The sequence below is a fragment of the Microbulbifer mixtoriginis (SeqCode) genome (genome assembly GCF_052466865.1).
The window spans coordinates 4,061,215-4,176,557 of the sequence record NZ_CP174293.1; the positions used below are offsets into that span (position 1 = coordinate 4,061,215).

Genomic DNA, 115,343 nt, shown 5'->3' on the forward strand with positions numbered 1-115,343 from the left:
GCCCCAGAGGGTCGTATTGGTAGTGAATCTTTTGTTGAAGCTGCTCTGCCCCCTCTTCTACCTTGAGCTTTTCTACCCGCACCAGCTGCTGGCGGCTGTTGTAGTGGTAGCGGGTTTGCAGTTTTTGTCCTTTACCGCGCAGTTCGGCGATGCGATTGCCGTGGATATCGTAGCGGTAGTGGGTATCACCACGGAAGGCTAAGCGGTTGCCTTTGACCTGGGTGGCGCTGGCCTGCTGCTTGGCTTCGTCTTTCGAGTTAGCGGCGGCAAGAATATTGTGCGCGGGGTCGTGCACAATATATTCGGGGTTGGGGCCGTCTACCTGAGTGAGGCGGTCGAGGGCGTCGTAGTGGTAGCTGCGGGTGCCGCGCAGGCTGTCCTCAATTTGGGCAATCTGGCCGGCTTTATTGTATTGGTAGCTACGCTCAAGGATGGAGTTTGACTGAGCCGGATCTGATACCGGGCCATTTGCCTTGCCCAGGCGCAGTTTTTGCAGGCGGCCCTGAGGATCGTAATCTCTCTGACTTTCCAGCCCATTGCCGTGTTGGCGATGGCTTTCCCTACCCTGTTCATCGTGGTTGATACTGGTGATCAGCTGATCGGTTTCACCACCGACAGGACGGCGGTGCAGGCTTTGGAATTGGCCGGCGGGATTGAAAGCGAAGCTCAGTACTTCACCATCGGGTAATGTTGTGGCAATACGATTACCGATGGCATCGTATTGGTGGCTCAGTTTATCTTTACCCTGCCAGTCGGCCACAACGCGGCCATTAGCGTCGTACTCCCAGCGCAGTTTACGGTGGGCATTTTCCGCTTCAATTAGCTGACCGCTGCGGTTGTAGCGGAAATTGGTGATGCCGTCTGGAGTGACTTCTTCTAACAGGCGGCCGAAGGGGTCGCGCTCGAAGATGGTGTCGATACCCTTACCAGTATCAGTGTCGGTTACGGCTCTGGAGCTGATTAAGTGGCCAGCGCGATTATAGGCATAGCGGGTCACGCGGCCGTCGAAGCCAACTTCTTCAATCAGGCGCTCATTGAGATCGTATTTAAGCTGGTAGCGCTCTCCGTTTTCATTGGTGAGGCCGACTAAGTTGCGCTCACCGTCATAGTGGTATTGCAGGCGGCTGCCGTCCGGGTTGGAGCGGGTCTTAACCTGGCTGAGGCCGTCGTAGGCATAACTGGTACTACGACCTTCGGAGTCGGTAACTTCGGCCAGTAACCCCTGAGGGTTGTAGCTGTATTGGGTGCGGGCGCCATCTGGAGTGGTCACCGCATGAATACGATCCTGGGCATCGTATTCGTAGCGAGTGACCTGGCCGGGGGCGTGTTGTACTTCTTCCAGGCGACGAGCGTTGTCATAGCGGTAGTGTTGGGCGCGGCCCATAGGGTCTTTGACCGCCGCAAGTTTACCCTCGGGGTTCCACAAGTAGCGGGTGGTATTTCCCAATGGGTCGGTAACGCTGCCGATCAGACCAACGGGGTTATAACCGTATTGGGTACTGTTGCCGAGAGGATCTTTAGTGGCAACGATCTGACCTTTTTTGTTGTACTCGCGTTGCCACTTATTCCCAGCAGGGTCCGTAATTTTTGCGGGCAGACCTTCGCTATTGTATTCAATGCGGCGCTTATTGCCGGCGGCATCGGTTTTTTGTACCAGGCGGCCTTGATTATCGTATTGATAAATCTCTTCGCGCAGACTGCCATCGTCACTTGGCAGCTGTACCTTAGTGATCTGGCCCAGATCGTTATATGTATAAAGGGTCTCGGCACCTTCCGGATCGCGGTGATAAATGGGCAGGGCGCGCTCATTGAAACGGTAACGCTCTTTACCGCCGCGGGTATCCGTGACGCTAACCCCCTTACCATCATCATCCCAGGCAAACTGATAATTGTAAGTGTCCTGCCCATCGATAGGGTCACCCCACTGACGAGCACAGCGGGCGGAGGGACCTTCGGCATCCCATTCGAAGTGGAAGCGGTAGCCGGTTTTTAGGGTACGCTGCTTAATAACATGCTGGTGATACTGATACTGCTCACTGTGGCCATCAGCATCGGTGGCCTTGATCAGGTCGCCTTCATTGTTGTACTCATATTTTGCGAGAACTTTAATACGACCATCGCGGGTTTCTTTTTTCAGTTCACCAATATGTAAACTTTTTGCCTGCCCTTCCGGAGGACTGATATGCAGGGCTTCACCGAGACTGCTCTCGATACAGATTAAACGCTCATCGATATAGTGGAACAGGTAGAAGTTGCCATAACCATCGCGAATTTCTGCAAGCTTAAGAGTCCCCTTATCCCCGATAGCTTTAAAGTGCCTCTGCACTCCATTGGGGGCACCATAGGGGGTAACTATCCAATGTTCATCATTAACGCGAGTAAGCGATAACTGCTCCACCACATTGTGGCTGCGACCGCTATCTCCTGGTGCCGGCAGGTTAATCACTCGGCCCTCGGCATCGTGGAATTGCACCGCTTTACCGGGTCGCCATAGCAGTTTTTCCCCCAGGGTATGAGTCCAGCCATGTCCCAGACCAAAATCTTTGGGGTTACTGCTACGGTAAGTACGCGCTACAGTGAGTGGCAGGGGCCCATCTAATACCGTATCCACCAGAGTGAGACGCTCCTCACCGGTTTTTAGGTTGATGGGCTCTCCGCCCTCACAGGCATTCGCATTGCACTGGGAGGTACTACCATTTTGGTTAGTGCCGGTCTCACTATTAGCGCTATCCGGTTCATTGGAAGTAGAACTGCCGTTGGCCTGGCTCCCACCATCGGTATTGGAGCCTGAGCCACTCCCCTGGTTGCTTTGATTACCGTTACTGGAATTACTGGTAGAGCTATTGCTAGAAGCAGAGCTACTGGAAGCGCTACTTGAGGAAGAACTACTCGACGAGGGGCCGCCGGACGGTGTTGGTACCGCGGCTTCAGAGGAACTCAGGTCGGAGAAGCTGGCACCATTGCCCTTGGCATTGCCGCCGCGTTTTTTGGAGAGCAGATTGCGCTGCTTTTTCAGCTTGGCAAAATCCATCATCAGGTCGCCGATGCCACGGAAGGCTGTTAGCAGGCGCGTATTTTTCGCCATAGCCGCTACCGCACCAATACCCCCTGTAGCCGCAGCCAACACGATGGTGAGAATAATCTCAAAAGCTCCACCACCGGCCATTTCGGTGATTTCTAAACTGTGCTGGGCACTGGCGTAATCCTTGGCAAAACGGATGATGATATCGCGTAGCGCCGGATCGTCATAAATCAGTTCAGCCACCTCAAGGGCCAGATCAAATTGCTGCTTGGTGATTTTAGAGGGGTCGAAGCCGAGTACATCTACCGCTTCTCGCTGAACAGCCGATAAATATTCCCGTTGAGACTCTACAAGACTTTTATCATGGAGCAGGTAATTGACAACCGCTTTATTTTGCTCAAAGGACTGGCGTACAGGATGGATTAGTGCAGCCACTTCAAGCACGTCTTTAGCCCAAACGGCCAGCCCCCAGGCAGCGTTGCCCAGGCCCGTAGCGCCTCGATTAATATAAGCACCTACCTTCTCTAGACCCGAGCGCTGTTCATGGCGCTGCTGAATCAACGCAGCCTCAGCCCGCTCTTGAGCAATAATCTGCTGAAACCCTATACGGATTTTGCTGAGCAGTTGCGCCTGCTTGTCGACCAGCTCGGTAGCGGCAAATGGGGCTTCCTCAATAATCAGGCGGTTTTGTACCAGGGCCAGGTAGATTTCTTTTTCCCGGCTGGTTAAATGTCCCGGAGCTTCACTTAAGGGGCCAAGAAATATCGTACCCGACTGACTGGACTGGATACTGACACTCAGCGTATTGCAGGAAATCCCATTCAAGCCGAAAAAGTATTCATAGATCTCCTGAATGGCGGCGTTATCGAACATAGATAAGAGCTGGGTGGCATCCACCTGCAGGGGAATACCCATCTGGTACGCCCAGCCAACTCTCACCATATAACGAATGCCTTGCCTATTCTCGACACTTAGCTGCATGGATAATCCTTCAAACGCCGTAAGCCCGCTCTACGCCAGCTTCTTTTATCTTTGCCAGATCCAATAAATCATCCCGATTTATCTTCACATCTATTTACAACCCGGCGCACATGGCCGGCCTCTATTCCAATAAAAATTGTTCACTCTGCAAGTAATAACACGATTAGTACTTGTCACAGCCCAAAATCTTTTGGATTAGGATGTTCGCAATTTGTGAAATCTTAAATAGTAAACCTCATGATCCCGAAAGCTTATGGAAAACTACTTGCCAATAGCTCCAATTTACCGGCACCTGGATGGGATGAGGCCAAAGCTACCGGTAAGGGATACCTGAAATTGCGACCTATCTGGGCAGATTACCGCAAATAGGTCGAGGGGGATAGATAAACGGCATTACACGAGTACGACAACGAGTGCAGCGCTGCAGACAAATAAATTACTGAAAATATTTTGAATTAAGCGTAATAAATATAAAGGCACTCATCCTAGCAACAGATAATTTACTGCAAAGATCTAAAAGAAAAATCAAATTCGAATTTAACCGGCAATAACTCATTAAAAAAGTTATTTGTGCTGCCAACCCTCTTCACTGCTTTAACTAGTAGCTACTAGTTGGATCTATAGAACCACTCCAGGATCAGGCGCAACGTGAACAACATCACAAACCAGGAGAGGAGAAAAGATTGGAAAGAATTTAGAGCTGGGTGAAAAAGTGAGCAGCTGAGAATGGATAAATGAAAAGTTTATCGACAATCTTTCTTTTCAGGTGAAAGCCATTACTAATTTCAACTCCCAAATCGTTAGTAATGACTTACACCATAAAGATTTATTCGATTTCTTTAATACGCATCGAGTTGGTATGACCACCGACATTGAGGCGCTCACCTTGGGTGATCAATACCCGCTGGCCTTTTTGCAGGTCTATGCGCGCGCCCAGCACTTCGATAATTGACTCGGTAAGGTGCCCCAGAGGCACCGTGGCTGGATCGTAACTGATGGGCTCTACTCCGCGCAAGAGTACCAGCTGACGTGCAACATTGGGGTGCCTTGTCATAGCGTAAATCGGCAGGCGGGTATTGGCGCGGGACATCATACGCGGGGTTCGGCCAGACTCTGTCAACGCAGCCACTGCGCAGAGATTCTCCACTCGGGCAGCCACATCAATAGCGGCCTGGGCGATCACGGTATCAATACGATCCGAAGCACCATGTTCCTCTGGCGAGTAAGGCACACTGCCGAGATACTGCTCTGCCCCCACAATCACCTCACTCATGGATTCCACTGCAGAGACCGGGTAATCTCCTGCAGCGGTCTCTGCAGAAAGCATCACCGCATCGGTACCATCCAGCACAGCATTAGCCACGTCCATCACTTCCGCGCGGGTAGGCGTTGGGCTGGTAATCATGGACTCCATCATTTGCGTCGCGGTGATTACGCCGCGATTAAGCGCATTGGCACGGTTGATCAGTTTCTTTTGCACACCCACCAGAGCGGGATCGCCAATCTCTACTCCTAGGTCGCCACGTGCCACCATAATCGCATCAGAAGCAAGTATCAGGGCATTCATCTGTGTATCGTCGGCAACGGCTTCGGCGCGCTCAATCTTGGCCACAATGGCGGCCTGGCTACCAGCAGCCTGCATGGCCTTGCGCGCGGTCTCCAGGTCCTCGGCACAGCGGGGGAAACTCACTGCGAGGAAATCCACTTCCAACTCGGCAGCCAGTTCAATATCGCGGTAATCTTTTTCAGTTAAAGCTGGCGCGGACAAGCCACCGCCAAGCAGGTTAATGCCCTTGTTATTGGAGAGTTTACCACCCTGTAGCACACGGCAATACAGTTTGCTGGCAGTTGTACCCGTCACCTCCAGGCGAATCTTGCCATCGTCGAGCAGGAGAATATTACCGGAATGGCAATCGCTGATCAGGCTGGGGTAGTCGACCCCCACACGATGCTCATCGCCCCCTTCCGGAGGGCAGTCGAGATCCAGTGTGAACTCATCATTGTTCTCAAGCGCCACGCTGCCGGCTGTAAAACGGGCAATTCGAATTTTGGGGCCCTGTAAGTCGCCCAGTACTGCGACAGTTTTCCCCTGGGCCTCAGCAGCATCTCGCACTTCCCGCACCCGACGGCGATGGTCATCGGCACTACCATGGGAGAAATTTAAACGCACAACATTCACGCCGGCACGAATCATTTCATCGATCACACGCGGCTTATCGGTACCGGGTCCCAGAGTGGCGACGATTTTTGTATGGCGAATCATATGGTCCCGTTAGATATTTGTTTGAAAGAAAATCTCTACGACCGGCTAGCACTGCAGAAGTAAATTTAGCCGGCCCACTAGAGTACAAGACGAATTCACAGGCTTTCCCACAAGGGTTTTCTAATTTAGGGGCAACCTATCATAAGAATATACTCAGGCAGATTCCGCCACCGGCAGATCCAACTGTAAAGCTGCTGCCATGGCCAAGCTGGTATCCAACATACGGTGGGAGAAGCCCCATTCATTGTCATACCAGGCCATCACCTTCACCAGATTTCCATTCACCCGCGTGTGATTGGCATCGAAGTGGCTGGAAGCGGTGGTGTGATTAAAATCCACAGAAACCAAAGGCTGGTCGCAATAGCTCAAAACACCACCACTGGCTTCTGCGGCGCTCTGCATAATGCGGTTTACCTCTTCAACCGTAGTATCGCGGCCCGCAATAAACTGACAGTCCACCAGAGAGACGTTACTTACCGGCACCCGAACCGCCATTCCATCCAAACGCCCCTTTAATTCCGGTAATACCAGACCCACGGCCGCCGCCGCCCCAGTCTTGGTGGGAATCATATTGTCGGCCGCGGCACGTGCCCGATAAATATCCGCATGTACCGCATCCTGAGTATTTTGGTCGTTGGTATAGGCATGCACCGTGGTCATAAAGCCCCGCTCAATTCCCAGCGTACGGTGCAGCGCCTGTGCCACCGGTGCTAGGCAATTGGTGGTGCAGGAAGCATTGGAAACTACGCGATGCTCCGCGGTCAGGTTACTATTATTCACACCGTAAACCACGGTGAGATCTGAATCTTTTGAAGGAGCGGAAATCAGCACCGCTGCAGCACCGGCTTCGATATGGGCAGAAGCAGAAGCCTTGTCAGTAAAGCGGCCGGTACATTCCAATACCAGATCCACCCCCAGCTTTCCCCAAGGCAGTTTAGCCGGATCGCGCTCCTGATAGACCTGAACTCTATCAGAGCCGATAATCAACGCATTGCCATCCACTTTTACTTCGGTGGCAAAGCGGCCGTGAATAGTATCGAAACGCGTCAAGTGCGCATTGGAGGCAACCGGAGCCAAGTCATTAATCGCAACCAGCTGGATACGATCGCTGTAACCAGACTCGTAGATGGCACGGGTGACGTTACGACCGATACGGCCGTAACCATTGATGGCGACTTTAATTTTCATCTGGCTTTACCTTTTTATTAGCTTCTGGTTATCCCCTATTGCATCCATTTATGAATGCACTCTAGCGAACTTTTATGACGATTTGCCTGATGGTGTAGCGCACTTGCATCAGTCACTAAAGTACTACCCGAACAATTCGGGAGCGGCACAGGCAATTAACAGATTAGAATTTCAGTGCTGCAGCCTGTTGCGAAAGACGGGTAATCTCGGCCCAACTTTTCTCCTGTACCAAGGCACTGGAGGCCATCCAGGAACCTCCCACACAAACCACGTTGTTAAGTGCCAGGTAATCCGCCGCGTTGTTGGGGCTCACACCACCGGTTGGGCAAAATTTTACTTCCGCTAATGGACCGGCAAGGGACTTCAGCATGGCCACACCGCCGGCGGCCTCAGCAGGGAAAAATTTCTGATAACGGTAACCCCGCTCATACAGACCCATCACTTCGGAGGCGCTTGCGGCACCGGGTAATAGAGGCACATCACTTTTATCCGCAGATGCCAATAGTTTTTCTGTTGCACCAGGGCTTACCATAAAGCGCGCTCCTGCATCGACAGAGCGGCGCAGGTCATCGCCATTTAGCACTGTGCCGGTACCCACATGAGCCTCGGGTAGGTGTTTGGCTATTTGCTCTACTGCAGCCAAGGCCGCTTCTGTACGCAGGGTCACCTCAAGAACATTCAAGCCACCTTCGAGCAAGGCCTCAGCCAGGGGCAACGCATCTTCAGCCCGCTCGATAACCAACACTGGGACAACACCAGCAGACTGCAAAATGTCGGCGATATTTTTCTGCATCAATCAATTCCAAATCGTTCGTTAAGGCGCCCAATACACAGTGACCGGCTTCAGTCCCTGCTTGAGGATACTGCGCACCGGCATTTCCATTTCATCACTACCGAGCAGGGCTTCACGATAAACCTTAAGTTTTTCCTCACCGGTAATCAGTAGTTTGATATTTTTTGCCTGTAAAATGGCATTTAGGGTCAGCGTCATACGTTCGGTATTGGTACCGGTTACGGCACTCTGTTGCGCGGTAATGGCGCTACACAATTTGTCCGAATCTGGATTTAGTGCTTCGGCAAGCCCTTGCGCATGGGGAAATAAAGAAGCGGTGTGGCCGTCGTTACCCATTCCCAGAATGCACACATTAAAGGGGCGCGGCAGCTCGTCATAGGCGCGCTCACAATCAGCTTCACCCTCTACAGCACTAGTATGCGTGTTTTTCATGCCCAGCAAAGTGGCCTCGGCGGCATTACTTTGCAGCAGGCTGTTTTCAATAAATGCCTGGTTGCTGCCACTGTGGGATTTTTCTACCCAGCGTTCATCCACCAACGCCGCCGTAATCTGCGCCCAGGGCAGTGGACGCTTGGAAAGTTCGCGATAAACCGGTTCCGGGGTACTGCCTCCCGAGACAAGAAAAGTGGCTTGACCAGACTCTTTAATGCCTTGCTGCAGTTCGCAGGCACAGTCGTAGGCCAGTGCCTGTACCAGGCGTTCACGATCGATAAAGAATTTCTCTTCTGCCATGAATACTTCCATCCATCGTCATGGATTACCTTAAAAATAGGTAATCCACAAAATCATTAGTAGGCGTTAAACCATTGGCGACCATCACGCGCTAGCAGTTCGTTAGCTTCTTCTGGTCCCCAGCTCCCCGCAGGATAGGGCTTGGGCTGATTTTTGGTTTCACGCCAGTGTTCAATAATAGGGTCCACCCAGGCCCAGGCTACCGCCACTTCATCGCGGTGAATAAACAGGGCCGAGTTATTGGCAGCGGCATCGAGCATCAACCGCTTATAGGCATCACTGCGGAAGCTGTCATAAGTGTCTGAAAGCGTTAAATTCAATTCCGCCGGCTGTAGCTCAGTGGTCAGGCTATCCATTTTCTTGGCCATCAAAATCAGCCGGATGCTCTCTTCCGGCTGTAAGCGGATAACCAAACGGTTGGGGACTACATTGCCGGCACTCTCGTCATAGACTAGGTGGGAAACTTTTTTGTACTGCACCACAATTTCCGCACAGCGTTTTTCCATACGCTTGCCTGTGCGCAGGTAAAAAGGTACTCCCGCCCAACGCCAGCTATCGATATATGCACGCAAAGCGACAAAGGTTTCCGTGGCACTAGAGCCACCTTCCAGATCATCCAGATACCCCGGCACCTTTTGACCATTAATTTCTCCAGCAACATACTGGCCACGCACAACGTTTTTATCTACCAGGCCGCCCTTTAGTGGGCGCAACGCCTCCAATACCTTGATTTTTTCCGCTCGAACATTTTTCGCGGTCATGGAATTCGGAGAATCCATAGCGATCAGGCACAAAAGTTGTAAAAGATGATTTTGCACCATATCCCGCAGCGCACCGGTTTCATCATAAAAACCCGCGCGGCCTTCAAGGCCGACAGTTTCAGAAATACTAATCTGTATATGGTCAATAGTTTTTGCATCCCAAAGGTGCTCGAACAATACATTACTAAAACGCAAGGCCAGCAAGTTTTGAACGGTTTCCTTACCCAGGTAATGATCGATGCGGAAAATACTATTTTCCGGAAAGTAACTCGCAATTTTGCTATTGATTTCGTCAGAAGTCTGCGCGTTATAACCGAGAGGTTTTTCTACCACCACCCGGGAATTTTTACTAATCAAGCCTTTGGATGAAAGGTTTTCGCAGCAGGGGCCAAAAACACCAGGGGGAATAGCCAAATAAAAAATTCGCACTCGCTCGGGATCTGATTCGAGGATGTCCGATAAGTGCGTCCACTGTTGATCCGGTACAGAAATATCCAGGGCCACAGGGCGTAATAACTGGCTAAAACCAGTCCAGATGGAATTGCAATATTCACCATCGCGCAAATGCTGCTGTAGGGCCTGAAGTGCCACATTTAGATATTGATCGGCGTCTTGCTGGAGGCGACAAACAGGAAGAATTCGGCAGCCCTCTGCTAAGCTGCCCTCTCGGTAAGCGCGATACAGTGCTGGAATCAACTTGCGCAGGGCAAGATCACCACCACCACCAAATAACACCATATCAAATGGGTTAGACATAAATTTTGCTCTGAAATCGTTTTCTACTGCGCCGTTTCTTTTGAGCGACACATATTAATAAAGGATACTGGCACCACTCTCGGCACCACTGGCGATAGCGCGCATATTGGCAAAGAGTTCCCGGCCCATACCGCGGGCGCTTTTAGATAAATCGCACTGAGCGAGTTCGCGCGCATGTAATTCCGTTTCATCCACCAAGACCCGCAACACGCCAGCTTCGGCATCTAGCTCCACTATGTCACCATCGCGCACCTTGGCAATGGGGCCGCCTTCGACGGCCTCAGGAGACATATGAATAGCCGCCGGCACCTTGCCGGAAGCACCGGACATGCGCCCATCGGTGACCAGGGCCACTTTGAAGCCTCGATCTTGCAGTACACCCAGGGTTGGAGTCAGCTTATGCAGTTCAGGCATACCGTTTGCTTGTGGTCCCTGAAAACGCACTATCGCAACAAAATCCCGTTCCAGCTCGCCAGCTTTGAAACGCTCCAGTAATTCATCCTGGTCATGCAGCACAATCGCCGGCGCTTTCACCTTGAGATGCTCTGGTTTAATCGCGGAAACTTTGATCACACTACGGCCGAGGTTGCCCTCCAGTAGCTGCAAGCCACCGTGATGGGAGAAAGGATCGCTAACAGGGCGAATCACTGTAGTGTCGCCGCTCTCTTTCGCCGTTGGCCGCCAAACTACACCATCACCAGACTCGTTGAGGAAGGGGTCTTGGCAATAGGACTCAAGACCACTATCCCCCAGCACCGTGCATACATCACCATGTAACAGACCAGCCTCAAGCAACTCACTCATCAGGAATTGCATACCGCCAGCTGCCGCAAAGTGATTAATATCGGCCGTACCGTTTGGATAGACATGGCACAACAGAGGCACCACTTCAGAGAGGTCGGCCATATCCTGCCACGTGATCTGGATACCGGCAGCTCGCGCCATCGCTATTAAATGCAGCGTATGGTTGGTGGAACCACCTGTGGCGAGCAGTCCCACAATACCGTTAACAAATGTTTTTTCTGTGAGGATTTTCGCGATGGGTGTGTGCTGGCTGGGCTCAGTAATTTTTGCTAACTGTGCCACCGCCGCTTCATTAAGTGCATCGCGCAGGCCAGTGCCAGGATTGACAAATGAACTGCCTGGCAACTGCAGGCCCATAATTTCCACCAACATCTGGTTGCTGTTAGCGGTGCCGTAAAAAGTACAGGTGCCAGCACTGTGGTAAGAAGCGCTCTCCGCCTCCAACAATTCGGCACGACCAACCTTGCCCTCAGCATAGAGCTGGCGAACTCGTACTTTTTCCGCATTAGAAAGCCCAGTGGGCATTGGGCCCGCCGGTATAAAAATTGAGGGTAGATGTCCAAAAGCGAGGGCACCGATTACCAGTCCCGGCACTATCTTGTCGCAGATACCGAGGAACATAGCGCCTTCAAAGACATCGTGGGAAAGGGCGATGGCTGTGGACATGGCAATGACATCGCGGGAAAAGAGACTCAGCTCCATACCTGGCCGCCCCTGCGTCACCCCATCGCACATCGCCGGTACCCCACCGGCTACTTGCGCAGTGGCACCGTGACGCGCCGCCGCCTCTTTCAAGCGTGGCGGATAAAGCCCATAGGGCTGGTGCGCTGAGAGCATATCGTTATAAGCGGTAACAATCCCCAGATTGGGACCACGCCCGGAAACAATAAGCTGCTTGTCCTTTTCTGGAGAAGCTGCAATAGCATGGGCCAGATTGCCACAGGACAGGTGCGTAGTGGCACGCCCTTCAATGTGCGCCTTCTCCACCTGAGCCAAATACTGAGCGCGGGTTTCCTCACTGCGCTGGATAATTCGCTCGGTAACTGCCTGAACCTTGCTGTGAACCATGACTCTTCCGTATTAATTCTGCTCGATGCACGCTTGAGCTGACATCGATGCCTTATTGCGGTGGCGGCACAGCCACCATTGAGTTTTCATCCCTGAAAAGGCCTTTCGGCAAGTAAAATCCCGCCGCCTGACTGGGTTGTAGTGCGGACGAAGCCCTATCACCCGGCAGGCGATGAACAAGCTGGAGAATTCCATCGCCCACCCAGCAAAAAAAGTGCACTTTTTTTTCAGGAAAAACTAATAGGCTTGATCAATACCCCTACCAAACCTCAAGAAATGCACTTTCTTACCAAGCCTAATTTTTACCGGAGCCCACTAACTCCATCGGATACTAATGGGCCAGTGAGATCAAAACCTCCCCCCTCCAGATGGAGTAGAAAGCTCACAAACCTCAAATGGCACTAGCAAAATAAGGCCCTGCAAGCTTGATGAAGCGCATTATGTAGTAAAACTACAAAAAAGATCAAGAGCCAACCTATAGCCGACATAAGAACCAAGCCATTAGCCTGGGAAGGCCAAGTGAAACGATGCGAAATCCTCCAATAAAGAGAATTAAACGCCACAATAGCAAGATATACGGGAAATATATTTTTGGTACCAAAAGGTAATAATGTAAGAAAATTACAAAAAGATGTCAGATCAGTATATTTTGCTCATGCCCACTACCGCCATTAACCGGGATTACTAGCTGCTGCCAAACTGTCAGTACCGAGTGATCCTTTTTACTTCGGATGGTCCGAACAAAGAAGATGAGATGAGCTTGAGGCTGAGGCCTACCCAGGGCAGGTTTTGCGAGAGGAATCGGTGCCGATGAAAGTCACTATTAATGACGTTGCCGCACACGCAGGCGTATCAATAAAGACAGTTTCCCGGGTCATAAACAATGAACCCTCTGTGCGCCCCAGCACCCGTGAGCGGGTCATGCAGGCGGTACAAGCCCTAAACTACCGTCCCAACCTGGCCGCACGCAATCTGGCAGGTACCCATTCCTATTCCATTGCCTTTATATACGACAACCCCAATGCCTACTATGTGATCGACATGCAAAAAGGCATCCTCGAAGCCTGCCGCGAACGGGGCTACGAACTGCTTATCCACCCTGGCAGTGGCCGAAGAGAAACCATCCATGAAGAGTTGCGCAAACTAATAGAGCAAAGCCGAGTTGCCGGACTGGTACTCACTCCCCCTTTCTCCGAGACCCGGGAAGTTATCGATACTTTGAAGTCACTGGATGTGGAGTTTGTACGAATAATTTCCTCTGAAGGTTGCGGCCAGGGAGAGGAAAACTGCATTGCAATTGATGACGAAACCGCCGCTTTCACAATTACCCAACATTTATTGCAGCTGGGGCACAGACAAATTGCCTACCTTGGCGGTGGCGCCGAACACTTATCCACCCTCAGCCGCCTAGCGGGTTACAAAAAGGCCCTGCAAAAAGCTGGCTTACCTTTTACTGAGGAACATGTCATAGAGGGCGAATACTCCTTTGACTCCGGCGTAGTCGGGGCGACCGCCTTATTACACTCAGTCACCCCTCCCACGGCCATCTTTGCCGGTAACGATGAAATGGCTGCAGGAGCACTTTTTGCCGCGCGCATGTTAAACATTGAGGTGCCACAACAACTTTCTATCGCTGGCTTCGAAGACAGCCCCTTTTCACGCCAGACCTGGCCGAAGCTCACCACCGCTCACCAACCGAACGAAGATATTGCCCGTCGCGCTGCAGAACTATTATTGGAGCGTATTCAATGCCGTGGAGGACAGGAAAAAGAACAACTAAACGGCGTAAAGTCAGATAGCAATTACCGTAGCTTTACTCCGAGTCTAATCGTGCGAGAATCCAGCGGTCCGGTAGCTGAGAAAGCCTACAACCCTCAAACTTGATTGAGAGGCAGGCACACTACTCACCATAAACCTGACGCCCACCAATCCAGGTTTTTTGTACATTAAAACTACGGTCGAGCAAAATAAAATTCGCTTTGGCTCCAGGAACAATACTTCCGCCCTGCGAACCCAGAAACTGGCAAGGATAGAGGCTTGCCATTCGCAAGGATTCACAGATATCCAGGCCACACCAGTCGCTGATATTACGCACTGCCCCCATCATATCCAGATGCGAACCGGCCAACTCTCCGGTATTTGAAGTGAGCTTATCCCCCTCTCTAGTTACCACCCGATCAAATAACGGAAAGCTCAGCGCATCACTCCCCACCAGGGACATGGCATCAGTCACAAGAAGCAGCTTTCCACGCGGCTTAACCTTGAGCGCCAGAGTAATAGCCTCGGCACTGACATGATGACCATCAGCAATAATTCCGCACCAGGCTTCGTCGCTAACTAGGGCTGATCCCACCATACCCGGCTCGCGAGAGTGCAACGGCGACATGGCATTGTACAAATGTGTAAAACCCACTGCGCCAGCCTGCAATGCCGAACGCACGGTTTTCCCATCGGCATTAGAATGCCCCAAACACACCCGCACCCCCATAGAAGACAATCGACTGATATCCTCCATGGGCACTGTTTCCGGCGCCAGGGTAACAACCTTGATACCCAGATCCTCTCGCGCATAAATTTCCCACTCCTCATCGCTAAGAGGACGAATAAATGACTGCTCATGAGTCCCCTTTTTCGGCACGCTAAGATGTGGTCCTTCAAAGTGGATACCGATCACACCGGGTACTTGCTGATGCAGCGCAGCACTAACCGCATTCGCAGCTTCCTGCATAATATCGAGACGGTCGGTAATCAGCGTGGGGAGAAAAGCTGTAGTGCCGAACCGGGCATGAGCCTCGCCCATTGTACGTAGCCCTGCAACATTGGGCTCTTGGTTAAACAGTACACCACCACCACCATTCACCTGCACATCCACCAACCCCGGCGCCAATAGGCCCTGTAAATAAGTCGCTGAGGACTGCGGGGATTTTCCAACGGAGGCAATGCGACCATCATCGTCGATAATCAGTGACACGTCCTCCAAGATCCGTTCACCATCAAAAAGCTTCTCTGCGACCAGGGCGAAAGCCACAACCTCTCCTTAACACTGAATATTATTTACACCGAAATTTCTGGCAGATTACTACACGGTCTGAGTGACCTTTTTTAGGCCTGCCGGCTCATCAGGATTAATACCGCGGTTTACTGCAACATGGGCAACATCGATATAAAAGCGCTGCAGCAAAGCAAGGGGGGCGATGCGGGGATGTACTCCTTTACTCGGCACATGCAGATTGATCAGGCTTGCCCCTCTTTGCACTATGTCATCAATTTGCTCACTATGCGCCTTGAATGACTCATCCTCAATAGGGACATTTACAACGGTCAGCTTGTCCTCAACGAGAGTTACCGGCCCATGCAAAAATTCTGCACTGGAAAAAGACTCCGCATGGATATTGCACACTTCTTTTAATTTCAGCGCCAGCTCGCGGGTTATGGCATAACCGGGACCGCGTCCGAGCACCACCAGATTCTGCACCGAAGCCAGATCCTCAGGTCTCAATTGTATCTCTGCGCGAACAGCAGCTTCTAAAGTTTCAGGTAGTTTTTCCAAGGCCAAGCGGAGCCTCTTGTCACCACTCCAGCAAGCCACCAGCTGCAAAATTGCCGAAAGCGTGGTCAGGTAACTTTTGGTAGCTGCCACCGCTTTTTCCGGCCCCGCCTTCAAGGGGATCAGTAAATCGACAATATCCTTGATTGGCGCCTGCTCATCATTCACCAAGGCTACCGTATAGGCGCCGCACTCCCTGGCCATCTTCGCCTGAGCCAGAATATCCGGACTGCGCCCCGACTGAGAGATCACCAGCACCAATGCCCCTTCCAATTTCAATCGGCGTCCATACACACTGGAAACTGAAGGCGCCGCAGCAAAAGTGGGCGTCCCTGTTTCTATTTCGATCAGATACTTGGCAAAAACACCAGCATGGTCAGAAGAACCCCGCCCAACAATCATGACAAAGCGTGGAGCATGAGCTTGCAAACGCTCCCCCAGGCGCTTCATCACTTTCGCATTCGCTTGTAGCTGTTCAGCAATTCTTGCCGGAGCCTCTCGGGCTTCGGACTCCATGATCGTCGTAGTCATTCCATCATTCACTCAGGCTACCCCTCCCCCCAAAACCGGACTCCCGGCAAACTTTTTGGAGGAATCCAACTATCAGTTTATGTGCAGGTAGCACATAAAGAGCGGCTGTTTTAATAGCTAGGGAAGTCATTGTCACTTCTTTTATCAAGCCATTTTCAACTCATTCCCGATAAGCGTATAAAGCTTCCCAAAGCAGGCCTACACGAGAGAAACAGGAGATTTCACGCCACAAGACGCTTATACCCTAATCATCTATGCTTTCTAATAATTCCCCGACATCAATCGGGCAATGCCTACAGGAAAAATCAATGACAAAAGCGGGTGGCACGCCAATACACCATTTCTGGCGAGTTATAACGCTCCTAATCCTGTTGCTATTTATTAACAGTTGTTCCAGCATCCAATTTGCCTACAACAATGTGGATTACTGGATTCGCTGGAAAGCCCAAAAATATGTAGAACTGGACCGCACCCAAAAAGGTGAACTGCAGGGCGCCCTCAACAGCTTTTTTCGCTGGCACCGACAGACCCAACTCCCTCGCTACGCCAACTTTTTGAACAACCTAGCAAAAAGGGTCGATGAAGGAGCACTGGAAAATCCCAACTTGCAACCTATCGATAAGCAGGTCCATCAGTTTTTAGCCGCCGCCAGTGAAAATGCTTACAACCTGATGTTGCCTTTGGCAGCGCAGTTGAGTGAACAACAGATTAATGAACTACAAGGCAATATGTGGAGAAAAGAGCAAAAGAGATTGGAAAAATGGCAACGCTCTCCGGAAAAAGTACAACATAAGCGCGACAAAATTATCCGGAGAGAAAGCATTCGCTGGCTCGGCGCCCTTACCGAAGAGCAAAAAAAAATGATTACCGCCTGGGTATCCAAAATGGAGTACAACCCTCTACAGCGCATCGAGCAACGAAGACTCTGGCAATCCAAAACCTTCGAATTATTGCGTAACAAACCGGAGGGATACCTGGAAAAAATCCGCAGCCTGCTGCTCAACCCAGAACAACTTTGGTCGCAAGAATATCGCCAGAATCAGGAACAGCGCCAACAGCAGGCGCAAGAACTGGCCAAAAAAATATTAACGAGTACCAGCCTTGAACAACGCCGACATCTCAGTAAAACACTAAGAGAATACGCGCAGGACTTTCACTCCCTCGCCAACCAATAAAAATACCGAAGAAAAAAGATAAAGCGCACTTATAAGCCAATGCACCCTAAAAAGTAACCTTCAAAAATCGTAACATGGGGCTGACTAAGCCCAGCTCATACTGCTAAGCTCGCCAACTCTAATGACCAGCCAGGGGACTTCACGTGCAAATCGAATCCGCCAGTTTTGACCAGTTAGCCGAGTGGGAAAAAGAGCTGAGCTCCCACTATGAGCGCATCCGTCAACACGAGCTAAATCTGGATATCACCCGTGGCAAACCCTCCACTGAACAGTTGAATTTATCCGACAAGCTCGACGGTATCCTGTGTAACGATTACCGCGCCGCAGGAGGCACTGACACCCGCAATTACGGCGGTTTAATCGGGCTCACTAGTGCTCGTGAACTTGGTGCGGATATGCTTCAAGTACCCACAGAAGAGGTTATCGCCGCAGGCAACAGCTCCCTAACCCTGATGTATCACGCAGTGCTAACCGGCTACCTGTTCGGCTTTGCCGGCAATACCCCCTGGCGAGAATTGAAAGCCCCCAAATTCCTCTGCCCTGTGCCCGGATACGATCGGCACTTCAGTATTTGTGCACAACTGGGGATCGGTATGGTCAGCATCCCCATGAATGATCAAGGACCTAATATGGACCTTGTAGAAAAGTATATTCGTGAGGACAATGAAATTATCGGTATCTGGTGCGTGCCCAAGTACTCCAATCCCAGTGGTATCACTTACAGTGATGAAACCGTAGAGCGCCTGGCTCAGCTCGGCCAAATCGCCAATCCAGGCTTTCGAATATTCTGGGATAACGCCTATGCTGTACACGACCTTGGACACTATGTCAGTCTCGCCAGCATTCGTGCTGCCACTCTGGAAAATGACACTGTAGACTCAGTGCTTCAATTTGCCTCCACCTCTAAAGTCTCCCATGCTGGCGCCGGTGTCGCATTTGTCAGTGCCAGTAGTGCCAACCTGCAATCCTTGCAGCAACAGATGCAGACCATGACTATTGGCCCAGATAAAGTGAATCAGTTGCGCCACTCACGCTTCTTTACCGAATTCACCACCCTGAAGGAACACATGCGCAAGCATGCCAATATCCTTAAGCCCAAATTTGACTGTGTTCTGGAACACCTGCACAACGATCTGGCTGAAATGGATCTGGGCCAATGGGAAAAACCTCAAGGAGGGTATTTTGTCTCCTTCAATACCCGCAAAGGCTGTGCCAAAGCCATAGTCAAGTTGGCAGCAGAGGCCGGTGTAAAGCTCACCCCAGCAGGTGCCACCTTCCCCTATGGCAAAGATCCTGAGGACAGCAATATCCGCATAGCACCGAGTTTTCCGCCCCTGGAAGAACTCGACACCGCCATGTCGGTGTTTGTACTGTGCGTGAAACTGGCCAGCGTGCGCCAGAAGCTGGAGCAACAGCGAAAGGCAGAATAACCCTCTGAAATGGTTTGGCAGAGAATCAAAAGGGCGGCATTAAAAGCTGCCCTTTTGATTCAAGCAGCGTTTTCGCTTGAGAGATAGCGTCGTGCGAACTTCTCATCGGCTAAATCTAAATCGACCACCACGAGCCCATCAACGGAATCACAAAAGTCTGGATCAACATTGAAGGCGTGAAAACTAGTGCCACCCGGCTTGGTTAATGCAGCATACTTTTTGAAAAGTGGCGGTAAAACCACCCCCTCTTCACGCAACACTAGTTTTAACTGGCGCATATCCGCAATTGAATCCCCAGAGAGATCTGGCAGAGGTGCACCCGCTTGCAGGAAAGGCAGACGCGCATCGCCCAGTGGGTTTTGCGGAGCAAAATAATGGGAAAAATATCTTACAATTGCCGACTTTGCCCGCACCGAAAATGTTCCCGGCATAGAAACAGGCCCAAATAAATAGCGTACTTTATTGCGCAAGACCCACTGGCCGATAGCACTCCAAAGCAGATCCAGCCCTTTGCCCCTCCAGTATTCGGGCAGTAAGAAACTGCGACCAAGTTCTGCCGAACCCGGCAGGCAATATCGCGGTGGGGAGGGATAATTGAACAGGGTGCTGCTGTAGATTTCATTCTCTGCCAAGCTCTCGGTGCCCGCTATACGGTAGGCGCCCACTATCTGCTGGCAATGATGGTCCCACAGTAGCAAGTGGTCATAGTGCGCATCAAATGCATCCCAATCCCGACTCTGTCCTGTACCCTCACCCACTGCCCGGAAAGCCACTTCACGCGTACGCGCCAGCTCACGCATAACCGGGCAATCCGGCCGCTGCCGATAGAGTCGCACGGAGAAGTTCCCCTGGGAGGTCAGAGCTTCACAGCTCTCGATTATTTTTTTCACCTCCCCCCGAGACTCAGCAGCGGCAATAAGTTCCGGCCCCAGAGGCGCGGGAGAACGATGCAATTTATAAACATGTTTGCGCCAGAGAGCCGCCTGGGCACGGGGAGTTAGCGGCCAACTGCGGAAGTGCTCCGCTTCCAAGGGGCGGCCAATACGGATATCAATACCACGGCTGGCTTGCTTGAACATTTCTCGAATAAGCCAAAGGGTTGAAAGTGGTTTATTCAGCATCGACAGGCCGTAGAACCACCAGGAATTTCTGCCGAGCACTTGCACCGGTAAGATCGGTGCATTGGCCTTCTCAGCAAAGCGGACAAACCCAGGGTTCCAGCGCCCATCGCGCACCCCCTGGGGGCTTAGGCGTGAAACCTCACCGGCGGGAAAAATAATTACAGCCCCACCCTGGCCGAGATAATCATAAATCCCTTGCACATCGGCACGGCGGGTACGCCCGTTAAAGTTATCTACCGGCAAAAAATATGGACGCAATGGATGAATATTCCATAAAAGGTGACTGGCAATTGCACGCACATCCTTGCGCACTCTGGCAACCATATCGATTAATGCCAGGCCATCCAGGCTGCCCAGGGGGTGATTAGCCACAATAATCAAGGGCCCAGTCACTGGCACCCGCTCCAATTCCGAGGGATTTAACTCATAGCGGAAATTGAGGTCACTAAATAACTGGCGAATAAAATCCAACCCTCCCAAGTGAGGGTAACGCCTCCCAAATTCTACAATCTGTTCCTCACAACAAATTTTTTTAAGGGTAGCGGAGACCAATTTTCGTGTGGGCTTTTGCGGCGCTGCGCTGTACCAGGCATTTTTTTTTAACAGTGTTTCAAGCTGAATCATGCGGCCACCACCTCTGTCATTATGCTGGCTATTTTTGGGGCCCGGTACCAATGAAGCAGTTCCAGGCTGCCATCTTGTTGTTCTACCACGGCACTCATCGAGTCAACCCAATCACCGCAGTTTGCGTAAGTAACCGTACGCCCACCTCTGTTCTTATTGCGCAGCGCTGGGCGATGAATATGCCCACAGATAATCCCATCCATACCCTTGGCCTGAGCCTCACCCACAGCGACATTTTCGAAATCGGTCATCATTTGCCTGGCTGCACTCACACGGTTCTTTACTTGGCTGGCCAGAGACCACCAGGGCTTGTTGAAACGACTGCGCCAATAATTAATCCAGCGGTTAAATCGCAGCATAAGATAGTAACTGCGATCCCCAATGTGGTAACTGAACGGATTAATTTTGATATTATGTTCAAATTGATCGCCGTGGGTTACCCAGTAGCGTTTACCGCTGGCAGCTGTGTGAATCCAATCGCGCTCGATACGAATATTACCCAAACGTTTACCCGCCCAGCTGCGCATGGGGGCGTCGTGATTTCCGGGAATATAAATAACCTCCGGAGTAAGACTGCTTAACTCCGAAAGCATCCCCAACAACATGGAGGATGCCTGACACCAGGTGCCCTTCCCTTTAGAGAGGGCATACATATCGAAAATATCCCCTACCAGGTACACCTTATCGGCACGATTCTGTGCCAAAAAATCCGCCAACCGATGAGGCTCACTGTCTCTACTACCCAAATGGACATCAGATATCCACAGCGCATGGTAGCGATTGCCCATAGCAAGGCTCCAACCTTTGACCAGTTATCAACTCGCGTAAAGACTGATAACTAGCCTGCTGAGCGCCAACCTATGCCATGCAGTGGAATTTATCGGTCAATAGTTTGCAAGCCGCGAACAGGCGAACGCTTATTAGATATCAATCAAATACCATCAAGGCCAATGATCGCCTGCGCAGTCACTTTGCAGCGATTTGATGACAGTCCAGAGGACCTTTATTGAAGCTTATATTGCAGTGAAACCCGCTAGACTGCGAGGGCTTTAGGCGCCCGAATCAGCCTGGCCCAAGGCCAGCTGATTCGGTAAAGGGGGAGGGTTATTCGGTATCTTGGGGATGGCGAATGGGCGGCGCAAAGGGAAACTTTGCAACTTTATCGCCTTTAACTTCAACAATTTTGCCTGTCCCCTCTTTTTCCACCTCATCGATACGCACAATACTATGCATCGGGATATAGGAACGGGTTACCGAGGCAAACTCGGTTTTTAGCTTTTCTTCACTGGGGTCCACTACCAGCTGGGCCTTCTCCCCGAAAACAAACTCCTCGACTTCAATAAAGCCGTACATATCGCTCTGATAAATCGCCCGGGCATAGAGTTCATACACCTGGCTTTGGTTGTGGAAAATCACTTTATATATCGGGTTGGCCATAAGTCTCTCAGGATGGGGAATACCCCGAAGCTCGAAGTTGTTCAGAAAGCGGGCAAAGCCCGAAAAAGCGCGCAAGAATAGCACAGGTTCTCAACCGCTAATATAGCCATCTATGCAGTGCCGGGTCCTGTCGCTATAATGCCCCACCCGTTTAATTGACCAGTTTTTAATCAGGCACGATATGTCCGATACACCGGCGAAAAAGCTATACATCAAAACCCACGGCTGCCAAATGAATGAGTACGATTCCGCCAGGATGCGCGATCTACTCGGCGAGTCTCACGCTATGGTACCCACCGACGATCCCGAAGAGGCGGACGTTCTCCTGGTCAATACCTGTTCCATTCGCGAGAAAGCTCAGGAAAAACTGTTCCACCAGCTGGGTCGCTGGAGACGCCTCAAGGAAAAAAATCCCGAGCTGGTTATCGGCGTCGGAGGCTGTGTAGCCAGCCAGGAGGGCGAGGCTATCGCCAAGCGCGCGCCCTATGTAGATCTGATCTTCGGCCCGCAAACTCTGCACCGCCTTCCAGAAATGATGGAAACCAAAGAGCAGAAGAATGGCGTGGTCGTTGTAGATATCAGCTTCCCGGAGATCGAGAAGTTCGACCGATTGCCACAACCTGAAGCCGACGGAGCCACGGCTTTTGTCTCCATTATGGAAGGTTGCTCCAAGTACTGCACATTCTGTGTAGTGCCCTATACTCGCGGCGAGGAAGTAAGCCGCCCAGTTGCCGATGTACTGGAAGAAGTTGCACACTTAGCAGAGCAGGGTGTAAGGGAAGTAAACCTACTTGGCCAGAACGTCAATGCTTACCGCGCCGCCGGGGTAGACGGACAGGAAGTGGACTTCGCCGAGCTGATCACCTATGTAGCGGCAATTGATGGCATCGACCGCATCCGCTACACCACATCACATCCGGTAGAGTTCTCCGATGCTTTGATCGACGTCTATGCACAGGTGCCTGAACTGGTCAGCCACCTGCATCTGCCAGTGCAAAGTGGCTCCGACCGTATTTTAATGGCCATGAAACGTGGACACACCGCGCTGGAATACAAGTCCAAGATTCGCCGCCTGAAGAAAATACGCCCGGACATCTGCCTGTCTTCGGACTTTATCGTGGGCTTCCCCGGTGAAACCGACAGAGATTTCGAAGCTACCATGAACCTGATTCAGGAAGTGGGCTTTGATATATCTTTCAGCTTTATTTATTCCCCGCGCCCAGGTACTCCGGCAGCGGATCTCCCCGACGACACCCCGGAAGACGTCAAAAAAGAGCGCCTGCAGCTTTTACAAAACCGTATCAACCAGCAAGCCCAGGCAATTGCCCGACACATGGTAGGTAACACTGAAAGGGTTCTGGTGACCGGAGTATCCAAGAAGGATCCAGGACAGCTGCAAGGACGCACTGAAAACAATCGGGTGGTAAATTTCCGCGCCGATGACCTGGCCCTGATCGGCAAATTTGCCGATGTCCTGATTGAGGAGGCCCTGCCAAACTCCCTACGCGGCACTTTACTCACCTCGGAACTGGAAGAGGACTTATTCTGATCTGAGGCATTATGGCCCCCCTACCTTCCTGGCAAGGCGTGCTTTAAAACCACCCCTTGCCACCCAAATTTCCTAATAACACCTCTGAAATTACAAGCTGTAATTAAAATCGGGTAAAGTTAGAACCTATTGGTAGCACCCAAAGCTTTCCTATCTGGGGAAAATGGGTATACCCTAGCTATGAACCCTCTAGATTAAGGTGCCGGAAACCAGTTTGGAAACGCAAACCCTCGCTCAAAGTATTACCCTCGAGCCCAACGATGCTCGCCGTCTCGCCAACCTCTGCGGTCAGTTCGACCAACATCTGCGCCAAATAGAACAGCGACTGGATATTGAAATCCGCAATCGCGGCAATCAGTTCGCCGTTTACGGTGAAGCTAAAAAAGCCAAGGCTGCCTGTGAATTACTTAGCTTCCTGTACAAGGAGACTGACTCCCGGGATCAACTGACCCCCGATGAGATCCACTTAGCCCTGCAACAAGCCGGTGTAGAGGAGCTTCTCCACAAGGGAGAGAAGGGCGAATCCACTGAAGCAGACCAGGTGGTATTGATTCGTACTAAGAAATGCTCTGTGCGTCCCCGAGGTTTGAATCAGCGCAAGTATGTGCATGCGGTTCAGAGTAACGATATCAATTTCGGTATTGGCCCAGCGGGTACCGGCAAGACCTACCTAGCAGTAGCCTGTGCGGTCGAGGCCCTGCTCAAAGACCAAGTGGAGCGTATCTTACTAGTGCGCCCGGCGGTAGAAGCAGGCGAAAAGCTCGGCTTTCTCCCCGGTGACCTGAGTCAGAAGGTAGACCCCTACCTACGACCGCTGTACGACGCACTCTATGAAATGCTCGGCTTTGAAACAGTGGGCAAACTCATTGAGCGCAATGTGATCGAGGTAGCCCCCCTGGCCTATATGCGTGGGCGCACCCTCAACAACGCCTTTGTCATTCTCGATGAAAGCCAAAACACCACCCGCGAGCAGATGAAAATGTTCCTGACCCGGATCGGTTTCGGCTCCACTGCAGTGATTACCGGAGACCCAAGCCAGGTGGACCTGCCAAGAGGACAGGCCTCGGGGCTGCGTCACGCGGTAGAAGTCCTGGGCAAGGTCAACGGCATCAGCTTTACCCATTTCGGCGCTAAGGATGTTGTCCGCCACCCTCTCGTACAGCGCATTGTCGAAGCCTACGATATCCACGAGGCTGAGCGGGATGCCAGTGTCAGCAGCAAAGCCGACGAGAATGCCGCCTGAGGTTCCTCCACAGAGTTATGATTGATTTAACCCTTGATGTGCAGCGGGCTAGCCGCTGCACAAATCTACCCTCCGATGAGAAGATCCGCACCTGGGTCATTAACGCTCTCTCCGGTCGACGAGATGAGGCCGAACTGGCAGTTCGTATCGTCGACGAAGAGGAGAGCCAGGCGCTCAACGCGCAATATCGCGGCAAAGATAAGCCGACCAATGTCCTGTCCTTCCAAGCAGACTTTCCCGCAGAGCTGAACCTCCCACTATTAGGAGACTTGGTAATTTGTGCTCCCGTTGTGGAGAAGGAAGCGGAGCAACAGAACAAAACGACTGAGGCGCACTGGGCACATATGCTAGTCCATGGCACACTGCACCTTCTGGGTTATGACCATATCAAAGACAACGATGCGGAAATCATGGAAAGGCTAGAGACTGGCCTAATGACCCATCTCGGCTTTGCGGACCCCTACACCCCTCTCGATGAGGCGGGATAACGGGGGTTGAAATGAATCTACCCCTAACGATTACTGATTGAAATAGACGAGAGATATTCGGAGCATGGCCACTTCCATGACCACTGACGAGCCCCCAAGTAGTCACTCTTCCAGCAAAGCCAGGTCGAGTGAAAAGAACTGGCTGGAAAGATTGTTTGGTGCATTTTCTGCCGAACCCAAGTCCCGCGATGAACTATTGGACATCATCAAAGACGCCGCTGAAAATCAGCTGGTTGACGCCGAGGCCCTGTCCATCATCGAGGGCGCCCTGGACGTATCCAACCAGCAGGTTCGGGAGATAATGATCCCTCGCTCGCAGATGGTGGTTGTAGGGCTACAGGACAAGCCGGAAACGTTTCTCCCCAAAATTATCGAGTCAGGCCATTCACGCTTTCCTGTCGTCGGCGAGAGTATCGACGATATCCGCGGAATACTGCTAGCCAAAGACCTGCTCCCCCTGCTCCTCAAGGGCGTCGGCGAATTTCAACTCGAAGATATTATTCGCCCAGCCAATATCATTCCTGAAAGTAAGCGCCTCAACATTCTCCTGCGAGAGTTCCGTGAAAACCGCTACCACATGGCCATCGTTATCGACGAATATGGCGGCGTTTCCGGCGTAGTAACCATTGAGGACATCCTCGAAGAAATTGTCGGTGAGATCGAAGACGAAACCGATGAGGAAGAGGCTGATAGCTTTATCCGCCGGGTGGGAGAAAATGACTACATAGTCAAGGCCCTCACGCCGATCGAAGAGTTCAATGAATTTTTTAAATCCGAGTTCAGCGATGAAGAATTCGACACGGTTGGTGGTCTGATTATGCAGTCTTTCGGCCACTTGCCCGGTCGCGATGAAGTCACCCGCTTGGGAGACTTCCTCTTCCGGGTGCTCTACGCGGACAGCCGGCAAATTCACCTGCTGCGCGTGGCCCATATGCGTAAACCACCCGATGAAGATTGAGTGAGCCCCCTCTGGGGCTCTAGCCAAGATTTTCTCGGGTAGGATGCAGCCGCAACGGCGGCTACCGATTAAGCGAGTCTATGCGAAGATTACTTTTACCTGCCGCTGGTGCAGCTGCCGGCGGGCTAATGACGCTCTCCCTGGCCCCTTTCAACTATTGGTTGTGCGGCCTACTCTCTCTGGCGCTTTTTGCCGGGCTATTCCTGTTTGCCTCTCGCGGCAAGCCGCTACGTGGGCGCACTAGCCTCTGGCTAGCCTTCTGTTATGGGCTAGGCCTTTACGCCACTGGTGGCTCTTGGGTCTATGTCTCAATTACCAATTTTGGCAATTCTTCGCCGCCGCTGGGATTCGCACTCACCGCCAGCTTCGTCGCGCTGATGGCGGCGCTGCTTGCAGCACCGTTCTATTTCCTCGGTCGCTTTACCGCCAACAAATTTAGCTTCGCCCTCGCCTTTGCCGCACTCTGGTTTATCAGTGAATGGTTCCGCAGCTGGATGTTTACTGGCTTTCCCTGGCTGTTCGCTGGCTATGCCCACTTGGAGACCTGGCTATCTGGTTGGGCTCCGGTGGTGAGTGTCTACGGAATCGGGCTTTTTCTGGCCCTCTCCGGTGCGGTCATCGCACTAGCTGCCAGTGGCCGCTTGTCCCCCCTCAAGCGACCGGCCAATATTGTACTGATTGGAGCAGCAATCGTACCCTGGCCCCTCGGTGCTGCCCTGGCCAATATACAGTGGACTCAGGCAGAGGGAGGCATCATCACCGTTGGACTGGTACAGGCTAATATTCCCCAGGAGAAAAAGTGGCTGCCGGAGTTTCGCGGCGAGACTATTAGCCGCTATCAGGAGGGTACCCGCACCCTGAGCGAGCGTGATGTCGACGTTATAATCTGGCCTGAAGCAGCGCTACCCATGTTTTACGGCCAGGCTCCGAACCTAATGCAGGCTCTGCAACGCAATGCAGAGAAAACCGGCATTGATCTTATCAGCGGAATTCTCTACGACACCCACAGCCCTGTGGATAACTCTCGCAAAGTCCACAACTCCGCAGCGGTCTTTGGCCGCAGCCCCAGTGTTTACCATAAGCGTCACCTGGTACCTTTTGGTGAGTATGTCCCACTGGAGGAGCTGATTCGAGGCACTATCGAATTCTTCAATTTACCCACCTCCTTTATTCGCTCCGGACCCGACCAACAGGGGCCACTGAATGCTGCAGGAGCACGTTGGGCTCCACTAATCTGCTATGAAATTGTCTACCCTCGCCTAGTGGCGGATAGCGCTCTCACCTCCCAGGTACTCCTGACCATCAGTAATGATGCCTGGTTTGGTGAATCCATAGGGCCGTTGCAACATATGCAAATGGCGCAAATGCGCGCACTGGAAACCGGTCGCTATTTAGTCCGCGGCACCAATACCGGTGTAACCGCGATTGTCGATCCCCGCGGGCTTATCATTGAGCAGCTGCCACAATTTGAGCAAGCCAATATGAGCGGTGACATACGTGCGATGCGCGGCTCAACACCATTTATGCTTGCCGGAATTTTCTCAGTATTTGCCCTGGCACTACCAATGTTGGCGCTGGCTGTAATTCTCAATCGCAAGCGAAAAAACAGCGCTGCCAAGCCGATGACCGGGGGAGTGACCGAATAGTAATGACCTGCCACTGATCACTCTAAAGTGCGCCGCCGAGACACCCCGCATGTGCAGATGACTGCTATGCTGCATGCAATTTACCTGTGAAATTATGGCGGGGATGGGCAGTCTATGCATTGCTTAATCAGTGGTGGCACCGGTTTGATCGGTAGACTCTTTTGCCAACGCTGGCTCGCTCGTGGCGACACACTTACAGTACTTAGTCGCCATCCGGATAAGATACACCAACTCTGCGGAGAGTCTGTCAATGCCGCCAGCGCTCCTGAAGAGGTGCAAGAGCGGGTAGATGTTGTTGTCAATCTGGCAGGGGAACCCATTTCCTCTCGCTGGACCGAGAAACGCCGTGCCGAAATTCGCAACTCACGCCTGAATACCACCGAACGGCTAGTACGCTGGACACTCGCCCAAAGAGAACGCCCCAATTACTTTCTCTCAGGGTCTGCTATTGGATACTACGGAGACCGTGGCGGCGAACTGCTCAAGGAGGACAGCCCTGCAGGCGGTGGGTTTTCCGCACAACTGTGCCGTGACTGGGAAGCGGCCACACTGCCACTACAAAGGGCCGGAATGTGCGTCGGAATCATACGCACCGCTATTGTGCTCTCCAACCGAGGGGGAGCACTTCCCAAAATGCTACCGGCATTTCGCCTGGGACTTGGTGGACCAATGGGTTCTGGCGAACACTGGATGAGCTGGATTCACGAAGACGACGAAGTCGGATTGATACTTCACGCTATTGACCAACGCCTATGCACCCCTTTTAACGCCAGTGCTCCAGAAGCAGTTACCAATAACAGCTTCAGCCGCTTATTGGCAAAACAGCTACACCGCCCCTGCTTTTTCCGCTCTCCAGCCTGGCTGCTAAAAACCCTGTTCGGGGAGATGGCAGAAGAGCTACTCCTTGCCAGCGAAAGAGTGGAGCCCCGAGCCGCCTTAAACAGCGGCTACAGTTTCCAGTTTCCTACCCTGGAACAAGCACTAGCCGACCTACTAGCTAAAGACAATGCTAGTAATAAGGTAAGTGTCTGATTCCTGGGCACTTTTATTGGCTGGATTAGGCTATGCTGCTTAAGCCGCGACCACGCTACTCTCCAGGGCCTGCATTAAATAACGCCGACTGGATTCACTGGTGACTAAATCCCCGTGACTACCCATAGGGGCTGAGCCAACCCAGTGCGCGTGCCAGCGATACCACTGGGACTCCTCTGCATTTACCCGCAGCTCGATGAATTCCACTTCTGCAGGATCTAAACCGAACTCACGGACAATTTGCCCCGCAAATGTCTCGAAATTTTTATTCAAATGGGCCCCGCTCTCAGCACCGCCACATAGGAAAAATAGAATTCGGCCATCCTGGTCCACACGCTTGAAGCCGATCCAAACAGCCCGGTTAAGTCGGTTGTGCAATTGGATGGGAGTGAAGGAAACCGGGATGCCCTTCATCATAAGGTTATCTCGTTTATTGTTATGGTTGTTATCCACAGTCGCTACTCCAATGTAAGTAGTAATTAGCGGGTGAGATCTGTGGCGCCAGTCGTCCATTTACCTAGTACAACCAGCTTTCAAAAAACAGATGCAATCCCTCGCCGACGCCTATTCCCTCATGCCTGATAAGTATCTGAGAGCACCACATCACAAAAGTTCCTCAGCACTTTTTGGCCTGTGGCAGTGGTCGATATTGATACCAGGCTTGTGCCAATAGTTCCCGCCAATAGGCCTGAGTCCGCAGCAGCGCCTCAGCACTGGGAACCCAATTTAAGACCCCACCCTTTTCCCTTGACTCTAACTCAGAAGCACTGCCCACTGATAAAGGCTGTACCTTTAGGCCTGCGCGGGTAAAAACTGCCGCAGCCCTGGGCATGTGCCACCAGTGAGTGGCGAGCACAATAGTTCCCACACCTGAATTGCGCAATATCTCCGCGCTATTTACCGCGTTCTCTGCGGTAGTTCGACTGCAAGCTTCGCGCCAACTCACCGGGCGGGACATCTCATCCAACATTTTCGCCATCAACTCTGCCTCAGAGACATGCTCATCCGGTGAAATACGGCCGCCGGACACCAGGATTGGCATATCCCTTGGGACATGCTTTGCTGCCCAGATCACCCTCTCCAAACTGGACGCAGATAGGTACTCATAGCCTTGCTGATTATCCCGGTAAACACCGCCTCCGAGGATCACCACAGCCCTGGGAGCAGCCTCTGTATCAGGTAAATCTGCTACAACGCCCAAACGCTTACCGATCCAGCTTGAAAAAGCCGGAGTAGCACTAAGCCAGAGCAGACAAAATGAGAGGATCGCCAATGGCAGGGACAATTTCTCCAGCAAAGAGCCTTCAGGAAAAAAGCGTATCAAGAATGCCGCCAGCAGCCCCAGCATTGGCGCCAGTGGTGGCATCAACAAATTGACCGCTATTTTATACAGCTCAATCAATACTCAAGGCCGCCTTCTATTTGCCTGAAGCAACCATAGCCACAGCGGTGACAGGGTGTAATTTGACTATTCTCCGGCGGCTGAGCGAGATAACCACACCCCAGACATTGAAGTTCCTCGTCGGCCCCCACTATCTCACCCGCAAGGGCCCAGGGTTTGCCCTCACGGATACAGCGCATAAGATTGGGCCAAGCCGTTTCCGTAGGGTCCGCCGCGTTCAGCAACCAGTCACCCCCGCGCTCTTCCAGAGTAATCAGCTCCCCTCCCAGACCGCGCATATAATCCCCGGCTCGATGCAGATCATCTTTTAACCAGGCGCGAAGAAAAGCGACCTTATTTGCGGTCAGGTCCTCAACTGCCAGCTCTCCCTCAATCAAATCCTCCAGGTCTTCACGAAACTCATCGGCCAGATCGTCCTTCGGCGGTAACTTCGGTTCCTTCGTCACGGTATCCCTCCTATAATCTCGCGTTTACGCATCCTAAAAGATGCTCTGGGGGCCGTCCTTGATCGCAATCAATCCTTTTGCTTGTCGATCCAGAGCTGCTTCCACTAAAACACTGAAAAGTTTCCCCGCAAAATTTGATCACAGAGTATAGGTCCCCAATCAATGGAAGAGCAGTACAACCCCTCCGCAGTCGAAGCTTCCGCCCAGGAATTCTGGGAGGCAGAGAAAAGCTTTGAGGTAAAGGAAGATACCGGCAGGGAAAAGTTCTACTGCCTATCCATGTTCCCCTACCCCAGCGGCAAGCTGCACATGGGCCATGTGCGCAATTACACCATTACCGATGTTATTTCCCGCTATCAGCGTATGCAGGGTAAGAATGTCCTGCACCCCATGGGCTGGGATGCCTTCGGCTTACCGGCTGAAAATGCTGCGATCCAGAATAAAACCGCGCCAGCAAAATGGACCTACGCCAATATTGATTATATGAAGGGGCAATTGAAAGCTCTCGGATTTGGCTTCGACTGGTCCCGCGAGCTAGCCACCTGCCAGCCATCCTATTATCGCTGGGAGCAGTGGTTCTTCACCCGCCTCTATGAAAAGGGCCTGGTCTACAAGAAAAATTCCGCGGTGAACTGGTGCCCCAATGACCAGACCGTGCTCGCCAACGAGCAGGTTGAAGATGGTGCATGTTGGCGCTGCGGCACTACCGTGGAGAGGCGTGAGCTGGCCCAGTGGTTTATCAAGATCACTGACTACGCAGAAGAGCTGCTCAAGGACCTGGATAAGCTGCCGGAGTGGCCTGAGCAGGTGCGCACCATGCAGCGCAACTGGATCGGCAAGAGCCGAGGTGTGGAGCTGAGCTTTAGCCTGCCCACCACTGTGGCTGGTATGGATCACTTCGATGTTTACACCACCCGCCCAGACACCCTGATGGGCGTCACCTATGTATCCCTCGCCGCTGAACACCCAATCGCTCTGGAGTTAGCAGACACTAACCCCGAGCTAAAAACATTTATCTCTGAGTGCAAAAAGCAGTCTCTGTCTGAAGCCGATATGGCCACAATGGACAAGAGAGGCATGGACACCGGTCTCAAGGCTATTCACCCCATCAGCGGGGAGGAAGTCTCCGTCTGGGTAGCTAACTATGTACTGATGGATTATGGCTCTGGCGCGGTGATGGCAGTACCCGCCCACGATCAACGCGACTGGGAGTTCGCACACAAGTATCAGCTACCTTTGACTCAAGTCATAGCGCCCGCCGATGGCCAGGAAATCGATCTCAACAAAGAAGCCTTCACCGAAAAAGGCAAACTGGTGAACTCCGGCAATTTTGATGGTCTGGATTTTGATGGTGCCTTTACCGCGATTTCCGAAGTTTTAATAGCAGCAGACAAAGGCCGTGTGACCACCAATTATCGCCTGCGCGATTGGGGTGTATCCCGCCAGCGCTACTGGGGTGCCCCTATCCCCATGTTCAACCTCGCAGATGGTGGAGAAATCCCGGTGCCCGCCGAGAAACTCCCTATTTTACTGCCGGAAGATGTGGAGCTGGACGGTGTTCAGTCCCCCATTAAAGCCGATCCCGAGTGGCGCAAAGACGAACTCAATGGTACGCCGGTCGAGCGTGAGACCGACACTTTTGACACTTTTATGGAGTCCAGCTGGTACTACGCTCGCTATACCTGCCCAGACTTCGAAGAGGGCATGCTCGACCCCGATCGCGCCAACTACTGGCTACCTGTCGACCAATATGTAGGTGGTATTGAGCACGCCATCCTGCACCTTCTCTACGCGCGCTTTTTCCACAAATTGATGCGGGATGAGGGCTTGGTCAACAGCGATGAACCCTTCAAGCAGCTTTTGTGCCAGGGCATGGTGTTGGCTGAATCCTTCTACAAGGAAGAAAACGGCCATAAAACCTGGATCAACCCCGCCGATGTTGATGTCGAGCGGGATGAGAAAGGAAAACCCATCAAGGCAGTTGAGCGCGCAACAGGTGAAGAAGTAATTGCCGGTGGCGTTGTGAAGATGTCCAAGTCAAAAAACAATGGCATCGATCCCCATGCTGCTGTTAAAGAATACGGTGCCGATACTGTACGCCTGTTCACAATGTTTGCAGCTCCGCCCGAGCAAACTTTGGAGTGGCACGATGCCGGCGTGGAGGGAGCCAGCCGCTTCCTGCGAAAACTCTGGAAAACTGTACATGCACATGCTGCTGTAAGCACTAGCAGCGCTCAGATTGACCAACAGTCTTTGAGCGACCAGCAACAACAATTACGCCGAAAAACCCACGAGACAATTCAGAAGGTTGGCGACGACTACGGACGCCGTCAAACCTTCAACACGGCTATTGCCGCAGTGATGGAGCTTCTCAATGAGGTTGGTAAACTGGCGGATCGCAGTAATGAGCAGGGGCTGGCAGTGGAGAGAGAGGCTCTACAGGCAGCTGTCTTACTACTGGCTCCGGTAACTCCGCATATTTGCCACCAACTGTGGCAAATCCTGGGCAATAACAACACCTTAATTGATGCTCCCTGGCCAGTAGTAGATGAAAAGGCTCTGGTGCGTACCTCAATTACTTTGGTCGTTCAAGTCAATGGCAAAGTACGTGCAAAGCTGGATGCGCCTGCTGATGCGGACAAAGAGGGCTTGGAAAAACTCGCCCTAGCCGACGAAAACGTCCAGAAATTTATTGGCGATGCCACCGTACGCAAAGTCATCGTTGTGCCAGGCAAACTGGTAAATATTGTCGCGAAGTAAAAATTACTGCGCAGTTATATCCAACCAATAGCCGGGAGCATTATGCTCCCGGCCCATATCTGCAAACCCTTTATTTGCTGGCACTAAAGCCAGGTAGTTTATGAAAACATTTGCACGTCGTATCGTCCTGCTAGTTACCCTTGTGGCCATCGCCAGTTGCGGTTGGCACCTGCGGGGAGCGCCAAAAAACTTTCCTCCAGGCAGTACTATTTACATATCGAGTGAGAACCCTCGTAGTGATATTGCCGATGAAATTAGCCGTCTTCTGGAAAACGGCGGGGTCCCTGTTGCTCCATCCCCTATTGAAGCGGACTACCTACTCACCATTCATAAAGAAATAGAACGAAAATTAACTGTCGCCGTGGATTCTGAAGGACGGGCTTCTGAGTACGAGCTGATTACCAGCGCGATTTATAGCGTGCGTACACACAGTGGCGAAGTACTGCTAAATAAAGCTCAGGCCGATGTCTATAGATCATTGGAGTGGAACGTCTCAGAAATAGTCAGCAAGGGAGAAGAGGAACGCCTCTTACGCGCGGAAATGCGCCGCGAGTTGATTAGCCGAATGATCAACCGTTTGCGCCGTATCGATGTCAATGCCCCCTTGCAAGATAAGAGCTACTAGGTAGTTCTGTCATGCGTATTAATCCCCAACAGCTTCCCCAGCAACTACGGAAAGGGCTTGCGCCGGTTTATATTATCTCAGGCGATGAACCACTCCTGGTTCAGGAATCTTGCGACCAAATACGTGCGGCAGCGAGGCAGAATGGTTTCGCTGAGCGGGAACTTCTACATGCAGAGCATAATTTCGACTGGGGTTTATTACTTGCCTCAGCCGGAAATATGTCTCTTTTTGCAGAGAGGAAGCTTATCGAGGTACGCGCTCCCAGTGGAAAACCAGGGGATAAAGGCAGTAAAGCCTTACAGGAATTTGCCGCTCTCGCCAGTCAGGATTTGATACTACTGCTGGTTTTGCCCAAGCTGGACAAATCACAACTCAATAGCAAATGGGTTAAAACACTTGAGCAGCATGGTGCTCTCGTACAAATTTGGCCTGTTAGCGCCCAGGAAATGCCACACTGGATCAACCAAAGGATCAATGCCGCAGGGTTATCTGCTGAGAAAGAAGCTATACGTATTCTCGCCGAAAGAGTAGAGGGTAATCTGCTCGCAGCAAGCCAAGAAATCGAAAAGCTCAAACTTTTAAATAGTGACGGGACAATAACGGTCGAACTGTTAGAGCAAAGTGTAACCAGCTCTGCGCGATACAGTGTTTTCGATTTAATTGACAGAGCTTTGGCAGGAGAAGCCGAGAAAGCGATCAAAACGCTACAAGGCTTACGCTCGGAAGGTATTGAGCCTCCTGTGGTGCTCTGGGCCCTAACAAGAGAGATGCGCTCATTACTGGAACTAATGGAGAAACTCAATCAGGGCCAGCAACTAGCACGTTTAGTTCGCATCCAAAAACGCCAACCACTTGTACAAAATGCCTTAAACCGTCTAACTCCAAATATACTGGAGGCTCTTCTTTTAAAAGCCAGAGCCGTGGATTCGGCGATCAAAGGTGGCAACACTCACCAGTCCCCATGGAATGGCCTTATGGAACTCACGCTTAATTTGAGTGGACAGAAAAGCGTTTAGAAAGTTAGCCCAAGCAATCGGATTCTTTTAAACGCCGCTAATAAAAAACCCTCCCCGAAACGAGGAGGGTTTAGACAATAGTCATTATAGGCGTATTAGTTTTGAGAAACTGTAGCCATATTGCTGTTGCCGACCTGGTGCACACTGGCCATATTGAAATTGCCAGCCTGAGTTACATAGGTAGTGTTCTCGCTACCAGACTGTCCCAGGTGAGCACCGTGCTCAAAGCCATCCTGAGATACAACCATCAGGTTAAACTCACCCATGTCCTGATGGATCTCAGCCAAGTTCAGCTCACCGCTCTGGTCAACATCAACTGTGTTGGCCATACCTTCGCTATGGCCATAAGTGAAGTTGGCACTTCCCAGCTGATCAATATTAGCTGTATTGAGATCCCCAAACTGAGAGAATTCAGCTTCGTTATGATCACCCGTTTGTTGCAGAATTGCAGCATTATCATTGCCGTATTGGTACATATCGCCAATATTGTTGAGGTCATTCTGCGTAACGGTCATGGTGTTGGCATCACCATACTGACCAGTAACACTAGAGTTACCAGTGCCATTCTGAGCAATAGTATTGAAGTTATTGGCCCCATCCTGGGACATATTCAGATAGTTGAAGTCACCTGACTGCACCAAGTTAGAAGTATTTTCAACACCGCCTTGATAAACAAAACCGACGTTACCTTCACCAACTTGGCCTCCTACGAAGCCTTCATCAGAGCTCATCCAGGTGCTGCTCCAAACGCTGTTTCCATCACCAGACTGAGTGCTGACAAACAGGTTACTATCTCCGTCCTGCTGCAGGGCAGCCATATTGTCATTACCCTCCTGAACCGCATCAAGGGTATTGTAATTAGCCTCACCACCATCTGAGCGGTACTGATCTAGATGCATAGTATTTTCACTACCCATTTGAGTAGCATAAGCTGCATTGCCATTACCGCCCCACTGATGAACAACTCCCCAGTTACCCTCTCCCTGCTGATAGGAATAGGCTTGGGAGCTGTTTTGATCGAATTGCGTGGTTTCAGAGTAGTTACGGTTACCTACCTGAGTCTGGTCGATATAGTTCGCATCGGCGGTGGATTGACTTGCGTAAGCACGGTTGTCATTACCTTCCTGCCACTGATAAGCCGCATTATTGGTGGACTCGCCCATTTGATAGATATCAGCAGCGTTGTCATTTCCAACCTGCAGTTGATCACCATAATTAGCATCGGCCATTGCGTGACCAGCACCAACAAGCATTGCAATCGCAGCAGCAAGTGAAAGCTTTTTCATTTATGTTTCTCCATCAGACTAAGTAAACAAATACAAACAAAAAGAAAGCAGTGCTTTAATCGTGCTGAACGACCTGCACCGCATGGTTGTCACCGAACTGCGCGACAAATCCAAAGAGCCCATCTCCGTTTTGGATGATGTTGGCTGAGTTTCCATTGCCCACTTGATTTATTAGAGCAATATTATCTAAACCATTTTGTATAGCGGTAGCTTGGTTATAAGCTCCAGACTGGGAAATTGCAGCATAGTTATATTCCCCAGCCTGCTGAATTGCTGCTTCATTCGAATAGCCATCCTGAACCAAAAAAACTTGGTTGAACTGCCCAAACTGAGAAACTTCTGCAAAATTATATTCCCCTGTCTGAACGATCTCAGCTAACTGACCAGTAATAGACTCATCCCGTTGCAACATGAGATCCAGCTTTCCCTGACCAGAAAACAGCTCATCATGATCATCTAAGTCACCAGCCCAGACAGAGTTAATGCAGGTAAGGAGTAAAAATAAACCACATAGGCTCACTTTGATAACGCCCACCAAAATTCTCCTAAAGGTTAATTAAAGAGAGAGCCATTCCGCTCATCGAGGACCACTATAGGAATTTAAGCGAAAACAATAAATCAGAAAAAAGAATATTTTTTTGGGTGGGAAAACAATAAATATTTAAGACTTTTGTATGAAAGCCTTTCTAGAAAGTTGATTTAATACGAAGATGTAAGATATCGACAAGTAGATTTACTAAATTACACAAACTTACACAAAGATTCAACAAGAAAAACCGCCCACACAGAAATGTGAGCAGCTAGCAACCATTGCAAGACAAAGAAATTAGTCAGAATATTTAATAAAAAAATTATTCTAAAGAATTTTCACAGTTGCATCCGCATATTCACTCAATACAGATGCAGGGAATTCATTGACATCCTGCATTGCCCAAATATTATTCGTCACACCATTGGCAATAAGGTGAATAACTGCAGATTCAATCGCAGAAAGCACACAAAGTTGAGCCGGATCATTGGTCGTCATTCCAGCCTCAATCTCTAACAAACGCTTATACTCAACAAATGTGTAAACGTCTCCCTGGACCTGCCTTGATAGAATTTTCTTACTGGTTAAAACGCTATTTAAAACTCTTCCAGTTCTAACATCGACCGCACGCAAATTCACGGTCACTTCATCTACTCGATATTGCTCAGAAAGCCCAATACCAAAATAACGCGCACCGGCTCCGCCGGTTTTGATATTGGTATCATAAGCGACTATACCGCCCTCCAACATTATATTTGCTGACATCAGGGAGGGGAGCTCAAAGGGTTGGGGAGTTTCCTGCTCTTTGATTGCTGCTCGTATGATTTTTCTCTCAGTAAGCAGGTTTTGCAGCCCTTCACGTTCAAGAGTAACAAACCAACCTGACTCGTTGAGTACTTGTACGAGCATAGAGGCAGCGCCTTGTGTTACTGCAGTAGAAAAAGAGCTAGACGGTGCTGGCCTGTACTGGCCAGTTTGATCACTAAACCCATAAACCGCTACTACTATCTTCCCCCTCGGTAAGGGCAAATTCAAAAGATCTGCATAAGTACTCATTCGATCCGTCAAAGTGGCTTTTTGATGACCTGGGCCAAACAACGCCTCTCCTGCATTTTGAAAGAAACTACAACCACTTAAAATAAAAACCAAAAATATAACTATTATTCTAACCACCATCACCACCACCCTAAAGAACAAACAATCTATTGACCAATTAAATCAGTTACCAGGATTTAGGCCAACGACTACGATCTCAGAAAGCTCTCCTGTGACAGCATCTGTAATAGTTATAGTTAGGGTACCATCTACATCAAGTATGTTAACGATAAAGTCATCGGTTACGAGAGTACCATCATTTCCATCTCCAACATCTGTGAGCAACTGAGACAACAATCTGGATTCTAGTGTATCCGTAAACCTGTCAAGTGAAGATGAATCAGAGTATGGTGACTTACCAGCTTTAGGATCTTTTTTACTATTTTGAGCGCTGGCATTATTTAACAAATAATTACCATTTAATGGATTACCTCCGAAGGATGGATTTACTGGAGTGTAAATTAGCTCTGTCGAATAGGCAGAGACAGAAAAGAAAGATAAAACCAATAAAACATAGAACTTCACTATAATTCCTCCCCGGCCAAGTCCAAGTTTTGTGAAAATAACTGCTGCAGCCTTTGCTGTCGTACATTATTATTGATTTGAGCAACAGCTTGCTCAACTATCTGCCCAAAACGTCTTCTGCCTGGGTAAATAACAGTCCTGAACACCTGCTTATTCTCATAATTTACCCACACAACACTACCCCACCGCGCAGAAGGCCTTTCATACACAGTCAGGTTATAATCAAAGTCAGTCAAGTTGGATGTAATATACAACGATAAAGAGCGTGCGAACTCATGCCCTATGCCGCTTACTGTGTTATCAATCACCAAACCGGTAAGGATTGACTCTTCGCTCTGAGCAAACTCTGACTCCTGGGAAATAGCTGTACTAGAAATAAACCAAATAGAAAGAAATAGAACTTTTAATTTCACAGATTTTGACTCGCCCAACTACTTGCCTCCAATCTGTTTTTGCAACCAATCTTTTTATAAACCTTGTATAGGTGACTTTTAACGGTATGCTCACTAACACATAGTACCTCCGCAATATCTGCATTGGTTCTACACTCACAAATAAGCTCCAATATCTGTCTTTCTCTTTGTGTAAGGTTTGCGCTAGAATCCATCCATCTTTTAGGACGTCTATGCTGCCTTAAAAAGTTATGCAGAACATCTCGAGGAAACCAATATTCCCCCAGGAATATCTTACCTAATCGCTCCATAATAACCCCGGGCTCACATTTTGCCGGCATCAATCCTAGGACCTTCTCCCAGTGTAAGACAAAGTCAAACTCATTAGGATCGTCAACATTTAAGAGAATAATGCCAGGCGAGTTAGTAGAAGCATGAATATCACGTAATAATTGATCAAGATCCGCTTTAAAAAGCCCAACACAGTCGAGCAATAGATAATCAGCCTTAACTCCATCAAGTGAAAAAGATGGGACTCTCTGAACAATGGAGCATCTGGTTTTAAACTCCTCTTCAATATGCCCTGCAAAAATTGAACTCTGCAAGTTGACTGATGAGGTTAAGAAGGTAACAGCGGGACCCTTACAAACATGATCCTGCGAAACAACTTTGAGGCGTGCATATTCCTTATGCAAATTCATCTGGGTTCCCCCAATATGCAATCTCTTTAAGATTTTATCTAATGACTTCTTACTTTTTTATTATTTTCTATCCACATTCTCGATATTGAGAGCTAAATCTATTCGATCAACCAACACACTGCAACAGTAAGTGATACAGATAACAAAAATTCAATCTTAAGTGTGCCAGCGATTATCACAAATGTCATTTTTTCATACAAAGGTATTAAAGACGATTATTAAGTAACCAACCAGCAACATCCTTTTGTCTAAACTTAAAAAAAATAAAGCGTTTAAAAAACAGTAATAAATTTGCACTAACCCACAAAATTAATGGATTTATTTTAAATATTAGCATGAAAAAAAGCATACCTAGAAAAGTTAAAAACCAATAAACGGCACAAAAAGCCAAGTAGCAACAAAAATTAAAATTCAGCTAATCAATCACACTAAAATAATAAATACACTCTCTTTCATGAAAGTAATATTATTTTGGATAACCTAGCCAAAGAAACCCTATAAATTATACTTATAAAATATTTTTATAGTGCGTAATAGATTTAATGAGTGCGCAAATAGTAATCAGGACAGGACTACTTTATGATTTTGTATTGGTACGCTATCACTATGTCTCTTGGTACCCATTTGGTGTTTTGGTACAAGTAGATGAATCAAAGAACATATAACTATGTTAACCATTGAGGCTATGATCATGAGCGATCACCTTCACCCCTCTGCCCATGCAACCACTCATACGGTAAAGAATCAGACTTCCCCTCTCTCAGGGCACAACCTGTATGCCGGCGATCAGGCTCTACTCGATTCGGTACACCTTAATGGCGGACATTGGTCCGAAAATGATCTACAACGCTATGGTGAGGTTTGTGGAAGACCAGAAATGATTGAACGGGGTTATGCTGCCAATGAGTTTAAACCCATATTTGAAAGTCATGACCGAATCGGAAACCGTATAGACTTAGTTCGCTATCATCCTTCTTACCATCAACTTATGCAGCTTGCCTTATCAGAAGGACTACACAGCTCCCCCTGGAGTCATCCTTGTAGCGGTGCCAATGTTGCTCGAGCGGCAAAGAACTATCTGCATTGTCAACTTGAGGCGGGTCATGGGTGCCCAATCACGATGACTTTTGCCTCTCTTCCTTCGATAAAATTAAACCCATCAATCGCCAAGGAGTGGATCCCTAAAATTCTTAGCCGGGGCTACGATGGCAGTAATCGCCCCTACTATGAAAAACACTCTCTGACTATCGGTATGGGTATGACAGAGAAACAAGGGGGGTCAGATGTACGTGCCAACACAACCTGTGCAATCCCCATGGATGACGGAACTTATGAGCTACTTGGGCATAAATGGTTTATGTCTGCTCCTATGTGTGACGGTTTTCTAATTCTGGCTCAGGCACCGGGCGGGCTTTCTTGTTTTTTGGTTCCCCGATGGCGTCCGGATGGAAGTAAAAACCCATTAGAAATCCAAAGGCTCAAAGTGAAATCTGGCAATGTATCCAATGCCTCTTCCGAAGTGGAGATGCGAGGTGCCTTAGGATGGCTCTTGGGTGAAGAAGGTCGGGGAGTCAATGCAATTATCAAGATGGTCGCGATAACGCGTTTTGATTGTATGGTCGGTTCCTCTGGGGGCCAACGCCAAGCCGTATTGCAAGCGATATACCATGCATCCCATAGAGAAGCCTTTGGAAAAAAGCTAATTAATCAAGCCCTAATGCAAAATGTCCTGGCAGACCTGCAATTAGAAGTTGAAGGGTCAGTGGCCTTGACCATGCGCATGGCCCGAGCTATGGATCATGAAGATCAAGAACACGAACAAATGCTCCTAAGACTGGGAGCAGCTGTGGGTAAGTATTGGATTTGTAAGCGCAGCCCGCATCATGCCTATGAGGCGATGGAATGCCTCGGTGGAAATGGTGTTATTGAAAGTTTTATCACTGCACGACTCTACCGCGATGCTCCAATTAATGCCATATGGGAGGGTTCCGGTAATATCCAGGCTCTTGATGTGCTGCGTGCCATCACAAAAACACCCAATGTCGTAAATCACTGGCTGGATGAGATGGCAACAAGCATTGGTATGGATATCCGCTTCGATAAAGCTATAGATTCACTAAAAAAAGAGCTTGCTGATTTGGATCAATTTGAATACAGAGCACGCAGTATTATTGATCAAATGGCGATTGCAATGCAGGTTCATCTACTTTTACAGTCAGGCAACGAATCGATTAGTGATGCATTTATTCGATCAAGACTGGAAACTAGAGGAGCTCATAGCACTGGCAGTCTACCAAAGGGTGTTGACATTGAAACATTACTCAGACGCGGCGACCCGCTTACAATTGGTGATTAACTGCTTTTGGGAGAAGCAACTCGACGACAACCGAGATGTTTCTCCTGTGCAAGATAAAAGATTAGCTAAAAAAAACTATAACGAAAACCCAGTTGACCACGAACCCCATAATACTCAACTTGCTTTGGCCTATCTTTATTACCAATATAATAAGTTAAAGGTTCATTCGTAAGGTTTAAGGCCTCAGCAAAAATAACTAAATTGTCCCCAATCGTATAATTTGCACTCATATCCAGGCTTGTGTAAGCACCGTAGTACTGGTCTTCATTTTTATTGCCACCATGCTCTTCAATATACTCTCCCTTATGGTTTTGAGCTAAGCGAATGGAGAAAGCACCGTCATCATAATAGATAGAGAGATTATGTAATAAATCAGCCTGACGGGAAATCGGCACCGCACCATCACGGCCCGGAACACGCATTTCTGAATCCATCATGGTTAAATTTGTCGATACCCCAATATTTGAAAGAAATCCAGGGAGGAAATCCAATTTTCGCACGATATTAAATTCCAATCCCCCCAACCACGCATCTTCACCATTTTCCGGACTATAAATATCGACTCCTGACACCCCATTATATTCACCTTCTTTCACATCCTTAAAAATTGGATCTGTAATATCTTTATAAAATAGACCAGCAGATAAAATCCCGGAGTCATTAAAATAGTATTCATACATAAAATCCAGATTCCAAGAGTAAGTAGGATCAAGATCTGGATTACCTCCTATAAACTCATTATCGTGCTCGGCATAGTACCCTCCCGGATTCAGGTCACCAAAGTCCGGCCTGGCAAAGGTTCTGGTCAGCGCGAGCCTGATATTGCTATCCTCTGTGAGCGCATATTTTAGATGTGCCGATGGTAGAATGGATAAATACTCTTTATCACCATTAAACGGCACCAAATAGCCGTTATTAGCTTCATCGTTAACAAATACCTGGCTTTCCACCTTCGTTTGTGTCTGAGTGAGTCGTAATCCCATTACAAGAGTGGCTCTATCTGAAAGCTCATAATTACCCATACCATAAGCCGATAGGTGCCTCTCTGTTAGCTCAAAATTTCGCCCAAGAGCCCCTCCATTTTCAACTAGAGCTGATTCTTCGGGAATCAAAATGAATTTATCCCGGTTTTGGTTCCAAAAATTCTCCAATTGAGACATTGCAGCAACCTGAGAGAATTGGGAGTCATAGTTGATATCCAACTCTGATAGGAAATCATTTCTGCCAGGCTGATCAGACAAGGTAAAGTCAGAGAGAGCTGGGGCAGGCCCATAGTTTTCCTCATCCCAACTGTAAAATGCATCGGAGAATTCAGACACCCGTTCCTTGTCCCGATATTTCATTCCGAATTTTACTTCCAGCTCACTGGAAAACTGGGAGGTAAAGTCAAAAGTGGCTACCACTTTATCCTTTTCGTTGACATACACTTTATATAGTTCAACCCAAGATAGGCTGGACTGGGTTGGGTCCATTACAAAACCATCCGGGAGGTGAGTGGGTATATTTTCTGCTGGGTCAGTACCACCATCGATTTGGTTGTAAGCCAGCCCATCATCATCCAGACCAACATAACCTACTTCCGTTTGATCAAAACGCATTACAAAATAAGAGCGATCATCTTTATTGGGTGTATTCCCATAGCGGAATTCATTATCATAGCTGGCTAAATTCCAATTCAGCTGCTTATCATCACCAAAAAAGTGCTCTCCACCAACTTCAACACCTTGCATACGTGTTATCAAAGTATTGTGGATATGCTGAAGTTCCATTCTATCTTTATCGAACCGCAACCTGTGCTTGTAATGTGTCTCCTCATCTTCTAATGTCCCAAACAAACCACGAGCAAAAATCTTACCTCCTTCTTCCAATCGGTATTCAGTAGCAAGGTTTAACCCCAGGGTATCTCTGGTTCCGGTATAATCCCGCAGTTCCAATCGATATATTCCCTCCCCTTTACGGCGAGGCTCATAGTTATCTGTTGCCCAATCCCTGCTCCAACCAGTTACATTGGCCAAAAATCCCCATTTACCACCTTCACTTCTATCCCCATAAAGAATGCTCATGGATTTAATATCACCGTCAGCTTTATCCGCATAGCCACCAGATAGGGATATATCCAAAGTGCGTTCTTCTGGGGCTGTACGAGTCACAAAATTAACATTGCCGCCAATAGAGTCACCTTCCTGATCCGCGGTAACAGCCTTAGAGACCTCAATACGTTCAATCAGCTCCGATGGAAAGAAATCAAACGCCATAGCCCTGCTGGTAGTTTCCTCTTCTGCAGATGGCAAACGATGACCATTAAGGCTAGAAGAACTCCATTGGGACGGGAGGCCACGCACAGCGACAAACCGCCCTTCCCCCTGGTCACGCTCGATAGATACGCCTGCGACTCTTTGAACTGCCTCTGCGGCGTTACGATCCGGTAACTTACCTATACTATCTGCCGATACCACATTAACAATCCGGTTAGATTCCCTCTGTAACTCCAGGGAACGTAACTCTGTCTCAAACATTCGTCCAAGCACAACAATCTCTTCTATTTCGCTATCATCCTGGACACTCTGCTTACTACTTTCTTGTGCATGAGCGTAATTTACTTGTCCCACCAGCAGAGCAATCGTTGCAGGCAATAATTTGACATAATTCATTTTACTTCCCCTGTATCAATCAAAAAATGATTGGCAAATTTTTATCGACACAAATTAACTTGCTCGATCATCAACATAAATCTGGACTAGACCAGGATCCTAAATTGCCGCTATGACGTTTGTATAACAGGTGTGTGAATATTCCCTGCGAATATATAAATGAAAAATTTTTACCATCTGGAATGGTTATTGAATTTAAAAAAAGACTGTCACAAAAACGCAATCATAAGCACCTAAAATTTGGTCTAGACCAAATGGCAGCTATCGATAAAATGGAAAAAACCGGTAAAAAACAGGAATCTGATTCCAGTGAAGATTTCAACAGTGAGCTTTTCTTGCTACTCTTTTCCGGAGTTGCTGCATTCTTCACTTATTTTTGTATGTATGCTTTCCGCAAGCCCTTTACAGCAGCATCCTACGCCAACATTTCCGGCTGGGAATTCACTCTAGACTTTAAAACCGCACTTATAATTTCCCAAGTACTGGGTTATGCGTTTTCAAAAATTATCGGGATTAAGGTTGTCTCAGAGTTACGGCCATTGCAGCGGGGAAGAATGCTGGTAATTCTAATTCTTTTCAGTCATCTTGCCTTGATAGCATTCGCATTGATCCCCGCTCCTTATAATGTTGTCATGCTTTTTTTTAATGGTCTCCCGCTTGGAATGGTGTGGGGACTAGTATTCAGCTATTTAGAGGGGCGTCGTCTTACAGAAGCACTAGGCGCCATTTTATGTGTTAGCTTAATCGTCTCTTCAGGAGCCGTAAAAGCAGTAGCTGCATATCTATTGCTGGAATGGAAAGTGCCGGAAATCTGGTTGCCTGCAACCGTGGGCTTATTATTTCTACCTGCACTGATTCTATCGACATTTACACTCAGTAGAATTCCCCAACCCAACCAAGCAGACATCCGTGCACGAAAACAAAGAGTACCAATGACGAATAAAATGCGTTGGACTTTCGTCAACGAAACGAATCTGGGATTGTTGGCTTTAATCATTGCTTATGTTTTCCTAACGGCATTTCGTGACTTCTCTGATAATTTCGCTGCAGAGCTTTGGCAAGCTTTGGGTCATGGTCAAGCACCCCAGATCTTCCTTACCAGCACTCTACCCGTGGCACTGATAGTTTTAGCATCCCTGGCGCTACTTATTTTTGTACGTAACAACTATCGCGCACTGCAGCTAAACCAGCTATTAGTCGCGGGTGGGGGAGTAATCTGCATAACTTCAACTCTCGCATTTGAGTTAGATATTGTGTCCGGGGCTGCCTGGATGATTGGGATCAATATCGGGCTCTATATAGGCTATGTTCCATTTAACTGTTTGTTATTTGAACGTCTGGTCGCCTGCACCAAGAGCCTAGGAAACGCAGGATTTGTGATTTATCTGGCAGATAGTGCGGGTTATATCGGCAGCATTAGTGTCATGCTCTATAAGACTTTCGCGCAACCAAACCTAAACTGGTTACAGTTTACTCAGCAACTTTCCTATGCTACTGGTTTTGCATGTATTTTGTTAATGCTGCTATCACTTCTTTTCTTTCGCCGCTTGCACCGTAATTCTTCTTCACGGTCGAGGCTTATTACTTCTCCAGTATAAAAAAGGTTATAGAGCAGTTATGAAATTTGATATTGCCATTGTCGGTGCCGGGATACTAGGCAGTTTTGCTGCTTACCATGCACTCAAATCCGGAAAAAAAATACTGTTAATTGAAGCCAGCACTAAGCCTCACGGAGCCACGGTACGCAATTTTGGCCAAATAGTACCATCTGGTATGAATCTAAAACTATGGCGAAATCTGGGGCGACGATCGCTGGAACTTTATGGCGAGTTGGCGACAATAATGCCGGACGCACTCTGGCAGCATGGCTCTCTCTACGTGGCTTCTTCTTTAGAAGAGGCCAATCTACTAGAGGAAATGCATGAGATTAATCGTGAGACTAACTACGTTTCCAAGCTTCTTACCTCGACGCAGTGTCACAAACAAATTAATTTACTAAAGCAGAGTTACTGCCATGGTGGCCTCTACTATCCACAGGAAATGAGTGCCGAAAGCTCCCTGCTAATGAAGTATTTTTGGAAACTACTTGAAGACACGAAAAATTTACATTTTAAGAAGGCATCTCCGGTAATAGCCGTAGAGGAAGTCAAAAATGGGGTCCAGCTTCGCTGCTCAACAGGTGAGTCTTTTATTTCAGAACAGGTAATGATTTGTTGTGGCCACCAACTTAGTCATTTATTTCCGCACTTATTACAAACAGAACAACTACAGCTTAGTAAATTGCAGATGTTACGCACCCAACAAATCAAGGGAGTCAAAATACCAGGGAACCTGCTTACAGGTCTGACAATACGCCGCTATGAAGCATTTAAAAGTTGCCCTAATTATAAAAATCTACCGAAGCCCCATATTGATCCAAGCTATGGAAAATTTGGTATCCACCTTCTGTTTCGACAATCTGCCGATGGCAGCATCATCATTGGCGATTCTCATGAGTACTTCACTGCCCAGGACTCAGGCACTTTGGACTATGAAATATGTCAGGAAATCAACTCACTGATGGTAGCCGAAGCCAAGCGTATTCTTAATCTACCCCATTTAAATGTTGCCAGGATTTGGAATGGCTATTACAGCCAGGAAAGTAGCCAAGGCGTATTCCTAAAATCCGCAACAGAAAATATTCATTTAATAACCGGTATTGGAGGAAAAGGTATGACAACCGGACCAGCATTAATGGAACGGGTGGTGAAGGGTATTTTGGACAAGATCCCTCTAGATGAGGGCTTACTCGATGAGAGCTAATGTTGTCGATAAAATTAAACAGTTATTTTTGCAGTACGGGTATTTAACACTTGGAGAAAAATGCACGCAGCTACAGCATGCTACCCAGTGTGCCACCTTGGCGGAACACTCTGGTATCTCCGATGAAATGACTGTTGCCGCGTTTCTTCATGATATCGGCCATCTCCACGCTATAAAGGAAAAAATACCCGGGACGGATACTGAAGGCTACAGTGCACATGACCTAATAGGTGCAGATTTACTCGAAAGGTGGGGTTTTCCCAATACAGTCACGAAGCCTATCGCCCTACATGTTCAAGCTAAAAGGTTTTTAATGAGTACAGATAACATTTATGACACACGGCTATCCGCAGCAAGCCACAAATCCCTAAAAAAACAAGGCAAAAGAATGACAGATAAAGAAAAAGATAATTTTCTTAATACCCCCTTCGCCGAGGATGCTCTGCGTCTGCGCGAGTGGGATGATTCAGGAAAAGTGCCTGGTTTAGGCGTAGCTCCTTTGGATCACTGGCTAAAGATCTGCTCAAAGGTACTTAGTCGATAGATATTTTACCGCTCAACTCCCTTATCAATTACCAAAAAGGAGATAATCCATGGAACCACTGCAACTTAAAGCTGCTATCCTCGACTGGGCCGGAACCTTAGTAGATTTTGGTTCCCGCGCCCCTTTACAAGCGTTTATGCAAATTTTTGCTGAGGCTGGAGTTACGGTCAGTGAAGAGCAAACCCGTATTCCAATGGGTACTGAGAAGAAAGAACATATTCGCCAGATGCTACAACAAAATTCCATTCAAACTGCCTGGCAAGTGGTTCATGGGCGCCCATCCCAGGAATCTGATATAGACGGACTATATCGCCGTCTGGCCCCGATACAGATTCAGGAAATCGATAGGCACAGCCAAATAATACCCGGAGCCGACAAACTATTTGTCCGCTTGCGTGAGCGTAATATACGTATTGGTAGCACCACAGGTTACAGTCGCATAATGATTGAGGGCATGCTGGCAAAAGCTCAACAACAAGGCCTAGAGCCCGACTGTATTATTGCAGCAGATGAAGCTGTGGGCGCAAGACCAGGACCCGCAGCTGCATTAAAGAACGTCATTGAAATGGAAATCCCGTCTGTCAGCCAATGTGTCAAGATTGATGATACCGCCGCAGGCATTTATGAAGGGCGAAATGCCGGCATGTGGACAGTTGCAGTGGTACTTTCAGGAAATGCTTCGGGATTATCCCTGGGATGTTGGCAAGCACTCTCGGAGGAAGAAAAAAGAAATCACAGTATTGGCGCTTATCAAAAACTTGAGAATTGCGGCGCTCATTATTTGATAGACGATATCAATAAGCTTGAACCCGTACTGGTCGATATCAATCGCCGACTCGCTCTTGGACAACGCCCCTGATAGGCTATCAAACTTCAGGAATACCAGTTTGGTAGCCCAGGCTTAAGACCGAGTTTCAGTCAAACCCAAGAGAAATACTGTGTCCTCCAGTTACGTAGAAATTAAATCACATATCCAACTGTTGATCGGTAATGGTCGCCTGGCCGCCAATCACAAGCTGCCCGCTGAGCGCGAGCTGGCGGAGCAGCTGCAAGTCACACGTATTACTTTACGAGATGGTTTAAACCGTCTTGAAGGTGAGGGGCTGGTGTACCGACAAAATCGCAGAGGCTGGTTTGTTGCACCAAATCGGTTTGTGATGAATCCGACACAAAAGGTAAATTTCAACTCCATGGCCCGACAACAGGGTTTTAGAGCAACCACCAAAGTACTTGGGGTCCGTAAGCTGACCGTAAGACACGATATTTATTCCGCCTTTAACGCCACTAAAAGTACCAGGTACTTTGAAATCCGAAGAGTCCGCTACCTGGACCAAAGGCCTGTCATGGTAGAAGAGAGTTATCTCTCATCAGAGAGTTTTCCTGAATTATCTGACTTCGATTTATCCGGATCTATTACCGAAATATTGCAAGATAATTATAGGGTAAATATCACTCACGAGCGCTGTAATATTCAGGTTGCTAACCTGGAGTTGCAATATGCAGAGCCATTGGGTATACACGCTGGTGCTCCAGGCCTGAGAATCTTAAGACTTCGCTATGATTCTGCTGAATATCTGATTGATTACAATATTGAATACTGGCTACCCCACGCCATAGAAATGGAAGTAGCCACTAGATAGTACTTATTTTTTACCGCACCTAAAAAATTCCTTGCTCTTTAATTTTAATGAGGGAGATTGGTTAGTTGTTAGCTTTTAAATAGCTGTCTTTTCTTTGCAGTATCGCTGTAAAAATCCCTTCATTGGGATTTAATAGCTATCGTCTATTCTATCATTACTGGTCTAGACCAGAAAATCATTGAAAATACGGGATATTCGATATGAAGACACTTATCTCCTGCCTGTTGTTAATTTCGTTTGTTTCCAGTAACCAATTCGTTTTTGCCCAGAATAATAAAAAGGTACTTCTAATTGGCGTTGATGGGCTGCAGTACGAAAAGCTCAAGGATATAGACACCCCCAATTATGATCGATTAATTCTACACAAGGCTTATACCGGTGGTATCAGTGGCTCTCAAAGTCAACAGGACACTAAAAGTGGCCCCGGCTGGTCCACTATCCTTACAGGAGTTTGGGTTGACAAGCACCAAGTCACGTCCAATGACTCAGGCCTGGCAAATGCAGAATTCCCCAGTTTATTCAAACGGATAAAGGAGGCTGATAATAGCCTTTGGGTGGGCAGCATATCCCATTGGAGCCCTATAAATACCAACTTTTTTACTACCGACCTGGCACAGGCTAACCTGGTTTTAAGTGGCCTTTCCGATGCGGATGTCACCACACGCGGCGTGCAGGAAATATCCTCAGGTCATGTGGATTTCCTTTTCCTGCACCTGGATGACCCCGATGGTGTCGGTCACAGCTCCTGTTTTGGCAATCACTATAACGAAAGCATTCGCACAAGCGACACTCAGCTGGGCGCTCTGTTAGATGCCGTAGATACACGTATTGCAAAAGGTGAAGAATGGTTAGTGCTTGTAACTACAGACCACGGCCGTGATTCTCGCGGCTGCGGGCATGGGGCACAAACTGCCAGCGAGAAAACAATTTTTATTGGCAGTAATTTGCCATTAAATGCTGAGCACAGCGAGTTTATTGGAGATATCCACAATGGAGATTTCAATGGAATTTATGGCCATGCTGCCCAAACCTCCATTGCACCAACGGTGTTGCGTTTTATGGATATTGAGCTGCAAACGAATTGGAAGCTGGATGGTAACCCACTGATTGGCAGCCCTGGAATACGTAAAATGATGGCTGCTGACAATAAGACAATTAAATGGTATTCCACAGATAGCGGACCCGTGGAGATTCACCAGAATGACCAGTTCATTGATGTCGTCGACGCTAGCTCACAAAGCTGGACCGACTATACAGAAGCACAGGGAGTCCTGGACTATGTATTCGTACATAACGATACCCCAGTTGCTTTGCGTAAATCGGCCCTGGAAATTACTGCTGGCCTGGACTGGAGCAGTGCACGTGCTTACTATTTTCGCGGTGACGATCAATATGTACGCTACAATAAAACCCTGGACAAAGCCTCTAGCGGTTATCCGCGCACGACCAATAACAGTACATGGCCTGGCTTGGGCGACTATGCCCACCTGATTGTTGCTGCATTTAAAGCCAACAGTGACAAAGGCTATTTCTTCTTAAATGACGGGCGTTACCTGCGCTATGACCTCAATGAAGATCGGGTCGATTCCGGCTATCCCAAATTGGTGGACAACAATACTTGGCCTGGTTTGGCTACCTACGCGACAACAATTCGCGCTGTCCTGAAATGGCCTAATAGCAAAGTTTATTTCTTTCTCAAAGACGGGAATTATTTACGCTATGACCTGGAAGAAGACCAACTTGACAGCGGCTACCCCCAACCAATCAATGACAGCAATTGGCCAGGACTCGGTCCTTATGCTACGGAGATTACCGCAGCCCACCAATGGAACACATTTCGCGCATATTTTTTCCTCAAAAACCAGCGCTATATACGCTACTCCATCACATCTGATCAAGCATACAGTGGGTATCCGAGAACAACAGATAATGAAACCTGGCCAGGCTTGATGACCCCCTGATTCACTACCAGGGCAAACGGTTACCATCCCAAAAAAACAGATTACCACTATCGGCGGGCGCCAGCTGTTGTAGTACATCCACAATACGCCCGGCACTCAGTGCCGGGCTGTATAATTTTCCCGGCGCCAGATTACCCTGGAAGGGTTTGGAAAGTGCTGTATCCGTAGTGCCCGGATGAATGGCCACCACACAACTGTTTTCCAATCGGCGCCCCCATTCAATAGACAGGTTTTTTACCAACATATTGAGTGACGCCTTGCTGATACGATAGCTATACCAGCCCCCCAACTCATTATCGCCGATACTACCCACCTTGGCAGACAGGGATACCCATAGCAGCGGCCGCTTGCGTTGTAATTTTCTATCCAGCGCCTGGGCCAGGTGCATATGAGTGAGGAGATTGATACGCATAGACTGTATCAACCAATCATCCTCACATTGCGCTAGAGATTTTTCCGGGCCATGAAATTCATCGTTCAACAATCCACAACAGTTAATTACCCAGTCAGGCGGAGAGGAAAATTCAGAAAGGAAGGTCTCGACAGCTCTGATAGAGTGCTCGTCCGCGAGAGAGACTGTCAGGTGACGACGCTCGCCGGCGTGTCCAGGTACCCGATCTACTGTACCACGGCTCAAAGTCACCAAAGTAATATCGGGATAGCGCCGAACGATTTCGGCGCCGATCGCGCGAGCCAAACCGCCCGAGGCACCAGCCAGTAATACCATCCTTGGTTGATCAAACATACCGGCCTCCATGCCGGATAGCTCGTGTGGCTTTATTTTGCCTTTTTGCCGCCGGACTTTTTGTCTTTGTTTTCTGATTTCTCAGCGACTTCCTTGACTACACGCAGCATAGGTTCATCTGAGCGGAAAATCAGGCCGTGAATCTCCGTAGTATTCTGCCCCTGCAACAACTGCTGCAAGTACTGCACTATCTGCTCAGAAATCTCCTGGCCAGGTACCAGAACAGGGATGCCCGGCGGATAAGGCACTATCTCATCGGCGCTGGTGCGACCGATAAGATTCTGTGTAGCGTCCACCCCATTGTCCATCAACGGCAACTCTTCCGTATCGGCAAAGTAGGCATCCGCCGGCAGACAGGTGAAGCGGGTAAACTCAGGCAGGCGGCGCGGAGTACCGACATGAATACGCTTGTGAGTATTCCCCGCCAGCTGCTTCAGCGCATGAATCAAGCGCAACAATTTACTCTCAGTACTGCCCAGGGTTACCAGTACTGTGATGGTATTGTAGGTGGTCTTTTCCACTTGAATACCGTATTGATCAAACAGCTTGATCTGCATCTCGTTGCCCGAGTAACCGCTGCGGGAAATATCGATGGTTACCTTGGTGGGGTCTAGGCCGATATTGTCACCCGCTAGAGGCTCAGCAATCAGGTCGTCGCGGGTCAGGGCTCGGAATACTCCGGTTTCATTGACTGCACGGCGAAGGGTTTCCACCATCTGCAGACACTGCTTGAGACGTCCATAACCCTCCATCGCCATTTGCTTACGCGCCACATCGAGACTGGCGATCATGGCGTATTGCGGGCTGGTAGACGCATGCATGTTCAGGTTTTCGCGGAAACGGAATTCGTCGAAGTCCGGGTCCTGCACATGAATCATGCTGGCCTGAGAGAAAGCCGACAACATCTTATGGGTACTCTGGGTCACATAGTCCGCGCCACACTCGAGCGCGGTCGGGCGCAATTCTGGGTGGAAGAAACCGTGGGCAAACCAGGCCTCATCGACCAGCACCTTGACACCGCGCTCATGGGCGTAATCGATAATAGGTTTCAAATCGTAGCGCAGACCATCGTAGGTACAGGAAGTGATAACCAATAAGCGCGCATCGCTATGTTCATCAAGCGCCGCCTCGATATCCGAGCGCTTCACCGGGCCATAAATGCCGAATTCAGGGTGCAGTACCGACTTCAGATAAACCGGCTCACAGCGATTCATCACTATCGCATGGTGAACCGATTTGTGGCAGGCCTGGTCGACGATAATCTTGCCGCCGCCACCGAGTATCTGCTGAATCACGACCTTGTTAGCAGTAGAAGTGCCATTGGTCAGGAAAAAGGTATGGCGCGAACCAAACGCCTGGGCGGCAAGATCCTGTGCTTCCTGAATTACCGAGTGCGGTTCCAGCAGGCTGTCGAGTATCTGTACGGAAACAGACAAATCCGTATTGAATACATGCTCGCCCATAAAGCGATAAAAGTCCCCTACCCAGGGGCTGTTGCGCAGGCTGTCGCCACCGGAGTGACCAGGAGTATGCCAAGCGTCACGTGCGGAGAATACATATTCCTTCAGGGTATCGGCAAAGGGCGTGGAGGCGCGGCGGGCAATAAACGCCTGTACCAGGCGGAACATATGGTTGAAATTGCCCTCTCGGCGATCAAACAACTCGTCAAAGCGGCGGCGCAGGTTGGTCAGTGACTTGACCCCACTCTTACCGGCAAGAGGAGTACCACCGGCGACATCACTTTGTGCCACCAAAAAAATATTGAGTTGAGAACGAAGTGCATGTATCTGGTCAGCAAGCAGATCGGCAGCTTCCAACCCCTGTGTATCGGTGCCACCATCTACGATAATCGCCTGAAGACGAGACTCCTCCAGTGCCAGTTGTTCCACATCTGCCGGTAACACCGCCTCAAACACCAGGCCAAAGGGGTTTTCATGCAGAGTCGCGGTGTTATTGAGGGCGCTAACCCAGTCTCCCGCTAATTTGCTGTCTGCGCTCACTAGCGCGACATGGCATTCCAGCTTCTGTACGCTGTGCTTCAGGTTGCCCAGTTCAGGCATCTTCATTTCCAAACCCATATTCTTATCCACCAGCATAGCCCGCAACTTGCTGAGGGCCGCTGCCTTAATTATTCAACTGTTTGATTTTATTAACTTTTATTTAGTCCCCCGGCAAAAGCGGAGAATCTGGAGTTCTTGGGTAAAAAACCAGGAGGCAAATACTAATGGAGCGGACCGGGGAATTCCGCGATGTCAGTGCTTTTGGCGAAAATCGCCAAAAGCGTGCTGACCGACCAGATCTATTGCCAAAGAAGGGGGTAAAGTTAGAACTTTGCGCTGCGAACAACGCCGTCGAATTCGAGGCAGTCCCTGACCCTTTGCCGTTGCACTTCGGAGAGGCGCTCAAGGGGAAAATAAGCTACCTCTGAGTGCTCACTAGAGAGGGTGATATGTCTTCTGTCGGTAAAATGGGCGCGGAATATGAATGCATGAGAGTTGTAGATTTTATGGTAATAGACGCCGCTCAAGTATTCGATACGCACTTCACGCCCTAACTCTTCATGACACTCCCGCCGCAGGGCCTCGTGGATGGTCTCTCCGGGATCGAGTGCACCACCGGGCAACCCCCAACTGCGGTTGGCATAGGTCGCCAGCAGCTGCAGGACCTCACCAGAATCATTGGTAATCACCGCATGCGCACTGAGCCGGTAGCTATCTTCAAATCCCATCGATTCCATCCCTGAATCTTTGCCCAATAGGAGTTAGAACCCCTGTGCCAGGGTGAAGCCGAAGCCAAGAGTCTGCACTGACTCATCGTAGTCGATCAGGCTTTCTCCGTAACCATTAAAGTAGCGAATGTAGCCATCCACCCGGTCACCCAGGGGAAAACCCCAGGTCAGTTCAAACGCACCGTGATTTTCCGAGCGCAGGTTATTGCGCACCATAACGGCTATGGTGTGATCGCCATCGCGGTAGCGGCCACCCAACTCAAAGTGGCCTAAATAATGCTCTATATCCGGATTGTCATCATCCTCACGATCCTCCTTGAGGCGATACCAGGGCTTTATACCAATCGAAAAATTATCCCGCTCAAAAATAAAGTTGGCGTATACCCGATTCCAACTGCGGGAGAAGGGTTCGCTGCGTCCATTGGACTGGTGGTTGAAAGCGATCTGGTTAGCGACATTCTGCCAGCCAAACAGGCTCCAGTTATTGAGCCAGGTGAGAATAAGCTCTGGCTCGTGGTTGGTCTCACGAAATGGTGCCGAGTTATCAGAGTTATAGGCTTGCCAAAAACTCCGGTTGGTGTAAGCCACGCTCATAAAAGAAGCGCTGCCAAGAAAACCCCGCCATACCGGTACTTGTACTGATAACTGGAATTGCACCTCGATATTATCAAGGTCTTTCCCTTCGCCTTCGTAATCCGAGAGCCCACCCTTCTCAGGAGTTGGGTTATAGGTAAATGGCAATATGTAGTTGGTCTTGTGGGAGGCAAGTGTAAAGGGGTTGCTGGCGGCATCGCGAATGGCCTGGGCCCGGCCACCAAGTAAGACCTCATCCGTAGGCAATTCCTCAGAGTACTCCTCCACCACAGGGTCGACTTCGAAGAAATCCTCCTCCAGACCAAGCTGGGCTCTCACCCGATCGGCACAGAGCAGGCGAATATCCCTCAGTGTGGTATCGGCGGAGGAAATCAGCAGCTGCTCGTGCAAGCACTGCTCTTGTTGTTGCTCCGGGGTTGTGTCTAACTCCTTAAGCTCTATTTCGGTCTCACCATCAATACTTGCCAAAGCGACATTAAGCGGTAACTGTGAAGTCACAAATAAGATGACCGCCAGCGGCATACCCCAGCGCGAATTGGTTTTGGATAAAGGCAAAATGGCTCCCCCATTAGCACATAAGTGTCGAAATCTTACACTGCGGTACTGAAAAAATCCCGCGGTATAAATTCCCCCGGCACTCTCTCAAAGTCCTGTTACCGGCGGTTGACTACGATGTGCATCAGACACAAAAAGTTCAAAATGTGGGAGAAAAGATATTTTGAGGAAATTCTTACCAGGCTGGAAAGGCTATAAGCCTCTGGCAGAGTGAATGATGCGTCAAATAATCATCATTATTCACTAGACTGATAGGCCCAATTGTGTTCACCGGGTATAAGTCCGGTGAACACAATATCGAGATAAAAATTAAAAAAGGAGACTGGTGAGACTAGGAGACCACTCCAGGTCTCTGAGGCGAACCTGCCACAAACGCCCGGTACTGGAAGGCCAATCATAACCGACTAATAGGCTGCGGTTATCCACATAACAGTGCGCATCCCGCTCAGCCTCGTCCCCCTGATAAATATAACCACTGATATCTGGGCCCAGATCCTGAGAGCGCTGACTAGCCTGATCACCCGCCATAATTCGCGCCGTGCGATGGCTTACTCTCGGGGCCAATAGCTTTCCTCGTTGAGAGGGGTCGACAATATCTGGAGAAACCACTTCCAAACCCGCTTGGTGTTTTACCAGTGTTTTCAATAGTGGCCCCATAAAAACGCGCATTAGAGGGAATAGCAGACGGTTTTCTCCCCCCAAACGCAACTCTTGTGGACCGTTGGGGCCACTCCAGTTTGCCTCTATTTCATCTCCTAATCTGGGAGGCTGACCTTCAGGGAAACACAAATGATAATGCGCACTGACCTCATCAACCTCATCGCGCCAATTCACTTGGCATTCACTCACCAAGCCATTATTTAGCAGCGCAAAGACCTCTATGCCGAAGCCTCGATCACCCACCAGTCTCTGGCTGACCAGAGAGCGGCGTCCAAGGGCATCAAAGCCCAACTGCCAGCTATCTTGAACAGGCATCTCACGCCCGTCACAGCTGTAATGATAACGCCCTTGTGCAAGGGTTGAGTTCAAACGCATTACAGATTTCCTCCCTGCTCACTGCATGCACCAGACCGATGGTTCAGTACCCAAAAAGTATTGCACAAGGTGGGTTGAGCACCCGGGCTTTGGCGCGAAAATTAACTATATATTTATGCGCTTGTACGGGGATTTCTGAGCAGAAATAAGAGGAGAAAAATGGATATATCTCATCGCTATCAAAACAAGTAACGCAAGCATTTACTAGCACTATTCCATGCTGTCATAGACTAGTTATTAAGAAAAATAAAGAAACAGCGACTGACAAATCCGACTCGTTAATCTTTGATAATACCTATCGATCAGACACAATGCTTAATAAAAATGAAATCCTGATTGATCCAATCCGCAATTCATTTATTTATAAGGCAACTTATTCATTGCTCCAGCACTGAAATTTAAAACTAATTCACCTGGCATCAACTGAAAATTCATTCGAGCAAATAAAAACTATTAATCACCCTACAAAACTACAGCCAGGAAAATAAAATTGACGCCAAAATGCAGTAACAAGCACCTACGTTAAAAGACCACAATCGCAAAAAAGATCTGGCTTTTATTATTAACAAAAGGTATTAAACCTCTTGATTCATTGGATGATTCAATAAAAATGAGTAACCGACATGCCAACCTTTGCCTATCAATCCATAAATTCAAACGCCAGTACCAATCATGATGTTGGTGCTTCCAACAGCCAGCATTTCACTCGTGTTACCCATAACCACCAAGCCGCCAATCAGAGTCCCTGGCTTTTGGTAATGCCAACCGCCAAAGGACTGGCCCCCCACACTCCGCTTTACGGCCCCGCCCAGCTGGTCTCCCAAGCACCTGTGGGTTATATGGCCAAGGGCCAACACAGCAACAGCCAATTTCTCACTATGGTTGAGGGCAAGGCGCGACAGACTCACCAACATCTCTATCGCTCGCTAAGAAAAACTTGCGATCTATTGGTATATGGTGAAATGGATGGGGCTAATAGCGAATGGAGCTCCATGCAGCAACATGCCGGAGCGCTGGTGGGATCAAGCTCCACAGGCAAGGCCTGCAACAGTTTTAGTGTCCATGCCGCAAAAACTACCCAACACCAAGTCCTGGGGTCAGGTATGGGCTGGATCGCGGTGAAAACAGGCAATGTCAATGCTGTATTTGTGCATGTCCCCAATAGCATTGCCAAGAGTGAAGGGCAAGCAACATTGTTTTATCAGAATATTAATAAATACCTGTTGCAGCAGGGCCACGGTGCAATTGACCTCGTGATGGGAGATACCAACCAAGGCAGCAACAGTTTTACCCCTTCAGTAATAAGCCGGGCAACAAACATGATCTTTCACGACGCACACCCTGCAAGCGAGGTAACACCCTCAGATTCCCATCAACGCAGTTTTTCTGGCACCAATAGTACTGCCAGTAAAAAATATGATGTAGCGGTTTACAATACTGCGACTATCAATATCGTAAATGTGGACTACTTATCACAGAGTACTGCAGTCAATATTGACGGTGTCAATATGGCTGCAGCTGTCACTGACCACATGGGTATTTTTGTTGACGTAACCAAGTAAGGCTGGCAGCCACTTCGGCTATAGATAGGATTGCAAAAACTTGTATATCCATGATCGACCTTATTGGTGGACACCTGGAGGTCGATCATGATTTCTCCCTCTATTTAAGCAACCGCTGCCTGCTGGGCTTGCGGAGTAATCCATTTCATAAAGTTGCCGGTTTGCTGATTGTCATAGAGCGCATTACCGTGTAAATCATTCACTACCTGTGCCGCACGCCAGGCCGATAAGCTCAACTGTGGCTCCGCAATACCGTGACTTGTCCGGCCAGTACCAAGGAAATACAAACGTCGACCACTCTCATCGCCGCTGAGTCTTGCCGCAAAAGCATCATCCAACAGCAAGCGACCCTCTGCATCGCGTGCAATGCGCTCTTGTAAAGGCGCCAGACAAGGAGGTAGAGCCTCACACAGGCCAGTGCATAGAATAACGATATCCGCATTAACCCACTCGGTACCATCTGCCTCACCCAGCAAGTGATTTTCCAGCTGCAGTTGATAGTCACCGCGGTGAGACATCTCCACCAGTTCGCGATTGGGCAATAATGCTACTCGTTCAGCATCCTTTTCCAGGTGCACAAGACGGTAGAACAACTGGTAAAGTTCCTTGAGGGTATCAGGAGATATACCATCAGAAGCCAGCTTCTGCTCTGCAACCACTTCCTCACGACGCTGAGGGCTCAACTGACGGAACACGTCGACATACTCTGGGGTAAACCAATCATTGGTGAAGGGGGTCTCATCCAATGGCAAATAATTGCTGCGGCGGGATACCCAGGTTACCTGCTGTGGGCGGCCCCAGTGTTTACTCAAAAGATTAATAACCACTTCCGCACCAGTCTGGCCGCCACCGACCACGGCGACGCGCTTACCACTTACATCCGGATTACGCAGGGCAATTTCCAACGCGTGGAAGCAATTATCAGACAGGAATGGGCGGCTGCACTCTGGAATATTTGGTTTTTTACCCGCTGCAACACACAAGTTTTTGGTGAGTACCTGTTCGCGACCATTGGGGCCGTGCACGTCCAGCTCAAAAAACTCCCCATTATCTACCACGCTCTGTACACGGCTGCTCATTTGGATAGAATCCAAGCGACGGGCAGCCCACGCCAGGTAATCGGCAAACTCGCGACGGGTTACTGTACGCTGTTCTGCGTGCAGAAAGTCATAGAAACGTTTATTTTCTACCAGGTACGCCAGAAAGCTACAGGGATTGGTTGGATCAACCGGCGTTACCAGGTCTTTCAGGTAAGAAGTCTGCATCATAGCCCCCGGCAACATTAAACCAGGATGCCAAGAGAATTCCGCTTTAGCATCAAAAAAGCGATGGCTCAAAGATGTGTCCCGCATTAGAGCGGCCACAGCCAAATTAAAAGGACCGGCTCCGATACCGGCGAGATCTAGGAAATTGCTCATGATTATGCCTCTAAAGCGGAAGCGGTTGCTGGTTGATGTTGCTGTGACTCTTGCTCTGCGAGCCAAAGGGGATTAGTCAGGTCTCCACCGACAATGGGGACCGGGCGTTCAGCGCTGTCATCGTAACCTTGACGCAGGCGCACGCGATTAATACAAACGCGCTCGATATGGGGACGGAACAAATTAAACTGCTGGAAACGCTCCGCCATACCGCCATTATCTCGCTGTGCGGATTCTTGATATCGGCGTAGGACCTTGGCTAAAACTCCGTAGAATTTCCTTTCCTCTAGACCAATCTCTATCATTAATTGGGCGGACAGATAGCGCAGCACTGTGACAAAGTGACCGGTAAACAAGTCGTGAATAATATAATTAGCAGGCAATTGATCGAGAACTTGTGCCGCCGATTCCGGCAGGTCCGCACGATCGGGAAAATCACCCTGAGCGAGACGCAAATCTCCCTGGAAATCCTTCAGAAGAACACGAACAACTTTGTTGTCGCGCAATACCAGCGTTAGGTTTTGCGAGTGAGCTACCAAACCTATGCCATAACGGCTAAGCAGGTGATAAAGAGGCACCACCGTAGCGTCGAATAGCTGCTCAAGCCAGGCTTCTACTGAAAGGCCGGAGGCTTCAATCAGAGCAGAGATTACAGACTTGCCGCTGCTATCTTTCTGTAATAACGCGGCCATTAAAAGATGGCGCTCGCCCTCAGCACACAAGCTTGCCGGGCTCTGCCTCCAGGTAGCTCCCAGTAATTCACGGTAACGATAGGGCGCGCCCTTTATCGACTCTTGATGTAAGTGCGGTACATGCAGGCCAGCTACTTCTTGAAGAACACCGGTGCCCCGCGATTGTAATTGCTCATCACGCTCACAGAGTAACTGCATCCATTCAGATAACGCCGGTCCGCAGCGCATAAACTTGCCTGGAATTCCACGGTAGCAGGAAGTATTCAATATCGTTAATGGCAACTTCACATGGAGAGCCTGCGGGCGCTTCAAGTTGGACAAGGTACGTAGTGAAACCTGCGGCAAATATTCATCGCCAAACTCACCGAGTAAAACCAAGTCACCACTAAAAATCTGTTGTGCATAATGCTGACTAATATGATGCTGCCATTGCCATGGATGCACCGGCAAGGGCAAAAACTCTTGCCAGTTAACCCCTTTCTCACGGCATTTATCGTCCAGCTGCTGTAACTGTGATTCGCTCAGGCTTTCTGCCAATAGCTGAGGCCAATCCCACAGGTCGCTATTGCCACTCACAGCGAGATCCCGGCGAACAGCAAGCCATAACAGCCTGACCCCCTGAGCGGCCTCTGTACCAAAGGCGTTAAACTCTTGTGCGCCCCAACCGATACGGCCTTTATTCACCATAGCCTTAGGATGACCATCCAGTAGGCACTGCAATTTTTCATCAGTTAGTGTGGCTAGGGTATGCGCTGTAAGCGATTCACGCTTTTGCAGCAAAGTAACATCCGCAACCAGGGTATTGGCCAGTTCGTGTAATAAATTGCCCAAAGTACTGGGGGAGGCTTCAAGATCCAGAGCAGCATCAATAAAAAACTGTGCTGCGTCATCCGCAGGTATTACTTGCCCATCACCTTCCCGCTCAATACTTTGCGCATCAATTAATAACCAATCCCACACAGTTAACTGAGCTTGGAAACGATAGATAACACCAGAAGCAAGTTCCACAAAGTAACGGGCACCCGTTTCTAGCTTTGCCGTCAGAGCCTGTTCATAACAAAGCTCAGCCAGAGATTTCACCAGCAGGTTTCTATTCGCCTGCTTCCAATATTTATCGCCGCTCATATTCCCCCCATACTCTGAAAGAATTCGTCTCGCTTGCACATAATCAAAGCAGCTCTTTTGTGGGGAAAATCAAATTCTTTAACTTTTTTCCAGCCAAAAGTGCCGTTGATGTATTTAAGCAATGCGCGATTATCCGCGCGCGGCTCTCCAACCAAAGTTTCTGTGCGAGCGTCATCCAGAAACATAAAATGGGTAACACCATTAAACCAAGCCTGAGCAAAACGGCCTCCCAGGAAGCGTTGATCGCCAACCAACATATGTGCACCGCGATCAAATGGCTGGCAGTCATAGTAAGGTGCGATACGATCTTCAAGCGCCCAATAAATTTCAAAATAGGCAAAGGGCTCACCATCAATACAGGCGATCAATGGATGCTTATGGGGATCTTGAATAACAGAGTCAATAAACTGTCTCTGCTTTTCTTTATCACCTTCTTCTTCCCAAAATTTTGCGACACGCTCCTGGTTCATCCAGTTGGTAAAGCGCTCCAAATCTTTCTCTGGATCCAGATGACGTAAACTGAAATCTATTCCCAGTGTGTGGAAATGACGGTGATAAACTTCCCCTTTAGGTGGTTCCGCACGGAGAGGGTGGCGAACTCCCTGCGTATTTTCTACCCATTGTAAAGGAAACTCACCGGCATTATTACCTCGATACCAGAGCTCTGTACGTTGATAAAAATTGCTGCGGGAAACTCGGCTTACCACAGTATCCGCATCGACAATATCCGTATTTTGCAATGCTGGATTCATCGCAAAAAGCCAGTCGAACCAGAGATCTAACGCTTCTAACGAATTTTCACCAGACGACAGGATGAAAATTGCTATTTCCTGTCCGGGAACATATTCAATTTGAAAATAGTTATCGCCATTTAACTGGCAACGATATCCTCCCACAGCAACTTGCCAAGAGCGCCCATCGGGAAGCTGACCGTGTTCCCCTAAAGATATTTCAAGCGCAGCTGTTGAGCTGGTCATAATTCTTTCCTTTCAATTTTTATCGTCACGGTGATCAAGCTTCGGCAACTTCAGCTTCTACTACCGTTCGCAGGGGGTTCGCCATAGTGTGATAGATGGAAAGCGGGTCTTCGGTGGTGGTTTCATTCATACCAATCACCGCACATTGAAAATTGCCCTTAGCCCAAATTTCATCGGCATTGAGCAAATACGCCAAACAGCTAAAGTCACGTCGCTGGCCTTCGTACAGCAATTGCAGGCGCTCGCGCAGCTGGCGCAACAACTCCTGCTCGGAAATTAAACCTGCAGCGGAAAGCGCACAGATCAAACCAAAACAGCTATTAACGATCAGGTAATACACAAAAAGGCGGTTGGCCATTTCTTCGTCAATGACATTCTCACTGTCCTGGGCCAGATTAGGCAGATAAGGTTTGAGTAATTCCTCGCCCAGGCGACTATAACCACTGCCTTGACAATCTCTGAAAAAACCAGCCACAGGCAGAGCACCCTCGAAGCTCAAAATCAGATTTTGTTGATGGGCGCCAAATAAAATTCCAAAATCGGCTTGGGCAATTAGCAAGGGCTCAATAACTGCATCGAGAAAAGCCTTAAACCAGCGTTTGCTAGCAGCCTCAATGGAAATATTTTCCTCTCCAGCGAGGCGCTGTACCAATTGCGCAGCCCGGCAGGGAGCACCATTAGGATGATCCTGAGTCAATGTTGCCAACAGGCAGGTATTTTTTGCGGCTGTTTCCAAGAAAGGATTTTCCCGAAACATAACCAGGCTTTCTATAATCTGCTCACCTCTACTATCGGCAAGCATCAGGTAGGCCGGTTCCGCCAACACCTGGAAGCGCGGGTAGCGGCTGGCAAACTCCTGCCCCAGAGGCGTATCTCTTACTTTTAAGACTTCGAGACCACGCACCATTTCTTTTGGTTGCAGAGTACGCACCGAATTAGTCAGCCTCAGGCTGAGAGAAAACTTGAGCATATAAGGGCTTTGAGCGCTGTAAATTGCGCGCAGAGAAGAGGTTGCCCGCCACGGTTCCCTGCCCTCACCCAACTCAATAATTTTTCCACTCTCAAGTAATTCGGCCACACGTGGGTCTTGCCCTAGCTGACACCACTGCCAGGGATGTGCCGGGATAGCAATAAATCCTTTCGGTGCCACCGGAGCACCATCCGTTGCACGCACCAGATCGGCAAACTGCGCCTCGCTAATTTCCGCTCCACTCGCTCCAAGCAAATATTGTGGGTCCACTCCCAGCCACATCAGGGCAAAGCTATTGCCAAATTCCGGGGCGTAACATTCGGCATCCTTATCGGTAAATGGATCGCGGCTTTTAGGAGTCGGATGGATAGAGTGTCCGCATAAAAGTGCCTGTTCCGACTCGACAAAAGTGAGGGGCTGAGTAAATAGTTTCTCTGTATCTGCGTGACGAGCATCCAGTGCCTGAGCCATATTTTTCACACTGGCCGAGACCCTGAGAGTAAATTGCGCTCTGGATTCTGCTGTGGCGCCAGGGAAAAAAGCAGGCTCCTGTGCAACCTGCTGCGCAGCATCAGCAAACCCAATAGTTTTGCTGGCACCCTCTGCGTTACGCAATATCATCGGCAGGGTAAACTGGTGCCTGCCACACTCACTGCGATAGGAGACACTCAGCCAGAGTTCGGCACCACTGGCCGGTAGAGGAATATGCACCGCCGGTACACTGATCCCTTGTGGAAGTTGCTCGCCAGCTCGTTCGTGCCAAATACCGCTATCTGTCTCTCGCAGTAGTGCATTGAAGAAGCAGTTGGCTGACATTCTTTCCGCAGCCATATTGACCTCCGTATCCCCGGCGGTCATAACTGGATTTTGAGCAAAAGCATCGCCGTCGACGCCGCCAGTGCTGGCTGCATCGGATTGAGGATTATTCATGGTGGTGATTCTTTATCGGCTAAATCTAAGTGAGAATGGTTTGCATTAGCCTTATGATGCAGGTAAATTTCTCGCACTTCAAGCCCATTGCCAGAGAAATTATCTGGCTGTGAACTCTTGCACAGGAAAAGGTCGCGTTTTTCTGTGATTTTTTATGAATTTGTTGTGGAGTCCCGGATGCGGAGATCCCTGAATCACCCCAAACATCACCTGCGTAAAATCAATATGGTGGTGGCCAGCCAGGGAGCTGCCCAGGTTGTTCTACTGACTCAAATTCCACTCATCGTTGAGCGCTGTGGGCTGAGTCTGGCCAGCATCGGGGGGTTAGTGGCCCTGGGTACTTTTTGCCTGATGATTGCCGGACCACTCTGGGGTGAAATGGGGGATAGGGTTGGCCGCAAGCCAGTACTACTCGCGGGGCTGACTGGTGCTCTGCTGGCCCAGTGCCTCTTTGTGGCTCTGTTGGTGGCCATGTCCCAGGGGTACCTGGAGGAAAGTAATGCCCTAATAGCTCTGGCAATCAGTCGTGTCATTTATGGATTGAACGCTGCGGCCATCTACCCCTGCTGCCAGGCTTGGGCTATTGACCTGGGGGAGCCAGAAAAACGCTTATCAATTCTTTCAGGCTTGAGTGCGGCGGCTAATCTGGGACGAGGACTCGGGCCACTACTTGCCTTGCCGGCTCTCCTCGCTGGCGCTCTTTGGCCACTGGCGTGGCTGATATTGCTACCATTCATCACCCTCGTTCTAACCGCCGGTCTGCCGAAAGGAAAGAGTTATATTGCAGAAACAGAATCCTCTGAAAATTCCTCCCTCCCTCCTGGTGCCCTGGCCCTGTTTGCCACCGCTCTGCTCGGTACCGTTAGTGTTGGTCAGCTGCAGGTTGTCATGGGACCTGCTCTTAAAGATCTCTACGGTCTCAGCGCCATGGGCGCCTCATCAGCTACTGCCGTATTGTTGGCTGCAGTAGCGATTTGTGGGTTCCTGGTTCAGATTGGTCTGGTGCGCAAACTCAAGGCGCCGCAGATGAGTTTTATGTTGGGCGTAAGCTCCCTATGCACAGGCACCATCTTGCTCTCCAGTACCCTAGGCAGCCTGCTCGCAGCTGCCGGCCTGCTGATCTTTGTGGTGGGGATTGCCTTTTTGGTACCGGGCTACAGCGCACTTTTGAGCCAAGCGAATCGACGCGGAGGCCGGCTATTTGGATTTCTATCACTGATGCACACCGGCGGTTACACTATCGGTTTTGCCATCGGTGGCTGGCTTTATGAAAGGGATCCGCAGCAACCTTTATTGGGATTACTGGTCAGCGTCTCACTTATCGCGCTTTTTGCACTACTCAGCAGCATAATCAGCAAGAAAAAGAAAGTGGGACAGACCCAGTACACTGCCAGGTAACAAAGTTATTGCTTAATTTGAAAAAGGGTGGCCTGTGCCACCCCTGAAGATTCAGAGATACCGCTGCCAGAATTCGGCCTGCCCAAACTCTTCATCCAGCGTATAAGGCTTGAACCCCGACTTGCGATAGGCATTCTTCGCGGCAAAGTTTTTTTCCAGTACTTCCATAGTCAGCTTACAGCCCCCTCTCTTTTTTGCCTCTAACGCCACAAAGTCCATCATGGCAGCGCAAACGCCCTTCCCCCGGGCGCGCTCACTGACGATAACATCGTGAATATTTATCAGCGGCATACAGGAAAATGTGGAAAAGCCGGTGAAACAATTAACCAAACCCAAGGCCTCATTATCGCTATAGGCGAGCACGCTGAAAGCACCGGGAAAATTTGCCAATTTAGATACCAGCTCATTGCGACAAGGCTCTGGCAATGGCCCCCCTCCACCAAAAGGATGGCGGGAGTATTCATCCATTAAATGGATAATATCCTCAGCCTGATGGCAGTCCGTATAATTCGCCAAAACTACACGCAATGCGCTGGAAGTCTCCGGGGTAACCAAGGCCATTATTATTCCTCCGACTTTTTCCACCTGGGAAATGCAAAAATATTGAAAAGCGAGTATGTAAACAAATTTTTGTTAATTTGACGATTATTACTGCCAAATAAAATCCATACCGCTTTTAAGCGCTCTTTTCATTTCCTGGTTAATTTATCGGAAACAGCAAAACTCAAGCCAAAGGCTCCCTTTCCAGTTCTCGACTAAAGGGGTCCTCTCCACCATTCATTGATTCAATAGCTCCTTCCTCTTCATCAGAATTAGAGGTGTATCCACGCAGCCGAGTCCGCCGCGCCTGTAGCTGGCGCATACGCAAACGGTGCCGATCAGCAAATCCAGAGCGCAAGGATGTGCGCTGTCGCCTACCGGGACCGGAGTGATTCCTTCTCGCCATCATTTCTCCTTAAATTGAGACCCAATGCTAAAAAATAGTCATCTTTCAGGTTAGCCCATACCCTCTTGGCCCGCAGGAATAAAGCCGCTATCCTCCCAACATTATGTCCAATTAGTCATATCAGGATACAAACCCATTGCACCCGCTAGATCATCTATTAAAAAATAATCAGAACTGGTCCGAGGCCACCCACAAGGACAACCCGGACTTTTTCTTAAAGCTTTCAAAGCAGCAATCACCGGAATACCTTTGGATTGGCTGCGCAGACAGCCGTGTGCCCGCGAATGAAATTGTCGGGCTTTTGCCCGGTGAGCTGTTCGTACACCGCAATGTCGCCAATGTGGTGGTGCATTCTGACCTCAACTGCTTATCCGTTTTGCAGTACGCGGTAGAGATTTTGAAGGTCAAGCATATTATCGTGTGCGGGCATTACGGCTGTGGTGGCGTACAGGCGGCACTACACAACGAACAGCTTGGTCTAATTGATAACTGGCTGCGCCATATCCAAGATGTTCGCGACAAGCACCACACTCTGGTTGACTTATTCCAGGAACAACAGCGTACAGACCTACTGTGCGAGCTCAATGTCTTGGAGCAAGTAATCCATATTTGCCAAACGACAATAGTGCGCGACGCATGGCGCTCAGGGCAGTCACTCTCTATTAACGGTTGGGTCTACGGGCTAAAAGACGGGCTGGTACACGATTTGGGGATTTCCATTCGCCACCCAGGAGAGATTGCAGACGTCTATCAAAATGCACTGACAAATATTTCCCAAGGCAAACACGATTAGCAGCACCCTCCGACGATCTCCCTTATATTTGCCCTAAAGCCGGTTGCCCTACAGCCGGCTACTGTCTAGCTAGCACGGGGGCACCATGCCAGACTATCGCCAGTGGGAATGTCAAATCTGCGGCTGGATCTATGATGAAGCCAAGGGCTGGCCTGAGGATGGGATAGCCCCTGGTACCCGTTGGGAAGATATCCCCGAAGACTGGTGCTGTCCCCAGTGCGGAGCGCGCAAGCAAGACTTTGCAATGTGTGAGCTGGATAAAAAAGAACCCCCCCCTTCTCCACTTGATACCGCGCTTGACTCCCCGTTACCAACTCATGAGGGCACTGCTACTTTCCGCCTCTGGGAGTGCATGGTGTGCGGATGGGTCTACGACGAAGCCAGGGGGTGTCCAGAGGAAGGCATTGCTCCCGGCACCCGCTGGGAGGATATCCCCGAGGACTGGAGCTGCCCGCAATGCGGTGTGGGTAAGGAAGACTTCGACATGGTGCTGGTGACTCCGGCATCAAAACCTATAGAAAATGACACTGAGCTAAGTGGCGGTGAAGTCTCCAACGAGAATCAAGCCCCACTAGTGATTGTCGGCACAGGCCTGGCCGGCTATCACCTAGCCTTGGAGTTTCGCAAGCTCGATTCTGTAGCCCCCCTGGTTCTGATTTCCAGTGATGACGGGGCCTTTTACTCTAAACCCCTGCTATCAGCCTCCCTTTCCCATGGAAAAACAGCCCAGCAGTTATGCCAAACCAGCGCTGAAGAAATGGCGCGTAAATTGGACGCACAGATTCTCGTACATACCCATGTGGCTTCAATTTCCCCCCACAGCAAAACATTACAGTTGCAGCAGGATGTTGATAATCACATAGCGGATATTCCTTACGACAGGTTGATATTGGCGACTGGTGCCCACTGCCGCAAATTGCCGGCTATTGCGGGCAATGCCCACGCAAGGCTATTTAGGATTAACAACCTGACAGACTACCACCGCTTTCGCACCGCGCTCGTTGGCTGCCAGCGGGTCCTCCTGATTGGTGCAGGTCTGATTGGTTGTGAGTTTGCCAATGATTTGGTGCAAGCCGGATATGAAGTGGCTGTGGTAGATCCTCAGGAGTGGCCGCTCGCCTCTCTCTTGCCAGAAGCTGCCGGTCGCGATCTCCAGGAGGTGCTCAATAACAGTGGCGTTCGTTTTTATCTGGGGAAATCCATTCGCTCCCTGAATCAAAATCCTAAAGGTATTGAAGCCCTGCTGGATAACGGTGAGACGCTAGTGGCAGATATCGCCCTGGCGGCACTGGGTCTAGAAGCCAATACTGCCCTGGCTGAAACTGCGGGACTGAAAATTCAGCGGGGAATTGCCGTAGACCGGAAATTACAGAGTAGCAATCCGCATATATTTGCCATTGGCGACTGTGCGGAGGTAGAGGAGCACCAGCTGTTTTACGTCGCTCCCCTAATGACTTGTGCCCGCGCCCTGGCTCAAACCCTTAGCGGCAATCCCAGTCCCGTACACTACGGCGTTATCCCGGTTGCGGTTAAAACAACCCTGCGCCCCACAACCCTCTGCCCTCCCCATCCAGGCGCCGAGGGCAGCTGGCAAGTATCTCAAGACACAAAAGGCGTCTGTGCCGAGTTTCGCAACAGTAGGGGAGAACTGCTCGGTTTCGCACTGACTGGCGCCGCAATTACAGAAAGGGAGCGACTGATGAGTGAGTGCATGCCGCTTATGGACAATAAGTCATTCGAATAACGCTATTCGAGCTTCTTTTACTAGCTTGCGAGGCAAGACGCGCAATCAGTACGCTTTTGCCGTAAAATGGCTGGCTAGCACAGTTTTTGTACAAGCAACCATCGTATGTCGACAGAAAGAAGCTCCATTATCACCCCCTCCCCTCAACAAAGTCGCCTCCTGCGCGATACTCTGGGCCAGTTCGCTACTGGGGTCACCGTTATTACCACGCAGGACTCTGAGGGACAGCCTGCGGGAATGACCGCCAACAGCTTTAATTCAGTATCTCTGGACCCCGCACTGGTTCTATGGAGTATCGACAAACAATCACTGGGCTACGAGGCCTTCACCACTCGCGAACACTTTGCAGTACACGTACTGCGCGCCGATCAGCAACACGTTTCCAACCTGTTTGCCGGTCGCGGGGCCGATAAGTTTGGGCAGATTCAGTGGAGCGAGGGCCCAGATGGAATACCTCGACTGGAAGAGTGCGCCGCCTATTTCCACTGTCGCCGTGTCCAATGTATTGAAGGTGGGGATCACACCATCCTGCTGGGAGAAGTTTTGGAGTTCAGTGCTTTCGGCGGCGAACCCCTAATATTCCACCGCGGACGCTACCGCGCCTTGTCTGGAGAATAAAAAAACCAGAGACTCCACCATCAAGACTTTTAAGGGGGCACTCTGCCCCCTGTTAAATTTTCCAAACCTATAAAGGTATTTGCCTGTCTGACTAGGTTAACAACCGATAGACTTAAATCACCCTTGCCTCATCATTTAATAATAAGCTTTTAAAAATTATCGGGGGGAGTTAAGCAACAATGAGCCCAAGCACACTTTTCTGTTTTGCCCACCGGGGATACCAACGCCAGGTCAGTGAAAACACTTTACAGGCCATCAACCAAGCATTGGCGTTGGATGTTGATGGTATTGAAATCGATGTCTGGAATATTGGTGGGCAGCTCTTGGTAACACACGATAGGCGCCTGGGTAGACTACTTTCCGGCAACGAGCTAATAACTGATCTACATCCAGACGCCCTGCGTCAACGCCCCCTACCCTGCGGTAATAAGATTCCAACCCTGCGTGAAGTACTGGAGTTAATCGGTAGTAACGCCCAACTCAATATAGAGATCAAGGGTCCAAATTCAGCTGCCCTAGTAGCCAAAGAAATACAAACATTTGTCAGCGACAAGGGCGTAAGCTTTGATCAATATATTGTTTCCTCTTTTGATCACCGACAGCTCCACGAGTGCTTACAACTGATACCCAGTGTGCGCCGCGGAGTTTTATTCAGTGGTATTCCTCTCGACTTAGCCGCGAGCACAGTGCCTTTGAAGGCTTATTCCCTGCATACCAGCTTGGATTTTATCAGTGCTGATTTGATTGCCGATGCAAAACAGAGAGGCTTAAAAAACTATGTCTTCACGGTTAACAGCCCTGATGACCTGATACTCCTAGCCTCACAAGGTGTGGACGGTGTTTTTACTGATCAACCAAAGATAGTACTGGACTTCAATATGCAGGTTATTACGAGCGGAAAATCTATCTGAGTCTTCATAGAGATTGGCCCATGAACAAAAAAACCCGGCAAATACCGGGTTTTTTATTGCTTACAATAAGTACTTCAGAGTAAATTTTGATTGGCAACGGCTATCAATTAATGAAGGCTTGATACCAGTCCCCAATCAAAAAAACCAATCCACTAAAACTCTGCACTCGCACGGAGATACCAAAAGCCGCCGTTAAAACCAAACGGTGATGTCAGAGCATGGCGAACGCCTAAATATTGCAGAGTACCGTCTTGTTCATCATCGGGCTGCACATCAAAAATATTTTCACCACCTATGGATAATTTATAATTTTCATAGAGAGTAAAGGTCGCCTCCAAGTCCACCAAAATTTCACTACCATAACTGTAGGTATCCGTAGCATCACCAGGACCAAACAAACCACCAGTAGACTCCCAATCACTGTAGCGATTGAATCTTAAGTAGCCGCTAAACAAATCACCTGTATCAAAATCAAAAGTCAGAGTTGTGCGATCACTGGGCACCTGATTTTCCAGGTCGAAGACTCTGGAGGCATTAATCGTATTAGTTTCTACTTTACTCACTTCTTGCTTATTGTGGTTGTGACGTAAATCCACAACCAGTAAATTACCTGCCACTTCAAAATCACTGGTAATGGCCAAGTCGATACCTGAGACTTCTGAATCGTATGCATTGACAAAATAGTTGGCATTGCTGTCTTTCAATAAGGCAGCATCCTCTACCCCTGCATTCTGTAGCAGCTCAATTTCTTCTGCGCCGATTTTATTGTTGCGCAATGCAAGGCGGTCTTCGATGTCAATGTTGTAGTAATCAAGAGTGACGCTGGTATTACTAAACGGCGTAAACACTGCCCCTAAGGTAAAGCTGGTCGACTCCTCTGGCGTCAACTCTTTTGCCCCCAAGGCCATTGCTACCGGATGGTCCACCGGATAGGTACCACTCGGAATCAGGTTACCACTGGAATCTGCAGTGGTAGTGACATTAAGGGTATTCACTTGCCCAGGGGTTGGCGCACGGAAACCCGTATTCACTGTCCCGCGCAGAGCAAGGTTCTCATTGACATCGTAACGAGCTGAAAGCTTCCAGTCGGAGGTGGAACCAAACTCATCATATTCTTCTAAGCGCAACGCCACGCCAAGGGTTAATGCATCAGTAACATCCGCTTCGAGGTCGATATAAGCGGCAATACTCTCAATACTGAAACTACCGTCTGAGTCTTTGGAGAACCCCTGAAAACCATCTGAGCCAACACCAAAATACACCGCCGTTGGGCCAACCTCAGTAGATGCAGTATCACCAGCTCCAATTGAATAGGTTTCCTCACGCCATTCAGCGCCAAAAGCAACATTCAGTGGGGAGGCAAAGGCAGCAACATCAATAGGTTTCACAAAATCTGCATTTAGACTGGACTCTTCCTGGGTGAGGGTGCCCGGTTTGAAACTAGTGGGTGACAAAACCCCGAGGCTGGGATTAATAGAGTTTTTCAATACATATTCCACCTCATTCTCTGCAACACGAGCACGCAGATCCCAGGTCAAACCATTTTGAAATTCTCCACGAGCACCTATTACAGCGGAGATATCCTGAATTTCCGCACCAAATTGTGGATTGTAACCACCCGGGAATTGGGTATAAATCGGATTGCGCAATACATAGCCACTGGGGCTGGAGTCATCCGCTACCAGGTAATCAGACGGATTTAAGCCTTGAGCAACAATATAATCAATCAGTGACTGAGGGGCGGCATCGGGAAGAAAATCGCCATCATCATCCTTCTGTAAAGTCGGCTCAGCTGCAAATTCATATTCCGGATCCAGCACCGGTTCGCGATAGAAAAAATCAGAAATCGTTTCATTACTGGAATACCCAAAATTACCATATAGCTCTACATTCTCATTAATATCCAGGCCACTATTGACAAAAAATTTCAGAGCCTCCACATCCGGATCACCCCAGCGTTGACCAAGTCCATCTAGAGGCACCAGATTACTACCCAGAATAGAACCTACTTCTTCTGCGCGATTGTGAGTGACACCACGCCAAGTTTTATCAGCTTTGGAATATTCTACAGTGGCATTAACAAACCCCTGATCAAAAAGGTTGAAACCAGCATTAGCGGCAAAAGAATTACGAGTTCCATCCCCCTCAAAATATTCACCAGTCTGAGCAGAAAGAGCAAAACCTTCAGCATCATCCTTTAAGATGATATTAACCACGCCGGCAATAGCATCGGAGCCATACTGGGCCGAAGCACCATCACGCAGCACCTCGACTCTTTCGATAGCCAGTGAAGGCAACGTGGAAAAGTCCACCGCCTGAGCTCCCTGATTGACCGTACCCAGAGGAGCGAGCTGTAAATTCACCAAAGCAGAACGATGCCGACGAGTGCCATTGACCAGTACCAATGTTTGGTCCGGGGACAAATTACGCAGGGTTACTGGACGAATAAATGCCGTACCATCCGCGATGGGAAAGCGCTGGGTATTAAACGAGGGAGCAATTTTTGCCAGAGACTCAGTGAGGTCAAAGCCTGCTTGATCTGCCAACTCCTCTCCGCCAACTACGTCAACCGGTGAAAGAGTTTCTGTTGGGGAAACACCTTCCTTACGGGTACCGGTAGTAATCACCTCTTCCATAGTACGATCATCGGCTGTCGAAGATTTTTCATTTCGATCCTGCGCAAAAGCACTTGGAGCAGTCAGCGCGATGGCGATTGCCAACGATAAAGGTTTTAGCAAATGGGTTTGCATATTGCCCGTCCTCTCTTCTCATTATTAATTCGGACAGCACACCACAGGTTACCCCTGATAAGTGATGCACAGTAATTTTCATGCGCACAATTTCAATAACTGTGCGCGACTTATTTCTGTGGGAATATGTCAGTTCGCCAAGATAGCTGCAAATTTTGGCGTCAGTGCTAAAAGACTTTCACTTTTTGGCATTTTCCCTCGTTCGATTAGACAACAGTTACTCTGGAAACCAAAATCCATGGCGTTTAAATTAATTTATAGCAATGACTGTCAGAGCCGACTGCCAGCCTTAACTGCCAATCATGTCATTTTTTTGCTGATATTTTAAAATCGAGGATGGAGATAATAGGCCCAGGGAAGAAAATTCCCTGGGCCCTCTTTTTTATTGCGGGGTATAGGTGACATCCAGCTCAAAGTTGGAAGTTTGACGGCTGTATCCGCGAACCATGATAAAGGCTTGACTATCACCGCTCGGCACTTGTAGCGAACAATTTTCGGCTGAACCATTCTCGTAGGGTCGGCAATCGTAGTAGCGCCAGGTTGGGGCTGCTCCAAACCGCACGTATAGATCTGCGTCATTGGTGCCGGTCATATCCGCAACAAAATTGGTTGCCGGTGTCACGCTAAACGGCCCGTAATGCTCCTCTCCACCACGAGTCACACTGCCAGAGAAGCTTTCCGTTTTCTCCTGACCTGGATCGGGATCCGGGTCGGGATCAGGACCTGGATCATCACCAATGGATCCCTTGGCCAGCTCTGCCACATAAGCGGCAGCCAGTTTACCGAACTTCACAGCGTGATTTGCATCGCCACCACTGTTGGCTAAAGTGTCATTGACAGTGTGGATATAAGGATTAGAGCCATTAAATGTGGCCTCGAAAGGGAAAGAGGCCGCGAAGCCCTGGTTGTGCCAGGAGGCATGATCGGAACAAGCATAACCACAGGTAGTTGTGCCGACACTAAGGTTCCCCAGATAGGTCTGAGCAAGATCTTTCAGGAAGGCATTCTGTGAGCTGTTAGTGTAATCACCAATAATATAAATATCACTGTTTGAACCATAATAATTGGTCATATCCAGTTGTAGAACACCAACCACATTTTTATTTTGGTTCTTGTAATCCGTAGCAATATCATCGGAACCACGCAAGCCAACCTCCTCTGCCGCATACCCCATAAAAGCCAGAGTTTTTGCAGGCTTGTAACCTGTTGCCACTATGGCATTCACCACATCGGTCAGAGTGGCGATACCCGAGGCATCATCATCGGCACCCGGTGCCCTTGTGCCTTCCCCGGTACCCCAGCCAACGGTGGAATCCAAATGCGCCCCCAATACCACGATTTCATCAGGGTTTGTTTGCCCCTGAATAGTGAGAATGACCGAAGGCTGAGCCCAACTATGGCTATAGAGCTGCACAGATGCATCGCTGCGAGAGCTAGTCAATGCTTGCCATTTATCCCGAATCCATTCAGCACCAGCTACGCCTGTAGTAGTGGTGTAATAGCGATTGGTAAAATTGGAAAGGCTGGTGATTGTCGAGCGAATATTTGCCTCAGAGATTTCCGCCTGTAGGGCATTCACCACATTTGCATTATCAATGGTATAGCTGGCAATACTCGACACGGTGTTAGCCAGTGGAGAGAGCTGCGCAGTTTGCGCCTCCTGCAGGGAATCATGCACCATAAAGCCACCACAACGATTGTGGCTATTATGCATTATCGTAGAAATTTCGGATAAATTATCCTCATTTACCTTCAATATGGTTATACCATTGCGCTCTCCTAGTGCATTCAGGGGCTCCTTAGCCATTAACGCACTGCTTTTTTTCAGGGATTGATAACCGTCACTGCCGATCGTTATCCACAAGTCCTCAGCTAAAGTTACACCGGGTACCACCAGTAACCCTAGTAGCGATGTACAAATCATTTTTTTCATTATCTTCTCCACATTGATTGATTCCCCCAGCGTAAGTCGGCAATTTCCCAAAAAACGCTGGGAGGCACTGGAGACTCATGCAAATTCCTTGCACAAACAGCATGCTTCGATGCCGACGAAGTTAAAAAAACCCATAAAAAACGTTCTTAAATACGCAACCTGACTCAAGAAGAAATACTGTACGACATATGGATTTATTTTTATTATTTAAACTTTGATAAACGCTGGGGTTAACAGATAGAAAAACTCAATAAAAATCAAAGAAACAAGTACCAACAGAAAAATGGTACTTGAACAATTTAGCACCACTCACCAAAAAACAAATAATAATTTTTAAGACTGAAGAGAACTTAAAAAATTCTGAATATAAAAAGTTTCGCTATTGTGAATAGAGAAGGACAAACACCAGGCGAATTAAATCCAATAAAGGGCTATTAGAAAACGATCGAAATCACTCAACATAATAAACTCTGTTGGATTAGACAGGGCCTATCGGGCAATGAATTACACTGCCTTCTTAACTCTATGCCTAAACTCTTACCCCTCTTCATTTTCATCTTATGTAGAGAGTGCAGAGACACTTTGGCATCGCACAAGGTTTATTGAGCCTTTAACCCATTCCCTTCAGCTTACAGTCAGGTTGGCTCAGGTAAGTTGCCCTTTTATCCCGATCATAGGAAACAGCAGTGAAGCTAAGATTTGGAACCCTTTCTTTGGTCGCCATCACCCTCTTAAGCACCGGTTGCGCCACCATGAGCAAAGATGAATGCCAAGTAGCCGACTGGCAGGCACTGGGTTATGAAGACGGCGCCGAAGGAAGAGGATTGAGTTACATGGGCAAGCGACGGGAGTCCTGTGCAAAGTATGGCATTCAGCTCAATACCAGTTCCTACCGCATCGGGCGGGATGAGGGGTTAGAACTTTTTTGTACAGAGTTACGCGGCTTTTCTGAAGGGCGTTCAGGGGAAAACTACGCCGGCGTTTGTCCCGCGGGCCTTGAAGGGCTCTTTCTGAAAGGCTATGAAACCGGCCGGAATCTTTTCATTGCCAAAACTGCAGTTGAAGAAATTGAAGCGGCTATTCACGATCGGGAGCTGGAACGTGAGCACCTCCTAGATGACATGACTGAAATAGGTGCCCAACTGGTTGAAGATGAAGCGACACGCGAAGAGCGGGTTACCCTATTGGCCGACATCGCACGTCTTAAGGTGCGCCATACCGAGCTGGGACTAGAGATTGACGACCTACTATTCGAGCTGACACAAAGACAATTGGAATATCAGGATTTATTGGCTATATCTCCCTACCCACAATAAGTAACAGGGTAAACCCGGGCGGAGGAGAAGAGAAACTGTTCATTAAACGACCTGGAGCATGGACAAGTTAGTTATTAACGCCACTCTTCAAATAGTCTTATCTGTAAGGAGTTATTATCTTCCGTCTTTAAATAAGTTTCTAATGCAGAATCCAATATAATTTACTGGCAGTATAGTTTTATTTTATTTTTTTTCTAAAATAAACGGCTAAAACAAAACTCTAACCGTATCTAGCTAACACTAAATTCTCTGGGCTCTGTCTATTTGGCTTTTATAAAAACAGTCATTATAAAAAGAAGACTAAAGAAATTGCTTACTTAGTCCCTAATTTTTCCCCGCATCGCCTTTACTTGAGAGCGGCGATTTTTATTTTTCAGGCGCCGCTCCTTTGAGCCTCGACTGGGTTTCGTCGCTATACGTGGCTTATCCACCCTGGATACCTGCTCGACCAATTGCTGTAAACGCTCCAAAGCATCTGCCCGATTTTTCTCCTGGGTCCGAAAGCGCTGGGCCTTAATAACCACAATACCATCAGCTGAAACTCTCTGATCACGTAATTGTAGTAGCCGGGACTTAACCGCCTCAGGCAGAGAGGAGCTTCTAATATCAAACCTTAAGTGAATTGCACTGGAGACTTTATTTACATTCTGACCACCCGCCCCCTGGGCACGGACAGCGCTGAACTGCACATCAGCCAGGTTAATCTTTAGACGGGCACTTAACATAATTTCAAATCCAAAACCAACTCAATGACCATTAGGGTGAGAACTTATATTTTACTGAAATTCATCACTCTTTAGGACACTCTCCTTTCGGTACCCTGGTACCCCTCATTCTTAGAAAAACACTTGCCCTTCCCATTAATCAGACGCACCATGAATCGAACGATTAAAAAGCCATAGCGCATTTACCTAAAAAGAATCATTCAGTACTATTGCGCCACTTTGTGCGTGCCTCAAGGCCCCCAATTTTGGGATGACCAAGCAGCCAGCCACTTAACCCGTGACTTATTTTATTGTCTGGGTCAAATCCGCTAGTATTGCCAAGCTTCCTTGAGGTACAGGAACAAAAAACAATAAAGATGCACGCCCAGTTGTTTCCTCTGGACTCCTCCCGATGTCTCCGCGGGTGTGCCATTACCGCGACTAGGAGAAAACCATGCCTAACGCCAAGCGCAGCCTTGCGGCGGCTATTGCACTTGCATCCCTTACCAGCGTTTCTGCAATTGCAGAAGAATCGGCCTTCAGCCAGGTTATTGCTTTTGGTGACAGCCTCACCGACGTAGGCAACTACGATGTATTCACTAATGGTGGCGATGCAAATGATATCGCTATCAATGTCATGTCCCAGAATTTGGGGCTGGGTCCTGTTACTCCCTCTTGCGCAGGCCTATCGCTGTGCCTCCCTGAGGTCAATGAGAATTTAAGCCAAGAAGAACTGCTGGCCTCGGCTAAAGCACAAGTAGCCAATGCTTTGCCTAATGTTGGCACTGGCTGGGCCGTAGGGGGCCATAAGGCAGCTGATGTTCTTCTTAATATTGTTGGTACCGAAAATTACCTGGCTTACTTGGAAGCTAATGGGCTGACCTACAACCCCAACATGCATAGTTTCGCTAGCGCTCTACTGCCAGACCCCACACGCGAAACTGCGACTGGACTGTATGCGGACTTAGATCAATTGGGATTATTGCTCCAAGGACCTACTAAGGTTGCAGAGCTCCTTGCAGCCGCAGAGCAATATGAGGCCGCTGGTGATGCTGTAAATGCGGCAACGTACAAGGCCATGGCAGATGGCCTACAAGCAATGATTGATGCCTCACCCGCCGCTATTATTGCGGATTCAGGCACTACCGGTAACCCTCACCCCACTGGACGCGGTTACTTGGAAACCACACTTGGTACTGTTGATGCCAACGCCCTTTACTGGGTAAATGGCGGCGGCAATGACTTGCTGAGCGGCTTTACAAGTGTCGCTAAAGGTGAAATGAGCATTGAGGAAGCCACTGCAAATGCAGGTCTGGCATCCGTGATGCTCGCGAGCGCTGCCGGCGCTTTATCCAACGCAGGGGCTAACTATATTCTGGTATCCAATGTGCCGGATATCAGTAAGACCCCAGCTGTTTATAAGGCTGTTAAAGACACTGTTGACTCCAGTAAAAGCGCAATTCAGCTTAAAGCGGCAGTAGCAGCAGGGCTAGTAACTCAAGATGAGGCTGATGCCCAACTGTCGACTGCTATTGAGAAAGCTTTACTTGATGCAAGTAAGGCTTCCGAAGACTTTAATGCCAATCTGCTGGCTCAAGCCAAAGATATCGACGGCGTTCTGATGGTCGACCAAGCCGGCCTGCTCAAGGTGGCCCTGAATAATGCCGCTCAACTGGGCCTGTCTACTGAATTCGAACAGGGCCAATATTGCTATGACGGCAGCGGCGGTGAGTGTATCGAGCATGAAGTATACGGTGCAAATGGCACTAACCCCGATGCTTCCAAGCTGATCTTCAACGATACCGTTCACCCCACCCAAGTTGGTCAGCAGGTTCTCGCCGACTACTACACCGCTATTGTGAATGCCGCCCAGGTCGCCGGTCAGCTACCGGACATCGGCGCACAGGCTGCTCGCACGCACATTAACAGCCTGGATGAAAACCTGGTTGGCGTTCGCTATAGCCAGGCCCAAACCGCAGTATTTGCTGGCGGCATTTTCGGTGATATCGATTACGACAACGGCTTTGCCGCCGATATGAGCGGCGATAGTAATGCCAACCTGATCGGTATGACCTACGCCCTGCGCGACAACCTGGAACTGGGCTTCGCGGTGAGCCGCTCTGATATCGATGTGGATAACGCCCGCTCCGATATCGAGTCCACCTCTACCAACTACAGCTTGTTTGGCCGCTTCCATCACGATGTATTCTTCGTTGAAGGTAGCATGACCCTGACCGATGTAGACTTCGACCAGGCAAACCGCGCCCTGACCCTCGGCAATAATTTTGCTTCCGAGCTGGAAGGCGATACCTCCGGTGAAAATACCACCCTGAGCCTGACGGTTGGTGCCAACCTGTTTAGCGAATCAAGCTTCCAGTTAGGCCCCTTCATCGGCGTAACCCGAGCGACCATGGAAGTTGACGGCTATACCGAAAAGTCCATTGAGGGCTTTACTTACACCGACTCCATGGGTAATGAGTACGACCCCCTGGGCATGAATTACGGTGACCAAGAGCGTGACTACAACACCTTGCGCTTCGGTGCTTTTGCCAATAAGAGCTGGAACACCATCAATGCCTACGCGCAGGTTTGGTATGAAGATACCAACGGTACTGACACAGATACCCTTGAGGTAGGTGTTAAGTCTATGGCTGGTAACATGAACGCTATGCCCAGCTATTCCAGCGTGGACCAAGGCCTCTTCGACGATGGTATGGGCCTGATTGCTGGTATTCGCTGGCAAGCGGCTGACTCCCTCGCTTTAAGTGCCAATGTGACCTCACGCCCAGCGGCTGAGCAAGCATCGGTCAATGTTACCTACCGCTTCTAATCCAGCGATAGAGCTAACACTCGCGCCCCTCAGGGGCGCGATTCTCTTCCCTCTTCACCATATTAAGTTCCTCCCGATCCTCCTTCTCGCTATTTAAACAGCGTACCGGCACAATACAAAGCCAACCCTCATTGTGAAAAAAGCCAGTATGTTTCAAATCACAACACCTAATTTAGTGATCAGTGAGCTCTGTGAAAGTGACTCGAAACTGATGCTCAACCTACTCAATGATGAGGACTTCGTGAGATATATTGGCGATCGCGGAGTGCGCACTCTTGAGCAGGCTAGTGATTACATTAAAAAAGGGCCAATAGCCATGTACCGCAAGTACAGCTTTGGTCTCTATAAAGTTGAACTTGGCAATGGTATCGGCATTGGTATATGCGGCTTAATCAAGCGGGACTGTCTTGATGATGTAGATATTGGCTTCGCTTTCTTAGCAAAATATAGAGGCAGAGGCTACGCGTTAGAGGCAGCACAAGCCGTGCTGGAATATGCTCAACACCAATTAAACCTAGAGCGAATTGTCGCGATCACGCTACCCGAAAACACATCCTCAATAAAGCTGCTGAATAAAATTGGGCTTCAAGTAGAGAAAAAGATTGTTTTACCAGGGGAAACAGAAGAGCTTCTCCTGATGGCATGGGAAGCTTAACAGAATAACAGAAGTCATTTGGTGTCCAAAAATACTGCCACCAATAATGACCAACTCATGAAAAATGACTGGATAGAGTGTCTCTTCTGAGCCGACAGTTTCAACCACCGGCTCAGCGACCTAAACTTAGCCTCTCCAGCTTGGCATCAGGTCCAACTTCCAACCATCTTGGCTTTTTATTATTCTGGGGGCATTGATTTTATATTTCATATCCATGTACTCCATCGTAATAACAAGTTTTGCCCGCTCAACGCCAAACTTAGTTTCGATAGAGTAGTCAATAGACTCCAGATCAGCCTCATCCCAATCAAAGGAATGATTTTTACTTTTCAACAGGATTTTCTTGTAAGCGGTTTGAATTCTACTTTTCTGGGTACGTATATAATCTGCACCCTGCATCTTCTCTACCAACTCATTGGTTCGCTTCATAAAACCTTTTTTACTGGATTCACGAATATCAGCATTTAGAGCCAACTCAATCAAACCTTCATGATCTTCCGCTGTCATAAATAAATCGTTGTAGCCTTCCTGATCCTGGGAGGTTAGCGCATCTACAAGATCCTCTGCCAAATCCTCTGGTGTTGAGTTTTCTCCACAGGAGGCTAGAAATATGACAGATAATACCAGCACAGCTATTTTTTTCATTTATCCCCTCAATCTAAAGACCATGAACAGGGGGCGGATAGTAGGCATGAGAACAATACCAATCAAGAGATTTTATGCTGACAGTAATCACACGTAATGACACTGATTGACTACAGCAGTAAAACTTCAAGATTGCTATTCTTCATTTGAACCCAGAAGTCCCTTCTCTTTATATCAGAACTCCAAACCAAGTTATGAACTGCGTTGATTGGTAGCTTATCACCAGAGACAAGTCCAATCTTTACCAGATATCGCCCCTACAAATCCAATCAAAATACAATTAAAAAAATAAACTTTTACTTTTGAGCTTTTCGATTAGTCAATATCTAGGGCTGGCATCCAGGCAAAAATATTAAATAGTATTTATTTGTGGAAACATTGCACCTGAAGATACAGCCGACACGGTCAAGAATCGTGAAATTTCGAAAATGAATATAAACAACTACTTTTGAATCATAATCATCTATTTAAATCATTTCCATTGAATAATTACACTATCAATTCAAGACAAATATGATAAAGCTTTAATGCCTTACAAAAATCATGGTTTCTTTATTGACATGCCACGGCGCTAAGCTAGTCTCCAACTTATTAATCTAGGAGAAGAAAGCCATGATAATCGCGACAGATATGCCTGAAGTGAGCAAATGTGCCGCAACTCAGTGTGCCTATAATGCTAATGATGCCTGCCACGCCAGGGCGATAACCATAGGTGAAGGCGCGGACCCAGATTGCGACACTTTCTTCACTAATTCCAGGCACACCCGCAGTTCCCGCACCGCGGGTGTTGGCGCTTGTAAAATGGAAGACTGTAAATTTAACGATGACTTCGAATGTTCAGCGGACCGTATAGAGGTTGGGCGTAATGGCAACTCAACAAACTGCCTAAGCTATACCCACTGAGCTTGGCTCAGCTGACAGGTTCCTCCCCAATAAAAAAGCCCGAAAGCTATCCGCTATCGGGCTTTTTCTTTTAAGGCATTACACGATCTTAATCTACAGCTTGTAAATCCCGTTGAGACTTCTCTTTGATATCCCGGGGCTCCCAAACTACCCCTTGAGTAGTCGCATGCTGCTTAAAGAGTGGTTGATAATGGGATTCCAGCACTTTGCGTTTAATTTTTAGAGTGGGAGTCAGAAATTCATTTAACGGAGTCCACTCCTCCTTACAGATAAAAATTGCCCGGATACGTTCATGGTACGGTAAACGCTCATTAACTGACTCCAGTATACGTCGCAACTGTTCATTGACCTCAGTACGAGGAAGCTTTTCCGCAGATTCCGATATGGTCGCCAACATCACAGGTTGATCCATACCATGCCCCAACACACAAAGTTGTGCCAAAAGGGTCTCATTACCGAAGTGTCCCTCCAGTAAGCTAGGCTGAATAAATTTTCCTTTACTCGTTTTAAAAGTTTCAGAGATCCTACCTGTAATATGCAGCAAGCCCCTCTCATCGATAAAACCAGAATCCCCGGTATGGTAATAACCATCCCGAATGGCTTCTGCAGTTTTCTCTGGCTCTAAGTAATACCCTTTCATCAGAGAGCCGCTTTTGAAAAGGATTTCACCCTCATCAGAAATTTTCACCTCGCAACCGTGGTAAGGTTTACCCACCGTACCAGGCACTGGGTCCTCACCCGGCATCACAAAACAGCCATAGATAAAGTTTTCTGTCATCCCATAGCCATCAGCTATCTGCATCCCCATACGCTCATACCAGCGCAATAGCTCGATGGAAATTGGTGAGGCACCGCTTACCAGCATTCGTGCCTGATCCAGTCCAAGCCCGGCACGTACCTTATTTTTTAACCAACTATTCAGGCCCGGAATTCTGAGCAGTACATTTTGCAACGCAGGCGGAATCTTCTCGTCAATTCCCTCCTTAAACTTGGTCCACAATCTGGGAACCGAGAAGAACATAGTTGGCTTGGTGCGCTGTAAGTCTTCGAGGAAAGTATCCAGGGACTCCGGAAAATGTACCGGCGTACCTGAATAGAGACAGTGGAATTCCACCAAGATTCGCTCTGCGGCATGGGCCAAAGGCAGATAGGAAAGCACGCGGTCGCTCTCATTAAAGCCATAACCACGAATCATATTGGGTACTACAAAGACTACCGACGACCATGTATGCATCACGCCTTTGGGATTACCGGTAGTGCCAGAGGTGTACATAATGGTGAAGAGGTCATCCTCATTAAAAACGGGACTTTCCTCATAGCGTTCATTAGAGGCGATAACAGCTCCCAACTCTTCATCGCAGTGTATTTCACAGCGCTGAATCGCTACCGAAGGTAGAGTGTCCGCCACTTCCTGAAGAGCGGCATTGTTATCTGTAGCTCCACAAAAAAGCAATTTCGACTCGGAGTGCTGCAAAACATAAGACATAGAGGATGCAGATTGCCCAGGATACAGAGGCACGCTAACCATACCAGCAAGCATGATACCTACATCAACAATGATCCAGTCAGCACAGTTTTTACCATGAATTGCAATTCGATCGCCTGGTTCAAATCGGCTGCGCAGGTAGCCCGCGATACGTCTGGCCCGATCCATTACCTCACGCCAGGTGTAATCCTGCCACTCGCGGCGCTGCATCTGACGAAGAAATACCGTTTCCGGTTCTTCCGCCTCTCTCTTGTAGAGAAGCTCCAATGGCTGCAGGCCCTTCACCTTCTCGTATCGCTCTTCTGGAGTCATCGCTTTCTCTCTCATTATTGTGTTTATTATGGTTTGATATTGGATAGCACTGTAAGACCCTGCACTTGGGTACTAGCAGCGACTTAAATTCCAGATCGCCAATTCAATTGACCGCGCACCTAAATCACCATTTTAGTGCACTCTGACTAGCAGCTTTCTAAGAGGTGCAGTCACAAATATATAGGTCAACGTCAGCTTATCGTTATTATTTAACTTAAAGTTACTGAATATGCTCGCTTAGTGCAATTACTACGCACTAGGAATAGATGTACCATTTCAGCAAGAGTGTAGACTACCCAGTCCGTTGCAATGAGTTTGCAATAAGATAGTATCTGGTGCACTTTTTGTGGAAAGGCAAAAGCTTGAGTTAATGAAAAAACTTAGAAAAGCTTACGGCGCAAGAGATGACTAGCTAGTACCAACTATAATCATGGTAGTCATAATTGTGAATACTTATATTCTTATACTTTCACACTTTAAAAAATCTAATTACTTTCCAGCCTAAACCGTCAAAACAAATGTGTGTTCCCAGAAATGACAAGAGCTAAACAGTATCGTTTTTTTAAAAAGATAAAAACTGGAATTATAATCGAATTAGCAGACCATCGCTGACTCTGACTAAAGCTTCGCTAGAAACACTCAACCAGTGAAAAACATTTACTAAATTAAAAGTTATTTTGAATAACTCACTGCTGCGAAGAACTTTATGCGCAACAGAGTTGAGAGGATAAAGGATGAGGAAGATAAAAGTTACAATTAAAGTATCTTAAAAAAGAGGAAAGCTCATCCAACTCTCCCCTCTTTTATTTTCTTATTTTTAGCTTACTGTCTCTCCATGAGCCTGCTTATCTGCATGGTATGAAGAACGCACCAGCGGACCACAAGCGGCATGCTTAAAACCGATTTGTTCTGCATAACGACGATATTCTTCAAACTCATCCGGGTGTACATAGCGCTGCACGGGCAGGTGCTCTTTACTCGGCTGCAGGTACTGACCGATTGTGAGCATATCGATATCATGCTCGCGCATATCGTCCATTACCTGGAAAATTTCTTCCTTTTCCTCACCCAGTCCCACCATCAAACCAGACTTGGTTAGTACATCCGGGCGACGCTTTTTGTACTCTTGCAGCAGCTTTAGGGACCACTTGTAATTGGCACCTGGGCGGGACTCTCGATAAAGGCGCGGTACGGTTTCCAGGTTATGGTTGAATACATCCGGTGCCTGCTTTTCAAGGATATCCAGTGCAATATCCATGCGCCCGCGGAAGTCGGGGGTGAGGATTTCCACTTGCAGGTTCGGGGAGAGCTCGCGAGCTTCGCGGATACACTCGGCAAAATGCTGAGCACCCCCATCGCGCAGGTCATCCCTATCCACCGAGGTAATAACCACATAACGCAGACTCATAGCGGCAATGGCCTCCGCCAGATTCTTGGGCTCTTCCGGGTCAAGAGGGTTGGGCTTACCGTGGCCAACATCGCAGAAGGGGCAGCGGCGGGTACAGATTTCCCCCATGATCATGAAAGTGGCAGTACCGCCACTAAAGCACTCACCCAGGTTCGGACAGCTGGCTTCTTCACATACGGTGGAGAGTTTTTGCGAGCGCAAGATACTCTTGATGCGATCCACTTCTTTTGAGGCTGGCACTTTCACCCGGATCCAGTCGGGTTTGCGCAGCACAGTATCACTGGCAATAACCTTGACTGGGATACGCTCTACTTTGTCACCATCACGCAGTTTCTCCCCCTGTTGAAGGCGGCGGGTGCGCTTTACCGGCACCAGATCGGGTTTATCAGCCATTACTCAATTCCTGCTGTTCCGCGCTCAGTTGCGCCAATACATGTTCTTCAAGTAGCTGCCACTTTGCCGGAGGCAGCTCCAAGGTACGCAGTAATTCGCACACAAAAATTTCCGCCACCTGTTCCCAGGAGGGTACCTGTGGCAATAACTCGGCCATCTGCACCATTTGCATGCCGGCATATCCACAGGGGTTAATTCGGAGGAAAGGGGCCAAATCCATATCGATATTGATGGCAATACCGTGGAAGCTGCAGCCGCGGCGCACACGCAGGCCTATGGAAGCAATTTTATTGCCACTGCGAGGCCCTTCTGTCAGATAGACCCCAGGTGCATCAGCACGGGGCGCAGCTGCAATACCCAAGGTTGCCAGCATTGCTACCGTAGCTTTCTCCAAGGCCGTCACCAGATCGCGCACGCCGATTTGGGCGCGACGTAAATCCAGCAATGGATAAACCACAAGCTGGCCGGGGCCGTGATAGGTCACCTGGCCACCACGGTCCACCTGCACCACTGGGATATCACCGGTATTCAACAGATGCTCTGCCCTGCCGGCCTGCCCCTGGGTAAATACCGGTTGATGCTCCACACACCAAATTTCATCTGCGCTACTTTCATCACGAAGATCGGTATATCGGGACATGGCACGCCAGACGATCTCGTAATCCCGCCGGGCTAGGTTGCGGACAATGGTCATCAAAGCACCATATGAACCGCAGGATGTACTTTCAACTCCTCAAAGAGGGCCTTGAGCTGGTCCTCACCTGTAGCGAGGATAAAAAAGGTCATCGAGGTAAACTTCCCACTGCTACTATCCCGAAGAGTAACGCGCTCCTCATCCAAACCGGGGGCATGGCGACGCATAACTTCCAGAACGAACTGATGCGCGTCCTCATTGGCATCGCGTACCACTTTGACCATATAGTCTTCGCAAGGGAATTCAATCTTCGGGGGTTTCTGATTGGGATCTTGACTCATACCACTCTCCGGGACCGGCCTTTGGACATTAAGAAAAGCTTAGGTGCAGCCGGGCGGCGATTATACAGTGAGCGCAGGGCAGTGGACAGGGAATGACAGAGGAACTGGTCAGGGAACCGGGCGAGCCGGCCAGGGAGGCAAAATTGCCACCCCCGGCTGGTCAACACTGAGCAAATTTAATTGAAGAAGCCCATAACAAAGCGCTTGATAGAATCCCACATGCGCTTGAAGAAACCGGCTCGGTCTACCTCTTCTGCGGCGACCGCTTTAACATCCGCGACAGTTTCACCATCGAGAGTCACAACAACTTTACCAACAGACTGACCCTTCTCGACCGGAGCTTCCAGCTCTCCATCCACAATCAGGTCGGCCTTGATACCCTCTTCGCCACCGCGTGGGATAGTTACAAAAATATCCTTCTCAACTGCTATGCCAACACTGGGTTCTTTACCACCCCAGACACGCTCGGTCTGCAGTACTTCGCCCTGCCCATAAACTTTATGGGTCTGGTAGTAGCGGAAACCATAAGCCAGTAGCTTCTGGGTCTCTGAAGCGCGTTTTTCATCGCTATCGGTGCCTACCACGATGGCAATCAGGCGCATACCGCGCTTCATGGCAGAAGCCACCAAACAGTAGCCAGCCTCTTCGGTATGGCCCGTTTTAATGCCGTCTACTGCGGAATCACGCCACAATAGGCGATTGCGATTGGGCTGGTTGATACCGGAATAACTGAAATACTTCTCGGAGTAGATGTCGTAGTGCTCCGGGTGGTTGGCAATCAGAGCACGTGCGAGAACCCCCAAATCCCGGGCGGTGGTCACATGCCCCTCAGCCGGCCAGCCGGTAGCATTGACAAAATTGGTGTTCTCCATCCCCAGCAGTTCGGCTTGCTGGTTCATCACTTCAGCAAATACCTCCTCACTACCTGAAACATGCTCAGCCAGGGCGATACTGGCGTCATTACCAGACTGGATAATAACGCCGCGCATCAGGTCCATAATCGGTACCTGGTCGCCAACCTTAACGAACATCTTAGAGCCGCCCTTGCGCCAGGCTTTCTCAGAGATACGTACCTTGTCATCTTCTTTAATGCTGCCTTTGATCATCTCTTCCGAGACAATGTAGGCCGTCATCATTTTTGTAAGGCTGGCAGGAGGAACCTCTTTATCAGCCTCGTGTTCCACCAATACCTGACCGGTATTGGCATCCACAAGCAAGTAGGAGGTAGCCGCCAGCTGGGGCGGCGCTGGAATAAGTGATTGCGCCTGGGCTAGGCCCGCACAAAGCAACAGAAAAGAGCAGGCGATAATCCGTGTGATCATAGGTGAGAGTCTCGTTAATCCTCGTGTTCGTTGGCTGGCTGTTAACCTATTACTTATTTTAAGCGATTAATTCACAGCGAAGGCTTATCACCTTATGCCGTGAGCCAGTAATAAAGACAAAATACAAGAAAATTCGCGCCATTGCGCAGTATTTTGTGAACGGTCGTTCCTATGACCGTCAATTCCATTGGTGATCACTGACGACTTGCTATCCCTCCTGTGCTGCCGGCATAGCTGATGACGGGTTTTTCAGCGAGTTCGAGAAAAGAATATCGTCAGGAATTTACGGTTCTCCGGTAACCGTGACCTTTCTCCACAAACTGGAATATTCACCGTTCGGACCGCACTTTTACCGATGGTTTTTATTCATACACAACCTGGGGCTCTCCCAGCTGGTTCTTCTGCACAGTTTCCCGTGCATTGGCCAGGGCTCGCTGTTGGGAGATTGGGCCTATGCGCACCCGATAAAATTGCTTGCCACTGCGCTCAACCGGACTGACAGAAACAGGATAGTCAATTGCTGCAGCCAAGCGAGCCCGAATTTTCTCGGCCTGGGCAGGGCTGCTATAGGCTCCCACTTGCAGGAAGGTATTTTCCGGCAGGCGGATACTGGCATCCTGGGGCAGGCCGCCAGTTACATCGCCAGCCAATAGGGTTTCCGTCACCGGTGGCAGGGTATTTGGGTCCAGCGCTTCTACCTCAACACGGGCAACGCCCTGATTCACATAGTCCAACTTTTGCGCTGCTGTATAACTCAGGTCGATAATTCTGCCGTGAACAAAGGGGCCGCGGTCGTTAATGCGCACAATAATACTGCGCCCATTATCCAGGTTGGTTACCCTGGCATAACTGGGTAGCGGTAGGGTTTTGTGCGCGGCGGACATGGCATACATATTATAAATTTCGCCATTGGCAGTGCGTCGCCCATGAAATTTGGTGCCATACCAGGAGGCCTTACCCTGCTCTTTGTAGCCCTTAACCGCAGGGCGTACGTGATAGGTTACACCTTTGACTTTATAAGGGCTTTTATTGCCCGCCGGTCCGATTGGTTCCCGCACGGGTGTGGGCTCCGGCGTAGCGAGCATATTTACCGGTTTGGCTGGGCCGCTATCCTTAAGGCTATCGAAGTCCTGCTCGCCCTGCTTATTCGGCTTAATTTGCGGGCCGCCACAAGCGACCAAAAACAAAGCGGCGAGTAGGAACACTCGCCGTATATTGCGCTGAAACATAATCCCCCCGGCGCGCGGCAACCTAAGGCTGCCGTCTCCAAGCCGCTGTTATCTATAACTGCTCAGTAAAACAGAAAATTATTGATTACCACCATCACCATTAGTTCCCGGCTTTGGCAATTATTCTCAGGAATTATTTATCTCCAACTCAGCTCTTTCCGCCGCGCGCTTTAACAATCTCCTGGGCAAGTTCATTCACTGCCATGGCGTAGAGGCGGCTGCGGTTGTAAGTCGTAATAGTGGAGAAGTTATTCAGGCCTAACCAGTACTGCTTGCCCTGCTCAGTCTGCAGAGAGAAAACAATCGCGGGCATTTCAGGTGCCACTTGGCTGGTAGCATTAAAACCTTTTTCCGCCAGCTCACCCACTGTCCACTCGGGCTGTAGGGTATCGTTGACGATGGTCATATCTGCATTGGGGCGCGGGTTGGCTAATACAGTCGTTGGCTCACCGGGCTTCCAGCCGTGCCTGGCCAGATAGTTAGCCACACTGCCGATCGCATCGGTTGTATTGGTCCAGATGTCCACCTTGCCATCTTCACTGAAATCCACCGCATAGGCGCGGTAGCTTGAAGGCATAAACTGGCCGTAACCCATGGCACCGGCATAGGAGCCCTTCAGCGCGAGAGGGTCCATACCTTGATCACGGGTTAAAAGCAGGTAGTTTTCCAACTCCTTGGTAAAGAACTCAGAGCGGCGCGGGTAATTGAAGGCCAGGGTGGAGAGTGCATCCAGTACCCGGTAGCCTCCCATATTGCCACCGTAGCGGGTTTCAACCCCGATGATCGCGACAATAACCTCAGCTGGGACACCATACTTTTTCTCAGCTTCCGCCAGGGCCTCAGCATTCTTATCCCAAAAATCCACACCGCCGGCAATGCTTTGCGGAGTTAAAAATAGCTTTTTATATTGATACCAGGGCTTGGCTTTTTCTGCGGGGCGCTTGATCGCCTTGAGGATAGAGTCCTTGCGCTTGGCATTGCGCATCAGTTCCTGCATTTCGTTGCGGTCAAATTGATGTTCTTGCACCATATATTCCACAAACTTTTGCGCGTCGGCATTATCGCCGTGGCCGGGCTCCTGCGCACAAGCTGCAAGCGCTAGCCCCATACCAACCAATAGTCCCGAGGTCCACTTCAAAACCACCGCTCCTGTCTTCATCTCGCGTCTCTACATCCAGTTTTTGATTTGCGCCGCTGGTTCATCAAAAATGTACCCTGCGCCGCTCGGTCCCTACGGCCATGAGAATACCGAATCCCGCCATTAAGGTAATCAGTGAGGTTCCACCGTAACTGATTATTGGCAAGGGTACCCCCACCACTGGCAACAATCCCGTAACCATACCAATGTTTACAAACACATAGACAAAAAAAGTGAGGGTAATACTCCCCGCCAGCAGGCGCCCAAATAGATGTTGCGCCATAAAGCTAATATAGATGCCGCGGGCAATCACCAGCACATAGAGTAAAAGCAGTAACAGGACACCGCGCATCCCCCACTCCTCAGCCAACACCGCGATAATAAAGTCGGTATGGCTCTCCGGCAGAAAGTCCAGCTGCGATTGGGTGCCCTGTAAATAGCCTTTGCCATACACACCCCCGGAACCTATGGCGGCTTTGGAATTGAAAATGTTCCAGCCAGCACCAAAGCGATCATCGTGAGGATTCAGAAGTGTCAGGATACGCTGGCGCTGGTAGTCCCTGAGCCCCCACTGCCAGATTGGCCAAGCGGAAACCACCAAGCCCATGGCCGCCGCTCCGATCATCTTCCAGCTCAACCCGGCCAAATACAGCGCGAACAGGCCGGAAGCGGCGATCAGGATAGAGGTCCCTAAATCTGGCTGGCGCACAATTAAAGCAGCTGGAACCGCCACGATGGCCAGAGCCCCAATGACAGTCACAAGGGACGGGGGCTGGGCGCGCTGGTGCAGGAAAGCCGCCACCATCATCGGCACTCCCAACTTCATCACCTCCGAAGGCTGAAAGCGGAAGCCGGCAATCTCCAGCCAACGTTGGGCGCCCTTGGCACCGGTGCCAAAGAGCAACACCCCCACCAGCAGAGCGCAGCCGCCCAGATAGGCCCAGGGAGACCAGCGCCGATAAAAATCCAACGGAATCTGCGCGACAATAAACATGCCGGTGAACGCCAGGCACATAAATATAGACTGGCGCCGCACGTAGTTCATATCGCCGCCAGAAGCACTGTAAAGCACCCCCAGCCCCACAGAGGCAAGCACCAATAAAAGCACCAGCAGTGGCACATCAATATGTAGGCGCCTCGCCAGACTCACCGGCTTTCGGAGACTGCCGTGAGCATCGGACAGCCGGTGAGAAAAATCGCGGCTAGCCATTATCCACCCCTTTGCTCAATCTGGTTTTCTGCGCCGTATTCTCTTGGGTGTCTGGTCGTGGCACCCACTCGGCAAATAATTCCCGCGCCACAGGCGCCGCCACGCCGCCACCGGCTTCACCATTCTCGACCAAGACCGCTACAGCAATACGCGGTTTATCCACAGGAGCAAAGGCGACAAACAGGGCGTGATCGCGGTGGCGCTCCTGCAGAGCCTCTGAGTCGTAACGGGCCCCCTGGGCTATACCCACCACCTGGGCGGTGCCGGATTTTCCAGCGACACGGAAGTTCAGGTCTTTACCCGCGCGTTTGCCCGTGCCATAGCTGCGATTGACCACCGCCTCCATGCCCTCGAACACCAGATCCCAATTATCAGGGTGCGCCTCCAGGTTATGCAGAATTTCCGCCGGCTGTTCGACCCCTTTGATGGTTTTCACCATTTGCGGGCGATAGTGGGTACCGCGATTGGCAATGGTAGCGGTCATCACCGCCAGCTGTAGGGGCGTCGCCAGGACAAACCCCTGCCCCAGCACGGCGTTCAGACTATCGCCAGGGAACCAGGGCATACCCCGCGCACCGCGCTTCCAATCCCGCGAGGGAAAGAGGCCGGAGCGTTCCATCGGCAGATCGATACCGGTCTTGGAACCCAGGCCGAAGTGAGCGGCCATATCGTGCATGCCATCAATATCCCAGCGGTGGGCCATATCCCAGAAATAGACGTCGCAGCTCTGCGCCATAGCCTGAATCAGATCCACCTTTTCTCCATGGCCCCAGCGCACATGGTCGCGGTAAAGACGTGGATCATTTGGCAGCTTATAGAATCCCGGATCCTTAATTTTGGTTTCACGGGTAATCAGTCCAGCCTCGAGCCCGCCTAACCCCATCAGCGGCTTCAGGGTGGAACCCGGCGGATATTGGCCCTGTACCGCGCGGTTAAACAGCGGCACATCGAGGGAATCACTCAGGGCGCGATAATCAGCAAAACTGATTCCGGTTACAAACAGGTTGGGGTCGAAGGAGGGCTTGCTGACGAAGGCCAGCACCCCGCCGGTGTTCACATCAATGGCGACAACTGCACCGCGGCGATCACCCAGGGCATCGGAGGCCACCTGTTGCAGGTGTGCATCCAGATGCAGGGTAAGGTCAGCACCGGGCTTGGGGTCCTGGCGCTCCAACACCCTCAATACTCGCCCGCGTGCATTGATCTCCACATTTTCATAACCTACTTCGCCGAGCAGGGTTTTCTCATAGGAGCGCTCCAGTCCCACCTTGCCGATACTGCGGGTGCCGCGATAGAGGCGCACGTCCTCTTTAGTGAAATTACTTAGGTCGCGATCACTGATACGCCCCACGTAACCAACACTGTGGGCAAACAGGTCTCCCAGGGCGTAGTAGCGCACCAACTCGGCCTCCACGGAAACTCCGGGCATGCGAAACTGGTTCACGCTGATCCGTGCGATTTCCTCCTCACTCAGACGAAACCTCAGAGGCACCGGCTCAAATGGACGGCGGCGACGCAAGCGTTTGCGAAATTTGGCCACATCGCCGTCACCCAGACGGACCAGATGGCCGACCAGTTCGAGGGTCGCGTCCAGGTCTTTCACCCGTTCACGCACAATAGAAAGGTTATAACTGGCGCGGTTATCCGCGAGCAATATACCGTTGCGATCGTAAATCAGCCCGCGAGTTGGAGCGACGGGGCGTACCTGAATACGGTTATCATCGGATTGGGTGCGGTAGTCATCGTAATCAACCACCTGCAAATTATAAAAACGCGCAATCAAAACCCCTAGCAACGCGATGACACCAACAATGGCCACCAACATGCGGTTGCGAAACAGTCGCTGCTCCGTGTGGGGGTCCTTGAGGTGATGATCGTGGGGCATTGGCGTTTTTTAAACGATTATGACTGGCGCGGGAAAAAACTAATTCGGACTACATTACCACAGCGAACGCACGGAGAGAGAATTCCAGTTGGCAAATCTCTCCGCACTTGGTCGCAAATGTCTTATTTGTGATAAGGGTGGCCGGCAAGCAGGGTCCAGGCTCGATAAATTTGCTCGGCCAAAACCACACGTACCAGAGGGTGCGGCAGGGTCAAAGGTGACAGAGACCAGCGCTGGCGCGCCCTGCTCAGGCAGTCCTGCGAAAGCCCGTCTGGGCCGCCAATCAATAAGCTGACATTTTCCCCTAGCAGCTGCCAGTCGCGCAGCTGGTCGGACAATTGCTCTGTACTCCAAGGCTTGCCCTTAACATCCAGCGCCACCACATGATCGCGCGGGCCGAGAGCAGCGAGCATGGCCTCGCCCTCTTTCTTGCGCGCTTTATCAATCAGTGCCGCAGAGCTTTTCTGACCCCGCTGCCCCAGGGGAATCTCCACCATTTCCAGAGCAATTTCACGGGGCAGACGCTTGGCGTATTCGGCATAACCCTCCTGGACCCATGCCGGCATTTTGCCTCCGGCGGCGAGGATGCGAATCTTCACTTAATCAACCCTGATGGGGATCGCTACCATCCGCCTCGTCACGGGTATTTGGAGTCATAGACCAGAGTTTTTCCAAGTCGTAGAAATTGCGCACATCCGCGAGCATTACATGCACTACCAGATCCCCATAATCCACCAGTACCCACTCGCCCTGCTCTTTGCCCTCAACACCAATCGGGCGCACACCCTCTTTCTTGAGTTCGTCCACCACATTTTCCGCCAGCGATTTTACCTGGCGGCTGGAGGTACCGGTGCAGATCACCAGGTTATCCATCACATCAGAGAATTCGGAAACATCCAGAGCGACAATGTCTTTGCCTTTCAGATCTTCCAGAGCATTTAGCGCGATATCTTTAATATTTGTCATAACACCTTGATTCATTACGGGTCACCAGTGGCAACCGATTCTGTGTAGAGTTGATGGTCTTCAATATATTGCAACACCGTTGCTGGCAGTAAGAAACGCGGAGACTGGCCGCTGCCCAGCAACTGGCGAATCTGTGTAGCGGAAATTGGCAGCAGGGTTTGCTCGCGCAAAACCAGGCGACCTGAGGCATATTTATGTAAATCGGCCAGGGTGCCGCGATGCTGCTGCAGCAATTTCGCTAGCTCGGCATTGCCAGTGGCTGCGCTCGCTTCCGGCAAGTGCCAGCCGGGTCTGGTCACAACGACCAGGTGAGCCAGCTCCAACAGGCGTTGCCAACGATGCCAGCGATGCAAGGTCAACAAGGAGTCAGTACCCATACAGAAACTGATGGACACTTGTGGCCCCAATTCCTCACGCAGCGCTTCGAGGGTATCTACCGTATAAGTGTCGCCACCGCGCTGCAGTTCCCGCTCATCCAGCTGCAATTCATCACAACCCGCCAATGCCAGCGCCAACATTTCACTACGCTGGCGAGAGGAAACTCCCGGACTCTGACGATGGCGAGGCTGATGGCTGGGTAGCAGACGCATTTCATCGAAACCCAGGGCCTGGCGCAGCTCTAGCGCCATGCGCAGATGGCCGAAGTGCACCGGGTCGAAAGTGCCGCCGAATAAGGCGATGGTCTGCCGCTTAGTTGCCAAAATTACCTCTTTACTGGCTGCCGGGCCCGAAAAACTATCGGCGGATATGCCCGTCACCGAGCACAATCCACTTTTGCGAGGTGAGCCCTTCGAGCCCCACCGGTCCACGAGCGTGGATTTTATCAGTACTGATACCGATTTCCGCCCCCAGGCCGTATTCAAACCCGTCGGCAAAGCGCGTGGAGGCATTAATAATCACCGAGCTGGCATCCACCTCGGCAAGAAAGCGACGACTGCGACTGTAATCCTGAGTCACAATAGCCTCGGTGTGGCCTGAGCCATAGCGGGCAATATGATCCATTGCGCCATCCATATCCGCCACGACGCGGATAGCGAGAATGGGCGCAAGGTATTCCTCACTCCAGTCGCTGTCACTGGCTACGTTAATCTGTGGCAATATCTCTCTGCTGCGTTCACACCCGCGCAATTCTACGCCCTTCTGCGTATAAGCCTCGGCCAGCCGCGGCAGAATTTTCCCAGCAATTGCCTCGGCCACCAACAGCGTTTCCATAGCGTTACAAACGCCGTAGCGGTGGGTCTTGGCATTCAAGGCGATCTCAAAGGCCTTCTGCTCGTCAGCCAGGTCATCGATATAGACGTGACAAACGCCGTGCAGGTGTTTGATCACCGGCACACTGGCCTCGCGGCTGACTCTTTCGATCAAGCCGGTGCCACCACGTGGCACTATGACATCCACATAATCGGGCATGGTGATCAGGGCGCCCACTGCAGCGCGGTCGCTAGTATCCACTACCTGTACTGCCGTTTGCGGCAAGCCGGCCTCGCGCAGCCCTGCACTGATGCAGGCGGCGATAGCCCGGTTGGACTGCAACGCCTCACTACCGCCACGTAAAATAGTCGCATTACCGGATTTCAGGCAGAGACTGGCCGCATCGATAGTCACATTGGGGCGAGACTCGTAAATAATGCCCACTACTCCCAGGGGCACACGCATCTTGCCCACCTGAATTCCGCTGGGGCGATAGCACAAATCCTCAATTTCCCCCACCGGGTCCGGTAGGTCGGCCACCTGTATCAGCCCTTCGATCATACCGTCGATGCGCTCATCATTGAGTTCCAATCGGTCGAGCAGTGCCGCATCCAGACCGCGCTCGCGTCCAGCCTGCATATCAGCCGCATTGGCCTTGGCCAGTTCGATCCGATTGGCTTCCAACTCGGCAGCAATTGCTGCAAGGGCACGGTTCTTGACCTCAGTATCTGCGCGCGCCATTGTGCGAGAAGCTTCTCGAGCGGCTCGCCCCATCTGTTCGAGTTTGTCACGGGTAGATTGCTGATCAGTGCTGGCTGTCGTGGTCACTTGGCTCTCCGTGCGAAATCCGGTCGGCCGCGCAGTATACCCCAGCAGCCGGGGGTTTAAACGGCATAAATGGATTCCTACTGTTGGGTTACTCCCGACTCCAACGATCCAGGTTCTCAGCAATATTGGCGAGACGGGCCAAGGGGTCTTCCAGGGCCAGCAAATCCACTCTCGCTTTATCCTCCAGGGGTAACAACTGGGCCAGTTGCCAGGACAAGGCATCGGCGGAGTCGACATTATCGAACTTGAGTGAAAGGTCCTTGGCACGCTCCTTTAACTCTTCCAGCACTGCCATTAGGCCATCGCAATCTGCAGGTATCGGCCGGGGGGCATTATCCGGCAACCACTCAACATCCCCCAGTAACAGGCCATCTTCAGCCCGCTCGGTATGACTTATACGGAAGCGACGCCGCCCTACTACCTGCACATGCAGCAAGCCCTCCTCCCCCTGACTCCAATCGACAATATGCACATAGACCCCAAGGGGCCAAACCGAGGCGTTGCCCACCTCGCCGCCAGAGCGAATCAAAACAACACCAAAGCCGCTCTCATTTTTCAGAGATTCGCTAACCAAATGCAGATAACGCTGTTCAAAGATACGCAGAGGTAGCGCAACACCTGGGTAGAGGGGCACGCTCAGGGGAAAAAGGGGGATCTGTTGCAAAATGCTCTCTCGTTGGGTGGGTTGAAGTACTAAAGATACCACTGCCAATAGGATCACCGAGATTACTGGCGAGGCTTTTAAGCGCCAATCCAATTGTTTGAGTGCAATATTCCACTGAATCCCGGTAATTGTCGGTGGCAAGCACGACCCACAGCCATTAAGCTGCTGCGGTTTATTAACGAATGGAGACTATTCATGCCTAAAGCAACAGCCCGCCATATCCTGGTACAGACCGAAGACAAGTGCCTGGAACTGAAAGATCAGATCGAAAATGGCGCCGATTTCGGCAAAATCGCGGAGCAGTTCTCCCAATGCCCTTCCGGCCGTTCCGGCGGTGACCTGGGTGAGTTCAGCAAGGGTATGATGGTGCCGGAGTTCGACAAGGTCGTTTTCTCTGAGGAACTGAACAAGGTACACGGCCCGGTAAAAACCCAGTTTGGTTACCACCTTCTGGAAATCACCAGCCGCCAGGATTAATTCTCCGTGAATTAATCTGCTAATAAAAAGCCGCGCAATTGCCCGGCTTTTTATTGCTAGCTCTAAAAAATATTCCCTCAGGCCTTGGCTGCGCCCTCTGGAATTTCCACCTCACTTCTATCTACAGAACCGGCACCCAGAGGCTTGAATATCACCAGTAACAGTGGCAACAAAGTCAGTGAGCCCAGCAGTGCCGCGGACATCGCCGAGGCGGTCAAGAGGCCAAAGTAAATAGAAGGCACAAACTTGGACAGCGCCAGGATCGAGAAGCCGGCAATAATGGTGATCGCCGTGTAGAACATGGCGCGACCGATAGTTGCATGGCTGCGATGCATGGTAGCCAGGTAATTGCCGTCTTTGGCAAACTCGGCGCGGAAGCGGTACAGATAGTGAATCGCGTGATCCACCCCTATACCCACGGTAATCGCCGCAATGGTGATGGTCATCATATCCAATGGAATACCGGCGAGCCCCATACCACCGAGTACCACACAGGCCGCCAGCATATTCGGTACCAGCGCGATAATGGCAATCGACAGAGAACGGAACAACACAAGGAACATTAACAGGATGCCCACAAATACCGCCCCCAGGGTCAGGATTTGGGACTTAAACAAGCTCTGTAGCATATTGTTGTAGAGCACCAGCAGTCCTGTCTGGTGGATGTTTTCCGGCGCTATACCCATTTCATTATGCGCGTAATCGTAAATGCGCTCGATCAATTCGCCACGGCGCAGATTCGGATCAGTCTCCATCACCCGCAGGGTGATGCGGGCCTGATTGTTCTCAACCGAGAGGTAAGGGTCTACCAATACGCCGCGGATTTCCGGCGGCAGGCTGGTATTGGCCACTGCCAACTCAAAGTCATTGAGCTGACCACCTTTCAGGTCACGAGCCACTTTGTACAGAGTGGCGAGGGACTGCACCTTGCCGATCTCTGGCTGTTCCTCCAGGTAATCGTGCAACTGTTCCAAGGTATTGAGACCAGCTACGGTAAACCAATAACTCTGTTCCTGAGACTCCTCTTCTCCGCCGAAAGGGTCATCTGAGGCAAAGGGATCTTCCTCTACCGCAAACGGATCTTCCTCCGCTTCCATGGCAAAAGGGTCTTCCTCACCTTCGAAGGCAGGCTCCTCTTCCACAGGCTTGTCGAGGATAATATCCAGGGTCACAGTGCCGCCCAGGCGGCGGTCAATCACCAGCATACCCTGGTAAATTTCGGTGGAATCATCGAAGTAATCGATAAAGCGGTTTTCCACTTTAAGCTGCAGCATTCCCGCCACACTGATCACCGCAGCGGCCAGGGACACCCCCAACACCACAAACTTATGGCGCTCGGCAAAGCTAGAGAAACGCAGGGTAAATGCATGGGAATTATCCTCACTCACTTTGCCCTGGCGCTTGGGCAGGATCATCAGAAAACTGGGGATAATCAGGAAGGACAACATCAGGGCTAGAGTTACCCCCATCGTCATCATCCAACCAAAGTCGATAACCGGGCGAATACCACTCACCACCAGCGATACAAACGCAACGATAGTGGTCAGGGCCGTGTACAGACAGGGCTTGGCCATAAACCGCACTGTCTGCAGCACCAGTGTTTCACGGCTCCAGTCGGGGTTTTGCGCAATATATTCGCGGTAACGCACCGCCAGGTGGATGGTGATCGCCAGGGTAATAATCAGCAGCAGCGCGACAAAGTTTGCGGAAATCACAGTCATGCGCCAGTCGAGCCAGCTGAGCAGACCCAGGATCATCACTGCGGTGGTGACACAGGTGAGCAGCGGTAACAGCACCCAGCGGGGCTGACGGAAGATCAGCAACAGAGTCAGAATAATAAAGACGAGGATGCCCACACCAAACACTACCAGATCACTTTTGATAAAAGTGATCATGTCCGAAGTGATCATGGTCACACCGCCGAGGAACAACTCTGCCTCGCCTTTGTAACCGGCGAGAATCCCCCGCACCTCATCAACTCGCGCCCGCGCTTCCAACTCCTGAGCAGTGCGGTGCTCCAAATAAACGGCACTCACCTCTTCCAAGCGCGCAGCCTCTTCCGGGCTCAAGCCCTCAGTATTGCGCTTGCGGCGCAGGGCATCGCGCTCGCGCACCAATTCTATACCGTGGCTATCCAGCGTCAGATTGGCGAGCAGTGCGGTGGTCTGGCCATCCGGGCTCAGAATCAATTCGCGGTAAATAGGGCTGGAGAGAAACTCCTGTCGGGCCAGGTCTCGATCAGTATCTGCCTGGGACAGGGTGCGAATCTCATCGGTGATATCGGTTAAAGACAGCTTGGGGCTGTACAGCAAAGGGACATCGAGGATGGTCTGTACACTGGAAACACCATCTACTCCGGCCAGCTCATCGCGTAACTTGGCCAGAGCTTGTAGAGATTTATCGCTAAACAGGTCGCCATCCTTATAGCGATAGGTGACCACCAGGAAGTCCCCGCTAGCGTAGCGCTCAGCGATCTCACGAAAATAATCCAGGGACTCATCGGCCTCCAGGGTGAGGGAGTCCGCCGAGGCATCGATCTTGAAGCGGGGCAAGCCCATCGCTGCCAGCAGGGTGAGCAGGCCGATAACTACCAACACAGCCAGTGGCCGCTTGGTTACCAGGTATTCATACGAGTTCTTGAAAGCTGACAGCATAGGTTTTTGCTTCTATCCAATAAATCAGTGGGCCGCAGTACGGCGCATATTTTGATCGCCCCGGCAGTGCTGGTGCAAATACAAAATTTGCGTTTACACGGCGCTATTGGAAATATTTTCAGGGAGTATCGATATGTCCCAGATCGCGCTCGGGAAACAATAGGTCCCGCACGCGCCGCTTGAGTTCCTTTGCTCCGGGAAAACCGCCATCGCGCTTGCGCTCCCAGATCAAATTTTCACCAATGCGGATTTCGAATACTCCTCCAGTTCCGGGTTGTAATGCAACCTGTTGTAGGTCATCCGCAAAAGTGTGAAGCAACTCCTGGGCCATCCAGGTAGCCCGCAACATCCAATTGCACTGCACACAGTAGTGGATGGTTATGCTCGCTTTCACTATTTTTTATCTCCCTGTGACCTACTCACCCCAAGCCGGCAACAACTTTTGTTCCACGCCCAACTGATCGAGCAGTCTCGCCACCACAAAATCGACTATGTCTTCGACCGTGCGCGGCTTCTGATAAAAACCGGGGCTGGCCGGCATAATCATCGCGCCCATGCGGGTGAGTTTGAGCATATTTTCCAGGTGAATCTCCGAGTATGGCGCCTCGCGCGGAACCAAAATCAACTGGCGGCGCTCCTTCAACGCCACATCCGCAGCGCGCTCAATCAGATTGTTGGAGGCTCCACAGGCAACGGCCGACAAAGTGCCACCGCTGGCCGGGCAGATCACCATGCTGGCCGACGCTCCAGTGCCGGATGCCACCGGCGAAAACCAGTCGCGCTTGCCAAACAATTTCAACTGGCCCTCCTGGGCGCCGAAGCGATCGGCGAGAAAAGCCTGCAGTGTGTCATCGTCGCCCTCAGGCAGTTGCAGGTCGGTCTCTGTATTGATCACTACCTGGGCCGCCTCAGACATCAACAGCCAGACGCGCACGCCAGAAGCGAGCAGGCACTGCAACAAACGCAGGCCGTATTGGGCCCCGGAAGCCCCAGTCATGGCCAGGGTAACGGTTTTATTAAATGTGGCTTGCTGCAAGATCACTTCCCCGATCACTAAAATGCTGACTCTATTCAGGTCGAATAGTTATATTTTTGCTCCAGGGCTCCAATCAAACGCTGATGGATACCACCGAAGCCGCCGTTACTCATCACCACGATATGACTGCCCTCGCCGGCGAGCTGCAGTGCCGATTCCACACCATTCTCGATAGTGTCAAAAATCTTGGCCGGCACCGGAGAGTGGTGAGTAACTTCATTCAGAGACCAATTCATCCCTTGGGGCTGATACCACAACACCATATCCGCACCGCTACAGGCACTGGCCAACTGGCCCTGATGCACGCCCATACGCATGGTGTTGGAACGGGGTTCAATCAAGGCGATGATCTTGTCCTTGCCCACTTTGGCCCTGAGGCCCGTAAGCGTGGATTCGATCGCAGTTGGGTGGTGAGCAAAATCATCGTAAACGCGGATACCAGCCACTTCGCCCAGGCATTCCATACGGCGCTTTACGCCTTGAAAACGCCCAAGGGCAGAGGCGCTTAGCTCTGGTACCACGCCCACATGACGAGCTGCAGCCATAGCGGCGAGACCGTTGCGCACATTGTGCATACCGGTGAGATCCCACTCCACGCGCGCCACTTCGGCACTCTCGAATAGCACGGTAAAACTGCTGCCATCCGCGGCGATATCCACCGCTCGCCAGTCGCCGGCACTGATTCCCGGCTGATCCTCACTGGCAAAGCGCTGAACTTCACTCCAGCAACCCTGCTGCAATACCTGCTCCACATTATCTTCTGCGGCGCTGACAATCAGGCCGTTGCCGGGCACCGTGCGAACTAGATGATGAAACTGCCGCTGGATCGCCGCCAAATCGTCGAAGATATCGGCGTGATCGAACTCCAGATTGTTGATAATCACTGTGCGTGGGCGGTAATGCACAAACTTAGAGCGCTTATCGAAGAAGGCGGTATCGTATTCATCTGCCTCCACCACAAAGAAAGGGGACTCCCCTAGGCGCGCCGAAACACCGAAGTTACCGGGTACACCGCCAATCAGGAAGCCGGGCTGCATATCCGCCGCTTCCAGAATCCAAGCCAACATGCTGGCAGTCGTGGTCTTGCCGTGAGTGCCCGCTACTGCCAGTACCCAGCGCCCGCCGAGGAAATGGTCACAGAGCCACTGGGCACCGGATGTATAGGCCAGCCCCTGTTCAAGTACCGCTTCTACGGCGGGATTACCGCGGGACATGGCATTGCCGATAATGACCAGGTCTGGGGCCGGCTCCAACTGAGCCGGGTCATAGCCCTCGGTGATCTGAATACCCACCTGCTGTAGTTGAGTGCTCATGGGGGGGTAAACATTGGCATCGCTACCGGTGACCCGGTGTCCTTCGGCCACCGCTAATTGGGCTAGGCTGCCCATAAAGGTGCCGCAAATACCGAGAATATGGATATGCATGGCGAAAATCTGTACTCCTGGGGGTTGCGGCGCAAGCTTACCACGGCAAAACAGGCCAGTAATTGCCAAATGCCCCGTTTGCCATGCAATTTACTCGCTATTCCATTAGACTCCGCCCCCGCACAGATCGGCCTCACCCCCGTTAGGGTGGTAGGAATTTTCCAGCTACGGCCGACACCCGATACGAGCTCCCGGAGTTCCCCACTGGCGCCGCCGAAGAGCGTCCGGCGGACAACCGGATCGGGTCACTTCCCAAGATCTCTATGAAAACAGGATAACCATGTCGAAGAAGAACGCCTTTTACGCGCAGTCCGGTGGTGTGACTGCCGTAATCAATGCCTCCGCCTGCGGCGTAATAGAAGCTGCCCGTGAAAACCAGGACAAAATTGGTAAAGTCTATGCGGGGCTGAACGGCATCCTCGGCGCATTGCGAGAGGAACTGATCGACGTGAGCCAGGAAAGTGTGGAAGACATCGCCGCACTGCGTCACACTCCCTCCGGCGCCTTTGGCTCCTGTCGCTACAAGCTGAAGAGCCTGGAAGAGAACCGCGCAGAGTACGAGCGCCTGATCGAAGTATTCAAGGCCCACGACATCGGCTACTTCTTCTATAACGGCGGCGGCGACTCCGCTGACACCTGCCTGAAAGTCTCGCAACTGTCTGAGACCATGGGTTATCCAATCCAGGCCATCCATATTCCCAAAACGGTCGACAACGATCTGCCGCTAACCGACAACTGCCCCGGCTTCGGCTCCGTAGCAAAATACGTTGCAGTCTCAACCAAGGAAGCGGCCATGGACGTAGCCTCCATGTGCGCCACCTCCACCAAGGTCTTTATCCTCGAAGTGATGGGTCGTCACGCGGGCTGGATTGCCGCCGCCGGCGCCCTGGCCCAGGAAGAAGAAGGCGATGCACCGCACATCATCCTGTTCCCGGAAGTGGCCTTCGATAAAGAGAAGTTCTTGGCCAAGGTGCAAAAGACCGTGGACGAGAAAGGCTACTGCGTAATCGTCGCCTCCGAGGGCGCCCAGTACGAAGACGGCACCTTCCTCGCCGATGCCGGCACTACCGACGCCTTCGGTCACAAGCAGCTGGGCGGTGTGGCACCAACCCTCGCCAATATGATCAAAAGCGAGCTGGGCCTGAAATACCACTGGGCACTGGCCGACTACCTGCAACGCGCCGCCCGCCATATCGCCTCCGCCACCGATGTGGAGCAGGCCTACGCAGTCGGTCGCGCCGCCGTGGAAATGGCGGCAGCCGGCAAGAATGCGATTATGCCGGCAATTATTCGTGCAGAAGGTGAAGAGTACAGCTGGTCTATCGCAGAAGCGCCGCTGTCTGAAGTGGCCAACGTCGAAAAATTTATGCCGAAAGAATATATTAGCGAAGACGGCTTCGGCATTACCGAGGCGGGACGCGAGTACCTGTTACCGTTAATTCAGGGCGAGGACTACCCCCCCTACAAAAACGGCGTACCCCAGTATGCAAAATTAAAAAAGCAGCTGGTGGAAAAGAAGCTGGATACTGAGTTTAAGGTGTAATCTTAAAACTCTTTCATCTAGATTTAAAAAAGCCCCCGAATAAAACCGGGGGCTTTTTTATTGAATATTGTTTAAGCGCTTGTTACTGCTACTCTACATCCAATCAAAATAAAAAATCATTACTATACAATTTAGCTAAATGAAACGTCTGTTCCTGATTTAGCTCTTACTATCTTCAACTCTGACTGCCTGGAGCTGAAATGCCACCACCCCCCTTTATTCTCATTTTAAAATCCAAAATATCTTATTGACACCACCAACCTGCCACTAAAGCCAGAAAAAACCATCATCCTAAACCCTCTAAAATTACCGCTGAAAATATCTAACAAGATGCTCTTTTCTTTGTGGTAACTTTATATTTATTCATATCTCTACCAGCCCCTAGCATGTAAACACAACCCGCTCAAAAAAATCAGCCACAACCGCAGAAATCGCCGCTCCAGCTCACCCACCAAACAAAAATAAAATCAAAAATCCTGAAAACTGCAAAAATACACCCTTCCTTTTGGTACAGAATTCTTAAAAAACATCCAAACAGCAAGTGGCACAAAAGTGCAAAATTTTCAATTCTCGAAAAAATAATCTATAGAAGCCCGCCAATTAAAAAAATTTTTTTGAAAATATAAAAATTATAGAAAGTAACATTTGAATTCCTATAGATTCAAACTGCATAATCAGGCGCCAAAGATAACCGGTTAAAAGTTATGAACAGAAAAATTATAAAGATCTCCCTAATTGCCTTACTCCTATCCGGTTGTAGCGGTGGCGGATCTGGTAGCAGTAGCACCGGCGATACTGCTGAAAAAAATCCACCGGTAGCAAGTACCCCTTCAACAGGAGACGGTACTCCACCGGCAACAGAAGATCCCTCAAATGGAGGTGACACCTCTATTGCACCAGAGCAAGTAAAGCTAATTGCTTTAAGTTTTGAGGCAATAAAGAAGTTCCGCTTCGCGTGGATTGATGCTGAAAATGCTAGCCACTATCATTTACTGGAAAACCCCGATGGGGTTTCCGGTTTTAGACGGGTTGCTGAATATATTCCCCAAGGTAATGAATCCCTAACACTCAAACTAGAAACAGCACTCTATTCCCGAACTAATGCGCAATATATTCTACAGGCCTGCAACGGTGAGGGATCTCAAGAAAGATGTAGTGATTCAACGATACTTTCTGTTGACGATTTTTTACTGACAGGAAGCATTGGCTATTTCAAAGCGAGTAATACAGATGCCCACGATGATTTCGGCAAAGCAATCAGCCTTAGTGCTGATGGCCAGACCCTAGCAATAGGGGCACCTCGAGAGGATAGCAACACCACAGGTGTTAATGGAGATGGAAGCAATAATGATGCAGATGAATCCGGTGCGGTGTATATATTTACTCTCAGTGAAAGCGGCTGGCAACAGCAGGCCTACCTTAAAGCCAACAACAATAGAAAGTGGGAGTATTTTGGTTCAGAACTCAGTCTGAATGCCGATGGCCAGACTCTCGCAGTAGGTACTGATAGTGGTGTTTATATCTTCGCCCGCAATGAAGATGACTGGCAGCAACAAGCCTACCTTAAAGCCAGTGATACAGATGCCTCTGAAAACTTCGGTGATTCACTCAGCTTTAGTAGCGATGGCCAAACTTTAGCTGTTGGGGCTTCAAGAGAGGATAGCGGAGCAGTCTATATCTTCACCCGAGATAAAGGCACCTGGCAACAGCAGGCCTACATAAAGGCTAGCAATAGCGATGAAAATGACCTTTTTGGTTATACTGTCGGCCTCAGTGCCGATGGCCAGATACTCGGAGTGGGCGCACCAAATGAAAATAGCAGTGCTACCGGTATTAACAACGATCAAAGTAACAATCGCACATATAATTCTGGTGCGGTGTATATCTTTGCCCGCAGTGACACCGACTGGCAACAACAGGCTTACATAAAAGCTAGTAACACTGATGAAGGTGATTATTTTGGTTCTTCACTCAGTTTAAGCGCAGACGGCAAGGTCCTGGCCATAGGAGCTACAGCTGAGAGTAGCAATGCTTCCGGTATTAATGGCGATGCAAATAACAACCAGGCAACGGGTGCTGGCGCAGCTTATATTTTTATTCGCAACAACGATACTTGGCAGCAACAGGCTTATATTAAGGCAAGTAATACAAATTCTTATGACCGATTTGGTGGATCTCTCAGTCTTAGCGCCGATGGCCAGTCCCTAGCGGTAGGAGCCATTCGGGAGGGTAGCAGTGCCATTGGCATTAATGGCGATGAAGGCGATAATAGTGCAGATTGGTCTGGTGCCGTGTATATCTTCGCCCGAAGTGAGGACAACTGGCAACAGAAGGCCTACCTAAAAGCCAGTAATACCGAAAAGGGAGACTATTTTAGTTTTGGTAATATCAGCCTCAGCGCAGATGGCCAGACCTTAGCGGTAGGGGCCTTTCAAGAAGATAGTGGCGCCACGGGCATCGGCGGCAATCAGCAAGATAATTCAGCATACTCTAGCGGAGCAGTATATATCTATTAGCGCTTAATTAGCCGATGAGAAACAAACTGAATTATCAGCTTGAGGGCTCAGCGAAAATTTCTTAGCAAAAATTAATAAGCCCCCACGGGGGCTTTTTTATTGGTGCAACCTAAAATTACTGTTTCTCTCCGATATCTGACCAAACCGCAAATTCATTGCCGCTGGGCTCGGCAAAATGAAAGCGCCTTCCTCCGGGGAAAGAAAAAATAGGTTTGACCACCTTAGCACCGCACCGCTCGACTTTTTGTAACGTATCTTCCAGGTCAGAACTATAAAGTACTACCAACGCGGCACCATTCACTGCTGAGCTGTGCATATCCGCCTGGAAAAAGCCACCGTCCAAGCCTGCGCCGGAGAAAGCGGAGTACTCGGGTCCATAATCTGTAAATTCCCAGCCAAAGGCCTCAGTGAAAAAAGTCTTGGTCTTTGCCAGACTCTTAGATGGGAACTCTACATAATTAATTTTTTCATGATTATCCATACCAAGCTCTCCCGATATTTTAATTTAATTCTCCCCTAACCAACGACGGGTTTTTCCGGCGTCTCCACCACCCGAAAACTGCCATTGGCCAGCGCGAGGGGTTGATCGTTATGCATAATAACTGCGCGATCCATCATCAAGTCAAAATCCAACATGGCGTAAAGAACAACTCCACGTCGGCCCTGGTAGATATTCGGCCGATAAACCAGTGCTGCCATGCGTACTCCCATAGGCGCGTACGAGTAACTGGCTTCACATACCAGCTTACCACCGGCAGTGATATAGCAGTTGGATTCTGACTCATAACTGACAATATAGGTGGAGAGATCAGGGAAATCCCCCACCTCGGAATAATGGGTGCCAGTCCACTCCAGGCTTAAACCTACGAGACTTTTGAATGCACACGACATAAAGGGGCGCCCCTGTAACCCAACAAGACAGAACCTAGTATGGTCCTTCTTTCTCCCAAAGGGGGTCATCAGCTTAAAAACAAATGGGGGCAATTAATTTTTTAAGGAGTGCGAAATAAAAAAGACCGCACCACCAGGGTGCGGCCATTCGCTTCTAGGGAAAAGCTATCAACTCAAAGAATCCTGGTGAAGCGACGACAGGGAATTCAAAACCCCAGCGCCAGGGCAACCAGAATATTTATTATTAATCAAAAATTGACATATATCATCTTGGCCAGGAAATTTTTACTACTTGAGAGGCGCTGTCTTCAGCGTCCTCACCATCAGTCACTGTGAGGGTAATTTCGTAATTACCCGTTTGTGCGTAGCGATGTAACGCCCAACGACCGTTGCGCTGCACTCCATCCCCAAAATCCCAGTGGTATTGCAGTTTATTATCACCACTGTATTGGCTGCGATCTTCTACCCATACCCAACGGAAAAAGCGATGGAGTTTAAAGTTGGCCTGCAATGAAATCGTATCATCCATCACTTCAACAATCTGTTCTTGTGTGGATACCGCACCGCGATCGTCTTTTACCTGCAAACGTACCAAGTAATTACCCGGCACATCGAAAGTGTGGCTGGGGTTTTGCTCGCTACTGGTTACACCGTCGCCGAAATCCCAGGACCAGCTCAACAGCTCACCATCTGCATCAGTGCTGTTATCGATAAAATTAATCAACAACCCTTCAGACTCCCAGCTGAATTCTGCCGTGGGCGCTAGGTTATCTGCACTCAGATCCAGCTCAACAATTAAGGGATCGTGATCGGATGCACGGAAGGGGCCTGTAGAGTAGAGGTTTTCCTGCTGCTCTAGGCTCTTGTGTTCAAGGTTGTAATCCAGCACTCGCGGTTCATCGGCATTGATATGCCAGTCCACAGCGGCAGTAACCAACGGAGCCAGTGAAGGGCTGGCCAGCGCATGATCCAGGTAGCCAGACTGGCCGTCATAGACATAGGAATAAGCCTGTCCCGCTCCGTACCATTCCAGAAGGTCGGTATAACCCACCCCTTCAAGAGCCGTAATTGGGTTTTCCATGGCGTAGCTGTTGAGGTCGCCCAGCACTAAAACACGGTCAACTCCAGTTCCGGTGGGGTCATTCTCAACCCAACTCACCAGGGCATCGGCAGCCTGAGTACGCAGAGCATTCCAGCAGCCCTGGCCATCCCCCTGATCGCTGTTCAGGCTGCCATCATTTGGACAACTTCCCTTGGATTTAAAGTGGTTCACCACCACGGCGAGACGCTCACCGGAGGAGAGTTCGGCAAATGCCTGTAACAGCGGCTGGCGGTTACCGTCATCAAAAGGATAATCCTGCAGAGTAACGGCGCTGCCAATCGGCATAACACGGTCGCTGCGGTAAATCATGCCCACGGCGATTTCATCACTACCCAGCTGCGTGAGGTCCGGCTGCACAAACCGGTAGCTCTGTCCTGATGCTGTAGCATTGAGCCCATTGACCAGATCCTGGATGGCACTATCGACACCGTAGCCGTCATTTTCCAGTTCCATCAAGCCGACAATATCGGCTTCCATACGCAGGATTGCAGAAATAATTTTCTCTCTTTGGCGCTCAAATTCTTCCAAAGTATCGGCACCGCGCGAAGTGGGAAAGCCACCTCCGTTGCCGTCACCATTGAAGTAATTCAGCACGTTAAAGCTGGCAACACGCAGGCTGCCATCACCCGGTAAGATGGGCGCTTCATCGCGTAGATTGACCGGGGTAAATTGGGGGACTTCCACAGGGTGAACACGGTAGGCACCAAAGCCGTACCCCATCACTCCGGTAAGGCCCTCCAGAGTATCGCCACTGCGCAAGGTGTTAGAAGCGCTGAGACCCGAGGCCGGATAAGGCATTGTCTCGGGGTTTTGCACTGTGGAACCATCGTCCAGAATAATCTGGTTGAGTGCGTTGGCTTCCACTTGAGCCGCCGCTGCGGCGCCCGGCATATTATTGTGGGTGGGGATATACAGGCGGCCGTTGGACAGGATCACTTCGCCATAGCGGCCCAGGTTGTAATGACCGTTAACGGTGAGGCTCTGTGGGAATTCAACCAACATCCCTTCGAGCTGCTCCTGCTCTGCCACAGAGCCAAACGGCATCTGTACATTAGCCGCCGTTACCTGATAGCCGCTTCCACAAATGCTGACACCATCGATCTGATTCAACTCTGTGAAATCAAAAAACTCATCGACGATACCCCCCACGCGCACCAGGTCGCCAACTTGCACACTCACACCGAAGCCATTGTCGTGTACAAACAGTCCTTCTGAAGTCGCATCCACGCCATCCTGATCGCTGTCCTCTTCCTGTAGGAAGAAACCAGCCAGGCCGGTATTGGGATCTTGGAAATTGCCGACAACCACCGCCTCAATTTCGTGGCGCTCGCCTTCAAGCGCACTCGCGGTGCCGCTGCCCTGAATCTGGCTGATTAAGGTTGCTGCATCGCCACAGGCCCCCAGCTCGATACCGCCATTACCGTCACCATCTCCATTGCCACCATCGGCGCCGTGCCAGCCCAGGTGATCAAAATTATTCAACCCCTCACTGGACCACTCCAGAGCGGGATCGAAGGTGCTGTTGCCATCGGAGCGGCCTGTCTGCACATCCAGATTGCGTACCAGGGTTTGGTTTTGTGTGCCGAGGCTGCTATTGCCCCACTGGCTGCCGGGGTCAGTACCAATTTGGCCGATCACATCGACAAAACCATTGGGACCTACAAGTGCTACTACATCGTCACCATTAAACAGGCCACTGGTGTAAATCTGGTCGGCCTGATCCAGCAACACCGTATCGGCACTGCCATGGGCCAGTACAAATACCGCACCGCCCTGCAGGGTACCACTCAAAGCAATGTTCGCGGAGGCGCTATCGGAACCATTGAAAAAAAGCTGGATGGCGTAATCACTCAGATCAATCGCAGTTTCACCGCCATTAAAAATTTCCAGCGCTTTATTGTTACCACTGCCCTCAATGTACTCCGAGATAATGAGGTCGCTGGCTTGGACCTCTGCAGCCATCAGTGGAAGACCCAGGGCTGCCAGAGCAGCCAAGCCAAATTGTTTCATCGTCGTTATTCCCAGTTGCCTGATACGGATTAAGCGGCGCAAAGAGTGGCGGGGAATTCCTAAATTTCGATGAAACAAATGTTAAATTTCGGTTTCATTGTGTGGTGATTGGAAAGGCTTGGCATTCGCGGGCAACCTAAAACCGTGTATCCGCGATCAAGCGAAGGGTTAACGGGTTCACAGGAGGTTGAGGAAATGCCACAGCGTAGGGAGATACTCTACAATCATTTATATAAGCACTTATATAAATTCAACACTATGAAATACAGCCAGCTGGGTACTCGCCTCAGGCATTTAATCGAATTACTGGATGGCGATGTCGCAGATAGTTACCGCACCTGCGGTATTAAAAACTACAAGCCGCGCTATACACCGGTGATGCGAGCCCTTACCCACAAGAGCCCGGTCACCATCAATGAAATAGCGGCCAGTGCCGCAATCTCCCAGCCGGCGGTCAGCCAGACGGTCAGAGATATGGTCCAGCAGGGATTATTAGAAATCCTCACCGGGGAGGATGCACGCCAGCGCAAGGTCCGTCTCAGCCGTAAAGGCCAGCGCTTACTACCAAAGCTTGAAGTCCACTGGCAAGCCACCGTTGAAGCGGAACGTTCATTAAATCGGCAACTGTCTACACCTCTAACAGCACTCGCCGAAGAGGCGATTGCCGCTCTGCAGGAACACCCCTATCTCGATCGCATTCAGCAGTGCACTGCCAAGGAGAATAAAAAACCATGAAACTGATTGCCGCCTTCAGCCTGGCCCTATGCCACACCATCTCTTCAGCGACTTACGCAAGTGACAACGATGAGGATTGCCGGTTTAATCCCACCGTAGTTATCCAATCCGCCGCTAGCGCTATTGCAGAAACTTATGTACTCGCAGATAAAGCCCAGAGTGTTTCCCTGGCGTTATCTGAGATGGCCAGTAGCCCTGAAGCTCTGCGCCTTTGTCGGGACTCCGAAAATTTTGCCAAGCTAATTACCGAGAAAATCCGAACACTGTCCGGAGACAAGCACTTCTATTTGGAGCCGGTAAGCCCTAATGAAGATTCCAACAACTGGATAGCACAGTGGCGGGCCGAGGCGCCCAAGAACAACTATGGTGTAAAGAAACTAGAGTTATTGCCCGGTAACATTGCCTACTTCAAACTCTCTTCATTCCACACTTTTGAAAATGCCCGGCAAAGCCTGGCCGCGGCATTTACCCTGTTGCAACACAGTGACGGTCTGATATTGGACCTGCGCAATAATGGCGGAGGTGATAGTGATACAGCCACTGCCATCCTCGAATCCTTTGTGGACCCCACTAACCCCCTACCATATGTCATTGAAACCAGAGAGAAGCAACATTCCCCTGAACGCATCAAAGAACTTCCTTGGCCAGCCTATGGCACCCAGAGACCCATGGTAGTACTGATCAATGGGCGCTCCTTCTCCGCATCAGAAAGCATCGCCTTCTCGCTGCAACAACTGGGTAGAGCCACTATTATCGGTAGTGCCAGCGCCGGCGGAGCCCATATGATGGATGCGCCTCAGACCCTGCCATTTAGCTTTGAAATTGGAATTCCCTCTAGTCGCCCGGTTTCGACTTTATCTAAGGAACTGGTTAACTGGGAGGGTCAGGGGGTGAGGCCGAATATTGAAAGCAGCGAGCAAGAAATTTTACAGGTGGCGTTAAAGGTTCTTAAAAAATAAACTGCGTTTTAAAGCACACCCAAACTTTAAAGCAATGGAAATGTAGAACTCAACAATGCGTACATCTTTACAACCTATAACCCAGAATAACTATGAGGCGGTCTGCGATCTGGATGTCGCCGAAGCGCAGCAAGAATACGTCGCCTGCAATATGTGGTCACTGGTGGAGGCACAGTTCAATTCAGGGTATGAAACCCGTGCGATTTATACGGGAGAAAAGCCCGTTGGTTTTCTTATGTGGGTGAAAGAGAGCCGTGAAAAAATTTCCATTTGGAGATTTATGGTTGACCAGAATCAGCAGGGGAAGGGGATAGGTAGGGCTGCGCTTCAGCTAGCCCTACAAGAAATCCGGCAAACACCCAATATCGAGCAAATAGAAATCTGCTACAACCCTAAAAACCCAGTGGCTAAAGACTTTTATTCCAGTTTTGGTTTTACTGAAGTGGGTATGGATAAAGACAACGAAGATATGCTTGCCATTATCAACCTCACCAACAAAACTCCTGAAGAGGCTGATGCTATCTAAACGGGCAGGCGGGCTTAGTGCCACTCCAAACCGGTAAATCGAGATCTTCTTTATTGTCTGATGGCGCCCCTGTGCGACTCTTAAAAGAACCTTCCTCTATGGTCAGGCGCATCAGGGCCGTACCCTTGCGCTCCTGAGGGTTTGGAGCGCGCACCTGGTTCCAGCGGCCGGGCTCGATATCTTCGATAATAGACTTGAAAACCGCATCAAACTCCTCTGGGTCCTGCACCCGCGCACCGCGGCAAAACAAAACTGCCGAGCGATAGTTGGCACTGTGATGAAAGGCGGATTTAGCCAGGACCCATTCGTCATAGTGGGCAAAGGAAATACACACCTGCTGCCCCGAATCCAGTAATTTCTGCAAGCGGCTTTTATTGAGCACATGAAAATACAAAAAGTCCCCATGGCGCCATACCGTCATGGGAATAACAATCACTTCACCATCCTGGGTAAAACCAATATGCCCCAGCTTCAGTTCATCGACCAAACGATAAATATCCTCGCGGCGATAACTGGCCCTCTTGGCAGCACGGCGCACCCGGCTTTTCGCAGTTACCGGCAGTTCAATCTTTGCGGAATCTGAAACTACCATTCTTAAAAACTCCCACAACGATTTATCAACAACAGATATCGCCAATATAGGGAGTTGCTGGTACTCTGATTAGATCCAGTTTTAATCAGTTAATGGTGCCAGTTTGAGAAGCCCCGATTTTGCCGACTTAACCCTGGACCCCAGGCAACCGTTACAAAGCCAGCTATACCGCAACCTGGTGGAGTGGATTTGCAGCGGCCGTCTCGCAGCAGGGAGCAAGCTCCCCTCCTCTCGTAGACTATCCTCCACCCTGAATATCAGCCGCAATACGGTCACACTGGTGTTAGAGCAGCTCAAAGCAGAGGGCTTTGTTACCAGCCGTGTCGGACAGGGCGTTTTTGTATCTAGCGCCCTACCCGCTTACGTACAGAAAATGCAGCACCAGGCATGGTATTCCCAAGAATCCGATGGTACAGCTCCCTTACCAGGGCTCTCAGCCCTTGGCCAAAAGCTGCAGACTGCCACGGCATTTAAAACCGACAGCGGTGTATCTCTACCTTTTTCACCGGGTATA

The 115,343-nt window shown here is 49.9% G+C and carries 95 protein-coding genes (2 of these 95 only partly in view); 36 read left to right on the forward strand and 59 right to left on the reverse strand.

What is annotated here, in order from left to right; translation table 11 throughout:
* The 7 genes from ACJJJA_RS18380 to edd all read right to left on the reverse strand — a co-directional run.
* Window positions 1-4,003, reverse strand: partial view of an RHS repeat-associated core domain-containing protein gene (locus ACJJJA_RS18380; protein ID WP_444902988.1) — the 5' portion only. It extends 1,112 nt beyond the left edge of the window; only the first 4,003 of its 5,115 coding nucleotides appear in the window; the start codon lies at window positions 4,001-4,003; the stop codon falls past the left edge of the window.
* Window positions 4,004-4,829: 826 nt separating this feature from the next.
* The gene (pyk, locus tag ACJJJA_RS18385) at window positions 4,830-6,266 is read right to left on the reverse strand and encodes a pyruvate kinase (protein WP_444902989.1); all 1,437 of its coding nucleotides are present in this window, start codon (window positions 6,264-6,266) and stop codon (window positions 4,830-4,832) included.
* 153 nt (window positions 6,267-6,419) lie between these two features.
* Window positions 6,420-7,454: a type I glyceraldehyde-3-phosphate dehydrogenase gene (gap, locus tag ACJJJA_RS18390; RefSeq protein WP_444902990.1), complete on the reverse strand. Its 1,035-nt coding sequence runs from the start codon at window positions 7,452-7,454 to the stop codon at window positions 6,420-6,422.
* Between the two features lie 163 nt (window positions 7,455-7,617).
* Window positions 7,618-8,247: a bifunctional 4-hydroxy-2-oxoglutarate aldolase/2-dehydro-3-deoxy-phosphogluconate aldolase gene (locus ACJJJA_RS18395; protein WP_444902991.1), complete on the reverse strand. Its 630-nt coding sequence runs from the start codon at window positions 8,245-8,247 to the stop codon at window positions 7,618-7,620.
* A 21-nt stretch (window positions 8,248-8,268) separates the two neighbouring features.
* A complete protein-coding gene (pgl, locus tag ACJJJA_RS18400) occupies window positions 8,269-8,979 on the reverse strand; it encodes a 6-phosphogluconolactonase (RefSeq protein WP_444902992.1) in 711 nt (236 codons plus the stop codon).
* Window positions 8,980-9,035: 56 nt separating this feature from the next.
* Window positions 9,036-10,496 (reverse strand): glucose-6-phosphate dehydrogenase, encoded by a 1,461-nt coding sequence (zwf, locus tag ACJJJA_RS18405; protein ID WP_444902993.1) that lies wholly within the window; start codon window positions 10,494-10,496, stop codon window positions 9,036-9,038.
* 54 nt (window positions 10,497-10,550) lie between these two features.
* Window positions 10,551-12,368: a phosphogluconate dehydratase gene (gene edd, locus ACJJJA_RS18410; RefSeq protein ID WP_444902994.1), complete on the reverse strand. Its 1,818-nt coding sequence runs from the start codon at window positions 12,366-12,368 to the stop codon at window positions 10,551-10,553.
* 810 nt (window positions 12,369-13,178) lie between these two features.
* Here edd and ACJJJA_RS18415 point away from each other — a divergent pair.
* The gene (locus ACJJJA_RS18415) at window positions 13,179-14,252 is read left to right on the forward strand and encodes a LacI family DNA-binding transcriptional regulator (protein ID WP_444902995.1); all 1,074 of its coding nucleotides are present in this window, start codon (window positions 13,179-13,181) and stop codon (window positions 14,250-14,252) included.
* A 16-nt stretch (window positions 14,253-14,268) separates the two neighbouring features.
* Here ACJJJA_RS18415 and nagA read toward each other — a convergent pair whose 3' ends face one another.
* Together nagA and nagB-II are read right to left on the reverse strand one after the other, a co-directional pair.
* Window positions 14,269-15,396 carry an N-acetylglucosamine-6-phosphate deacetylase gene (nagA, locus tag ACJJJA_RS18420; RefSeq protein WP_444902996.1) on the reverse strand — a complete coding sequence of 376 codons (1,128 nt, stop codon included), beginning with the start codon at window positions 15,394-15,396 and terminating at the stop codon, window positions 14,269-14,271.
* Between the two features lie 51 nt (window positions 15,397-15,447).
* On the reverse strand, window positions 15,448-16,458 hold the full coding sequence (nagB-II, locus tag ACJJJA_RS18425) for a glucosamine-6-phosphate deaminase NagB-II (protein ID WP_444902997.1): 1,011 nt from the start codon (window positions 16,456-16,458) through the stop codon (window positions 15,448-15,450).
* A gap of 296 nt (window positions 16,459-16,754) precedes the next feature.
* Here nagB-II and ACJJJA_RS18430 point away from each other — a divergent pair, with 296 nt between their 5' ends.
* Both ACJJJA_RS18430 and ACJJJA_RS18435 read left to right on the forward strand, forming a co-directional pair.
* Window positions 16,755-17,621 (forward strand): DUF6279 family lipoprotein, encoded by an 867-nt coding sequence (locus ACJJJA_RS18430; RefSeq protein ID WP_444889586.1) that lies wholly within the window; start codon window positions 16,755-16,757, stop codon window positions 17,619-17,621.
* Between the two features lie 143 nt (window positions 17,622-17,764).
* A complete protein-coding gene (locus tag ACJJJA_RS18435) occupies window positions 17,765-19,051 on the forward strand; it encodes an aspartate aminotransferase type Ic (protein WP_444902998.1) in 1,287 nt (428 codons plus the stop codon).
* Between the two features lie 59 nt (window positions 19,052-19,110).
* On the opposite strand, the gene olsF is transcribed toward ACJJJA_RS18435, so the two are convergent.
* From olsF to ACJJJA_RS18450, 3 genes are all read right to left on the reverse strand, one after another.
* Complete coding sequence (olsF, locus tag ACJJJA_RS18440) at window positions 19,111-20,796, reverse strand: bifunctional ornithine lipid synthase OlsF (protein WP_444902999.1); 1,686 nt, start codon at window positions 20,794-20,796, stop codon at window positions 19,111-19,113.
* Window positions 20,793-21,584 (reverse strand): UDP-2,3-diacylglucosamine diphosphatase, encoded by a 792-nt coding sequence (locus ACJJJA_RS18445; RefSeq protein WP_444900017.1) that lies wholly within the window; start codon window positions 21,582-21,584, stop codon window positions 20,793-20,795. The genes olsF and ACJJJA_RS18445 overlap by 4 nt, the downstream gene beginning before the upstream one ends.
* A 316-nt stretch (window positions 21,585-21,900) precedes the next feature.
* A complete protein-coding gene (locus tag ACJJJA_RS18450; RefSeq protein ID WP_211214910.1) occupies window positions 21,901-22,233 on the reverse strand; it encodes a DUF1820 family protein in 333 nt (110 codons plus the stop codon).
* Between the two features lie 181 nt (window positions 22,234-22,414).
* Between ACJJJA_RS18450 and miaB the strand changes: the two genes are divergently transcribed.
* The 6 genes from miaB (at window position 22,415) to ACJJJA_RS18480 (ending at window position 29,149) form a co-directional block, all read left to right on the forward strand.
* Window positions 22,415-23,782: a tRNA (N6-isopentenyl adenosine(37)-C2)-methylthiotransferase MiaB gene (miaB, locus tag ACJJJA_RS18455; RefSeq protein WP_444883981.1), complete on the forward strand. Its 1,368-nt coding sequence runs from the start codon at window positions 22,415-22,417 to the stop codon at window positions 23,780-23,782.
* Window positions 23,783-23,996: 214 nt separating this feature from the next.
* Window positions 23,997-25,025, forward strand: coding sequence for a PhoH family protein (locus tag ACJJJA_RS18460; protein ID WP_444903000.1), 1,029 nt, complete (start codon window positions 23,997-23,999; stop codon window positions 25,023-25,025).
* Window positions 25,026-25,042: 17 nt separating this feature from the next.
* Window positions 25,043-25,513, forward strand: a complete 471-nt coding sequence (gene ybeY, locus ACJJJA_RS18465; RefSeq protein WP_444903001.1) for an rRNA maturation RNase YbeY — start codon at window positions 25,043-25,045, stop codon at window positions 25,511-25,513.
* 64 nt (window positions 25,514-25,577) lie between these two features.
* Window positions 25,578-26,471 (forward strand): CorC family transporter, encoded by an 894-nt coding sequence (locus ACJJJA_RS18470; protein WP_435583622.1) that lies wholly within the window; start codon window positions 25,578-25,580, stop codon window positions 26,469-26,471.
* 80 nt (window positions 26,472-26,551) lie between these two features.
* Window positions 26,552-28,117 carry an apolipoprotein N-acyltransferase gene (gene lnt / locus ACJJJA_RS18475; RefSeq protein WP_444903002.1) on the forward strand — a complete coding sequence of 522 codons (1,566 nt, stop codon included), beginning with the start codon at window positions 26,552-26,554 and terminating at the stop codon, window positions 28,115-28,117.
* A gap of 114 nt (window positions 28,118-28,231) precedes the next feature.
* Entirely contained in the window at window positions 28,232-29,149 is a 918-nt protein-coding gene (locus ACJJJA_RS18480) for a TIGR01777 family oxidoreductase (RefSeq protein ID WP_252083071.1), read from the forward strand.
* Window positions 29,150-29,188: 39 nt separating this feature from the next.
* Here the strand turns inward: ACJJJA_RS18480 and ACJJJA_RS18485 are convergent, their stop codons facing one another.
* The 3 genes from ACJJJA_RS18485 to ACJJJA_RS18495 form a co-directional block, all read right to left on the reverse strand.
* Window positions 29,189-29,602, reverse strand: a complete 414-nt coding sequence (locus tag ACJJJA_RS18485; RefSeq protein WP_252083072.1) for a hypothetical protein — start codon at window positions 29,600-29,602, stop codon at window positions 29,189-29,191.
* A 163-nt stretch (window positions 29,603-29,765) separates the two neighbouring features.
* Window positions 29,766-30,551 carry a YdcF family protein gene (locus ACJJJA_RS18490; RefSeq protein WP_444903003.1) on the reverse strand — a complete coding sequence of 262 codons (786 nt, stop codon included), beginning with the start codon at window positions 30,549-30,551 and terminating at the stop codon, window positions 29,766-29,768.
* On the reverse strand, window positions 30,548-30,997 hold the full coding sequence (locus ACJJJA_RS18495; RefSeq protein ID WP_252083074.1) for a zinc ribbon-containing protein: 450 nt from the start codon (window positions 30,995-30,997) through the stop codon (window positions 30,548-30,550). Before ACJJJA_RS18495 ends, ACJJJA_RS18490 begins: the two co-directional genes overlap by 4 nt.
* Before the next feature lie 162 nt (window positions 30,998-31,159).
* Here ACJJJA_RS18495 and leuS point away from each other — a divergent pair, with 162 nt between their 5' ends.
* The 3 genes from leuS to holA all read left to right on the forward strand — a co-directional run bounded on the left by leuS (window position 31,160) and on the right by holA (window position 35,398).
* Window positions 31,160-33,757, forward strand: a complete 2,598-nt coding sequence (gene leuS, locus ACJJJA_RS18500) for a leucine--tRNA ligase (protein WP_444903004.1) — start codon at window positions 31,160-31,162, stop codon at window positions 33,755-33,757.
* Between the two features lie 100 nt (window positions 33,758-33,857).
* Complete coding sequence (locus ACJJJA_RS18505) at window positions 33,858-34,382, forward strand: LPS-assembly lipoprotein LptE (protein WP_252083076.1); 525 nt, start codon at window positions 33,858-33,860, stop codon at window positions 34,380-34,382.
* 11 nt (window positions 34,383-34,393) lie between these two features.
* Window positions 34,394-35,398 carry a DNA polymerase III subunit delta gene (gene holA / locus ACJJJA_RS18510; protein ID WP_444883974.1) on the forward strand — a complete coding sequence of 335 codons (1,005 nt, stop codon included), beginning with the start codon at window positions 34,394-34,396 and terminating at the stop codon, window positions 35,396-35,398.
* A 95-nt stretch (window positions 35,399-35,493) separates the two neighbouring features.
* Here the strand turns inward: holA and ACJJJA_RS18515 are convergent, their stop codons facing one another.
* From ACJJJA_RS18515 to ACJJJA_RS18540, 6 genes are all read right to left on the reverse strand, one after another.
* On the reverse strand, window positions 35,494-36,684 hold the full coding sequence (locus tag ACJJJA_RS18515) for a hypothetical protein (protein ID WP_444883973.1): 1,191 nt from the start codon (window positions 36,682-36,684) through the stop codon (window positions 35,494-35,496).
* Between the two features lie 55 nt (window positions 36,685-36,739).
* Window positions 36,740-37,219 (reverse strand): hypothetical protein, encoded by a 480-nt coding sequence (locus ACJJJA_RS18520; RefSeq protein ID WP_444889578.1) that lies wholly within the window; start codon window positions 37,217-37,219, stop codon window positions 36,740-36,742.
* 321 nt (window positions 37,220-37,540) lie between these two features.
* Window positions 37,541-38,389 carry a CsgG/HfaB family protein gene (locus tag ACJJJA_RS18525; RefSeq protein ID WP_252083080.1) on the reverse strand — a complete coding sequence of 283 codons (849 nt, stop codon included), beginning with the start codon at window positions 38,387-38,389 and terminating at the stop codon, window positions 37,541-37,543.
* 42 nt (window positions 38,390-38,431) lie between these two features.
* Window positions 38,432-38,833, reverse strand: a complete 402-nt coding sequence (locus ACJJJA_RS18530; protein ID WP_444889577.1) for a curli assembly protein CsgF — start codon at window positions 38,831-38,833, stop codon at window positions 38,432-38,434.
* Entirely contained in the window at window positions 38,833-39,246 is a 414-nt protein-coding gene (locus tag ACJJJA_RS18535; RefSeq protein WP_444903005.1) for a CsgE family curli-type amyloid fiber assembly protein, read from the reverse strand. The genes ACJJJA_RS18530 and ACJJJA_RS18535 overlap by 1 nt, the downstream gene beginning before the upstream one ends.
* The gene (locus tag ACJJJA_RS18540; protein ID WP_252083083.1) at window positions 39,243-39,926 is read right to left on the reverse strand and encodes a response regulator transcription factor; all 684 of its coding nucleotides are present in this window, start codon (window positions 39,924-39,926) and stop codon (window positions 39,243-39,245) included. Before ACJJJA_RS18540 ends, ACJJJA_RS18535 begins: the two co-directional genes overlap by 4 nt.
* 691 nt (window positions 39,927-40,617) lie before the next feature.
* Between ACJJJA_RS18540 and ACJJJA_RS18545 the strand changes: the two genes are divergently transcribed.
* A complete protein-coding gene (locus ACJJJA_RS18545) occupies window positions 40,618-42,282 on the forward strand; it encodes an acyl-CoA dehydrogenase family protein (RefSeq protein ID WP_444905263.1) in 1,665 nt (554 codons plus the stop codon).
* A gap of 65 nt (window positions 42,283-42,347) precedes the next feature.
* On the opposite strand, the gene ACJJJA_RS18550 is transcribed toward ACJJJA_RS18545, so the two are convergent.
* Window positions 42,348-44,933 carry a TonB-dependent receptor gene (locus ACJJJA_RS18550; protein WP_444903006.1) on the reverse strand — a complete coding sequence of 862 codons (2,586 nt, stop codon included), beginning with the start codon at window positions 44,931-44,933 and terminating at the stop codon, window positions 42,348-42,350.
* A gap of 134 nt (window positions 44,934-45,067) precedes the next feature.
* Between ACJJJA_RS18550 and ACJJJA_RS18555 the strand changes: the two genes are divergently transcribed.
* From ACJJJA_RS18555 to ACJJJA_RS18580, 6 genes are all read left to right on the forward strand, one after another.
* Window positions 45,068-46,531 (forward strand): DUF5690 family protein, encoded by a 1,464-nt coding sequence (locus tag ACJJJA_RS18555; protein ID WP_444903007.1) that lies wholly within the window; start codon window positions 45,068-45,070, stop codon window positions 46,529-46,531.
* 19 nt (window positions 46,532-46,550) lie between these two features.
* Window positions 46,551-47,735, forward strand: a complete 1,185-nt coding sequence (locus ACJJJA_RS18560; protein WP_444903008.1) for a TIGR03364 family FAD-dependent oxidoreductase — start codon at window positions 46,551-46,553, stop codon at window positions 47,733-47,735.
* Window positions 47,725-48,279 carry an HD domain-containing protein gene (locus ACJJJA_RS18565; RefSeq protein WP_444887027.1) on the forward strand — a complete coding sequence of 185 codons (555 nt, stop codon included), beginning with the start codon at window positions 47,725-47,727 and terminating at the stop codon, window positions 48,277-48,279. The genes ACJJJA_RS18560 and ACJJJA_RS18565 overlap by 11 nt, the downstream gene beginning before the upstream one ends.
* 49 nt (window positions 48,280-48,328) lie before the next feature.
* The gene (phnX, locus tag ACJJJA_RS18570; RefSeq protein ID WP_444887028.1) at window positions 48,329-49,138 is read left to right on the forward strand and encodes a phosphonoacetaldehyde hydrolase; all 810 of its coding nucleotides are present in this window, start codon (window positions 48,329-48,331) and stop codon (window positions 49,136-49,138) included.
* Between the two features lie 79 nt (window positions 49,139-49,217).
* Window positions 49,218-49,919, forward strand: a complete 702-nt coding sequence (locus tag ACJJJA_RS18575) for a UTRA domain-containing protein (protein WP_444887029.1) — start codon at window positions 49,218-49,220, stop codon at window positions 49,917-49,919.
* Window positions 49,920-50,119: 200 nt separating this feature from the next.
* The gene (locus ACJJJA_RS18580; protein ID WP_444903009.1) at window positions 50,120-51,880 is read left to right on the forward strand and encodes a hemopexin repeat-containing protein; all 1,761 of its coding nucleotides are present in this window, start codon (window positions 50,120-50,122) and stop codon (window positions 51,878-51,880) included.
* 4 nt (window positions 51,881-51,884) lie between these two features.
* Here ACJJJA_RS18580 and ACJJJA_RS18585 read toward each other — a convergent pair whose 3' ends face one another.
* The 5 genes from ACJJJA_RS18585 to ACJJJA_RS18605 form a co-directional block, all read right to left on the reverse strand.
* The gene (locus ACJJJA_RS18585; RefSeq protein ID WP_444887031.1) at window positions 51,885-52,625 is read right to left on the reverse strand and encodes an SDR family NAD(P)-dependent oxidoreductase; all 741 of its coding nucleotides are present in this window, start codon (window positions 52,623-52,625) and stop codon (window positions 51,885-51,887) included.
* A 32-nt stretch (window positions 52,626-52,657) separates the two neighbouring features.
* Complete coding sequence (locus tag ACJJJA_RS18590) at window positions 52,658-54,721, reverse strand: aminotransferase class I/II-fold pyridoxal phosphate-dependent enzyme (RefSeq protein ID WP_444887032.1); 2,064 nt, start codon at window positions 54,719-54,721, stop codon at window positions 52,658-52,660.
* Between the two features lie 227 nt (window positions 54,722-54,948).
* Window positions 54,949-55,353, reverse strand: coding sequence for an NUDIX hydrolase (locus ACJJJA_RS18595; RefSeq protein ID WP_252083094.1), 405 nt, complete (start codon window positions 55,351-55,353; stop codon window positions 54,949-54,951).
* Window positions 55,354-55,386: 33 nt separating this feature from the next.
* The gene (locus ACJJJA_RS18600) at window positions 55,387-56,502 is read right to left on the reverse strand and encodes a phospholipase A (RefSeq protein ID WP_252083095.1); all 1,116 of its coding nucleotides are present in this window, start codon (window positions 56,500-56,502) and stop codon (window positions 55,387-55,389) included.
* A 309-nt stretch (window positions 56,503-56,811) separates the two neighbouring features.
* Entirely contained in the window at window positions 56,812-57,537 is a 726-nt protein-coding gene (locus ACJJJA_RS18605) for a hypothetical protein (protein ID WP_252083096.1), read from the reverse strand.
* Between the two features lie 623 nt (window positions 57,538-58,160).
* Between ACJJJA_RS18605 and ACJJJA_RS18610 the strand changes: the two genes are divergently transcribed.
* Window positions 58,161-59,099: a hypothetical protein gene (locus ACJJJA_RS18610; protein WP_444903010.1), complete on the forward strand. Its 939-nt coding sequence runs from the start codon at window positions 58,161-58,163 to the stop codon at window positions 59,097-59,099.
* A 104-nt stretch (window positions 59,100-59,203) separates the two neighbouring features.
* Here the strand turns inward: ACJJJA_RS18610 and ACJJJA_RS18615 are convergent, their stop codons facing one another.
* Genes ACJJJA_RS18615 through ACJJJA_RS18630 form a run of 4 tightly spaced genes read right to left on the reverse strand, consistent with a single transcriptional unit; the run spans window position 59,204 to window position 65,211 of the window.
* Window positions 59,204-60,517, reverse strand: a complete 1,314-nt coding sequence (locus tag ACJJJA_RS18615) for a lysine N(6)-hydroxylase/L-ornithine N(5)-oxygenase family protein (RefSeq protein ID WP_444903011.1) — start codon at window positions 60,515-60,517, stop codon at window positions 59,204-59,206.
* Between the two features lie 2 nt (window positions 60,518-60,519).
* Window positions 60,520-62,334: an IucA/IucC family protein gene (locus ACJJJA_RS18620; protein ID WP_444903012.1), complete on the reverse strand. Its 1,815-nt coding sequence runs from the start codon at window positions 62,332-62,334 to the stop codon at window positions 60,520-60,522.
* Entirely contained in the window at window positions 62,331-63,311 is a 981-nt protein-coding gene (locus ACJJJA_RS18625; protein ID WP_444903013.1) for a GNAT family N-acetyltransferase, read from the reverse strand. The genes ACJJJA_RS18620 and ACJJJA_RS18625 overlap by 4 nt, the downstream gene beginning before the upstream one ends.
* Window positions 63,312-63,345: 34 nt before the next feature.
* Complete coding sequence (locus tag ACJJJA_RS18630; RefSeq protein ID WP_444903014.1) at window positions 63,346-65,211, reverse strand: IucA/IucC family protein; 1,866 nt, start codon at window positions 65,209-65,211, stop codon at window positions 63,346-63,348.
* A gap of 177 nt (window positions 65,212-65,388) precedes the next feature.
* Between ACJJJA_RS18630 and ACJJJA_RS18635 the strand changes: the two genes are divergently transcribed.
* Window positions 65,389-66,609 (forward strand): MFS transporter, encoded by a 1,221-nt coding sequence (locus ACJJJA_RS18635; protein ID WP_252083102.1) that lies wholly within the window; start codon window positions 65,389-65,391, stop codon window positions 66,607-66,609.
* A gap of 51 nt (window positions 66,610-66,660) precedes the next feature.
* Here the strand turns inward: ACJJJA_RS18635 and ACJJJA_RS18640 are convergent, their stop codons facing one another.
* Together ACJJJA_RS18640 and ACJJJA_RS18645 are read right to left on the reverse strand one after the other, a co-directional pair.
* The gene (locus ACJJJA_RS18640) at window positions 66,661-67,170 is read right to left on the reverse strand and encodes a GNAT family N-acetyltransferase (RefSeq protein WP_444903015.1); all 510 of its coding nucleotides are present in this window, start codon (window positions 67,168-67,170) and stop codon (window positions 66,661-66,663) included.
* A gap of 163 nt (window positions 67,171-67,333) precedes the next feature.
* Window positions 67,334-67,555 carry a hypothetical protein gene (locus ACJJJA_RS18645; RefSeq protein WP_444903016.1) on the reverse strand — a complete coding sequence of 74 codons (222 nt, stop codon included), beginning with the start codon at window positions 67,553-67,555 and terminating at the stop codon, window positions 67,334-67,336.
* A gap of 136 nt (window positions 67,556-67,691) precedes the next feature.
* On the opposite strand from ACJJJA_RS18645, the gene can reads away from it, so the two are divergent.
* From can to ACJJJA_RS18665, 4 genes are all read left to right on the forward strand, one after another.
* Window positions 67,692-68,348, forward strand: a complete 657-nt coding sequence (gene can, locus ACJJJA_RS18650) for a carbonate dehydratase (RefSeq protein WP_252083105.1) — start codon at window positions 67,692-67,694, stop codon at window positions 68,346-68,348.
* Window positions 68,349-68,433: 85 nt separating this feature from the next.
* Window positions 68,434-70,092, forward strand: a complete 1,659-nt coding sequence (locus ACJJJA_RS18655; protein WP_444903017.1) for an FAD-dependent oxidoreductase — start codon at window positions 68,434-68,436, stop codon at window positions 70,090-70,092.
* A 105-nt stretch (window positions 70,093-70,197) separates the two neighbouring features.
* Entirely contained in the window at window positions 70,198-70,710 is a 513-nt protein-coding gene (locus tag ACJJJA_RS18660) for a flavin reductase family protein (protein ID WP_444883950.1), read from the forward strand.
* Window positions 70,711-70,889: 179 nt separating this feature from the next.
* Window positions 70,890-71,621, forward strand: coding sequence for a glycerophosphodiester phosphodiesterase (locus ACJJJA_RS18665; RefSeq protein WP_444903018.1), 732 nt, complete (start codon window positions 70,890-70,892; stop codon window positions 71,619-71,621).
* Between the two features lie 152 nt (window positions 71,622-71,773).
* Here ACJJJA_RS18665 and ACJJJA_RS18670 read toward each other — a convergent pair whose 3' ends face one another.
* On the reverse strand, window positions 71,774-74,371 hold the full coding sequence (locus ACJJJA_RS18670) for a TonB-dependent receptor plug domain-containing protein (RefSeq protein WP_444903019.1): 2,598 nt from the start codon (window positions 74,369-74,371) through the stop codon (window positions 71,774-71,776).
* 382 nt (window positions 74,372-74,753) lie between these two features.
* Window positions 74,754-76,304 carry a M20/M25/M40 family metallo-hydrolase gene (locus ACJJJA_RS18675; protein WP_444903020.1) on the reverse strand — a complete coding sequence of 517 codons (1,551 nt, stop codon included), beginning with the start codon at window positions 76,302-76,304 and terminating at the stop codon, window positions 74,754-74,756.
* Between the two features lie 686 nt (window positions 76,305-76,990).
* Here ACJJJA_RS18675 and ACJJJA_RS18680 point away from each other — a divergent pair.
* Window positions 76,991-77,620, forward strand: coding sequence for a DUF2799 domain-containing protein (locus tag ACJJJA_RS18680; protein ID WP_444903021.1), 630 nt, complete (start codon window positions 76,991-76,993; stop codon window positions 77,618-77,620).
* Between the two features lie 317 nt (window positions 77,621-77,937).
* Here ACJJJA_RS18680 and arfB read toward each other — a convergent pair whose 3' ends face one another.
* Entirely contained in the window at window positions 77,938-78,345 is a 408-nt protein-coding gene (gene arfB, locus ACJJJA_RS18685; RefSeq protein ID WP_444883946.1) for an alternative ribosome rescue aminoacyl-tRNA hydrolase ArfB, read from the reverse strand.
* A 433-nt stretch (window positions 78,346-78,778) separates the two neighbouring features.
* Here arfB and ACJJJA_RS18690 point away from each other — a divergent pair, with 433 nt between their 5' ends.
* Window positions 78,779-81,154 carry an autotransporter outer membrane beta-barrel domain-containing protein gene (locus ACJJJA_RS18690; protein WP_444903022.1) on the forward strand — a complete coding sequence of 792 codons (2,376 nt, stop codon included), beginning with the start codon at window positions 78,779-78,781 and terminating at the stop codon, window positions 81,152-81,154.
* A 133-nt stretch (window positions 81,155-81,287) separates the two neighbouring features.
* Window positions 81,288-81,809, forward strand: coding sequence for a GNAT family N-acetyltransferase (locus tag ACJJJA_RS18695; protein WP_252083113.1), 522 nt, complete (start codon window positions 81,288-81,290; stop codon window positions 81,807-81,809).
* Between the two features lie 126 nt (window positions 81,810-81,935).
* Here ACJJJA_RS18695 and ACJJJA_RS18700 read toward each other — a convergent pair whose 3' ends face one another.
* The gene (locus tag ACJJJA_RS18700; protein WP_252083114.1) at window positions 81,936-82,454 is read right to left on the reverse strand and encodes a hypothetical protein; all 519 of its coding nucleotides are present in this window, start codon (window positions 82,452-82,454) and stop codon (window positions 81,936-81,938) included.
* Between the two features lie 612 nt (window positions 82,455-83,066).
* Between ACJJJA_RS18700 and ACJJJA_RS18705 the strand changes: the two genes are divergently transcribed.
* Window positions 83,067-83,357: a DUF1540 domain-containing protein gene (locus tag ACJJJA_RS18705; RefSeq protein ID WP_252083115.1), complete on the forward strand. Its 291-nt coding sequence runs from the start codon at window positions 83,067-83,069 to the stop codon at window positions 83,355-83,357.
* Window positions 83,358-83,445: 88 nt separating this feature from the next.
* Here the strand turns inward: ACJJJA_RS18705 and ACJJJA_RS18710 are convergent, their stop codons facing one another.
* From ACJJJA_RS18710 to ACJJJA_RS18775, 14 genes are all read right to left on the reverse strand, one after another.
* On the reverse strand, window positions 83,446-85,155 hold the full coding sequence (locus ACJJJA_RS18710; protein WP_252083116.1) for an AMP-binding protein: 1,710 nt from the start codon (window positions 85,153-85,155) through the stop codon (window positions 83,446-83,448).
* A gap of 817 nt (window positions 85,156-85,972) precedes the next feature.
* Entirely contained in the window at window positions 85,973-86,956 is a 984-nt protein-coding gene (lipA, locus tag ACJJJA_RS18715; protein ID WP_444883942.1) for a lipoyl synthase, read from the reverse strand.
* Window positions 86,949-87,650, reverse strand: coding sequence for a lipoyl(octanoyl) transferase LipB (gene lipB, locus ACJJJA_RS18720; protein WP_444903023.1), 702 nt, complete (start codon window positions 87,648-87,650; stop codon window positions 86,949-86,951). The genes lipA and lipB overlap by 8 nt, the downstream gene beginning before the upstream one ends.
* On the reverse strand, window positions 87,650-87,931 hold the full coding sequence (locus ACJJJA_RS18725; protein WP_252083119.1) for an HP0495 family protein: 282 nt from the start codon (window positions 87,929-87,931) through the stop codon (window positions 87,650-87,652). Before ACJJJA_RS18725 ends, lipB begins: the two co-directional genes overlap by 1 nt.
* A gap of 176 nt (window positions 87,932-88,107) precedes the next feature.
* The gene (locus tag ACJJJA_RS18730; RefSeq protein WP_252083120.1) at window positions 88,108-89,253 is read right to left on the reverse strand and encodes a D-alanyl-D-alanine carboxypeptidase family protein; all 1,146 of its coding nucleotides are present in this window, start codon (window positions 89,251-89,253) and stop codon (window positions 88,108-88,110) included.
* A 362-nt stretch (window positions 89,254-89,615) separates the two neighbouring features.
* Window positions 89,616-90,482, reverse strand: coding sequence for a septal ring lytic transglycosylase RlpA family protein (locus ACJJJA_RS18735; RefSeq protein WP_444903024.1), 867 nt, complete (start codon window positions 90,480-90,482; stop codon window positions 89,616-89,618).
* Window positions 90,483-90,630: 148 nt separating this feature from the next.
* A complete protein-coding gene (mltB, locus tag ACJJJA_RS18740) occupies window positions 90,631-91,641 on the reverse strand; it encodes a lytic murein transglycosylase B (RefSeq protein ID WP_252083121.1) in 1,011 nt (336 codons plus the stop codon).
* Window positions 91,642-91,684: 43 nt separating this feature from the next.
* Window positions 91,685-92,830 carry a rod shape-determining protein RodA gene (gene rodA, locus ACJJJA_RS18745; protein ID WP_252083122.1) on the reverse strand — a complete coding sequence of 382 codons (1,146 nt, stop codon included), beginning with the start codon at window positions 92,828-92,830 and terminating at the stop codon, window positions 91,685-91,687.
* Window positions 92,823-94,715 carry a penicillin-binding protein 2 gene (mrdA, locus tag ACJJJA_RS18750; RefSeq protein ID WP_444903025.1) on the reverse strand — a complete coding sequence of 631 codons (1,893 nt, stop codon included), beginning with the start codon at window positions 94,713-94,715 and terminating at the stop codon, window positions 92,823-92,825. Before mrdA ends, rodA begins: the two co-directional genes overlap by 8 nt.
* A gap of 122 nt (window positions 94,716-94,837) precedes the next feature.
* Window positions 94,838-95,314 (reverse strand): 23S rRNA (pseudouridine(1915)-N(3))-methyltransferase RlmH, encoded by a 477-nt coding sequence (gene rlmH / locus ACJJJA_RS18755; protein ID WP_444883939.1) that lies wholly within the window; start codon window positions 95,312-95,314, stop codon window positions 94,838-94,840.
* A 4-nt stretch (window positions 95,315-95,318) separates the two neighbouring features.
* Entirely contained in the window at window positions 95,319-95,696 is a 378-nt protein-coding gene (rsfS, locus tag ACJJJA_RS18760) for a ribosome silencing factor (protein WP_252083125.1), read from the reverse strand.
* Window positions 95,696-96,439, reverse strand: coding sequence for a nicotinate-nucleotide adenylyltransferase (gene nadD, locus ACJJJA_RS18765; RefSeq protein ID WP_444903026.1), 744 nt, complete (start codon window positions 96,437-96,439; stop codon window positions 95,696-95,698). The genes rsfS and nadD overlap by 1 nt, the downstream gene beginning before the upstream one ends.
* The gene (locus ACJJJA_RS18770; RefSeq protein WP_444903027.1) at window positions 96,417-97,700 is read right to left on the reverse strand and encodes a glutamate-5-semialdehyde dehydrogenase; all 1,284 of its coding nucleotides are present in this window, start codon (window positions 97,698-97,700) and stop codon (window positions 96,417-96,419) included. The genes nadD and ACJJJA_RS18770 overlap by 23 nt, the downstream gene beginning before the upstream one ends.
* Before the next feature lie 88 nt (window positions 97,701-97,788).
* Complete coding sequence (locus ACJJJA_RS18775; RefSeq protein WP_444903028.1) at window positions 97,789-98,505, reverse strand: LON peptidase substrate-binding domain-containing protein; 717 nt, start codon at window positions 98,503-98,505, stop codon at window positions 97,789-97,791.
* 33 nt (window positions 98,506-98,538) lie between these two features.
* Between ACJJJA_RS18775 and ACJJJA_RS18780 the strand changes: the two genes are divergently transcribed.
* Window positions 98,539-98,841, forward strand: a complete 303-nt coding sequence (locus ACJJJA_RS18780) for a peptidylprolyl isomerase (RefSeq protein WP_286037026.1) — start codon at window positions 98,539-98,541, stop codon at window positions 98,839-98,841.
* Window positions 98,842-98,918: 77 nt separating this feature from the next.
* On the opposite strand, the gene ACJJJA_RS18785 is transcribed toward ACJJJA_RS18780, so the two are convergent.
* From ACJJJA_RS18785 to mpl, 4 genes are all read right to left on the reverse strand, one after another.
* The gene (locus ACJJJA_RS18785; RefSeq protein ID WP_444903029.1) at window positions 98,919-101,495 is read right to left on the reverse strand and encodes an efflux RND transporter permease subunit; all 2,577 of its coding nucleotides are present in this window, start codon (window positions 101,493-101,495) and stop codon (window positions 98,919-98,921) included.
* 118 nt (window positions 101,496-101,613) lie between these two features.
* Window positions 101,614-101,889 carry an Rdx family protein gene (locus ACJJJA_RS18790; RefSeq protein WP_286036977.1) on the reverse strand — a complete coding sequence of 92 codons (276 nt, stop codon included), beginning with the start codon at window positions 101,887-101,889 and terminating at the stop codon, window positions 101,614-101,616.
* Between the two features lie 21 nt (window positions 101,890-101,910).
* Window positions 101,911-102,537, reverse strand: coding sequence for a flavin prenyltransferase UbiX (locus ACJJJA_RS18795; RefSeq protein ID WP_444903030.1), 627 nt, complete (start codon window positions 102,535-102,537; stop codon window positions 101,911-101,913).
* 29 nt (window positions 102,538-102,566) lie between these two features.
* Complete coding sequence (mpl, locus tag ACJJJA_RS18800; protein ID WP_444903031.1) at window positions 102,567-103,955, reverse strand: UDP-N-acetylmuramate:L-alanyl-gamma-D-glutamyl-meso-diaminopimelate ligase; 1,389 nt, start codon at window positions 103,953-103,955, stop codon at window positions 102,567-102,569.
* 280 nt (window positions 103,956-104,235) lie between these two features.
* Between mpl and ACJJJA_RS18805 the strand changes: the two genes are divergently transcribed.
* Window positions 104,236-105,498 (forward strand): 6-phosphofructokinase, encoded by a 1,263-nt coding sequence (locus tag ACJJJA_RS18805; protein ID WP_444889544.1) that lies wholly within the window; start codon window positions 104,236-104,238, stop codon window positions 105,496-105,498.
* Window positions 105,499-106,202: 704 nt separating this feature from the next.
* Complete coding sequence (locus ACJJJA_RS18810) at window positions 106,203-108,014, forward strand: hypothetical protein (RefSeq protein ID WP_444903032.1); 1,812 nt, start codon at window positions 106,203-106,205, stop codon at window positions 108,012-108,014.
* A 115-nt stretch (window positions 108,015-108,129) separates the two neighbouring features.
* On the opposite strand, the gene ACJJJA_RS18815 is transcribed toward ACJJJA_RS18810, so the two are convergent.
* The 3 genes from ACJJJA_RS18815 to ACJJJA_RS18825 all read right to left on the reverse strand — a co-directional run bounded on the left by ACJJJA_RS18815 (window position 108,130) and on the right by ACJJJA_RS18825 (window position 112,017).
* Window positions 108,130-108,495, reverse strand: coding sequence for a VOC family protein (locus ACJJJA_RS18815; RefSeq protein ID WP_444903033.1), 366 nt, complete (start codon window positions 108,493-108,495; stop codon window positions 108,130-108,132).
* A gap of 35 nt (window positions 108,496-108,530) precedes the next feature.
* Window positions 108,531-108,905: a hypothetical protein gene (locus ACJJJA_RS18820; protein WP_444889542.1), complete on the reverse strand. Its 375-nt coding sequence runs from the start codon at window positions 108,903-108,905 to the stop codon at window positions 108,531-108,533.
* Between the two features lie 265 nt (window positions 108,906-109,170).
* Window positions 109,171-112,017: an ExeM/NucH family extracellular endonuclease gene (locus ACJJJA_RS18825; RefSeq protein ID WP_444903034.1), complete on the reverse strand. Its 2,847-nt coding sequence runs from the start codon at window positions 112,015-112,017 to the stop codon at window positions 109,171-109,173.
* A gap of 195 nt (window positions 112,018-112,212) precedes the next feature.
* Between ACJJJA_RS18825 and ACJJJA_RS18830 the strand changes: the two genes are divergently transcribed.
* From ACJJJA_RS18830 to ACJJJA_RS18840, 3 genes are read left to right on the forward strand one after another with little or no spacing between them, the layout of a single operon-like run.
* Complete coding sequence (locus tag ACJJJA_RS18830) at window positions 112,213-112,752, forward strand: MarR family winged helix-turn-helix transcriptional regulator (protein ID WP_444903035.1); 540 nt, start codon at window positions 112,213-112,215, stop codon at window positions 112,750-112,752.
* Entirely contained in the window at window positions 112,749-113,711 is a 963-nt protein-coding gene (locus tag ACJJJA_RS18835; protein ID WP_444903036.1) for a S41 family peptidase, read from the forward strand. The genes ACJJJA_RS18830 and ACJJJA_RS18835 overlap by 4 nt, the downstream gene beginning before the upstream one ends.
* 55 nt (window positions 113,712-113,766) lie before the next feature.
* Complete coding sequence (locus ACJJJA_RS18840; RefSeq protein ID WP_444903037.1) at window positions 113,767-114,237, forward strand: GNAT family N-acetyltransferase; 471 nt, start codon at window positions 113,767-113,769, stop codon at window positions 114,235-114,237.
* Here ACJJJA_RS18840 and ACJJJA_RS18845 read toward each other — a convergent pair.
* A complete protein-coding gene (locus ACJJJA_RS18845; RefSeq protein ID WP_444903038.1) occupies window positions 114,230-114,829 on the reverse strand; it encodes a pyridoxamine 5'-phosphate oxidase family protein in 600 nt (199 codons plus the stop codon). The two genes, ACJJJA_RS18840 and ACJJJA_RS18845, sit on opposite strands and share 8 nt — an antisense overlap.
* 103 nt (window positions 114,830-114,932) lie before the next feature.
* On the opposite strand from ACJJJA_RS18845, the gene pdxR reads away from it, so the two are divergent.
* Window positions 114,933-115,343 carry the 5' end (the start) of a MocR-like pyridoxine biosynthesis transcription factor PdxR gene (gene pdxR / locus ACJJJA_RS18850; protein ID WP_444903039.1) on the forward strand. Its footprint extends 1,062 nt past the window's final position, so only the first 411 of its 1,473 coding nucleotides appear in the window; its start codon is at window positions 114,933-114,935; its stop codon lies beyond the right edge, outside the window.

Coding starts and splice junctions, on each gene's coding strand:
- ACJJJA_RS18730 (WP_252083120.1), bottom strand. CDS start 89,253: ATGATCACACGGATTATCGCCTGCTCTTTTCTGTTGCTTTGTGCGGGC.
- ACJJJA_RS18815 (WP_444903033.1), bottom strand. CDS start 108,495: ATGGATAATCATGAAAAAATTAATTATGTAGAGTTCCCATCTAAGAGT.
- ACJJJA_RS18690 (WP_444903022.1), top strand. CDS start 78,779: ATGCCTAACGCCAAGCGCAGCCTTGCGGCGGCTATTGCACTTGCATCC.
- ACJJJA_RS18605 (WP_252083096.1), bottom strand. CDS start 57,537: ATGCGTTTGAACTCAACCCTTGCACAAGGGCGTTATCATTACAGCTGT.
- ACJJJA_RS18515 (WP_444883973.1), bottom strand. CDS start 36,684: ATGAAAAAGCTTTCACTTGCTGCTGCGATTGCAATGCTTGTTGGTGCT.
- ACJJJA_RS18585 (WP_444887031.1), bottom strand. CDS start 52,625: ATGTTTGATCAACCAAGGATGGTATTACTGGCTGGTGCCTCGGGCGGT.
- ACJJJA_RS18805 (WP_444889544.1), top strand. CDS start 104,236: ATGTCGAAGAAGAACGCCTTTTACGCGCAGTCCGGTGGTGTGACTGCC.
- lipA (WP_444883942.1), bottom strand. CDS start 86,956: ATGGCTGATAAACCCGATCTGGTGCCGGTAAAGCGCACCCGCCGCCTT.
- ACJJJA_RS18595 (WP_252083094.1), bottom strand. CDS start 55,353: ATGGGATTTGAAGATAGCTACCGGCTCAGTGCGCATGCGGTGATTACC.
- ACJJJA_RS18395 (WP_444902991.1), bottom strand. CDS start 8,247: ATGCAGAAAAATATCGCCGACATTTTGCAGTCTGCTGGTGTTGTCCCA.
- edd (WP_444902994.1), bottom strand. CDS start 12,368: ATGGTTCACAGCAAGGTTCAGGCAGTTACCGAGCGAATTATCCAGCGC.
- ACJJJA_RS18545 (WP_444905263.1), top strand. CDS start 40,618: ATGAGCGATCACCTTCACCCCTCTGCCCATGCAACCACTCATACGGTA.
- ACJJJA_RS18735 (WP_444903024.1), bottom strand. CDS start 90,482: ATGTTTCAGCGCAATATACGGCGAGTGTTCCTACTCGCCGCTTTGTTT.
- miaB (WP_444883981.1), top strand. CDS start 22,415: ATGTCCGATACACCGGCGAAAAAGCTATACATCAAAACCCACGGCTGC.
- ACJJJA_RS18710 (WP_252083116.1), bottom strand. CDS start 85,155: ATGACTCCAGAAGAGCGATACGAGAAGGTGAAGGGCCTGCAGCCATTG.
- ybeY (WP_444903001.1), top strand. CDS start 25,043: ATGATTGATTTAACCCTTGATGTGCAGCGGGCTAGCCGCTGCACAAAT.
- mltB (WP_252083121.1), bottom strand. CDS start 91,641: ATGAAGACAGGAGCGGTGGTTTTGAAGTGGACCTCGGGACTATTGGTT.
- ACJJJA_RS18620 (WP_444903012.1), bottom strand. CDS start 62,334: ATGAGCGGCGATAAATATTGGAAGCAGGCGAATAGAAACCTGCTGGTG.
- pyk (WP_444902989.1), bottom strand. CDS start 6,266: ATGATTCGCCATACAAAAATCGTCGCCACTCTGGGACCCGGTACCGAT.
- ACJJJA_RS18830 (WP_444903035.1), top strand. CDS start 112,213: ATGCCACAGCGTAGGGAGATACTCTACAATCATTTATATAAGCACTTA.
- ACJJJA_RS18615 (WP_444903011.1), bottom strand. CDS start 60,517: ATGAGCAATTTCCTAGATCTCGCCGGTATCGGAGCCGGTCCTTTTAAT.
- ACJJJA_RS18825 (WP_444903034.1), bottom strand. CDS start 112,017: ATGAAACAATTTGGCTTGGCTGCTCTGGCAGCCCTGGGTCTTCCACTG.
- rodA (WP_252083122.1), bottom strand. CDS start 92,830: ATGGCTAGCCGCGATTTTTCTCACCGGCTGTCCGATGCTCACGGCAGT.
- ACJJJA_RS18665 (WP_444903018.1), top strand. CDS start 70,890: ATGAGCCCAAGCACACTTTTCTGTTTTGCCCACCGGGGATACCAACGC.
- arfB (WP_444883946.1), bottom strand. CDS start 78,345: ATGTTAAGTGCCCGTCTAAAGATTAACCTGGCTGATGTGCAGTTCAGC.
- ACJJJA_RS18445 (WP_444900017.1), bottom strand. CDS start 21,584: ATGGGCAATCGCTACCATGCGCTGTGGATATCTGATGTCCATTTGGGT.
- ACJJJA_RS18590 (WP_444887032.1), bottom strand. CDS start 54,721: ATGCTGGTGGATAAGAATATGGGTTTGGAAATGAAGATGCCTGAACTG.
- ACJJJA_RS18630 (WP_444903014.1), bottom strand. CDS start 65,211: ATGAATAATCCTCAATCCGATGCAGCCAGCACTGGCGGCGTCGACGGC.
- mrdA (WP_444903025.1), bottom strand. CDS start 94,715: ATGCCCCACGATCATCACCTCAAGGACCCCCACACGGAGCAGCGACTG.
- lipB (WP_444903023.1), bottom strand. CDS start 87,650: ATGACCATTGTCCGCAACCTAGCCCGGCGGGATTACGAGATCGTCTGG.
- ACJJJA_RS18580 (WP_444903009.1), top strand. CDS start 50,120: ATGAAGACACTTATCTCCTGCCTGTTGTTAATTTCGTTTGTTTCCAGT.
- ACJJJA_RS18560 (WP_444903008.1), top strand. CDS start 46,551: ATGAAATTTGATATTGCCATTGTCGGTGCCGGGATACTAGGCAGTTTT.
- mpl (WP_444903031.1), bottom strand. CDS start 103,955: ATGCATATCCATATTCTCGGTATTTGCGGCACCTTTATGGGCAGCCTA.
- phnX (WP_444887028.1), top strand. CDS start 48,329: ATGGAACCACTGCAACTTAAAGCTGCTATCCTCGACTGGGCCGGAACC.
- ACJJJA_RS18845 (WP_444903038.1), bottom strand. CDS start 114,829: ATGGTAGTTTCAGATTCCGCAAAGATTGAACTGCCGGTAACTGCGAAA.
- ACJJJA_RS18655 (WP_444903017.1), top strand. CDS start 68,434: ATGCCAGACTATCGCCAGTGGGAATGTCAAATCTGCGGCTGGATCTAT.
- ACJJJA_RS18625 (WP_444903013.1), bottom strand. CDS start 63,311: ATGACCAGCTCAACAGCTGCGCTTGAAATATCTTTAGGGGAACACGGT.
- ACJJJA_RS18725 (WP_252083119.1), bottom strand. CDS start 87,931: ATGAGTCAAGATCCCAATCAGAAACCCCCGAAGATTGAATTCCCTTGC.
- ACJJJA_RS18540 (WP_252083083.1), bottom strand. CDS start 39,926: ATGAATTTGCATAAGGAATATGCACGCCTCAAAGTTGTTTCGCAGGAT.
- ACJJJA_RS18810 (WP_444903032.1), top strand. CDS start 106,203: ATGAACAGAAAAATTATAAAGATCTCCCTAATTGCCTTACTCCTATCC.
- pgl (WP_444902992.1), bottom strand. CDS start 8,979: ATGGCAGAAGAGAAATTCTTTATCGATCGTGAACGCCTGGTACAGGCA.
- ACJJJA_RS18450 (WP_211214910.1), bottom strand. CDS start 22,233: ATGGCCAACCCGATATATAAAGTGATTTTCCACAACCAAAGCCAGGTG.
- ACJJJA_RS18785 (WP_444903029.1), bottom strand. CDS start 101,495: ATGCTGTCAGCTTTCAAGAACTCGTATGAATACCTGGTAACCAAGCGG.
- olsF (WP_444902999.1), bottom strand. CDS start 20,796: ATGATTCAGCTTGAAACACTGTTAAAAAAAAATGCCTGGTACAGCGCA.
- lnt (WP_444903002.1), top strand. CDS start 26,552: ATGCGAAGATTACTTTTACCTGCCGCTGGTGCAGCTGCCGGCGGGCTA.
- ACJJJA_RS18565 (WP_444887027.1), top strand. CDS start 47,725: ATGAGAGCTAATGTTGTCGATAAAATTAAACAGTTATTTTTGCAGTAC.
- ACJJJA_RS18610 (WP_444903010.1), top strand. CDS start 58,161: ATGCCAACCTTTGCCTATCAATCCATAAATTCAAACGCCAGTACCAAT.
- holA (WP_444883974.1), top strand. CDS start 34,394: ATGCGTATTAATCCCCAACAGCTTCCCCAGCAACTACGGAAAGGGCTT.
- ACJJJA_RS18700 (WP_252083114.1), bottom strand. CDS start 82,454: ATGAAAAAAATAGCTGTGCTGGTATTATCTGTCATATTTCTAGCCTCC.
- zwf (WP_444902993.1), bottom strand. CDS start 10,496: ATGTCTAACCCATTTGATATGGTGTTATTTGGTGGTGGTGGTGATCTT.
- ACJJJA_RS18820 (WP_444889542.1), bottom strand. CDS start 108,905: ATGTCGTGTGCATTCAAAAGTCTCGTAGGTTTAAGCCTGGAGTGGACT.
- rsfS (WP_252083125.1), bottom strand. CDS start 95,696: ATGAATCAAGGTGTTATGACAAATATTAAAGATATCGCGCTAAATGCT.
- ACJJJA_RS18675 (WP_444903020.1), bottom strand. CDS start 76,304: ATGAAAAAAATGATTTGTACATCGCTACTAGGGTTACTGGTGGTACCC.
- ACJJJA_RS18470 (WP_435583622.1), top strand. CDS start 25,578: ATGGCCACTTCCATGACCACTGACGAGCCCCCAAGTAGTCACTCTTCC.
- ACJJJA_RS18835 (WP_444903036.1), top strand. CDS start 112,749: ATGAAACTGATTGCCGCCTTCAGCCTGGCCCTATGCCACACCATCTCT.
- leuS (WP_444903004.1), top strand. CDS start 31,160: ATGGAAGAGCAGTACAACCCCTCCGCAGTCGAAGCTTCCGCCCAGGAA.
- ACJJJA_RS18430 (WP_444889586.1), top strand. CDS start 16,755: ATGACAAAAGCGGGTGGCACGCCAATACACCATTTCTGGCGAGTTATA.
- ACJJJA_RS18550 (WP_444903006.1), bottom strand. CDS start 44,933: ATGAATTATGTCAAATTATTGCCTGCAACGATTGCTCTGCTGGTGGGA.
- ACJJJA_RS18525 (WP_252083080.1), bottom strand. CDS start 38,389: ATGGTGGTTAGAATAATAGTTATATTTTTGGTTTTTATTTTAAGTGGT.
- ACJJJA_RS18670 (WP_444903019.1), bottom strand. CDS start 74,371: ATGCAAACCCATTTGCTAAAACCTTTATCGTTGGCAATCGCCATCGCG.
- ACJJJA_RS18480 (WP_252083071.1), top strand. CDS start 28,232: ATGCATTGCTTAATCAGTGGTGGCACCGGTTTGATCGGTAGACTCTTT.
- ACJJJA_RS18840 (WP_444903037.1), top strand. CDS start 113,767: ATGCGTACATCTTTACAACCTATAACCCAGAATAACTATGAGGCGGTC.
- ACJJJA_RS18705 (WP_252083115.1), top strand. CDS start 83,067: ATGATAATCGCGACAGATATGCCTGAAGTGAGCAAATGTGCCGCAACT.
- ACJJJA_RS18640 (WP_444903015.1), bottom strand. CDS start 67,170: ATGGCCTTGGTTACCCCGGAGACTTCCAGCGCATTGCGTGTAGTTTTG.
- ACJJJA_RS18635 (WP_252083102.1), top strand. CDS start 65,389: ATGCGGAGATCCCTGAATCACCCCAAACATCACCTGCGTAAAATCAAT.
- ACJJJA_RS18645 (WP_444903016.1), bottom strand. CDS start 67,555: ATGGCGAGAAGGAATCACTCCGGTCCCGGTAGGCGACAGCGCACATCC.
- gap (WP_444902990.1), bottom strand. CDS start 7,454: ATGAAAATTAAAGTCGCCATCAATGGTTACGGCCGTATCGGTCGTAAC.
- ACJJJA_RS18415 (WP_444902995.1), top strand. CDS start 13,179: ATGAAAGTCACTATTAATGACGTTGCCGCACACGCAGGCGTATCAATA.
- ACJJJA_RS18505 (WP_252083076.1), top strand. CDS start 33,858: ATGAAAACATTTGCACGTCGTATCGTCCTGCTAGTTACCCTTGTGGCC.
- ACJJJA_RS18660 (WP_444883950.1), top strand. CDS start 70,198: ATGTCGACAGAAAGAAGCTCCATTATCACCCCCTCCCCTCAACAAAGT.